This window comes from Myxococcaceae bacterium JPH2 (assembly GCA_016458225.1).
Lineage (GTDB): Bacteria > Myxococcota > Myxococcia > Myxococcales > Myxococcaceae > Citreicoccus.
The window spans coordinates 115,344-205,836 of the sequence record JAEMGR010000023.1 but is presented as its reverse complement, the minus strand read 5'-3'; the positions used below and the strand labels follow the sequence as shown (position 1 = coordinate 205,836).

Annotated in this window: 74 protein-coding genes and 3 pseudogenes (1 of these 77 running past the window's edge); 46 read left to right on the top strand and 31 right to left on the bottom strand. The window is 69.0% G+C overall.

What is annotated here, in order from left to right; genetic code table 11:
* On the bottom strand, nt 1–230 hold a 230-nt coding region (locus JGU66_28520), incomplete at its 3' end, for a hypothetical protein (GenBank protein ID MBJ6764731.1).
* Nucleotides 231–494: 264 nt separating this feature from the next.
* On the opposite strand from JGU66_28520, the gene JGU66_28515 reads away from it, so the two are divergent.
* From JGU66_28515 to JGU66_28505, 3 genes are all read left to right on the top strand, one after another.
* Nucleotides 495–1,610, top strand: coding sequence for a GAI protein2C (locus JGU66_28515; GenBank protein ID MBJ6764730.1), 1,116 nt, complete (start codon nt 495–497; stop codon nt 1,608–1,610).
* Nucleotides 1,607–2,107 (top strand): CinA family protein, encoded by a 501-nt coding sequence (locus JGU66_28510; GenBank protein ID MBJ6764729.1) that lies wholly within the window; start codon nt 1,607–1,609, stop codon nt 2,105–2,107. Before JGU66_28515 ends, JGU66_28510 begins: the two co-directional genes overlap by 4 nt.
* A gap of 106 nt (nt 2,108–2,213) precedes the next feature.
* The gene (locus tag JGU66_28505) at nt 2,214–2,615 is read left to right on the top strand and encodes a hypothetical protein (protein ID MBJ6764728.1); all 402 of its coding nucleotides are present in this window, start codon (nt 2,214–2,216) and stop codon (nt 2,613–2,615) included.
* Between the two features lie 16 nt (nt 2,616–2,631).
* Here JGU66_28505 and JGU66_28500 read toward each other — a convergent pair whose 3' ends face one another.
* The 3 genes from JGU66_28500 to JGU66_28490 form a co-directional block, all read right to left on the bottom strand.
* The gene (locus JGU66_28500) at nt 2,632–3,369 is read right to left on the bottom strand and encodes an immunity 49 family protein (protein MBJ6764727.1); all 738 of its coding nucleotides are present in this window, start codon (nt 3,367–3,369) and stop codon (nt 2,632–2,634) included.
* A gap of 183 nt (nt 3,370–3,552) precedes the next feature.
* Complete coding sequence (locus tag JGU66_28495; protein MBJ6764726.1) at nt 3,553–4,608, bottom strand: DUF2169 domain-containing protein; 1,056 nt, start codon at nt 4,606–4,608, stop codon at nt 3,553–3,555.
* 37 nt (nt 4,609–4,645) lie between these two features.
* A complete protein-coding gene (locus JGU66_28490; GenBank protein ID MBJ6764725.1) occupies nt 4,646–5,701 on the bottom strand; it encodes a UDP-3-O-(3-hydroxymyristoyl) glucosamine N-acyltransferase in 1,056 nt (351 codons plus the stop codon).
* A gap of 227 nt (nt 5,702–5,928) precedes the next feature.
* Here JGU66_28490 and JGU66_28485 point away from each other — a divergent pair, with 227 nt between their 5' ends.
* Entirely contained in the window at nt 5,929–7,377 is a 1,449-nt protein-coding gene (locus JGU66_28485; protein ID MBJ6764724.1) for an MATE family efflux transporter, read from the top strand.
* A gap of 40 nt (nt 7,378–7,417) precedes the next feature.
* On the opposite strand, the pseudogene JGU66_28480 reads toward JGU66_28485, so the two are convergent.
* Nucleotides 7,418–8,084: pseudogene (locus tag JGU66_28480) on the bottom strand (hypothetical protein).
* 1,089 nt (nt 8,085–9,173) lie between these two features.
* Between JGU66_28480 and JGU66_28475 the strand changes: the two are divergent.
* The 5 genes from JGU66_28475 to JGU66_28455 all read left to right on the top strand — a co-directional run bounded on the left by JGU66_28475 (nt 9,174) and on the right by JGU66_28455 (nt 13,837).
* Entirely contained in the window at nt 9,174–9,917 is a 744-nt protein-coding gene (locus JGU66_28475; protein ID MBJ6764723.1) for a response regulator transcription factor, read from the top strand.
* 2 nt (nt 9,918–9,919) lie between these two features.
* A complete protein-coding gene (locus JGU66_28470) occupies nt 9,920–11,548 on the top strand; it encodes a HAMP domain-containing protein (protein MBJ6764722.1) in 1,629 nt (542 codons plus the stop codon).
* A gap of 93 nt (nt 11,549–11,641) precedes the next feature.
* Nucleotides 11,642–11,905, top strand: a complete 264-nt coding sequence (locus JGU66_28465) for a GlsB/YeaQ/YmgE family stress response membrane protein (GenBank protein MBJ6764721.1) — start codon at nt 11,642–11,644, stop codon at nt 11,903–11,905.
* Nucleotides 11,906–12,050: 145 nt separating this feature from the next.
* The gene (locus tag JGU66_28460) at nt 12,051–12,884 is read left to right on the top strand and encodes an FKBP-type peptidyl-prolyl cis-trans isomerase (protein ID MBJ6764720.1); all 834 of its coding nucleotides are present in this window, start codon (nt 12,051–12,053) and stop codon (nt 12,882–12,884) included.
* 104 nt (nt 12,885–12,988) lie between these two features.
* Nucleotides 12,989–13,837: a dienelactone hydrolase family protein gene (locus JGU66_28455; protein ID MBJ6764719.1), complete on the top strand. Its 849-nt coding sequence runs from the start codon at nt 12,989–12,991 to the stop codon at nt 13,835–13,837.
* Nucleotides 13,838–13,853: 16 nt separating this feature from the next.
* On the opposite strand, the gene JGU66_28450 is transcribed toward JGU66_28455, so the two are convergent.
* Complete coding sequence (locus JGU66_28450; protein ID MBJ6764718.1) at nt 13,854–14,456, bottom strand: hypothetical protein; 603 nt, start codon at nt 14,454–14,456, stop codon at nt 13,854–13,856.
* A gap of 135 nt (nt 14,457–14,591) precedes the next feature.
* Between JGU66_28450 and JGU66_28445 the strand changes: the two genes are divergently transcribed.
* Nucleotides 14,592–14,822 (top strand): hypothetical protein, encoded by a 231-nt coding sequence (locus tag JGU66_28445; protein ID MBJ6764717.1) that lies wholly within the window; start codon nt 14,592–14,594, stop codon nt 14,820–14,822.
* A gap of 9 nt (nt 14,823–14,831) precedes the next feature.
* On the opposite strand, the gene JGU66_28440 is transcribed toward JGU66_28445, so the two are convergent.
* The 3 genes from JGU66_28440 to JGU66_28430 are packed head-to-tail and all read right to left on the bottom strand — an operon-like array spanning nt 14,832 to nt 18,497.
* Complete coding sequence (locus tag JGU66_28440) at nt 14,832–15,404, bottom strand: hypothetical protein (GenBank protein MBJ6764716.1); 573 nt, start codon at nt 15,402–15,404, stop codon at nt 14,832–14,834.
* Between the two features lie 52 nt (nt 15,405–15,456).
* On the bottom strand, nt 15,457–16,797 hold the full coding sequence (locus tag JGU66_28435) for a DUF1552 domain-containing protein (GenBank protein ID MBJ6764715.1): 1,341 nt from the start codon (nt 16,795–16,797) through the stop codon (nt 15,457–15,459).
* Nucleotides 16,794–18,497, bottom strand: coding sequence for a DUF1592 domain-containing protein (locus JGU66_28430; protein ID MBJ6764714.1), 1,704 nt, complete (start codon nt 18,495–18,497; stop codon nt 16,794–16,796). The genes JGU66_28435 and JGU66_28430 overlap by 4 nt, the downstream gene beginning before the upstream one ends.
* A 228-nt stretch (nt 18,498–18,725) precedes the next feature.
* Between JGU66_28430 and JGU66_28425 the strand changes: the two genes are divergently transcribed.
* The gene (locus JGU66_28425) at nt 18,726–20,549 is read left to right on the top strand and encodes an AAA family ATPase (GenBank protein ID MBJ6764713.1); all 1,824 of its coding nucleotides are present in this window, start codon (nt 18,726–18,728) and stop codon (nt 20,547–20,549) included.
* A gap of 84 nt (nt 20,550–20,633) precedes the next feature.
* On the opposite strand, the gene JGU66_28420 is transcribed toward JGU66_28425, so the two are convergent.
* Complete coding sequence (locus JGU66_28420) at nt 20,634–22,751, bottom strand: Zn-dependent oligopeptidase (protein ID MBJ6764712.1); 2,118 nt, start codon at nt 22,749–22,751, stop codon at nt 20,634–20,636.
* Between the two features lie 290 nt (nt 22,752–23,041).
* On the opposite strand from JGU66_28420, the gene JGU66_28415 reads away from it, so the two are divergent.
* The 3 genes from JGU66_28415 to JGU66_28405 are packed head-to-tail and all read left to right on the top strand — an operon-like array spanning nt 23,042 to nt 24,925.
* Nucleotides 23,042–23,935: a hypothetical protein gene (locus JGU66_28415; protein MBJ6764711.1), complete on the top strand. Its 894-nt coding sequence runs from the start codon at nt 23,042–23,044 to the stop codon at nt 23,933–23,935.
* 59 nt (nt 23,936–23,994) lie between these two features.
* Nucleotides 23,995–24,327 (top strand): hypothetical protein, encoded by a 333-nt coding sequence (locus tag JGU66_28410; protein MBJ6764710.1) that lies wholly within the window; start codon nt 23,995–23,997, stop codon nt 24,325–24,327.
* 52 nt (nt 24,328–24,379) lie between these two features.
* Nucleotides 24,380–24,925: a hypothetical protein gene (locus JGU66_28405; protein MBJ6764709.1), complete on the top strand. Its 546-nt coding sequence runs from the start codon at nt 24,380–24,382 to the stop codon at nt 24,923–24,925.
* Between the two features lie 25 nt (nt 24,926–24,950).
* Here JGU66_28405 and JGU66_28400 read toward each other — a convergent pair whose 3' ends face one another.
* A complete protein-coding gene (locus tag JGU66_28400; GenBank protein ID MBJ6764708.1) occupies nt 24,951–25,817 on the bottom strand; it encodes an NAD(P)H-binding protein in 867 nt (288 codons plus the stop codon).
* A 472-nt stretch (nt 25,818–26,289) separates the two neighbouring features.
* On the opposite strand from JGU66_28400, the gene JGU66_28395 reads away from it, so the two are divergent.
* On the top strand, nt 26,290–27,447 hold the full coding sequence (locus JGU66_28395; protein ID MBJ6764707.1) for a trypsin-like serine protease: 1,158 nt from the start codon (nt 26,290–26,292) through the stop codon (nt 27,445–27,447).
* Here the strand turns inward: JGU66_28395 and JGU66_28390 are convergent.
* On the bottom strand, nt 27,405–28,160 hold the full coding sequence (locus tag JGU66_28390) for a hypothetical protein (GenBank protein MBJ6764706.1): 756 nt from the start codon (nt 28,158–28,160) through the stop codon (nt 27,405–27,407). The two genes, JGU66_28395 and JGU66_28390, sit on opposite strands and share 43 nt — an antisense overlap.
* Nucleotides 28,157–29,068: a hypothetical protein gene (locus JGU66_28385; protein MBJ6764705.1), complete on the bottom strand. Its 912-nt coding sequence runs from the start codon at nt 29,066–29,068 to the stop codon at nt 28,157–28,159. Before JGU66_28385 ends, JGU66_28390 begins: the two co-directional genes overlap by 4 nt.
* A 186-nt stretch (nt 29,069–29,254) precedes the next feature.
* Here JGU66_28385 and JGU66_28380 point away from each other — a divergent pair, with 186 nt between their 5' ends.
* The 4 genes from JGU66_28380 to JGU66_28365 all read left to right on the top strand — a co-directional run bounded on the left by JGU66_28380 (nt 29,255) and on the right by JGU66_28365 (nt 36,993).
* Complete coding sequence (locus tag JGU66_28380; GenBank protein ID MBJ6764704.1) at nt 29,255–31,453, top strand: M4 family metallopeptidase; 2,199 nt, start codon at nt 29,255–29,257, stop codon at nt 31,451–31,453.
* A 116-nt stretch (nt 31,454–31,569) separates the two neighbouring features.
* A complete protein-coding gene (locus tag JGU66_28375; GenBank protein ID MBJ6764703.1) occupies nt 31,570–34,206 on the top strand; it encodes a hypothetical protein in 2,637 nt (878 codons plus the stop codon).
* A gap of 59 nt (nt 34,207–34,265) precedes the next feature.
* Nucleotides 34,266–36,128 carry a HEAT repeat domain-containing protein gene (locus JGU66_28370; GenBank protein ID MBJ6764702.1) on the top strand — a complete coding sequence of 621 codons (1,863 nt, stop codon included), beginning with the start codon at nt 34,266–34,268 and terminating at the stop codon, nt 36,126–36,128.
* Nucleotides 36,129–36,285: 157 nt separating this feature from the next.
* Nucleotides 36,286–36,993 (top strand): DUF1361 domain-containing protein, encoded by a 708-nt coding sequence (locus tag JGU66_28365; protein MBJ6764701.1) that lies wholly within the window; start codon nt 36,286–36,288, stop codon nt 36,991–36,993.
* 71 nt (nt 36,994–37,064) lie between these two features.
* On the opposite strand, the gene JGU66_28360 is transcribed toward JGU66_28365, so the two are convergent.
* Both JGU66_28360 and JGU66_28355 read right to left on the bottom strand, forming a co-directional pair.
* Nucleotides 37,065–37,361 carry a hypothetical protein gene (locus tag JGU66_28360; GenBank protein MBJ6764700.1) on the bottom strand — a complete coding sequence of 99 codons (297 nt, stop codon included), beginning with the start codon at nt 37,359–37,361 and terminating at the stop codon, nt 37,065–37,067.
* 184 nt (nt 37,362–37,545) lie between these two features.
* Nucleotides 37,546–38,031: a hypothetical protein gene (locus tag JGU66_28355; GenBank protein MBJ6764699.1), complete on the bottom strand. Its 486-nt coding sequence runs from the start codon at nt 38,029–38,031 to the stop codon at nt 37,546–37,548.
* A gap of 178 nt (nt 38,032–38,209) precedes the next feature.
* Between JGU66_28355 and JGU66_28350 the strand changes: the two genes are divergently transcribed.
* Entirely contained in the window at nt 38,210–38,665 is a 456-nt protein-coding gene (locus tag JGU66_28350) for a DUF2267 domain-containing protein (GenBank protein ID MBJ6764698.1), read from the top strand.
* A gap of 18 nt (nt 38,666–38,683) precedes the next feature.
* On the opposite strand, the gene JGU66_28345 is transcribed toward JGU66_28350, so the two are convergent.
* Entirely contained in the window at nt 38,684–40,192 is a 1,509-nt protein-coding gene (locus tag JGU66_28345; protein ID MBJ6764697.1) for an HAD-IG family 5'-nucleotidase, read from the bottom strand.
* 80 nt (nt 40,193–40,272) lie between these two features.
* Here JGU66_28345 and JGU66_28340 point away from each other — a divergent pair, with 80 nt between their 5' ends.
* The gene (locus JGU66_28340) at nt 40,273–40,959 is read left to right on the top strand and encodes a hypothetical protein (GenBank protein ID MBJ6764696.1); all 687 of its coding nucleotides are present in this window, start codon (nt 40,273–40,275) and stop codon (nt 40,957–40,959) included.
* A gap of 78 nt (nt 40,960–41,037) precedes the next feature.
* Entirely contained in the window at nt 41,038–43,512 is a 2,475-nt protein-coding gene (locus JGU66_28335) for a PAS domain S-box protein (protein MBJ6764695.1), read from the top strand.
* On the opposite strand, the gene JGU66_28330 is transcribed toward JGU66_28335, so the two are convergent.
* The gene (locus JGU66_28330; protein ID MBJ6764694.1) at nt 43,478–44,344 is read right to left on the bottom strand and encodes a DUF2381 family protein; all 867 of its coding nucleotides are present in this window, start codon (nt 44,342–44,344) and stop codon (nt 43,478–43,480) included. The two genes, JGU66_28335 and JGU66_28330, sit on opposite strands and share 35 nt — an antisense overlap.
* Nucleotides 44,345–44,360: 16 nt before the next feature.
* Nucleotides 44,361–46,259, bottom strand: coding sequence for a protein kinase (locus JGU66_28325; protein MBJ6764693.1), 1,899 nt, complete (start codon nt 46,257–46,259; stop codon nt 44,361–44,363).
* Nucleotides 46,260–47,149: 890 nt separating this feature from the next.
* On the opposite strand from JGU66_28325, the gene JGU66_28320 reads away from it, so the two are divergent.
* The 4 genes from JGU66_28320 to map all read left to right on the top strand — a co-directional run bounded on the left by JGU66_28320 (nt 47,150) and on the right by map (nt 50,671).
* Nucleotides 47,150–48,820 (top strand): hypothetical protein, encoded by a 1,671-nt coding sequence (locus tag JGU66_28320; protein ID MBJ6764692.1) that lies wholly within the window; start codon nt 47,150–47,152, stop codon nt 48,818–48,820.
* Nucleotides 48,817–49,341 (top strand): hypothetical protein, encoded by a 525-nt coding sequence (locus JGU66_28315; protein ID MBJ6764691.1) that lies wholly within the window; start codon nt 48,817–48,819, stop codon nt 49,339–49,341. Before JGU66_28320 ends, JGU66_28315 begins: the two co-directional genes overlap by 4 nt.
* Nucleotides 49,342–49,451: 110 nt before the next feature.
* Entirely contained in the window at nt 49,452–49,682 is a 231-nt protein-coding gene (locus JGU66_28310) for a hypothetical protein (protein MBJ6764690.1), read from the top strand.
* On the top strand, nt 49,679–50,671 hold the full coding sequence (gene map / locus JGU66_28305; GenBank protein ID MBJ6764689.1) for a type I methionyl aminopeptidase: 993 nt from the start codon (nt 49,679–49,681) through the stop codon (nt 50,669–50,671). The genes JGU66_28310 and map overlap by 4 nt, the downstream gene beginning before the upstream one ends.
* Before the next feature lie 76 nt (nt 50,672–50,747).
* Here the strand turns inward: map and JGU66_28300 are convergent, their stop codons facing one another.
* Both JGU66_28300 and pulA read right to left on the bottom strand, forming a co-directional pair.
* Nucleotides 50,748–51,170 carry a hypothetical protein gene (locus tag JGU66_28300; GenBank protein ID MBJ6764688.1) on the bottom strand — a complete coding sequence of 141 codons (423 nt, stop codon included), beginning with the start codon at nt 51,168–51,170 and terminating at the stop codon, nt 50,748–50,750.
* 305 nt (nt 51,171–51,475) lie between these two features.
* The gene (gene pulA / locus JGU66_28295) at nt 51,476–54,892 is read right to left on the bottom strand and encodes a pullulanase-type alpha-1,6-glucosidase (protein MBJ6764687.1); all 3,417 of its coding nucleotides are present in this window, start codon (nt 54,890–54,892) and stop codon (nt 51,476–51,478) included.
* A 261-nt stretch (nt 54,893–55,153) separates the two neighbouring features.
* Between pulA and JGU66_28290 the strand changes: the two genes are divergently transcribed.
* The 8 genes from JGU66_28290 to JGU66_28255 all read left to right on the top strand — a co-directional run bounded on the left by JGU66_28290 (nt 55,154) and on the right by JGU66_28255 (nt 66,491).
* Complete coding sequence (locus JGU66_28290) at nt 55,154–56,737, top strand: DUF3459 domain-containing protein (GenBank protein ID MBJ6764686.1); 1,584 nt, start codon at nt 55,154–55,156, stop codon at nt 56,735–56,737.
* A gap of 61 nt (nt 56,738–56,798) precedes the next feature.
* Nucleotides 56,799–57,893: a sn-glycerol-3-phosphate ABC transporter ATP-binding protein UgpC gene (gene ugpC, locus JGU66_28285; GenBank protein ID MBJ6764685.1), complete on the top strand. Its 1,095-nt coding sequence runs from the start codon at nt 56,799–56,801 to the stop codon at nt 57,891–57,893.
* 25 nt (nt 57,894–57,918) lie between these two features.
* Nucleotides 57,919–59,145 carry an extracellular solute-binding protein gene (locus JGU66_28280; protein MBJ6764684.1) on the top strand — a complete coding sequence of 409 codons (1,227 nt, stop codon included), beginning with the start codon at nt 57,919–57,921 and terminating at the stop codon, nt 59,143–59,145.
* The gene (locus tag JGU66_28275; protein ID MBJ6764683.1) at nt 59,093–61,198 is read left to right on the top strand and encodes a sugar ABC transporter permease; all 2,106 of its coding nucleotides are present in this window, start codon (nt 59,093–59,095) and stop codon (nt 61,196–61,198) included. The genes JGU66_28280 and JGU66_28275 overlap by 53 nt, the downstream gene beginning before the upstream one ends.
* A 3-nt stretch (nt 61,199–61,201) precedes the next feature.
* On the top strand, nt 61,202–62,089 hold the full coding sequence (locus tag JGU66_28270) for a sugar ABC transporter permease (GenBank protein MBJ6764682.1): 888 nt from the start codon (nt 61,202–61,204) through the stop codon (nt 62,087–62,089).
* Between the two features lie 39 nt (nt 62,090–62,128).
* On the top strand, nt 62,129–63,055 hold the full coding sequence (locus tag JGU66_28265) for a hypothetical protein (protein MBJ6764681.1): 927 nt from the start codon (nt 62,129–62,131) through the stop codon (nt 63,053–63,055).
* Between the two features lie 111 nt (nt 63,056–63,166).
* The gene (locus JGU66_28260) at nt 63,167–65,365 is read left to right on the top strand and encodes a hypothetical protein (GenBank protein MBJ6764680.1); all 2,199 of its coding nucleotides are present in this window, start codon (nt 63,167–63,169) and stop codon (nt 65,363–65,365) included.
* 121 nt (nt 65,366–65,486) lie between these two features.
* Nucleotides 65,487–66,491, top strand: coding sequence for a hypothetical protein (locus tag JGU66_28255; protein MBJ6764679.1), 1,005 nt, complete (start codon nt 65,487–65,489; stop codon nt 66,489–66,491).
* A gap of 44 nt (nt 66,492–66,535) precedes the next feature.
* Here JGU66_28255 and JGU66_28250 read toward each other — a convergent pair whose 3' ends face one another.
* The gene (locus JGU66_28250) at nt 66,536–67,567 is read right to left on the bottom strand and encodes an SGNH/GDSL hydrolase family protein (GenBank protein MBJ6764678.1); all 1,032 of its coding nucleotides are present in this window, start codon (nt 67,565–67,567) and stop codon (nt 66,536–66,538) included.
* Nucleotides 67,568–67,965: 398 nt separating this feature from the next.
* Between JGU66_28250 and JGU66_28245 the strand changes: the two genes are divergently transcribed.
* The 9 genes from JGU66_28245 to JGU66_28205 all read left to right on the top strand — a co-directional run bounded on the left by JGU66_28245 (nt 67,966) and on the right by JGU66_28205 (nt 75,965).
* Nucleotides 67,966–68,718, top strand: a complete 753-nt coding sequence (locus tag JGU66_28245) for a hypothetical protein (GenBank protein ID MBJ6764677.1) — start codon at nt 67,966–67,968, stop codon at nt 68,716–68,718.
* Nucleotides 68,719–68,892: 174 nt separating this feature from the next.
* Nucleotides 68,893–70,224: an AHH domain-containing protein gene (locus JGU66_28240; protein ID MBJ6764676.1), complete on the top strand. Its 1,332-nt coding sequence runs from the start codon at nt 68,893–68,895 to the stop codon at nt 70,222–70,224.
* A gap of 3 nt (nt 70,225–70,227) precedes the next feature.
* Nucleotides 70,228–70,797 carry a hypothetical protein gene (locus JGU66_28235; protein MBJ6764675.1) on the top strand — a complete coding sequence of 190 codons (570 nt, stop codon included), beginning with the start codon at nt 70,228–70,230 and terminating at the stop codon, nt 70,795–70,797.
* 183 nt (nt 70,798–70,980) lie between these two features.
* The gene (locus JGU66_28230) at nt 70,981–71,859 is read left to right on the top strand and encodes a nucleotidyltransferase (GenBank protein ID MBJ6764674.1); all 879 of its coding nucleotides are present in this window, start codon (nt 70,981–70,983) and stop codon (nt 71,857–71,859) included.
* A gap of 117 nt (nt 71,860–71,976) precedes the next feature.
* On the top strand, nt 71,977–72,435 hold the full coding sequence (locus JGU66_28225) for an SRPBCC family protein (protein MBJ6764673.1): 459 nt from the start codon (nt 71,977–71,979) through the stop codon (nt 72,433–72,435).
* 4 nt (nt 72,436–72,439) lie between these two features.
* Nucleotides 72,440–72,766, top strand: a complete 327-nt coding sequence (locus tag JGU66_28220; GenBank protein MBJ6764672.1) for a winged helix-turn-helix transcriptional regulator — start codon at nt 72,440–72,442, stop codon at nt 72,764–72,766.
* 117 nt (nt 72,767–72,883) lie between these two features.
* Nucleotides 72,884–74,500 carry an endo alpha-1,4 polygalactosaminidase gene (locus JGU66_28215; GenBank protein ID MBJ6764671.1) on the top strand — a complete coding sequence of 539 codons (1,617 nt, stop codon included), beginning with the start codon at nt 72,884–72,886 and terminating at the stop codon, nt 74,498–74,500.
* Nucleotides 74,501–74,632: 132 nt separating this feature from the next.
* Nucleotides 74,633–75,286, top strand: coding sequence for a glutathione S-transferase family protein (locus tag JGU66_28210; GenBank protein MBJ6764670.1), 654 nt, complete (start codon nt 74,633–74,635; stop codon nt 75,284–75,286).
* Between the two features lie 82 nt (nt 75,287–75,368).
* Nucleotides 75,369–75,965 carry a hypothetical protein gene (locus tag JGU66_28205; GenBank protein MBJ6764669.1) on the top strand — a complete coding sequence of 199 codons (597 nt, stop codon included), beginning with the start codon at nt 75,369–75,371 and terminating at the stop codon, nt 75,963–75,965.
* Between the two features lie 780 nt (nt 75,966–76,745).
* Here JGU66_28205 and JGU66_28200 read toward each other — a convergent pair.
* Both JGU66_28200 and JGU66_28195 read right to left on the bottom strand, forming a co-directional pair.
* Nucleotides 76,746–77,006: pseudogene (locus JGU66_28200) on the bottom strand (hypothetical protein).
* Nucleotides 77,007–77,414: 408 nt separating this feature from the next.
* Nucleotides 77,415–77,621, bottom strand: a pseudogene (locus JGU66_28195) (hypothetical protein).
* Between the two features lie 220 nt (nt 77,622–77,841).
* Here JGU66_28195 and JGU66_28190 point away from each other — a divergent pair.
* Entirely contained in the window at nt 77,842–78,222 is a 381-nt protein-coding gene (locus JGU66_28190; protein MBJ6764668.1) for a hypothetical protein, read from the top strand.
* 42 nt (nt 78,223–78,264) lie between these two features.
* Here JGU66_28190 and JGU66_28185 read toward each other — a convergent pair whose 3' ends face one another.
* The 3 genes from JGU66_28185 to JGU66_28175 are packed head-to-tail and all read right to left on the bottom strand — an operon-like array spanning nt 78,265 to nt 82,323.
* Nucleotides 78,265–79,908, bottom strand: coding sequence for an alpha-amylase (locus JGU66_28185; protein MBJ6764667.1), 1,644 nt, complete (start codon nt 79,906–79,908; stop codon nt 78,265–78,267).
* A 59-nt stretch (nt 79,909–79,967) separates the two neighbouring features.
* Nucleotides 79,968–81,767 (bottom strand): metallophosphoesterase, encoded by a 1,800-nt coding sequence (locus JGU66_28180; GenBank protein MBJ6764666.1) that lies wholly within the window; start codon nt 81,765–81,767, stop codon nt 79,968–79,970.
* Nucleotides 81,757–82,323, bottom strand: coding sequence for a cupin domain-containing protein (locus JGU66_28175; GenBank protein MBJ6764665.1), 567 nt, complete (start codon nt 82,321–82,323; stop codon nt 81,757–81,759). The genes JGU66_28180 and JGU66_28175 overlap by 11 nt, the downstream gene beginning before the upstream one ends.
* A 95-nt stretch (nt 82,324–82,418) precedes the next feature.
* Here JGU66_28175 and JGU66_28170 point away from each other — a divergent pair, with 95 nt between their 5' ends.
* On the top strand, nt 82,419–82,898 hold the full coding sequence (locus JGU66_28170; GenBank protein ID MBJ6764664.1) for an acyl-CoA thioesterase: 480 nt from the start codon (nt 82,419–82,421) through the stop codon (nt 82,896–82,898).
* Here JGU66_28170 and JGU66_28165 read toward each other — a convergent pair.
* Nucleotides 82,870–84,369, bottom strand: a complete 1,500-nt coding sequence (locus JGU66_28165) for a chemotaxis protein (GenBank protein MBJ6764663.1) — start codon at nt 84,367–84,369, stop codon at nt 82,870–82,872. The genes JGU66_28170 and JGU66_28165 overlap by 29 nt on opposite strands.
* The gene (locus JGU66_28160; protein ID MBJ6764662.1) at nt 84,366–84,977 is read right to left on the bottom strand and encodes a RedB protein; all 612 of its coding nucleotides are present in this window, start codon (nt 84,975–84,977) and stop codon (nt 84,366–84,368) included. The genes JGU66_28165 and JGU66_28160 overlap by 4 nt, the downstream gene beginning before the upstream one ends.
* Nucleotides 84,978–85,219: 242 nt before the next feature.
* Between JGU66_28160 and JGU66_28155 the strand changes: the two genes are divergently transcribed.
* Nucleotides 85,220–85,990 carry a class I SAM-dependent methyltransferase gene (locus JGU66_28155; GenBank protein MBJ6764661.1) on the top strand — a complete coding sequence of 257 codons (771 nt, stop codon included), beginning with the start codon at nt 85,220–85,222 and terminating at the stop codon, nt 85,988–85,990.
* A 3-nt stretch (nt 85,991–85,993) separates the two neighbouring features.
* Here the strand turns inward: JGU66_28155 and JGU66_28150 are convergent, their stop codons facing one another.
* The 3 genes from JGU66_28150 to JGU66_28140 form a co-directional block, all read right to left on the bottom strand.
* Nucleotides 85,994–87,022 carry a hypothetical protein gene (locus JGU66_28150; protein MBJ6764660.1) on the bottom strand — a complete coding sequence of 343 codons (1,029 nt, stop codon included), beginning with the start codon at nt 87,020–87,022 and terminating at the stop codon, nt 85,994–85,996.
* 90 nt (nt 87,023–87,112) lie between these two features.
* Nucleotides 87,113–88,672, bottom strand: a complete 1,560-nt coding sequence (locus JGU66_28145) for a mucoidy inhibitor MuiA family protein (GenBank protein ID MBJ6764659.1) — start codon at nt 88,670–88,672, stop codon at nt 87,113–87,115.
* 10 nt (nt 88,673–88,682) lie between these two features.
* Nucleotides 88,683–90,493, bottom strand: partial view of a mucoidy inhibitor MuiA family protein gene (locus JGU66_28140; protein ID MBJ6764658.1) — the 3' portion only. Its footprint extends 343 nt past the window's final position; only the last 1,811 of its 2,154 coding nucleotides appear in the window; its start codon lies beyond the right edge, outside the window; it ends in the stop codon at nt 88,683–88,685.

Genomic DNA, 90,493 nt, shown 5'->3' with positions numbered 1-90,493 from the left:
GCGTCGTTCGCGGAGACGGACGCGAAGGGCTTGAAGTCCACCTGCCAGGAGCCCGTGGGGATGTCGAACCTGTGCGGCGTGCGGTCCACGGCGAGCGCTTCGATTTTGTGGCCAGCGCCATCCGCGTTCAGCACGCGGCCGTAGGCGAAGATGGGGTCCTCGGGATTTCGCTCGCAGCCAGCGGCAAGGCTCAACAGGGCGAAGGGCAGCAGCAGTCGGGGGGTGGACACGATTTTGCTCCAACACCGCGGGCGCCTCGCGGTGTCACTCGCTCCCCACGATTCTTGTCCAGAGGGCCGCGCGCCCCTCCCTTTCGTCCACGGACCGACGTCCTTTCCACCTCCTGCCCTCGGAACGTGTGCGCCACGACACGGGGGGACTGCCCCCAAGTCCTGTCGGACTGGAGGTTTATGGGGTGGTGTCCCTACCCTTTTCCACGCCGGATGAAACGCGACCCAGCCCGCGCGTGTCGGCGTGAAGAAGGAGGACGCTCCATGCGCTCGCCCAAGTACGCGCTGCTCATCCAGGGCCTGGAGCACATCCTGGCCGGACGTCAGGCGGAGGCGGCCGAGGCCCTGGCGCTGCTGTACACGCGGCTGGATGTGGCGGCGGAGCCGGAGGACCTGCACTACGTGCTGTTCGCCACGGCGCTGTCCAAGCGGCTCGTCGGCGGCGAGGGCGTGTTCAACCCCTACCTGCGCCCGGACTCGAGCGCGGGCATGACGCGGCAGATCGACCTGTTCCGCATGCTCGTCACGCACATGCCGCTGGCGTCGGCGGCGGACGCGGTGGCGAACACGGTGCTCGCGGGCTTCCTGCGGGGCCACGACTCCGCCACGTTGCTGGACGTGGGCATCGGGCAGGGGCGGCAGATGCGCACGCTCTTGCGCCTGCTGGCGCGCGAGGGCGCCCTGCCGCGCCGGCTGACCGTGGTGGGCGTGGAGCCGAGCGGGGTGAGCCTCGGCCAGGCGGGCGCGGCCGTGGCCGAGGTGGCGGCGGAAGTGGGCGCCTCGGTGCGCTTCGTGCCGATGGAGCGCCCCGTCGAGGCGGTGGATGACGCGACGTGGGCGGAGCTGCGCGCGGTGCCTCGGCCCTTGGTGGTGAACGCCGCGTTCGCGATGCACCACATCGCGGAGACGACCCAGCGCGCGGGCGAGGCGCGAGACCGGGTGCTGCGGCGGCTGCACGGCCTGGGGCCGCAAGGCCTGGTGATGTGCGAGCCCAACGTGGACCACCACCGCGTCCCCCCGCGCGAGCGCTTCTTCAACGCGTGGAGACACTTCACGACCGTCTTCCACCTGTTGGATTCGCTGGATGTGCCCCGAGACGAGCGGGCCGCCATCAAGCGATTCTTCGGGCGGGAGGTGGACGACATCGTGGGGACCGTGGATGACCCGGAGCGCTGCGAGCGCCATGAGACGGCGGGGGCCTGGTGGGAGCGACTGCGCCGCGCGGGCTTCGCGCCCCTGAAGGGCCTGGAGCGCCTGCGGCCCGAGGGCGTGCACCCCGCCGTGAAGCTGCGGCCGGAGCCCGGGGTCGTGGGCATCACCTACCGCGACGAGTCCGTGGTGGCGGTGCTGTGCGCCACGCCGCGAGGAGGCCTGGGATGACGGACGAGACCGGGCTGGACGCGCTGGCGCGCCGCGTGGTCGCCCGCTGCCGGGACGTGGGCGCGCGGCTGGCGCTGGCCGAGGCATGCACCGGGGGGCTCATCGCCGCGCACCTCACGGACGTGCCCGGCGCCTCCGCCGTGCTGGAGCGCGGCTTCGTGCCCTACTCGCACGAGTCGAAGGTGGAGCAGCTCGGGATGTCCCTGGCGTTGCTCCAGGCCCATGGCTCGGTGAGCGCGGAGGCCGCGCGCGGCATGGTGCTGGGCGTGCTGGAGCGCTCGCGCGCGGACTGGGCGCTCGCGGAGACGGGCATCGCCGGGCCCACGGGGGGAACGGAGGCCAAGCCGGTGGGGCTCGTCTACCTGGCCCTCGCGCGCCGGGGCGCCGAGCCCGAGGTGGAGCGCCACATGTTCCCGGGAGACCGCCGCGCGGTGCGACGCGCCACGGCGGCGCGATGTCTGACATTGCTCATGGAGCGGCTCGCCGTGGATTCGTGAACGCTCGCACCTCCCCTCGGCCGCCTATCCGGGGACGACCTCATCCTTTATCCTGAGTCGGTTATGCCTGCAAAACCGTAAAATCCAGACTGAAAGGAGAGCCGCGATGTTTCAGGTCGAAGTGGACGGGCAGCACGCCATCGTGGACTTCGTTCTCGATGGGTACGTGCGGGTGGATGAGATGCAGCGGTTCGTCCTGGAGCTGAAGGTGGCGACCGACTCGCTCATGGGGCGTGAAATCAAGATCAAGGCGGACGTGCGCACGTTCAAGCCCGCGTCGCCGGAGGCGGCGGACATGATTCGCCGCGTGCAGGAGTACGGAATCCGCTCCGGGGTGAAGCGGGTGGCGGAGCTGGTGGAGAGCCAGATTGTGGCGCTCCAGCTCAACCGCATCGCGCACGAGAGCGGGACGGACAAGATTCTTCGTCGCTTCTGGCAGGAGTCCGCCGCGCGGTACTGGCTCCTGCACGGCGACGAGGAGGGCGCAGGCGCCTCGTCGGAGCTGTGAGCGGGGGGCGCATGGCTCAGCCGCCCACGCGCGCGAGCGCGGGCATCAGCCGGTACTCGCTCCGGGTCGGGATGCCCCGCGCGGTGGCGAGGCGCAGGAGGGCGAGCCCCTCGACGAACACCAGGCGAAGGGTCCGCGCCTCGGCGGAGGGCGCCAGGCGCAGGGCGGCCAGCTCGTCGCAGTGGGCCTCGTGCTCGCGCCCGCGTGCCTCCAGCGCGGCATCGAAGGACTCGGCGTCCTGTCTCACCAGCGCGTGGCACACGGCGAGGCGCGCGTCGGGGGCGGACTCCAGGCGACCCCAGCGGTCGAGCAGGGCCTCGAGCGCCGCGGTGGAGGGGGGGGCCTCCAGGACGAGCTGGTGGAGGAAGTGGGCGTAGAGGAAGTCCTCCTCGTACTCCTCCTCCTGGAGCCAGACCCGCGAGGACAGGCGGGCCAGCTCGCGCGCGAGCGAGTCGTGTCCCGAGGCCAGCGCATCGCAGAAGGGCTGAAGGTGGCTGGTGCCCGTGAAGCGCCCCCCACGACCGCCCTCGCGGGCCGTCATCAAGAGCTGGCGCCGCGCCTCCGCCGAACGCGTCAGGTGGGCGAAGAAGCCGCGCGTGTCCGTCTCCGTGCGCAGCAAGGCGATGGCTAACATCTGCTCATGCAATGAGACTTCGTGAAGCAGCCGGATGTGGGCGGCGTCGTTCGCGGGGACTTGCAGGGCTTCGCTCCGCAAGTCCAGCTCGTAGCGCAGGTGGAGGACCAGGGCATTCAATGGGGCAACCGCTGACCGCCAATCCCTGACGTCTCGAGCCCGCTCGTGCTCCAGTGAGGGAGCGCGCGCTGGGAGGGGCATGGGTGACTCCTTGGCAGGAATCCAGATTATCCTCGAAATGGATGTCTGCCCATTCCCCCGCCCGAAAGGGCAATCACGCGTCAATCACTATCGGACACTTCTTCACGCCGCGCTGGAACTCGACTCGGGAGGGCGTGAGACGCCCTGGGCCGTGATGCGCATCGTGCGGATGGAGTGAAAGCCATCCTCCAAAGCCAGATGCGCCCGCCACAGGAGCACCACGCGCTTCTCGTCCGGCTCCAGGATGACCGTGTCGAGTCGGACGTCGGGCTGTGCGTCCTCCGCGCCCGTCTGCTCCACCGTGATGACGGGAGTCGCCTGCGCGGGGAGGGAGAAGCCGAGGCGACCTTGCGGTGTGGCATTCACCAGCATGACGGCCTCGTCGCCGCGCAGGTAGCCCGGCGCCACGAGCCCCGGCGCGCCCGCGTTGAAGAAGCGCCGGTCGAAGTCGGTGGGCAGCAAGGGCTTGCGGCTGGTTTCCCAGGCCTTGTCATACGTGCCCGCGAGCGCGGCCCGAGGCTGCCAGTGCGGCGAGGTGAAGCCCACGCCCATCGGCGTCACGCGCTGGCCGAACTCGCGCAGGGGCTGCGCGGGATCCTCCAGGTTGGGCAGCATCAGCCCTTCCTCGAAGTTCCGCGGGCTGGCGCGGAAGCCCACGCCCACGGGGTTGCGGGGCTCGAAGCCGTGCTTCTTCGCGTCCGCGTCGCTCTTGTCCCAGCCGCCGAAGGCGCGCTCCCACGTCAGCGGGAGCTTCTCGAAGGGGAGGGGCTGCGTCATGCCCACGCGCCCCAGGCTGCGGAACCAGGTCCGCTCGCCCACGACGCGCAGGGCCTTCTTCACGGGCCCCACCTGCACGGCCACCAGGGTCTCGGTGTCGCCCTTCTTCTGGGTGTAGCCATGGCCGATGAGGACCACGTCCGTGGCGGGCTTGAAGAAGGCGCACTCGGGCTCGTACTTGTCGCTGGACTCGCCGGGCTTGCCCCAGGGCTCTCCCGCCCACTTCACCGGCTCTTGCTTCGCGGCGAGCATCAGGCGGCCCTCGCTCAGCAGGTACGTCGCCTTGATGAGCAGCAGCAGGAGCGGCCGGCCCTCTTCGTCGGCGCAGCCCATGAACTCGCAGACGAAGGGCGTCTCGTTCTCGACCGTGGGGTGACCCATCCCACGGTTCTAGCACTGGCGGTGGCGGCCTCGCGCGTCAGCCCATGCGCCGCAGGCTGGGGAGGTCCTCGGGGCGCAGGGCCCAGCGCGGCAGCTCGGGCGGCGAGGCACGCGTGCCCACCTGCGTGGCGGGGAAGCCCTCCAGGAGCGCGCCGTCCGGGAAGACGGAGCGCTGCTTCACCAGGGCGCCCGCGCCCACGTGGCAGCCCCGGCCCAGGCGCGAGCCGTCGCAGAGGATGGCGCCCGGCTCGATGACCGAGCCCGCGCCGATGTGGCAGCCATGGAGCATGCACCCCGGCCCGATGATGACGCCGTCCTCCAGCGCGAGCATCGTGTCCGGCAGCAGGTGCAGCACCGTGTTCTCCAGAATCTGCACCCGCGCGCCAATCCGCACCGGCCCGTGCGCATCGCCGAGAATCTTCACGCCCGCGCCAATGATGGCCCCCGCGCCGATGACGACGTCCCCCATCACCTCCGCGGAAGAGAAGAGCGTGGCGGTGGGATGGATGAAGGGGTGCTTGTCTTGAAAGGCATACAACTGTCCCATGGGTGCATCCTCGACACGGTCTCTCGCGGAGAAGGCGGTGAGTGGCTGATAGGTGAGGCTCAGGCCTCCCTCACGCTGCCGTTCCACGCGGAGCAGGTCCTCGGGGTTGGCGCGGCGGATGATGCGGCCCGGTCTTCCCACCACCACGGACTGGTCCGGGACGGACATGCCGGGCGGGATGACCGTGCCTTCACCGAGGAAGCAGCGATCGCCCAGCGAGGCGCCGGGCAGCAGCACGGAGCCGTGGCCCACCTCGCACAGATGGCCCACGCGCGCGCCGATGACGAGGCTGCGGTGTCCGATGACGACCTTCTCGCCCACGGTGACGGGCCGCTCTGGCGTGCCCACCATCACCGCGTTCTCGAGCAGCGACGAGCCCGCGCCCAGCTGCACGGCGCCCCCATGGGAGCGCACCACGGCCCCCTGCGCGATGACGGCGCCCGGGCCCACGTGCACGGTGCCGAGCAGGCGCGCGGACGAGGCGAGGGTGAGGTGGTGGGCCCCCGCGGCGGGCAAGGGGGCGGGGGCGGGAAGTGGGGCGCTCATCGTGCAGGCAAGCTACACCCGCCGCTCTGACTGAGGCGCCACCCCCCGGCGCAGTATCTCTGTCCACGTGACGACTGCGGGTGCCCTCGCCTGCGGGGAATCCCCTGGACGGCCTGCCAGGCAGGCCCCTCCTTGGACCTCGTCGCGCGCGCGTCAGCCCAGGGGGAAGTGCTCGTCGCTGGACGCCGTTTCGCCTTCCTGTAGGAAGGCTCAGGGAGGCAGTCCTCATGGAAGACACAACCCCGGTGAACGGGACGACCGACGTGCCCGTGCACTCACCGAGGCAAGCGCCCGAGGGCTTCGTCGCCCTGGTGCGGGAGGCCCTGCGCGGCACCCACCTGGACCTGACCCAGCTCCCCTTGAAGCGCGCCATCTTCCTCCTGGCCGTGCCCATGGTGCTGGAGATGGTGATGGAGTCGGTGTTCGCCGTGGTCGACGTCTTCTTCGTCGGCCGGCTCGGGGCGGACGCCGTGGCGACGGTGGGGCTCACCGAGTCACTGCTTACCCTGGTCTACGCGGGTGCGATGGGGTTGAGCATCGGCGCCACGGCGATGGTGGCGCGGCGGGTGGGCGAGAAGAACTGGGACCGGGCCGCGCGCACCGCCGTGCAGGCCATGGGGTTGGGCGTGGTGCTGGCGGTGGTGTTGGCGGTGGCGGGCGTCATGTTCGCGCGCCCGATGATGCAGGCGCTGGGTGCTTCGCCGTGGGTGTTGGAGCACGGCGTGCCCTACACCCAGGTGATGCTGGGCGGCGTGGTGAGCATCCTGCTGCTCTTCCTCTTCAACGCCATCTTCCGAGGCGCCGGCGACGCGGCCATCGCCATGCGGGTGCTGTGGTTGGCCAACGGCGTGAACATCCTGTTGGCGCCGTGTCTCATCTTCGGCGTGGGGCCCTTTCCGGCCATGGGCGTGGTGGGCGCGGCCTGGGCCACGACGATTGGCCGAGGCATGGGCGTGCTGTACCAGCTGTGGAGATTGGTGCGGGGCGACGGGCGGCTCAAGCTGCGGCGCGAGCACCTGCGGCTGGAGTGGGAGACCGTCACGTCGATGCTGCGGTTGTCGGGCGCGGCGGCGTTCCAGAACCTGGTCAACATGTCGAGCTGGGTGGTGTTGATTCGGCTTGTGTCTGGCTTTGGCAGCACGGCGCTGGCGGGCTACACCATCGCCATCCGGTTGGTGATGTTCGCCATGCTCCCGGCGTATGGACTGGCGAACGCGGCCTCCACGCTGGTGGGGCAGAGCCTGGGCGCGCGTCAGCCCGAGCGGGGCGAGCGCGCGGTGTGGATGGCGGGGCGGTACAACACGGTGTTCCTCGGCTCGTTGGGGCTGCTCTTCTTCGTCTTTGCCACGCCGATCCTCCACTTCTTCTCGCAGGAGCCGGAGGTGGTGAAGCAGGGGGTGATTGCCATCCGAATCTTCAGCCTGTTCTTCCTCTGCTGGGGCTTCGGCATGGTGCTCACGACTGCGTTCGACGGGGCGGGTGACACCCTGACGCCCACGCTCATCAACGTGTTTGGGTTCTGGCTGCTCGAGCTGCCGCTCGCCTGGGTGCTGTCTCGGCCGGTGGGGCTGGGACCGGAGGGCGTATTCATCGCCGTGTCCGTGTCCTTCGCCTTCATGGCGGCGGCGAGCGTCATCCTCTTCCGCCGAGGACGCTGGAAGCTGCGGGTCGTGTAGCGCCTCGGGGCGACTCGTTTTCGCTGGAGGACGGCTCGGGTCAGCAGGGATGGGCTGGACCCGGGCCGGTGACCTCCGTGAACTTCGCGCCGGTGATGCCAGCGTGCTCCAGCGCCACCTTGACCTCCTCGGATACGATCAAGGCCACGGTCCAACCCCAGGGGCGGAAGACCGTGGCGCCTTCCGCCTTCGCCGGGTCGATGCGCATCCCGGACACCGACGAGTACGTCCCCACCTTCTCGGGCATTCCGTCCTCCGGGGTCCAGTAACGCACCTCCTCGCTCGCGGGATCGTCAATGCACGTGAGCGCCAGAACCAGTTGAGCCTTACGCTTGGTAACGCACCTCCTCGCTCGCGGGATCGTCAATGCACTTCACGAGTCGGGTCGCGTTGAGGATGAAGTGCTGGGTGGGTTGGGCGTCGAGCTCCACCGGAATGAGCTGCACATCCCCGGGTGCCAACTCGGTGAAGAGGTCGGCGACACGTGCGTGGACGACGGGGATGCTGAAGGCTGCGTGGGAGTAGTCGAGCGGTGTGCCGGCGAGCTTGATAGGGAGCCTGATGCGCTCGTTCGATGGCGCCTGCTGCCCGATTCTGAATTGCCACGGGTCCTCGAGCTTGCGGCCTTCCTGATCGAGAGGGTGCCCCAACTCCCACCGGCCGGAGCGGTACACATCATCGGTCAACTTGAAGAACCGTTTCGGCATGAGGCCATCCTTCCGTCATTCGGTCCCAGTCACCAGCCGGTTGATCCTGGTGCCCTGTTTGGAGATCTCGCGTGCCAACACGGCGAGGATCTTCGTGAGGGCTTCACGGCAAGCTGTCGCCACCCTGCGAGCAAATTCCAAACGGTGTCTATCCCGAGATAGGCGATGAGGCAGGCGGTCAGGGTCGCAGCCACGCCTTTGCTCACCGGCTCGGGCAGCAACCAGAGGCCGAGGTATACAGACATGGCCGTGATGAGGGAGTTCCGCACCGCGACCGGGTCCATCATCTTTCCCAGCGCCTCTTGGGGCTCATCCATGACTGAGCCCAGGGCAAACTGGAGGGCCAGCGTACGCTTGGCCTCGTCGCCAAGCGTGGGGCCGTCTTCCAGCAGATGCAGGCAGTCTCGGATGTGCTGAGTTCGCTCGCACCAGCGGCCATAGGCGCGCGTGAGTTCTGAATCCGTTTCCGGCCTCCATGCCGCAGTCGATGGGAGATGAGCGCGGTATGTGTCCTGGCCTGAGCCAACCGATACGAGACCGATGTGTCCTCGTGCGCCTGTGTACTCATCATTCAGCCGGGACCCGAACAGTCGCCGAGCGTCTGAGAGAGGCTGCGCGGATCCGCGCACGTCTCGGCCCAACTTCACAATGGCTTCCTTGAAGTCGTCTGCATCCAGTTTCGCGGGCCCTCTGTCCGAGCGTGGAGCGAAGGGGATGGGTTTGCCCAGGCCTGCGTCGAGACGCACGGCTCTTGTCGCGCTACTGCACCCAGTCAGAATGACGAGCAGGAGGAGAGTCGACCCTCGAGGCATCATGCGAAGCCCTCCTGGCGCGGCCCCTCGCGCGGAAGCGCATCGGTGGCACATGCGCTGGCGATACCAGACAGAGCTGACAGGCGCTCCTGGCTGGCACCGGTTGTTGAGGAGTGAGCAGGTGGGGCGTCCCACAACTCCAATAGGGCCGCGTCGGAGGGACTCGAGGGACTCAATGAGAACATTGCGGTAGGGCACGGGAATCGAATCCGCGAGGACGCTGGAAGCTGCGGGTCGTGTAGCCCGAGGCCCGCCCGACGAGGGGCGGCCCGCCTGGATGCGCGCTTCAGGTTTACTTCGGACCTGGCGGGCACACTGTCTCCATGGCCGGGAGTCCCTCGTGAGCAGCCGACCCATTCTCGTGGTGGAGGACGATGCCCAGCTCGGTGCGCAGGTGGTGGACCACCTGCACCGCGCTGGCTTCCAGACCGAGTGGTGGCGCGAGGGACGCCGCTGGCCCATGGGCGAGTCCGCGCCCTGGGAGCTGGTCATCCTGGACCTCATGCTGCCGGGCACCTACGGGTTGGATCTGCTGAAGGATTTGCGGGCCGGCTCGGATGTGCCCGTGCTCATCCTCAGCGCTCGCGCGGATGCGGGAGACCGGGTGCGCGCGCTGCGGCTGGGCGCGGATGACTACCTCACCAAGCCCTTCTGGCCCGACGAACTCATCGAGCGCGTGCGTGCTCGGCTGCGGCGGCCCATGCTCCAGCGCGAGGGCGAGCACGTGCGCGTGGGGCCGGTGCGCTTGGATCCGGTATCGCGCACCGTGGAAGTGGACGATGTGCCGGTGGAGCTGACGCGCGTCGAGTTCGAGCTGCTGGCGGCACTCGCCCGGCGCGCGGGTTCGGCGGTGAGCCGACGTTGGTTGGTTGAGCATGCATTGGACCCGGAGCGTGAGGGCACGGAGCGCACCTTGGATGTCCATGTCTCGCGCCTGCGCAAGAAGCTGGGTCACGAGGGGCTCATCGAGACGGTGTGGGGCATTGGCTATCGCTTCGCGGTGCCCGGGAGCGACACGTGAAGCTGCGGCCGAGGCTCGTCGTCACGGCGCTGGCGCTGACGGTTCCGCTGCTCGCCGCCATCTCCTGGGGGCACTGGCTCACCGCCGAGTACGCGCGCGCGCAATCCCTTTCAGACAGCGTGCTCGCGCGGATGCAAGAGGGGGGGCGCGCGAGCTGCGAGGAGAATCCCTCCACGTGGACTCTGGGGCGGATGGCCCCGCCCACCCGTTTCCCTCCCCGTCGCGAGAATGGAGCGCCCCCGCCCGAGCGACAGGGCCCGCCTCCGCACGGCATGCCGTGGGAGTCACCCGGCGACGCGCCCGAGTCACGAGGTCCACGCGACAACACGTCCGAGCCCCGAGGACCGCGCGAGCCTGCCGGGGCAGCAGAGTCGATCTCACCTCCCTCCAAGCCCGGGCCACGAGAGCCGCAGGGGCCTCGGCCTTCGCACGGCCCAGGTTTCGCTCCCGGCGTCTTCGTGGAGGGACTGCCTCCTGGCACTCAGCTCTACGCCTACGATTCCTCGCTCCATTCACGAAACCCAGACGCGCCTGCGCTCACGGGCGCGGAGCTGTCCGCCACGGGCAGCACGGCGAACCGACCGGTTCCATGGGGCACGGACACCGTGCAGCGCGTGGCGGTACGGATGCCTTGGAGCACGGGCCCGTGCGCGGTGGTGCTGGCGCAGCGCGTCCCCCCTCCGCAGGGGCGAGACTTCCTGCCGCCCACGGGGCCCGCGCTCCTGACCGTGCTGGTGACCGTGCTCGCGCTGCTCGTGTCCCTGGGCCCCGTGGTGCGTCGGCTCCGGCGACTGACCGCCAGCGCCCGTGCGCTCTCATCCTCCGGCTACGAAGGCGAAGTAGACGTGCGCGGCGGCGACGAGGTGAGCGAGCTGGCGCGTGCCTTTGACGAAGCCGCGCGGGAGATTCGCTCGCACCTGGCCCAGCGGGACCGCCGCGAGCGCGCGCTGCGTGGTTTCTTGGAGAACACCACGCACGACGTGAACATCCCGCTGACGGTGCTGCAGGGGCACCTCGCGGCGCTGCGCGAGGACGCGGCGCGCGGGGCTCCGGTGGACCGCGAGCGCGTGGCCTCGGCGGTGGACGAGGTGCACTACCTGGGCTCGCTGGTGCAGAACCTCGCGACCGCCGCGCGACTGGAGGCCGGAGAGCCCTCGCTGCACCGCGCTCCGGTGGACCTCAACGAGGTGGTCCGCCGCTGCGTGGCCCGCCACCGCCCCGTGGCCGCGCAGGGCGGGCTGTCCCTGGAGGGCGCTACCCCCGAGGCCGCCACGTGGGTGGACGCGGACGTCACGCTGGTGGAGCAGGCCGTGAGCAACCTCGTCTCCAACTCCCTGCGGCACAACCGCCCCGGGGGCCACGCCGCCGTCGTGCTCGACACCACCGAGGGGGGCTTCCTGCTGCGGGTGCTGGACGACGGGCCCGGCATCCCCGACGAGGAGCTGCCGCGCCTGTCCGAGCGCTACTTCCGAGGCAACGAGGCCCGCACCCGCGCACCGGGCGGAAGGGGAATCGGCCTCCACATCGCCTCCGAGGTCGCTCGCGCCCATGGCTGGCGCATGGAGATGGCGCGCGCCGGTCCCGGGGGACTCCAGGTTGAGCTGGCCGGCCCCACCGTGGCCGGGCGGTAGGTCTGATTCCGACACGCTGACACTTCAGGCCGGACGGTGCTTCCGGGCGCGGGGGACTTTCCGCCAGACTCCGCGCTTTCGCGGAGGCGCGTCATGGGACTGTGCGGCTGGCTCGTCTTTGGGTTCTTCGCGGGGCTCGTCGCCCGAGCGCTCACGCCGGGAGACCAGAGCCTGGGGTGTCTGGGGACCACGGCGCTGGGGGTGGCGGGCGCGTTCGTGGGGGGCTTCCTCGGCTCGGTGTGGCACGGAGACAACTGGCGGGACCCCGAGCCCGCGGGCTTCCTGGGGTCCGTGCTGGGGGCGGTGGTGTTGCTCTGGCTGGCCCATGTCGCCTTCGGGAGCCGGCGGCGGCGCTAGACGCTCGGTACCGGACGGTGTTCCCCGGCGACACTCCTTGCACAGGCCGGGGAATGCGTGTCTCACCAGAGTGTAGTAAGTCGCGCCCCGGGCACGCGCAGCGGGGGGAATCGTCGCTGCGCCACGCCAAAGGAAAGGCAACGACATGCGGAAGACGTACCTGGTGATGACGATGCTGAGTCTGGCGGCCTGCCAGCCTCAGGGTCAGAAGAAGGAAGGCACTGCGGCGACCGCGACGACGGCCGCGGCCACCAATCCTCAGACGGAGGAGCAGAAGACGTTCTACGCCCTCGGCCAGTCCATCGGCCGCAGCGTTGGCGTGTTCGACATGTCTCCGGAGGAGCTGGAGTTCGTCAAGGCGGGCATGAGCGCCCAGGTGACGGGCCAGACCGCGGCGGTGGACCTGGAGACCTACGGTCCCAAGCTCCAGGCGCTCGCGGGTGAGCGCCGTCAGCGCAAGGCGAAGGCCGAGAAGGAGAAGTCGGCGAAGTTCCTGGAGGAGAAGGCCAAGGAGACCGGCGCGGTGAAGACCGAGTCGGGCCTCATCTACAAGGAGCTGACGCCCGGCACCGGCGCGTCGCCCGTGGCCTCGGACATCGTCAAGGTGAACTACAAGGGCACGCTCCCGGACGGCAAGGAGTTCGACAGCTCCTACAAGCGCGGCGAGCCCGCGCAGTTCCCGCTCCAGGGCGTCATCAAGTGCTGGACCGAGGGCGTGCAGAAGATGAAGGTGGGCGGCAAGGCCCAGCTCATCTGCCCGTCTGACATTGGCTACGGCGACAACGGCGCGCCCCCGAACATCCCCGGCGGTTCCGCGCTGGTGTTCGAGGTGGAGCTGCTCGAGATCGTGAAGCCGCCGGAGCCGCCCCCGGGCGTCGTTCCGAACGCGAACATGGTCCCCGGCGCCAAGCCGGCGGTCCCGGGCAAGCCGTCCGCGCCCCCGGCGCCGAAGGCGGGCACGGCCACGCCGACGAAGTAGTCACGCGGTCCTCTCCTTCGCGAGAGTGACAGCCTGAGGGCCGGGGCGAGGGTCATTCCTCCCCGGCCCTCTTTCATTTCCAGACGCACCCCGGAGGGCACCGCATGCAAGCCAAGCCTCGCTGGAGCCGTGTCGTGTCGTGGTTGGGCGTCGTGCTGCTGTGGAGCGCGTGCGCCACGGGCCGGCCGCACGAGGTGGCCAACGCGCCATCCCCCACGGGCGCGGTCTCCGAGGAGCAGTTCAAGGCCATGCACCAGCTGCGCTCGGACGCGGCGCCCGCGCGCAAGGGGCAGGAGGTGGAGCTGGCCGGAACCAAGGCCTACCTGAGCCTCCCCGAGGGCGTCTCCGGCCCCATGCCGGGCATCATCGTCATCCACGAGTGGTGGGGCCTGAACGAGCACGTCCAGCACTGGGCGGACCGGCTCGCGGCGGAGGGCTACGCGGCGCTCGCGGTGGACCTGTACGGCGGCAAGGTGGCCACCACGCGGGACGAGGCGCTGTCGCTGCTCAAGGCCGTGAACCCCGAGCACGCGCTGGCCACGCTCCAGGCGGCGCAGGCCTTTCTCCAGAAGGAGCCGCGCATCCGGGCGCCGCGCACGGGCACCATCGGTTGGTGCTTCGGGGGCGGTTGGTCACTCACCGCGGCCATGTCGCTGCCGGAGCTGACCGCGGCGGTCATGTACTACGGCACGCCGGTGACGGATGCCCAGCAGCTCTCGCGCATCCACGCGCGGCTGCTCGCCCTCTTCGGGACGAAGGATGCCTCCATCCCGCCGGACACGGTGCGCGCCTTCGAGAAGGCGCTGGAGGACGCGGGCGTGCAGAGCCGCATCCTGGAGTACGACGCGGGCCACGCCTTCGCCAACCCGTCGGACGCGCGCTACGACCCGCGTGCCGCCTCGGCGGCCTGGGCGGAGACGTCCCTGTTCTTCCAACGTAACTTGAAGCCGTGAGCGTGGGGCCGAGGGCTCAGTAGGGGCGCTGTCCCGAGTAGTTGCCGGGCGGCGCGTAGTCACAGACCCAGAGCTGCCAGTTGGGGAACGTGCTCCCGAACGGCGAGTTCGTCGTGCACTTCTGCGTGGCGCAGCCGACCCGCGCGGTGTTGCGCCAGACAATCTGGGTGTAGTGGCCGCAGGTCTTCCCGTCGGCGCACTTGTTGGTGGCCAGGGTGTAGTCCTTGGACTCCGAGGCCCAGTTCGTCACCACGTCCGGCGTCTGCCACAGGTCCGGTGTGGCGGCGGCGATGTTCTCGCCGTAGTTGCCGCGGTTCGCGTTGTGCTCGAACTTGCACTGCACGGCCCATTTGGCGGCCGTGGTCTCCGCGTCCGTGTCCCAGGTGAGCGCGGGCAGCGCGGGCGAGGGCTGCGGTGTGGCGCCCGCGCGCACGGCGTTGTGCGTGGTGAGCATGTCCTGGACGAACTGCGGATCCGCGTGCGGAGGTGTCCCCGCGTCCTCCTCGGTCCCGGGCGAGCCGGGCGGGTCCACGGGTTCATCCGAGTCACAGCCGGACAGCAGCGATACCGCGAGGAGGCCCAGGCTCAGCAGGTGTCGGAGGGGGAGGACATGGCGCATGGTCGCGATTATCCGCGTCCGCACACGTCCCTGCACAGGGGCCCGTGCGGTGTGGGCGCTGCTGGACACCGGACCTACTTCCGGCCGACCCCGAGACACCCCGTGTTACGCTCCATGCGCGGGTCGGAGGTGTCCATGAGCAGCAAGGATTACGAGTCGCGCGCGAACAAGCTCGCTCGGGCGTTGGATGGCGAGGACGAGTTCAGCATCTTCTCCGTCGACCCGGACGCTCGGAAGTTGAAGGTCGAGCTGACGGGCAAGAAGCAGGAGGACACGCCGCCCCCGCCCGCGCCGGAGAACCCCGCGGAGCAGCCGTCCGAGGAAGGCGCCTTCATGCGGTTGTTCCGCAAGATGTTCAAGGGGTAGGCGACCCGCTCAGTAGGGGCGCTCTCCCACCCAGTTGCCGGGCGGCGCGTAGTCACACACCCAGAGCTGCCACGTGGGCGCGTCCTTGCCGAACGGCGAGTTCTTGGTGCACAGCCGCGTGGCGCAGCCCACCGCCTTCGTGTTGCGCCACACCACCTGCGTGTAGTGGCCGCATACCTTCCCCCGCGTGCACGTGTTGCGCGCCAGGTCGAAGTCCGCGGACTCATCCGCCCAGCTCTTCACCACCTGCGGCGTCGTCCACGTGTTCGGCGTGGCGGCCGCGAGGTTCTCGCCGAACTCGCCCCGGTTGGGGTTGTGCTCGAAGCGGCACTCCTTCGCCCAGGACTCGGCCTTGCGCGCCGCGTCTTCGGACCAGGTGAGCGCGGGCAGCGCGGGCTTGGGCGTGGGGCGCGCGCGGGCACGGGCCTGGTTGTGCGCGGCCACCATCTCCTTCTCGAACTCGCGCGTCGCGGCGGGGCGAGGCGCGGGCGTGGGGCGCTGGGCCTTGGCGCCCATTCCACACGCGAGCAGAGGAGACAGGAGGACCACGAGGCACCAGGGGCGGGCGAAGGACGCAGGCATGGTCGCAGTATCCGTCGAGGGGCCCACGCGCGCAGCCGCCCCGCGCGGTGTCTCAGCCCTCCAGTCCCGCCAGGGGGCCGGTGCCGTCTCCGAACTGCGAGACGGGCACTCCCATGATGCCGAGCAGGGAGATGAACAGGTTGGCCAAGGGGTCTCCGCTGTAGCGAAGGTGCCGGTTCGTGTGGAGGGCGCCCCCCGCGCGGCCGGCGATGAGGATGGGCAGGTTCTTGTGCTCGTGGCTGTTGCCGTCCGCGATCTCGCTGGAGAAGTACGCCATGCTGTGATCCAACAGCGTCCCGTCCGACTCCTGCACCGCCTTCAACCGCTGCACCAGATAGGCGTACTGCTCCACCTCCCATCGGTCGATGGTGGCCAGCGCCTCGAAGTTCGAGGGGAGGTTCTGGTGATGCGAGTAGGTGTGGTGGCCGCTGGTGAGTCCGAGGAAGGGATAGACCTTGTCGCTGCGCGCGTTGGCCAGCATGAACGTGCAGATGCGGGTGAGGTCGCACTGAAAGGCGAGGACGACCAGGTCCATCATGGCCTTGGTCTTCACGCGCACGTCGGTGGTGTCCTCGGGCGCCACGCCGGGCGAGCACGAGGGACCTTGAGACTCCATCGCGTTGACGCGCAGCTCCAGCTCGCGCACGCCGGTGAGGTACTCGTCCAGCTTGCGGCGGTCCGTGCCGCCGAGCTGCCCCTGGAGTGACTTCGCGTCCTCGCGCACGAAGTCGATGATGCTCAGGCCGTAGGCGCGCCGCTTCTCCACCTGCGCCTGCGTGGCGCTGGGGTCGAAGTCCGCGAACAGGCGGTTGAACACGGCTTGGGGACGCGTCTCCTTGGGCACGGGCGTGGCGGGCCCCGCCCACGCGATGTTGTTGGCATAGGGGCACGCGTAGCCCGAGTCGCAGTTGCCGATGCCTTTGCCCGCGTCGATGCCCAGCTCCAGCGAGGCGAAGCGCGTCGCCTTGCCGAGGGCATTCGCCGCCACCTGGTCCATGGAGATGCCGGAGTGGATGTCCGTGCCCTCGGTCTTGTACGCCTTGGCGCAGCTCAGGAAGGCGGACGTCGCCGCGGCGTGGTGCCCGTCGCCGTCGGGGCGTCCCGGTGCGTTGGCCAGCCCGCTGATGACGATGAGGTCGTCCTTCACGGGCGCCAGGGGTTGGAGCGTGGGCGTGAGCTGCCAGTCGGAGCCCACGGTGGAGGGCGTCCACCGAGGCATGTGGATGCCGCAGGCCGTGTAGAAGACGAAGAGGCGGCGGGGAGCCCCGGCGGGCGTGGCCGCGGCATCGGCGCGGGCTCGGTGCGGCAGCATCTGCTCGAGGAGTGGAAGGGCCAGCAGTGCGCCAGCGCCGCGCAGCAGCGTGCGACGGGACAGGGTGAACTTCTTGCTCATGGCCGTGGGGTCTCCGTCTCGGCGCGCCGGTGGGTGAAGTGGTTGCTTTGGATGACGCCGAGGATGTAGTCGCCGAGGCGCCCGCCGCGTGCCTCGGCTTGCTTGACGATGTCGCGCACCGCGCACTGGTCCTTCGTCGTGGTGCCTCGTCCCAGCGCGTACGTCAGCAGGTGCTCGGTGAAGCAGGGCGCGAGGTCCGGGTCGCTCTTCACGATTTGCCGCATCTGCATCACGCCGGTGAACGTCGTCCCGTCGGGCAGCTCGCCGCCCGAGTCGACGGGCGCGCCGCCTTCCTCCTTCACGCGCCAGCGGCCCACCGGGTCGAAGTTCTCCAGGCCGAACCCCAGCGGATCCATCAGGCTGTGGCAGCCCGCGCACGAAGGTTGGGAGCGATGCATCTTCATGCGCGCCTTGATGTTGAGGCGCGGATCCACCGTGGAGGGGAGGCCCTCCACGTTGGGCGGTGGCGGCGGCGGGGCCTTGCACAGCAGTTGTTCCAAGACCCAGACGCCGCGCTTCACCGGCGAGGTGCGATCCGGATTGGACGTCACGGTGAGCAGCGAGCCCTGCGCGAGGATGCCCGCGCGCTCGGGCCGGTCTCGCAGGCTGACGCGCTTCAGCTCCTCTCCGCCCACCGGAGGCAGGCCGTAGTGCGCGGCCAGGCGGTCGTTCACGTAGGTGAACGGCGCGTCCAGCAGGTCCTTCATCGGCAGGTCGCTGGTGAGGAACTCGCGGAAGAAGAGCGAGGTCTCCTGATGCATGGCCAGGCGCAGGGGCTCATCGAAGCCGTAGCGCACATCGGGCTCGGCGGCGTCCAGCGCGCGGGTGTAGAGCCACTGGCCCGCGAAGTTGTCCACCAGCGCCTGGGCCTTCGCGTCGCCGAGCATGCGATGCACCTGCCGCTCCAGGACGGCGGGGTCCTGCAACGTGCCGTCGTCCGCCGCGGCGCGCAGCTCTTCATCCGGCATGCTGCTCCAGAGGAAGTAGGACAGGCGGCTCGCCAGCTCGTCGTCGCTCAAGGGGTGCTCGGCGCCCGTGGTGGAGGCTGGGTCCTTCTCCACGCGGAAGAGGAAGTGCGGCGACACGAGCACGGCGCGCAGCGCCAGCTTCAGGCCCACCTCGGGTGAGTCCCCGTGCTGGCGAGCCAGCGAGAGGAAGCCCAGCAGGCGCGTCACCTCCGCGTCCGTCACGGCGCGTCGCCACGCGCGATGGGCGAAGGCCGCGAGGATGTCGCGCGCGCAGGGCTCGGGAGAGACCGTGTCCATCACGCAGCGCGCGCCCAGGTCGCCCCGAGCCCAGGCTTCATCCACCAGACGCTCCGCCGCGCTGGAGTACTTCTCCATCAGCAGGGGCGACATGCTGAGCACGTCCGCGTTGTTGTCGAAGCCGAAGCCGTGGTCGTCCGCGGGGAATTCCCGTGCGGGGTGCGTGGTGTCACCCAGCAAGTCCCTCACGGTGTTGTCGTATTCGGCACGGTTGAGCCGGTGCAGCGTGACTCGGCCCGGGTCTCTTGCGTCACTGCGGCACGCGGCCTCGTTGTCCACGGGTGGTGGATGGGCTGGTTCTTCAGGGGGGGGCGCATCCGGTCCGGGCAGCACGCGCGCTTTGGGCGGCGTGTTGGAAGGACATGCGGCGAGCACCAGCGCGAGGGCCAGTCCCGTCAGTGCCAGCGCGTTTCGTCGACGATTCGTGGAGGTCACGTCGCGCTCCCCTGCCGTCCCGCGAAGGCGCGGGTCCAACCGCCTCTCCAAGCAAGACGCTCACCAACCCCATGGGTGGTGGCTGGCGGACGGATGGACGCGTCCGAGGGGCAGGGTCGCGCCGTTCGAGTGCCACGGGGAATGTGCTGCGCGCGCGTGGGCTCGGAAGGGAAGTTCTCCGACAGGGAAGGGGACGTGGCGTGCGTCCTCCGGTAGAGGGAGGACGCCATGACCGATTCGCGCTCCGCCGACGCTGACGACTACCCGCTGTTGGTGGAGGTGCTGCCGGAGCCGCTGCGCACCCTGGCTCGGGCGATGGCTTCGGAAGACGTGCTGGAGTGGGTGCTGGACCTGGGGCGTCCGCCCGAGGTGCGCACGGTGCATGGCTCGAAGCGGCTGCGCGATGAGCCCGTGCGCGAGGAGGAGCTGGAGGCGGTGCTGGCTCGTGTGGGCGCGTTGGGAGAAGACAACCGCGCGGGCATCGAGCGGACGCTGCATCGAGTGTCGGGTATCCGCAACCGCCGAGGCCGGGTGGTGGGCTTGACGCTGCGGGTGGGGCGGGCGGTGTACGGCACCATCGACATGCTGCGAGACCTCATCGCCTCGGGCCGAAACCTGCTGCTGCTGGGGCGGCCGGGTGTGGGCAAGACGACGAAGCTGCGCGAGGTGGCGCGCGTGCTCGCGGATGACCTGTGCAAGCGGGTGATGGTGGTGGACACCTCCAATGAGATTGGGGGCGATGGGGACGTGCCGCATCCAGGCATTGGGACCGCGCGGCGGATGCAGGTGTCGCGGCCGGATCGCCAGCACGACGTGATGATCGAGGCGGTGGAGAACCACATGCCCGAGGTCATCATCGTGGACGAGATTGGGACGTCGGCGGAGGCGAGCGCGGCGCGGACCATCGCGGAGCGCGGGGTGCAGTTGGTGGCGACGGCGCATGGAAACACGCTGGAGAACCTCGTGTTGAACCCCACGCTGTCGGACCTGGTGGGGGGCGTGCATTCGGTGACGCTGAGCGACGACGAGGCGCGCCGGCGCAACACGCAGAAGACCGTCAGCGAGCGCAAGGCACCGCCCACCTTCGACATCGTGGTGGAGATGGTGGGCCGTGACGAAGTGCGCGTGCATCGCGACACGGCGGACGCGGTGGATCGACTCCTGTCAGGAAGACCCGTGGGAGGCGAGACGCGGCGTCACGGAGCGGAGCCGGTAGAGACCACGCCCGTGCGGAGCACTGCGCACGACGCGAGCGTGAGCGCTCCCGCGCCCGTTGAGTCGATGCGTCGTGCCGCGACCCATGAAGGCACCAAGCCCGTGCTGCCTGCCGAGTCACCGAGACACGCTGTGCCTGTGGATGTTCCGGCGACGGTGAGCACGTGGCCTGGAGCCACGCGCCGGCCTCCGTTCGTGAGGGAGTCGCAGGGCCGCACGGAAGCGGAGGTCCCGCCGACGCGCTTCAATCGCGCGGAGGCCGTTCGAGCGACGGGCGTGGTGAACGCGCAGGGCGAACCCACCCGCATCTACGCCCACGGCGTGAGCCGCGATGTCCTCCAGCGCGTGCTGCGAGAGCTGCCGGTGGACGTGAAGGTGGTGAGCCGGCTGGAGTCCGCGGACCTGGTGGTGTCCTTGCGCGCGAAGGCGAATGACCCGCGCATGCGCCGGGTCGTGGCATTGACGGGTGCGCGAGTGGCGGAGGTGCGCCGCGACAGCACCGCCGAGCTGCGCCGGGCGTTGCGCGACGCCTTCATGATTCTGGAAGGCGTGGACGCAGAAGAGGTGCGCGAGGCCGTGGCGGAGGCGGAGCACGCCATCCAACGGGTGCTCCGGGAAGGCGAGGTGGTGGCGCTCGCGCCGCGGTCATCGCGGGTGCGCAAGCTCCAGCACCGACTGGTGGCGCGCTATCCGCTGGAGACCGTGAGCCACGGCAGCGAGCCCGCGAGACACCTCACGCTGTATCCCGTGGGCGCGGAACTCGAAGCAGAGGCCGCCCGACTGCGCGACCCAGGCGATGAAGATTCAACCGAGCCGCTCGACCCCGCCGAGTCCTGAGCCGTCGACTCCGACTTCTTCTCCGAGGAGTAGCCCGGGACCGGAGGGCGTGCGTCATGCCCCCCGGCCCGAGGCGGGCTTCTGCTACGGCGTGTCCTTCGCCGTGCGGGTGTTCTTCGCGGCGCTTCCGTCGAGGAAGGCCCGGTAGGCGTCGAAGCCGTAGGGCCGTCCGAGGAAGTCCTTCGCCAACTCGGCGGCGGGCTTGGCGCCACCGGGCTCCAGCACCGTGCGGCGGTACTTCATCGCCGTGTCCCGGTCCAGGTAGCCGTGCTTCACGAACTCCGTCTCCAGGTCCTTCGCGATGACCGAGGACCAGAGGTACGTGTAGTACGCGGCCGAGTATCCATCCAGGTGGCCGAAGGCGAGCTCGAAGTGCGTGCCGTCGCGGTACTCGTGGCGGAAGGGGCTGAGCTTCTTCTGCAGCTCACTCTGCACTTGCGACAAGTCGAAGCCCGGGTCGCGCGAGTAGTAGGCGAGGCTCAGCGCGGACAGGAAGAGCTGGCGACGCGCCCAGAGGCCCTGGCCGAACTCCTTCGACGCGCGCAGCTTCTCCACCAGGTCCGCCGGGATGGGCTCGTGCGTCTGGTAGTGCTTGGCGAACTCCTTGAGCACCTCCGGCTGCTGCGCCCACTGCTGGAGCAGCATGGACGGCGTCTCCACGAAGTCCCACTCGGTGCGGATGCCCGTGATGCCGCTCCACTGCTGGTGACCGGAGAAGATGGCGTGCAGCAGGTGGCCGAACTCGTGGAAGAACGTCTCCACCTCGTCGTGCGTCATCAGCTCGCCGGGGCGCGCGAAGTTGCACACGAGCACGCCTTCCGGGTAGCGCTTGCCGCTCTGGCCCGACACCAGGTCGAACTGCGCGGCGTGCTTGTACTTGTCGTCGCGCGGATGCATGTCCAGGTAGATGCGGCCGAGCAGCTTGCCGCCGTCCACCACGTCATACGTCTCCACGTCCGTGTGCCAGACCTTGGCATCCTTCACCGGCTGGAAGGTGATGCCCCACAGCCGCGAGGTGATGCCCAGGACGCCTTCCTTCACCTGCGCGTACTCGAAATACGGGCGCACCGCCTGCGAGTCGAACCCGAAGCGCTCCGAGCGCAGCCGGTCCTCGTAGTAGTCCTGGTCCCACGGCTCCACCGCCGTGGCGCCGCGCACGTCCTTCTTCTTGCGCGCCAGCAGGTCCGCCATCTCCTGCTTCGCGCGGGCCTCGGTGGCGCCGGAGAGCTGGTCGATGAAGTCCGCCGCGGCCTGCTGCGTGCGCGTCATGCGCGTCTCGGTGGTGTACGCGGCCCAGTTCGCGTAGCCCAGCAGCGTGGCCAGCTCGTGCCGCTTCGCGATGAGCTGCGTGAGCACCTCCTGGTTCTTCGGGAACGCGCGCTGACGGTAGGTGCGCCACATCCGCTCGCGCGCCTTGGCGTTCTTCGCGTACGTCATGAACGGGAAGTAGTCCGGGTAGTTGGTGGTGATGGCCACCTTGCCGTCCTTCCCCACGGGATGGGACGCCCGGTAGTCCTCGGGCAGGCCGTCCAGCTCCTTGGCCGTGAACGTCGCGGTGCGCACGTCCTCCGCGATGTTCTTCCCGAACTCCTGCCCCAGCTTGAGGATGGCCTCGTTGAGCGCCTTCACCTTCGCGCGCGTGGGCTCGTCCCGGTCCACGCCCGAGCGGCGGAAGTCGAGCAGCACGCGCTGGATCCAGTACTGCGTGGGGCCATCCGCCTTGGACAGGTCCACCAGGGACAGTGCGTCGTAGACGCTCCGGTCCTGGGAGATCTCCACGTTGACGGCGTCCACGTCCTGCTCGCACGCGCGGGCGGCGTCGCGCATGGCGGCGTCCGGCAGCACCTCGCGGCCCAGGCCGGAGCGGTTGGTCGCGTTGAAGAGCGACGCCATCGCCTCGTCATAGGCGGCCAGCACGGCCGGCCCGTTCGCCTTGGCGTTGAGCTTCTTCAGTGAGGCCACCTGCGCCCGCGCGCGCTCGATGTCGGCGGTGCACGCGGCGGTGAAGGCCGCGGGGGTGCCGGAGAGCAGCTCGGACCCCCGGGGAGGCGGCAAGGGCTTGGGCGCGGCGTTGGCGGCCTTGAGCTTCGCCTGCATCTCGGGCTTGTGGGCGATGCTGCCATTCGAGCAACCCGTGGCGGCCAGCGCGGCGGTCAGGGTCAGGGCAGAGAGTCGTTTCAAAGGGGGCTCCTCCAGGGGCATCGGAAACGCCAGGGCTTCATGCCACATCCCCGGTGGCCTCGGCCCGCACTCGATGGATTCGCCTGCCCGGCCGGTGCCCCTCCCGAGCAAGGCACGCCCACGCCAGGTGTCGCATGTCTCACACTGCTCGGGCGGAGACCGACGGGGTCGGGCCTGCCGCGTGGTGGCTCGCCTGAGAGCGGGTGCGTCATGGCTTCGTGACGCAACCCGCCTTGTGTCCGAAGGCAGAGGCCCGCTACTGGCTGCGGTTGATTTCGGTGTCAATCACCTGGCCGGAGGGACGCAACACCATGCGGAAGATGCTCGGTGCGGTCGCGACGTTGATGCTGTGGGCATGTGGCGGAGCGGGTGGGGCGCCGGAGTCAGCGCCCAAGACAGAGGGGCTGTCGCTGTCCACCGAGCCCGGCGTGACGCAGGGGTCGTTCGTGCGCACCGGCGCCGAGGTGACGTTCTCCTCGCGCGAGGTGGAGTCCGGGGTCTACCGGCTGGAGATGCGGCTGCACGGCATGACGTTGACCGGGCTGTTGGATCCGGCCAACGGCGTGTCGACGATGGATGGCTTCGCGGATGGCAACGCACAGGACACGCAGCTGTTGGACGCGGACCGCGAGCTGGTGTCCGCGCTCTACGCCGAGCTGAACACGGCGCTGCCCGTGGGTGACGCGGCGACGCCGGAGGCCATGTACCTGCGGCGCGCGGTGGGCCTGTGGGCCGAGAACCCCACCACCGTCGAGCTGAAGCGACTGGTGATGGGCGAGCAGGGCCGCGGCTACACCATGTTGTGCAGCTATGCGAAGTGCAACGGCAAGTTCACGGGAAGCTGCGGCGGCGTCTACAACTGGTACTCGTACGCGAAGCACGACTGCAACAAGGGCGGCTTCGACTGGGCGGGCAACCAGCAGATCGCGCAGCTCGGTGACCACACCTCGTGCAGCGGGGATGAGTACTACCTGAGCGGCAGCACGTGGCTGTGCGGCGAGCCCGACCACTGGTCGCGCCCGAAGGTCATGGGCATCTGCTGGGGCCGTTGCGGTGGTGGCTGTGGTGGTGACACCCAGTACACGCTGGACGCCACGAACCACGACGGCTGCGTGCGCAACGGCCACATGTTGGCGAGCGCCTACTGCGATGACCAGTTCGTCTCCGCGAGCGACGACGAGCTGTTCGCGCCCAACTGCTACTGAGCGCGCGGGCCGTGGCGCGGCGTCGGGGTGACAAGGTGTGGGTGGCGGGGCTGGCGCTGATGGCGCTCGCCTGCGCGCCCACGACGTCCGCGAAGGCGGAGGCGGGAGAAGCGGCGGTGCGTCGCTTCTTCGCCGCGCTGCCCTCGCGGGACTGCACGGTGCTGGGGCCGATGCTCGCCACCGGTGGCGGGGCGCGCCCGTGCGAAGAGACGGTGCGGGAGCTGCGCGAGCATGGGCTCATGCTCGAAGAGGTTCTCGAGGCCAAGGTGGACGGGCGCGATTCCAACGCGGTGCTGGTGCGTGCGCGGATGTCGAGTGATGGAACGGTGCGGCGCGAGCCGTACCTCCTGAGGGTGGAGCAGCAGGCGGGGAGCTGGCGCCTGCGGCTGTGAGTCGCCATTCGCGCGAGCCTCGCAACGGGGCGCGCGCGTCGGACCGGGTGTGATGCGAATCCGTTATCGCGTGTTGTGGGCGGGCGTGATGGTGCTCGGGGTGGCGGTGCTCGCGGTGTGGCTGTGGCCCGCGCCGAGCGCTCCGTTGCCACAGTCCCCGATGACAGCGGAGGTGCCGGCCGCTCCCTCGCGCCCGCCTGACGCGGAGCCGAGTCCACGTCCCGTGACCGCCGCGCCGCGGTCTGTCGCGGTCGAGTCGACCGAGGCGCGGGCCACGGTGGTGCCGCCGAGCCCCGGAGATGTCCCGCCGGAGCCGGAGGTGTCGAATCCCCCGCCGCAGCAGAACGACCCCATCGAGCCGGAGAAGCCCCAGACGGCGCGCTGGCGTCTGGCGAAGACGGAGCGCATCACCGCCGTGCTGGGGCGCGACGTGGAGCGGCTGGAGCGCGAGCGGGACACGGCGGACTCGCGAGGAGACAACGCGCGGCGTGAGCAACTGGAGTTGCTCATCCAGCGGCAGCGCGTGCGGCTGGGCGAGTTGCGCGAGGAGATCTCCACGCTCACCGAGGCCGCGAAGAGCGAGCCGCCCGAGGAGTGAGCGGCATCGCGGGGGCGCGGGTGGTTCAGCGGATCAGCGCGCGCTCCAGCTCGGTGGTGCCACGGCGGACCTCACCGACGCCGGCTTCGATGTCGATGTGCCCGGCGTTGTGCGCGTCCTGAAGCTCCGCGACGAGCTGGGCATAGCCCTCGCTCAGTCCGCCCGCGAGGAGGGCGGAGATCCACCGCTCTCGCTCCAGCGCATGCGGGACGACGGGGCGTTGCACGATGCGCTCGAAGACCTGGGCGGCGTCCTGCGCCGAGTAGCGGCGAGGCCCTTCGACATGAACGATGCGAGGGGTGCCGGGCTGTGGAGGCGTCTCCACGAGCAGGTCCGCCGCGATGAGGCCGACATCGGGCGCGGACACGGTGGGGTACAGCTTGGTGACGGGGTGGTGCAGGCTCACGAGGACACCGCGCTCGCGAGCCGCGCGCACGTGGCGAGCGCTGTTCTGCATGTGCTCCGCCGAGCGCAGGAACGTCATCGCCGTCGCCGTCTTGGCGAGTCGTGCTTCCAGTCGGTGGAAGATGAGGGTGACGCCCGTGCCCGCGGGAACCTGCGCGCCATAGTCGGAGATGGCGACGACGGCGCGAGGCCGAGCGATGTCGATGGCCTCTCCGAGCGAGTCGATGATGCGCTGGGCGTCGGAGGCGGGGTCGTCGCCGTTGGCGCGCAGAGGGCAGATGACGAGGGCCCCCTCCGCGCCTTGGAGGGCGCGAGCCACGGCCTGGGTGTCGAGAAGGTCGGCCTGGGCCAGCTCACATCCGAGCTGGGTGAGGCGCTCGCCTCGGGACACATCCCGCAGCACGGCTCGCACGGGGAGACCGCGCCGACGAAGCTCGGTTGCAGCCGCGCCACCCACTTTTCCTGTCGCACCGACGATGACGAACATGCGGACGAGAATAGAGGGCGCGGGTGCATCCGTCGCGGCCAACGTGTGGCAAGAACGTGAGGTCGCGCGCGCAGGGTGTCGGACAGCGTCGGCATGCGAACCGGTCGCCCTGGTACGACGCAGCGACGCGCTCATCGCGGCCTGGTGGGAGCGTCGAGTCTCGCGTGTGGGATGCGGAACGGGACCGAGACTCCGCTGGGTCGTGATGGCTGCGAGCCTATGCACCTCCCAACGTGACGTCGAAGGACGGGAGAGCCTTGGGGCGCGAAGCGATGTGTTCCTCGCTGGGTGTGCACGATGTGGAGCGGGCGCGTGGCAAGCCCTGTCCCAACGTGCGATGAGTGAGACTGCACCGATGCAAGGAAGGCCGTGCATGGCAGACCGTCCCTGGATCCTGAGCGCGCTGGGGATGATGTGGCTGACGACCGCCGCAGGGCTCGGCTGTCAGCCCGTGGCCGAGCCGACTGCGTCGATGGCCACGGGTGCAAAGTCACAGCCGGTGGTTCAGGGCACGGATGCTCCGAGCGATCCGGCCGCTGTCGCGCTCGTGGCGCGGCGGGCGCGGTGCTCGGGTGAGCCGCCCGTGCTGCTGTGTTCGGGTGCGCTCATTGCGCCGGATGTGGTGCTCACGGCGGCGCACTGCCTTGCCCTGCTCGGGCAGGACGGTGGCTACGAGGTCTTCATCGGGCAGAAGCTACTCCCCGCGCCTGAAGGGCGATTCGTGCGGGTGACGCATGCCCTGCCACATCCCGGCTTCGTGCCGGAGACGCATGAGAACGATGTCGCGCTCCTGCGGCTCGCTCGTGCAGTGGACGTGACTCCCTTCGCGCTTCCGTCGGTGTCCGGCGCTGTGCCCGCTGTGGGAGATGTGGCGCGAGTGCTCGGTTATGGCGACACGAAGGATGCCCAAGCGCTTGCGGGCCTGCGTCGGCAGGGAATGCTGACTGTTACTCGGGTGGATGCGCTCGCGTTCCATGCAGGCCCCTCGCCCTCGATGAGCTGCGTGGGTGACAGCGGTGGGCCCGTGCTCTGGATGCAGTCAGGGCGCGAGGTGCTCGCTGGAATCACGGTGAGCGGAGACGTGGCCTGTCGCACCGAGGCCGTGAACGCGCGGGTGGATGGATACCTGGATGACTTCGTCCGGCCGTTCCTCGCGGAGGTTCCGCCAGGCGATACGTCCACGCTGCACCTCGATGCACTCTGTCGCGAGTCTTGCGTCGATGACCGTGAGTGTCCGGCTGGCCTCGCGTGTGTCGCGTCCGCGGGTGGTCGGAGTCACTGCGTGCTGTCCGCGCTCCAAGAGGGAGACTTCGGTGAGCACTGCGAGGAGGACTCCGCATGTGGCTCGGGTGTCTGCGCGCGGCTCGACTCCGAGGGCGCCGAGGCATGTCGTTGCTTCACACCCTGTGCCGCGCCATCTGAACCCGTCGATGATGCCCCAGGCGTGTCGGAAGGGAATGGCTGTGCCTCCACCTCGGGCCTGCTGCCTGCATTGGCAGGTGGGGTCATCCTCGCCACACGCCGCCGGTTCCGTGGAGGTTGCCCGCGTGGGTTCTTCGGGCTGCGTCGCAGCGCCCCGCGTCCAGGTCAAGGCGCTGCGCGTCCGCCGATCTCCGGAAAGCGCTCATAGGTTTGCTTGAGCGTGTCCAGGTGCTTGGGGTTCTCCAAGTCGAGGGGAGCGTCAGTGAGTTGCACGACCCAGCCGCCCGATGCCGTGCGCCGTGCCCGAGAGAGCAGCTCCGCGTCGCGGGCCGAATTCGGGAACCCAATGGCCTGTGCGGTGGCCGCCGACCAGTAGTTGATCCACCCGAGATCGTAGGGAATCTCGGGCGAGCGGATGTGCTCGAAGAGCTTCAGGGCGGGCAGCCCCCGGCGAGGAGACGGTGGCCCCTCCAGGGTGGGGGCTGTCTGATACGCGATGTCCACCGCCGCGTCGTCCGGCGTCGCTCGCCCCCAGAACGCGCGTGCGCCTTCCGCCACGCCCTCGAGCACGGTTGCCGCTGCCGCAGCAACGTCAGGCTCCAACGGCAGCTTCGCGTGGACATCAAGCAGTGGCAGACCGCCCGGCGCCTGGCTCGCAGGTGTTGTCAGTCCGCTGATCATCACTGGGAAATTCTCATCGCCATTGCATACGAAGGGAAACTGCTCCCGTGTCGCAGCTTCAGCGAACCATGCATCGCGTTGAGGCAACAGAGCGAGTTCTCGCTTCTCAGTGACGGTCCACTCCAACCGCATGCCGGGCAGTGCTCGTTCCAGTCCATGGACTGTGGCGAGCGCGCGGTGTTCGTTACCCGAGATGGGAGGGGCATAGACGGCAAGAACGAGACGCTTCTTGGTGGTCATCGTTTGCATCCCGTGACGACGATCTTGAGAGATGGATCAAGCTCAAACAGCGCGTCTTTGTGTGGCTGAGTGCTCACGCCGACAACGAAGTCGTAGCTGCAGGCTTGCGCCGCACTGCGCTCATTGCGCAATTGCTCAATCTCCTTCTCTGTCTCTCGATTTCGCACGAACTCGTTGTATGTATCAAAACGATGGGTCTTGATCTCCCATGGCACGCGCACGCCAACTTGAAGCGCATCGAAGCGCACGCCGCCAACGAGCACGTCCATTCCAGGATACCGGTTGGGTGGGACCTTGTCGGCACAAGCGTCATGCAGGTCATCTCCACCCGCGTGTGGAACTGGAACGGGCTCACAACTGGCGCGCCCCGCGCGGTCCACGAGCCCAGGTGGGACTGGGGGTTGCCAGTCCTGTCCGCGAGGCTCGGGCTTCGGCTTGTGGAGCGCTTCGGCTTCCCGGATTGCGACCTTCGTTCCTTGTGAGGTCCCTGCCTCCTCGGGGTAGGCATGGCGGAGTTCATAGGCATCCAATGCCTCTTGGATGGCGACGCCGATAACCACCACGCCCAGCACCATCACGGCTCCCAGGGCAATCTCAGGAGCCGCGAGGACGCAGAACCCGATGCCCACGGCCGCGGCGTCAGCGGAGGCGACCGTGCATCTTCCCGTGAGGTCGTGGAACTCGACTCGGTCCTGGTCGAGGGTCCGATAGCACCTCTCCACCAGCACGGGCCAAGGGTAGGACGCCTCGCGGACCACGCACCGTCCTCCATCTGTCCACGGGAGCGTTGCGGCCCGTCGGAGATTGGCGAGCCTCGGGTTTCGCTCCGCTGACTCACGTTGGCTCGGCGCCGACGTAGCGCAGGCCGAGAGAAAGAGCAGGAGTGCGATGCATGCTCGGAGCTGCATCATCAGTGCGTCCCTTCCATCCAGCGCGATTCCGGGGCAATGCTCGTGCGCCAGGCGCATGCCAGCGCGCCCGCTGTCCGTGAGTGTGCCTGGAGCGTGCGCGGCGTCTTGGTTGAATTGCGCGTGTTGCTGGAATTTGTGGTCTGCTTTTCGGGCGGCATGTCGCCGCTCGGGAGGAAGCCCTCGATGCGCAATCGATTGCTCGTGGTCTGTCTCACCCTCGTCCAGTTCGCCTGTGAAGGAACCGAGCCACCTCGGACGACTCCAGCGCCCGTTGCACGGGACTCGGGCGAGGACATCCAGGCGGCGCTGCGTGCGTTGCCCTCGGCGGAACTCGCGGGGGCAGGCGCGGACGGCGTCCCATTCCTCGTGCGAGGCGACCTCGGGCGCGTCGAGGTTTCGGGGCCCTCGCTCTCCACGCGCGATGCCGAGGCGCGCACGAGCCCCGTGCTGGAATCCATCGCGCCGGTGTTCCGCCTGCGCGCCTCAGAGTTGGTCCTGCGCCGCGCCAATCAGGACGCGCGCGGTGACACGCACCTTCGCTACGGACAGATGCATGAAGGACTGGAGGTCATCGGTCAGGAACTCATCCTCCACGTGGATGGCTCCGGGCGCGTCTTCGCCGCGAATGGCACGGCGCGCGGGGACGCATCCGCGCCGGTGCCATCGGATGCGCGCCTGTCTCCAGAGTCTGCGGGTGCGGTCGCGTTGGCCGCCACGCCGGGAGGCTCGCGTGTGGAGGGAACGCCTCGGCTCGCCTATGTCCGCGCATCCGCGGACGCGCGCATGACGCTCGTGTTCGAGGCGGTGGTCACCGGCGTGTTCGCGGCGCTGCCCGTGCGCGACCACGTCTACGTGAATGCGCTCGACGGCGCGGTGGTGTCTCGTACGTCGGAGATCCACGAGGCGAGGAACCGTCGCATCTACTCCGCCAATGGCGGCTATGCGCTGCCGGGCGTCCTGAAGCGCGTCGAGGGGGGCGCGGCCTCCACGGACGCGGCCGTCAACGCGGCCTATGACAACCTGGGCCGCTTCTACGACTGCTATCAGTCGCTCTTCGCGCGCGACTCCTTCAACGGCACGGGCGGCGCGCTGCTGGCGAGCGTCCACTTCGGCAGCGGCTACGTGAACGCCTACTGGGATGGCACGCAGATGGTCTGCGGCGACAGCCCCACGACGGGGCCGCTGTGCAACGACATGGACATCGTCATGCATGAGTTCACCCATGCCGTGACGCAATACGAGTCCAATCTCAACTCCGCGGGGGAGCCCGGCGGCCTCAATGAGAGCCTCTCGGACATGGGCGCCGCCTACTGTGAGAGCTGGGTCTCGGGTGGCTCCACGGCGCCGGATGTCTGGCGCATCGCCGAGGACACCTTCGGCGCGTCTGCCTATTCGCTGGCGGATCCCGCGCGCAACGGCGGCTCCGTGGACTTCTATGGCGACTTCGACGCGAGCGCGGACCCCCACCTGGGCGCGGGCATCCCGGGCCTGGCCTTCTCGCTGCTCGCGCAGGGCGGAACGCATCCGCGCGGGCTCACCTGCAACCCGGTTGCGTCCATTGGCCTGACGCGCGCCGCGGTGATTTTCTACCTGGCGAATACCAACTACTTCACGCCCACCACCACGTTCGCCCAGGCGAAGGCCCTCACGGAGACGGTGGCGGACACCTACTACGGGCCGACAGTGAAGGCCTCGGTGACGCAGGCGTGGCTGGCGGTGGGCGTGGGGACGGGCCTGGGTGCCGCGTGTCCGCCCATCGCGCTCGCCAATGGCGTGGGCGTTCGTAACCTCTACGGCGCGCTGGGCAGCTCCACCGCCGTGTATGCCATCACCTTGCCGGCAGGGGCCTCCAACCTGGTGGTGAGCGCGAGCGGTGGCACGGGCGACGCGGACCTCTACCTCCGGTTCGGCGCCGCGCCGACCTCCACGCTGTATGACTGCCGTCCCTACCTCACGGGGACCGCCGAGTCCTGCGTCTACGCCACCCCGTCGGTGGGCACCTACTACGTCATCCTTCGCGGCCGAGACGCCTTCTCGGGCGTCACCCTGCGCGCCTCCTTCACGCGCCCGGACGGCTCCACCGTGCTGTGGGTGCCAGACGTGGCGGGGGCCACCAGCTCGCTCCAGACCTGGAGCTACGCGGCCGTGGCGGGACAGTCCGTCTCCTTCTCGCTGTCGCCCGGTCCGTCGGGCGCCACGGGAGACGCGGACCTCTATGTCCGCTTCGGAGGGCCGGCCTCACCCACCCTCTATGACTGCCGTTCCTCCAACAAGGACAACGTGGAGCAGTGCGGTCCGCTGACCCACGCCACGGCGGGCACGTACTCCGTCGTCGTGCATGGGTACTCGGCCTTCACCGGCGTGGACGTGCTCGTGCAGTAACGGCGACCTGGAATCATTCACTCCGGGAAGATTGCAGGGGCGTGTCGTTCAGCAGGAGCCAGTGAAGGGGCCCGGGCCCCCGAGCGGGCTGATTCCTTACTGACGAGCACACGCCCATGTCCCAGAAAAGCAGTCGCATCGCGGCCGGATTCGCCGCGAGCGCCCTCCTCATGTCTCCGATAGCGGCTCGGGCCGCTGTCTCCACCGGGCCCATCATCATCGACCCGTGTGTCCTCTACACGCTCACGCTCGCGGGCTGTCAGAACCCGCAGAACTCCTGCGAGACCGCCGCACGCGAGCGCGCCAAGACGGACCCGGACGCCACCTGCAACACGCTCATCAAGCAGGCTGCGGAGACGCAGACCGCGAGCCTGCCGCAGCGCTCGGTGGTGGTTCCCACGCTGCGCAAGTCGGATGGCACCACGGTGTCGCCCGCCGAGCCCACGCGCATCGTCGCCATCCAGAAGGATGACCCCAACGGCTACTCCATGAGTGGCCTGGGGTCGTTCTACCTGGGGCAGGTGCACCGCGCGCAGACATACATCCCCGAGACGAGCGCGTATTCCGACTACCTGGCCAACTACCGGCAGCAGCAGCGCGACGCGTGGAACGCGAACGGCTACGCGCTCACGTCCTGCAACGAGTACGTCTACGAGAAGTACTACGACTACAGCGTCTTCGAGGACGCCATCGTGTCGCGCGGCAATGACTACCGCGGCATCTACAGCGTCGCGTATGCCATGGCCCGCGCGCCCTACTTGCCGCCCGCGTCGGCCATCGGCACGCGAGGCATCTCGGACCCCATCCAGCGCGGCAAGGACGGCACGCCCTTCTCGCCGGCCATCACGTTTCCGCAGGGCGAGCCGAAGAACCAGTTCTTCACCGTGCCGGTGTCCTCCTCCAGCAAGGTGAGCATCCTGAAGGGCGGGACGCAGGACTCCGTGGCCTATGGGCCCAACGGGGTCATCCTCATCTCGATGAAGGACTTGCAGCGCACGCGCCTGGACCTGTCAGGCGTGGCGTTCGAGGACCCGGCCCTCAAGCCGCTCATCGACGCGGGCGCGCACTACTACGATGAGAGCTGGGCGTGGCACAAGCAGATGAACTCGCGCAACGCCACCGTGCTCGACGAGCAGATGTACGAGCTGGAGCGCAAGCAGGAGGACTTCAGCCAGCTGCTCGCCAAGCGCGAGGAGCTCGCCAGCACCATCGCGTCGATGTTCAACCCCAAGCCGCCGCTGGTGGGCACCTCGCCGCGCTTCACGGACAACTGGTGGAGGGATCCGGTGTGGAACCCGGACCCCATCGCGGTGAACCAGTTCGCGCAGGTGAACATCAACGTGCTGCCCCAGGTGGGGACGCTGGCCGCGCCGACCTCGGCGAAGACGCTGGCCGCGACCAGCACCCAGTCCGCGATCGTCGACCCGGGTGGCCCCGTCATCATCCAGCAGCCGCCGGTGCTCTCGCCCATCAACACGGCGGCGCTCACCAACATCTGCACGGGCAATCCCATCATCTGCCTGCTCTACCGGCTGGAGGCGCTGGACGGCGCCATCGAGCAGTCGCTGCACGACGCGCAGGCCCTGGGCTGCCTGGACTTCAACACCACCGGTCCCGCGGCGTGTGACTGGTCGCCCAAGCGCTTCGCCAAGCGCGTGCTGGGGCAGTACCAGGTCGAGCGCGAGACGCGCTTCCAGAAGTGCTCGGACTACACCGACAACGACTTCACCTCGCTGAAGACGAAGGTGATGGCGGCGGGCAACGTCAACTACCCGTCCACGGACTACACCACCAGCCCCGCGAAGCTGGAGCAGTACTTCGTGCGCCGGGACATCTACCTGAACGCCCTGCGCAACGTGACGGGCGACCTCATCGACCCGGCCACCGGCAAGGCCCGCGTGAAGTGGGAGGCGGGTGATTCGTACAGCATGGGCGACGACACGTTCGGCGCGTCCGCCACGTACAACGTCTCCTTCGAGATGAGCAACCTGGGCCAGAGCGACTGCGCCGCCTCGCCGCGCGCGTATGGCAGCTTCACGGCCACGGGCCGCGCGCTGGGCGCCTCGGTGCAACTGGTCAACGCGCTGGCGGATGTGACGGATCAGCACGCCAAGGTGAAGCTGGACGTGCTCGACAACTCCATCCACCTGGTCAACGTGGACAAGGACATCCCGGTGGGAACGTACAACGTGGTGTCCGGCTCGAAGATGAAGAGCGCCACGTTCGTGCAGGCCGAGGTCACCTTCGTCATCGTCGTGGTGCCCGTGACGCTGGGCGCGAAGGTGGGCGGCACGGTGGGCCTCAACTACGCGGTGGACGCCAAGCACGACGTCACCACCACCAACGGCTGCAAGGTGAACTCCATTGGCGTGAGCGGCACCGTGTCGCCGTTCGCCTCGGTGGATGGTGAGCTGTACGCGGGCGTGGACCTGTTCATCGTGTCCGCGGGCGTGAAGGGCAAGCTCCAGGTGGTGCATGCCTCCATCCCGCTCCAGGCCAGCGCGGCGCTCGTCTACGGCGCCGGTGGCAACAGCGTGCTCACCCTGAACCTGGCCGCGCGCAGCGACCTGAAGTTCACCTTCCTCTCCGGCTCCATCGCCGCGTTCGTGGAAGTGGGCTTCTGTCCCTTCTGTGTCTCCTACGACGCCACGCTCGTGAGCTGGGACGGCCTCCACTACGACATCAACCTCTTCAACAAGTCCGTCGTCGTGCCGCTCGCGGACGTGCAGTACCTCGTGACGCACGCCATCTGAGGCGCGCGTTCCGAGTCTCCACCTCCGCACGCGCCTGACCTGGCCTGAAGGAAACATCCATGCGCAACCGTCTGCTCATCGCCCTCGGCACCGCCGGGGCCCTTGCCCTGCTGTTGGCCGTGGGACTCGGCCTCTTCTCCGAGTCACCCGCGGTTGTTCCTGACGCCCCCGTCCGCTTCGCATTCCCCAGCGGAAGGGCCTGGGCGTGGCGCCTGTCGTACGACGCCTCCAGCCACGTGACGCTGTCCGGAACGTCGGGTGCCGCGGGCACCTCGTCCCTGGCCGGGCGCGTGCTGCTGGATGGGCGGCTGGTGCTCAAGGGCTTGGGCAAACAAGGCGACGCGTGGCGCGTGGGCTTGCGACTGGAAGACTTGCGGCAGCACTCGCTGCAAGTCTTTGGCAAGGAAGTGCTCCCGGATGCGGCGTCCACCGACGCCATCTTCCAGGGGCGCGAGGCCGTGCTGGAGGTGGGCCCGGAGGGAGACGTGCGCAGCGTCTCCTTCCGGGAGCAGGACCCGTCCCTCTTCAAGAACACCGTGCAGGCGCTGGTGGGGGACATGCAGGTGGTGTTGCGCGATGGCGAGGCGTGGACGGTAGAGGAGTCCACCTCACGAGGCCGCGCTCGCGCGGGCTACACGCGTCGAGGCGCGGACGATGCCCAGGGCGCGCACCTGGAGAAGCGTCGCGATGTGTACACGGAGGTGGTGGGGCTGGGCCAAGGGGGCCCGCTGCGCGTGGCCTCGCACTTCCTGGCGGACGTGTCGCGCGCTGGGTTGTTGGAGCGATTGGAAGGCGAAGAGACGGTGGAGCGCCTGGGCCCCACGGGCACGGCGCTCGCGGGCACCACGGTGCACCTGCGGCTGGTGCGTGAAGAAGGCGGCGTGGCGCCCGATGCGGCCCCGTCCTCGGTGGTGGCCGAGGCGCAGCAGCGACTGCCTCCGGGCCGCATGGTGGTGGAGGCCCAGACGCGCGAGAACATGCTGGCGCAGCAGGTGGATGGCCTCACCGGGGAGAAGCTCGATTCCTTGCTGAAGTCCTTTGGCCGCGGCGGCGTGATGCCCGACCACAACCACTTCCTCCTCCAGGCCACGGGCCTGTTGGAGCAGCAGCCCGCGCTGTGCGCGCACATGGTGGACGTCTTCCGGGACCCGGCGCTGGGCAGTCAGGGCCGCGCGCTGGTGCTGGACTTGCTGGCCGGCGCGGGCACGCCCGAGGCGCAAGCCGCGCTCGTGGACGCGCTGCGCACCCCCGAGGCCAAGGCCGAGCGCTATCACATGATGCTCAGCCGCCTGTCGCTCCTCACCGAACCCACGGTGGAGACGGTGCGCTTCGCCCAGTCGCTCTACGGCGGCACCGACGGCGACGTGCACATCGCCAGCGCCTACTCGCTGGGCGCCACGGCGGGCGCGCTCTACCGCAACGCGCATTCCCCCGAGGCGCTCGCCGCCGTGCAGCGACTGGCCTCCGACCTGCGCGACGCCAAGGCTCCCGCGGATCAGGCCCACCTGCTGCTGAGCCTGGGCAACGCGGGTGTGCCTGAGACAGTGGCCACGGTGATGCAGTACGCCCACGCCGACAGCGCCGATGTTCGCGAGGCCGCCGCCAAGGCCCTGCGCAAGGTGCGAGGCCCCGAGGTGGAGAACGCCCTCATGGGGCTGGCCCATGACGCCGCGGTGCCCGTGCAGGCCACGGCCTTCGAGTCCCTCGGTCGTCAGAAGCTGCAGGCCGACGCGCTGGTGCAGCTGCGTGACCTGGCGCTGGCCGGACAGGTGAACGTGCAGAACTACCACGGGCTCGTCTCGCTGGTGGAGCCGTACGTCCACACCGAGCCCGCCGTGCGCGATCTGCTCGAGTACCTGCTCACCCAGGACGTGCCGGACCGGCAGATTCGCACCCGCATCCGCGGCCTGCTGGAGGGGTGAGCCCCGCCCTTCGGGGTGGGGCAGGCCCGCCCCCAGCGCGGGCCTCTGGTTGGCAGGCTGGCCCTGGAGTTGCTTGGGCGTGGGTACCTTGTCTCCAGAATCGTCCCTTCGTGGCAGGGGTGCCACGAGGGTGCGGTTCGCCTGCCTCGGACACACCATGTCCCAGCCTCCCAGCGCGTTCCCTGCCTTTCTGTCCATGCTGCGCCGCCACGGTCTGGTGCCGGCGCTCCTGTGCAGCACCGCCGCCGTGGCCCTGCTGGCCTTCCGGTTGGATTGGAGCCAGGGCGTCAGCTACGTGTTCCTCCTCTGGAACCTCATCCTCGCGTGGCTGCCGTACCTGCTGGCCCTCGCCGCGCGCTGGCTGATGGTGCGCGGTCATGACCGCTGGTGGAGCCTGGGGCCGCTCGCCGTCGCGTGGCTGGCCCTGTTCCCCAACGCGCCCTACCTGCTCACGGACTTCATCCACCTGAGCCAGCGGCCCGTCGTGCCGCTGTGGTTCGACGCGGCCTTGCTCGCGTTGTTCGCCGCCACCGGGTGGTTGCTCGGGTTGCTGTCCCTGGAGGTGTGGAAGCACTGGCTTCAGCGCCGCTGGGGCCCCGTGGGCGCCTGGGCCTTCGTCGCGCTCACCTCGCTCTTGTGTGGCTATGGCATCTACCTGGGCCGCGTGGAGCGCTGGAACAGCTGGGACGTGCTCACGGATCCACGGCGCCTCTTGTCCGCGGTGCATGCCCACGCCACCGCGCCCGGGGACTTTCCGTACCTGCTCGGAGTGACGGCGCTCTTCGCCGCGCTGCTGCTCCTGTCCTACGCGGCCTTCGAGTCGCTGCGCCTGCGCTTCCGGCGCGCGCAGTGGCAGCGGAGCTGACGTCATGGCGGACAGACAGACACCGCCCTCACCCACCTGGGGCGAGGACGGTGTCGGTGGATGCGGGGACCTCAGCCGCCGTGCAGCCGCGAGCGCCTGCGGGGACCGCCCCGGTGCTTCACGGCCATCTCGCTGGGCGCCTTCTTGCGGCCTTGCAGCGACGTCCTGCGACGGTGGCTCTTGGGCTTGTGCGACTCGGAGGCGGGGCCCAGGGTGGCCCGCTCCAGCGCCCGTCTCAGTTGCAGCGCAGCAGCGTCGTCATGGGGCAGCATCCGGCGTCCCTTGCTGGCTTGCTGGCTGGGTTGCGCCGAGTGCGCGCTCACGCGTCGCTTGTTCGTGATGCCTGCCATTCTCGTCCGTACGGCCATGAAGCCCTCCTGCCGTTGAGGTAGGGACGGCGCCTTGGCTTTTCCATCCCCCTCCAGAGGGGAGGACAGGGGCCTCGCCGTGCGTTCGGACATGGGCGGCGAAGGCGGCATCCTCCCCCCGGAGGAGTGGGCCCCTCCACGGGTCCAACCCGGGGAAGGGCCCGCCGCCCCCGGTGGAAGGTGTTCACGTCAGCGAGCTGGAGCGCTTGCCGCGCTTGGGCGGCCGCGTGCTGAGCGTCTCCGGCGGGAACAGCCAGCCGTCCTCGGTGCGCGAGGCGCTCATCGTGCTCGTCGTCGAGGGCGCCACGCTCACGCCGCGGCAGCCTCGGCACCACGACTGCGGACGCTGCTCGCCGCGGATGATGCGAAAGCCAAAGTCCTGCTCGGTGGGCCCCACGTGCTCGCAGCGCGGGCAGCGGCTCAGCGACGTGGTGCCCGTCTCCTTGGCCCGCTGCCGTCCGTGCTCCACCACCAGCGCGAGCGCCGCCGCGAACCCCAGCCGCCGCTCCGCGGCGACGTGGAACTGGCGCGCCCGCTTCCGCTTCCCCTGACCGAGCACAGGCATGAGGTCCATCCCCCCGAGCAGGTTGCGCTGCTCCAGGACACGCGACGACGGGCTGTTGGCGTTCGAGTGGCTCACGCGACAACTCATACCGAGCCGGTCTGACATGCCCGCGCGACGGGGCACGCCTCAGGCGGGAGGACTGAACAAAAGGCCAGCAATCTTCACGGGTTGGGTCACCTCACGGCTTGGAGACGGGCGGCGGGGGCCGGGGCCCGGACGGCTGGCCGTCCCGGACCGGCGGGGGGCGTGCGCACCGTGGATCTGATGGCCAGGGAGGCGCGCCATGACCCGTCCGAGCACCGAGTCCGAGTTGCTGTACCGCCGCCACCAGCGGCACGAATCCCACGTGAACACGACCTACGCGGCCTTCATCCGGCACGTGCGTGAGTTGGCCGAGGTGGAGGAGGCGGTGGCCGAGCGCGCGGCGGTGGCCGTGCTGGGGGCCCTGGAGCAGCGCATCCAGCCGACCCAGGCGAGGAACCTGGAGGCGCAGCTGCCGCGCCGGCTGGTGGAGCTGCTGCCAGCGCCAGAGCTGCGCCCGCAGCGCCCCCTGCGCTTCGGCAAGGAGCTGCTCGTCGAGTCCGTGGCCGAGGTGCTGCAGAAGCCCCTGGAGGAGGCCGAGTGGCTGGTGCGCTGCGTGTTCCTCGCCCTGCAGGATCAGATCTCCGAGGGCGAGGCGGACGACGTCGCCAGCAACCTGCCCCCGGACCTGCAGGCGCTCTGGCGCATCTCGCAGTGAGCGTGAGACGCGCGAGGACTACTCGGCGGTGTCCGGCCCGATGGGGCCCGCGCCCGCGCCGTCGCCCACGTTGAACACGGGCGTGCCACCCGGGAGGCTGGGGTCGTGCGGCAGGCTGCCGCGCGGGCTGCGCAGGTACACGAACGGGGTGGCGAAGAGGAAGTTGCTCACCCGCGACGTGTAGATGTCCGCGTAGCGCTCCACCTGCCGGGCCAGGTGGCTCTTGTCGTTGCCGGCGCGCGTGAGCAGGCCCCAGTGGGGATTGGACAGCTCGGTGGCGGCGCGGGCCAGCGGACCAATCTCCGCGTCCAGCGCCTCCAGCTCCGTGCGCAGCTCGGCCAGCCGGGCCACCAGCTCCGTCTCCGGCGTGGTGCCGCGCGGCCCGTACTGATGGCGCCGACGCTGCAGCTCCAGACGCACCTGGCAGCTCTCCGCCTCCAGCCGCTCCTTGCGCTCCATGCGCTCGCCCAGGCGCAGCTCGGTGGCGCGGAAGGCGGCGATGGCGCGCACCTCGTCCTCCAGCTCGCGCAGGATGAGCGCGGTGCGCCAGCGCAGCACGTTCTTGCTGACGTGCACGTCGCCGAACATGTGGTCGCCCACGTAGAGGATTTCATCCCCGCTCATGCCCAGGTGTCGCTCCAGCTCCAGCGCGCTGCCGCCAAAGTAGGGCGTGCCCACCTTGAGCGGCCCCGCGTGCGGACGCAGGAGCGCCTCGCCATCCACCTCCACCACGTCGAAGAGGGCCGAGCGCGTGGTGAAGAACTCGGGCTTGCGCGCGCTGACGATGACCACGTCGAACAGCTGGCGCCACGTCATGCCCGCCGGCAGGTGCCGGTCGAAGGCGAAGTGCATCATGGGCTCGGTGTAGGCCCACTCGCTGTTGGTGATGAGCAGGAGCTTCTTGCCCGCGTTCTTCTGGTCCAACAGCGCCAGCGGCGTCTCCGGGTCATCCAGGACGTAGCGCTCCGGGTCCGCGATGATCTCCGCCTTGAGGCGCCCCTGCATGTGCGTGGCGTCCAGGTTCTTGCGCACGTGCTCGTAGAGGTCCGCGTAGCCCATGGGGCCGGGCAGCTGCCCCGCGTCCAGCCGGTCCACGAGCTGCGCGTAGATGCAGGCCTCGGACAGCGAGAAGAGCGTGTTGAGGAACACCCAGCGGCGCTCGGACAGGTCCACCACGATGCGTGCGTAGGCCTCGCGCTGCGCCTCGAACTCCAGGGGGCGCGTGCCGTGCAGGGCCTTCTTCACGAAGCCGAAGCGGTTGGCCTTCAGCAGGTTGCCCGTGGCGGTGTCGATGATGAGCCCGCGGATGGCCAGCATCGGGTCGAATGTCAGGTCGGCGACCGGCCAACCCTGCGCCACCAGACGGTCGCGGATGTACTCGTAGGCACGCCTCTCCCATGCTTCCACCCGATAGTGGATGAGCGTGTAGTCCATGTCGTAGCCCACGGCCTTGATGGCGCGCATGTTGAGGGTGCGGTTACAGAAGAGGCCACGCTCAGGCGGGGGACCGGGAATGTGAGGGCGCATAGGCAGTCCCAGGCTTTGCCCCGGTCAGCGCCAAAAGTCGATGCCCACGTGCGCCGTCCGGGGCTCGGGGGCGTGGAAAGATGCGATACAGGTCGGCCCGAGGGGCCGGAAGCGAAGGACGCGGAACGATGACGAAGCAGTCGAGCCGGGTGGTGCTGTGGGCGCTGGTGCTGGTGGCCCAGGGCGCGTGGGCGCAAGAGTGGGAGACCGTCACCGAGACGCCGTATGTCGTGAAGGTGCGTCCGCGCCCCGGCACGCAGGCCCGCGAAGTGTGGGCCGAGGGACAGCTCGACGCGAGCGCCGCGGACGTGCAGGCGGCGCTGGAGAACGTGGACACGTACCGCTTCTGGATGCCCTACGTGAAGGAGGCGCGCACGGTGAAGACCGTGGCCGAGGGCGAGCACGTCTCGTACACGCGCCTGGATTTGCCCGTCGTCACCGCGCGCGACTTCATCATCCACGTGGTGCGCGAGTCGGGCGTGGCGCCGGACGGCACGGGCGTCTTCGCGCAGCGCTGGTGGGCGGAGCCGGACCTGTTCCCCGGTCGGCGGGACACCGTGCGCGTGCGCCTCAACGAAGGCACCTGGCACGTGGAGCCTCGGGGCGAGCACGCCTCCTACGCCGTCTATCGTTTCTCGGTGGACCCCGCGGGCTCCATCCCGACCTTCCTGGTCAACATGGGCCAGAAGAGCGCGGTGCGAGACACCTTGCGCGCGGTGGAGAAGCGGGCGCAGCAGCTCGCCGCCGAGCGCCAGTCGGGGAAGTGACGCCCGCCGGACGGGTTGGCGCGGAGGGCGGGCGCCCCCATCGTTGAAGGGAAGGGGGCTCGCCTCTTCCTTCAACCCATGGCTCGCCTGCACGACAGCCCGGGGCCCGCCTCCCTGGGCGGGACTCCGCAGGGGCCCAGCCCCCTCCTCGCATCCGTCTTCGCCAGCATGGGAGAGGGCGTCGTGGTGGTGGACGCGTCCCACCACTTCCTCCTCCTCAACCCCGCGGCCGAGCGCATCCTGGGCATGGGGCCGGTGGACGTGCCCGTGGCGCAGTGGTCCGAGCACTTCGGGCTGTACCTGCCGGACCAGGTCACGCTCTATCCGCCCGAGCGCCTGCCCGTGGTGCGCGCCCTCCATGGCGAGTTCGTGGACCGCGCGGAGGTGTTCCTGCGCAACGCCGAGCGACCCTCGGGGGCCTGGCTGCTCGTCAGCGCGCGCCCCGTGCGCGACGAGCAGGGGCGGACGCAGGGCGGCGTGTGTGTCTTCAACGACGTCACCGACCTGAAGCGGAGCGAGGAGTCGCTGCGCGCGGGCGAGGAGAAGTACCGCTCGCTCTACAACAACACGCCCGTGATGATGCACTCCATCGACCGGGCGGGGCGGCTCATCAGCGTCAGCGATTGCTGGTTGATCACCTTGGGGTACGAGCGCGCGGAGGTGCTCGGGCGCGACTCGGTGGAGTTCCTCACGGCGGAGTCCCAGCGCTACGCGCGCGACGTCGTCCTGCCCGAGTACTTCAAGACGGGCATCTGCCGGGACGTGCCGTACCAGCTGGTGAAGAAGAACGGGCAGCGCATCGACGTGCTCTTGTCCGCCATCGCGGAGCGCGACGCCGCGGGCAAGGTCACCCGCTCGCTCGCGGTGCTCATCGACGTGACGGAGCGCAAGCGCGCCGAGCAGGCCCTGCTGGAGAGCGAGGCGCGCCTGCGCTCCATCCTGGACAACGCGCCCGCCGTCTTCTTCTTGTTGGATGCGCGGGGCCGCTACATCTTCGTCAATCGCGCGTGGGAGCAGCTGCTGCACCGCACCCGCCAGCAGGTCGCGGGGCGGACCCTCTTCGACGTCTTCCCGCGCGACATCGCCGAGGAGCTCTCTCGCGCCAACCAGACCGTCTTCCGCACCCGCGCCCCGGTCGAACAAGAGGAGCGCGTGCCGCACGACGACGGGGTCCACGTGCACCTCACGCAGAAGTTCCCGCTCATCGACTCGAGCGGCGCGGTGTACGCGATGTGCGGCATCTCCACGGACATCACCGAGCGCAAGCGGACGGAGGCCTCCCAGCGCTTCCTGGCCGAGGCGAGCCGCGAGCTGGTGACCTCGCTCGACTATGAGACGACGCTCCAGCGTGTCGCCGAGCTGGCGGTGCCGTCGCTCGCGGAGCTGTGTGTGGTGTTCATGCGCGTGGACGGCGCGCAGCTGCGCCCGGTGGCGGTGGCGGACAGCGTCTCCTCGCGTGAGCGAACGGCGCGCGAGTTCCTGGAGGCCCATCCTCCGCGCGCGGATTCCCTGCGGGGGCCGGCGCGCGTGCTGTCCACGGGGCGCTCGGAGTCCTCGCGTGAGTCGCGGGGCCTGCTGGATGCCGGTGCGCTGGCGGAGCCGCGGTGGGCCGCCGTGGGTCCGCTCTTGAAGCGGCCCTCGTTGGGGGTGCCGCTGCGCGCGCGCGGGCGGACCTTGGGCGTGCTGTTCCTGGTCTCGCCGCAGCCTGGTCAGGTGTACTCGCGCGAGGAGCTGGCGCTGACCGAGGAGCTGGGGCGCCGGGCCGCGTTCGCCATCGACAACGCGCAGCTCTATTGCTCGGCGCAGGAGTCCATCCGCGCGCGGGACGAGTTCTTGTCCATCGCGTCGCACGAGCTGAAGACGCCGCTCACCTCCATGAAGCTGCGCGTGCAGCAGATGGGCGCGGCGCTCGCGGGCACGCCTCGGAGCTTGCCCGTCGTGGCGAAGCTGGGGCGGATGCTGGGCGTGTTCGACGAGCAGCTCAAGCGCTTGTCCCAGTTGGTGGACCACCTGCTGGATGTCTCGCGCGTCAACGAGCGCCGGCTCGACCTGCGCCTGGAGCCGTTGGACTTGTCAGAGGTGGCGCGCCAGGTGGCGAGTCACGTCGCCGAGCAGCTCGACAAGGCGGAGTGCCCCTTCGAGCTGGTGGCGCCGGAGCCCGTGCTGGGCCAGTGGGACCGGCTGCGCATGGAGCAGGTCATGCTCAACCTGCTGACCAACGCGATGAAGTACGGCGCGGGACACCCCATCCAGATGGAGGTGGCGCCCCACGCGCACAAGGCCTGGCTCGTGGTGCGGGACCACGGCATGGGCATCCCGCACGAGGCGCAGGGCCGCATCTTCGCGCGCTTCGAGCGCGCTGCGTCCCGCAACTACGGCGGGCTGGGACTGGGCCTCTTCATCACGCGCCAGATTGTCGAAGCGCACGGCGGAGACATCTGGGTGGAGAGCGAGCCGGGACAGGGCGCCACCTTCGTCGTGGAGCTCCCGCTGGAGCCTGTCCCGGCCCGGCCCCCCGTCAGAGCCGAGGGAACTGCACCCCGGGGACGGTGAAGAGCAGCGCGTCGTCGCGGTCCCTCACCTCCATCGTGTACTCACCGAGGAGCGCCTCGGGCCGCGCCTCCGCTTGCACCACGATGGGCACCCTCGAGTCGTCACGCAGAGGCGCTCCCTGGAAGACCGTTGTTCTCGAAAGTCCGCTTCCTCGCGTGGCGCGGAAGGTGGCGTGCGCGGGGGCCCGCGAGAGGGGAAGGTCTTGCTCTCGAAGGAAGACGACCACGGCGACGCGATCGCTGGCGCGAAGGCTCAGGAGTGAGACGATGGGAGGCATGTCCGAAGCGCGGACGATGCCATCCGTGGGGCGCAACTGTGTATTGACTCCGCGCGAGTCAATCCCGCCCGTGCTGAACTCCCCGTCGAGTCCACTGGGATTCGTCTCTGGGCGAAGGCACTGCGCCACGTCGAGGCCCGAAGTGGGGGACGAGGCCAGTCGGATCCGAACCTCGTCATCGGGCCTGACCGCGTGGACGACCAGCCGCAGCCGCGTGTGAGCGGGGACCGCGCCTTGGGCGAAGCGCACGTCGAGCCAGAGGCGCGCGCCCTCATTCAGCGACCCCGTGGGCAGCAGGACGAGTGTATCGGGCGTCACCGCGACGTCGTCGAAGTGCACCGAGTCCCGTGGAGACAGGGGTTCGAGGGCCAGGGGTTGTGCGAAGCGCAGGGTGACGGCGCGCCCGGGTTGGATGTGGATCTCGGGTGCATCCGTGTCCTGCGCCGAGGGCGTTGCGAGCGGGCGGGGCTCGGGTGAGACCTGAGGCGTATCGGGACGGAATGTCTCCGTGGCCAGCAGCAGCGCCAGGAGGCAACCGCCAAGAGAGGCGGGCACGGACGGGGTCCCTGGCTCAGTCGAACTTGGGGAAGACCGGGAAGGTCGAGTCGAGCTTGGCGGTGTTCGCTTCCCCGCCGGGGTAGCGGGTGAGGCCCACTTGAACGTCTTCGCCGTTGGTGGTCCAGGCGTCGAAGCAGACGGGGACGATGCGGCCCGTTGCGTCCTGTGCCTTCGTGAAGCGGATGAAGACGCGCGACTCGGAGAAGATGAACGTTCCCTTCAGCAGCAGGCCATCGGGGATGCGGTTCAGGGGCATGTTGACGGTGGCCTCCGCGGGCGCTCCGTCGCGGGCCTTGAAGCGCCGATCGGTGTGGTCGGGCTCCCAAGCCACGCCGATGGGTTCGGTGCCACGCAGACCGTATTCCCGGCGCATCGTCGCCACGGCATCCGCGGGGCACTGGGGGCCCGGCGGACCGGAGCGCGTCTGCGCGCCCGCGCAGGCCATGCCTGTGCATGCGGCGACAGCGGCCACCTTGAGGGCGCGACGCAAAGGGGTGACGCCCTGCCGCGAGGCAGGCGGGTGAGACAGAGAGGGATTGGGCACGGCGGGGGTTTCCTGTGGAGACGGCGCCGGTGAGGCGACGACCGCGGGGGTAGGGCTCACGGGGAGCGGAATCGCGGCAGGCCCAATGTGTGGGGACTCTGGGGGTGACGCCAGTTTATTACCTGGAGAGGAGTCGAATTTGGAGGTGACCCTGGGGGTTGTGCTGCCATTGAAGCCCCGGGACTGCACGGAGTGCCACCAGAGTCCGCCGAGCAGCAGGCAGAGCACCGCGGTCGCTCCCCAGCGAGGGCGGGGGCGAGGCGGAGGCGGCGCGGGCTCCTGTCGCTCCTGCCAGCGGGCGAGCGCGTCGAGCCAGCTCTCGGGGATGAGGCGCGCGAGCCGTCCCGGCCAGGGCGAAGGCGGTGGGTAGGCTCGGCTGGGCCAGCGAGGCACGTGCACCTGCGCGGGCGCATCGTCCGGATGCGAGGGAGGCCGAGGCTCCTCGAGGAACAGCCGGGTGGCGTAGGGCGCCTCGGAGGCGGCGAGCATGCCCTCCACCAACTCCGCGTGGAGCTGGCCTCCATTCCGGGGCCGCCGCCGCGGGTCCTTCTCCAGCAAGCGGAGGATGGTCCGGGCGAGCGGCGGGGGGATGCGCGGGTTGATGACCCGCGGTGGGGGCGGCGCCCGGGTGGCGATGGCCAGATAGAGCAGGTCGGTGGGCAGGTCGGGAGGGAAGGGGTAGTGGCCGGTGGCCGCGCGGTAGAGGCAGACCCCGAGCGCGTAGAGGTCATCCGCGTGGGTGTAGGGATAGCGCGCCTCGGGCGTGCGCCAGTGGCGCTGATGGAAGCGCACGGCCTCGGGGCTGCGCAGGTGATGGGTGCCAGGAGGGAGCGCGGCGGTGGTGAGCGTGGGCGCGCCGGCGACGTCTCCCGCGCCGAAGTCGATGAGGATGGGCTGGCCGGTGGTCCGCTGGATGAGGATGTGCTCGGGCTTGAGGTCGCGGTGCACCACGCCGCGCGCGTGGAGCAGGTCGAGCGCGAGGGCCACGTGGCCTGCCGCGAAGGCGAGCTGGCGGAAGGTGGGGTTGAAGGTGTCTGCCCACGTGTGGAGCGCCGGGCCGTCAATGCAGTCCATGACGAAGTAGGGGAGCCCGGTGAGGGGATGGGGCCACCGACCGCTCGCGTGGACGCGCACGACGTGGGGATGCACGGCCTTGTCCAGGAGGAGGGCCGTCTCGCGCAGGCTCCGCGCCGAGTCCGTGTGGAGCGACAGCTTGAGCGCGAAGGGCAGCCCGGGCGCATCCGGGTGCTCCACGCGATACACGGCTCCGTAGCCCCCCGCGCCCAGCATCCCGACGATGCGCCACCCACCCACCAGGGCACCCGGCTGGAGACCCGCCGGATACACGAGGGTCCCGTTCTCACTCATGGCCTTCACAGGTCCAGTGAGTATCAGTCAACCTCTTGGGTTGACAACTTGCTGGGGAGGAATGGGTGTCACCTCCTCCACGGGTGGGAAGGGATGGGGCTGGGCGCGACCCGGGGGCGGCACGCAGGCAGGGCGGAGCGCCACGCCGTGCTATCACTTGGGCCGCCCATGGAACGTGCTCGCTTGATCGTCTCGAGCGTGGTCATGTTCCTCGCATCCGCCGTCCTCTGGTCGGCGGGGCAGGTGGCGGTGGCGAGTCTCTGCGGTATCCCGCCGCGCGAGGGCAACCTGGGGATAGGTCCGCGCGTGTGGGCTTCCGCTGGCTGGGGGCGAGAGGAGCCTCCGGCCGCTGATGTCGGGCGCGTCGGCCCGACTCGAGGATCCGGAGACAGGGAGCTGCCGCAGCCTCGGGGTTGGGGGTGTTCAGCAAGCTGTCGCGGGTCCAGCACCTGGCCATCCTCCTGGGGCCCTGGCTCCTCATGTTCGGAGTCGGGATCGCGTGTCTTGGCGCCAGCGATGCGGAGCTTCCTGTCAGGGTTTGTCGTCCCGTTTCAGCGTTGACGTCGGCCTCTGCTACGAGACAGCTCGCAAATGCCGCCAAGGTGGCGGGCTGTATTAGTTTCAAGCTGGAATTGCAGGTTTTTCAGTATAGGCGCGGTTGTGGGAGAGGCGCACGCCTTTGCGTCCCTGTCCTGACGCGCAGGCCGAGGGTTGGCTGGTCTTCATCGTGGGGCGGCGTGTCTGTCTTCTAGGTGATACACGCCGGTCAGCGGGCCGAGACCCAAGCCCGATGCCGGAGGTTTTCAACCGCGAGCCAACGCGAGGCATCCCGCGTGCATAGGGCCGGCGTCCCCGTGACGAGGGAGTCACACGGGGGGAGGCGCGAACGCATGAATCGCAGATGGTTGGGTGTCCTGCTGGGAGGAGTGTTCTGGTCCTCGGGTGCCGGGGCGCATGATTTCCTGGCAGAGAAACTCGTGAACGGATCGAAGCAGGCCCTCGTGACGAATTATCCGGCCACGCTGAATTTTACCTTCAAGGCCACGAACATCCACCCCACGCTGCCCTCGGTGCTGTTGGCGGCCACGGACAACCTGCTGTCCACGTGCACTTTTTCGCCGTTGCCGCCCCTGACGGTGCCCGTGGGGGGCAACGTCACGTATCAATGTCAATACAACCTGCCCAGCTATGAGGCGTGTATCGCCCTGGGCGCGTTGGACACGAACCCGGACAGCCCGAACGCCACCGTCAGCTTCACGAACATCTTCGGCATCGGCTGGGAGAACAGCGGCTCCAGCCAGGCCTCCACGAACGTGCTCTGCACCCAGGAGCCCGTGCTCCACTGCGACGACACCATCTACATCTCCACGTCGTCCTCGACCCCGGACGGCACGCCCTCTGGCCCCTCTCATCTCTATATCTTCGACCCGGCCACTGGCTCCTTGTCACTCCAGGGGGACACGGCGCTGCCGTACAACGCGCTGGCGTTCAATCACAAGGATGGCTTCCTGTATGCCATCTCCTCGGACGCGGTGCATCCGCCCGAACTCGTCCGGGTGGACGCCAACGGCTCCACGCAAGTCATCGCGCCGCTGGTGACGGGGGCGGCCAACTCGGCCCGATGGGGCGCGGGTGCCTTCCTGAAGGATGGCATCTTCGTGGGGTTCGAAATCACCACCAACCACCTCATCCAGGTCAATCCCCAGACGGGCGCGGTCCTGTCGGACATGGTGGTGGGCACCCCCGAGACCTTCCGGGTCGCGGACGTGGCGGTGAGCCCGGTGGACGGTCTGCTGTATGGCTTCAACAGCGCGACCCAGCGCGTGACGGTCGTGGACCCTCACACGGGCACGTTCTCGGACATCCCCTTCCGCTCGAAGGTGAATGACGCGACGTCCGAGGGGAACTCCATGGTGTCGGCCATCTTCACGGCCGCGGGCGACCTGTTCTTCTACGGCACCACCAATTCCAACACCTCGCGCGCCAACACCTTCTACGCGGTCAACAAGGCGACGGGCGTCCTGTCCACCGTCGCCACGGGCCCGACGACGCAGTTCGCGGATGGCGCCACGTGCAACTTCAAGGCGGACTCGGGCGGAAGTCTGAGCCCGCCGCCCGTGACGCGCGACCGCGGCTTCTATCTGGCCAGCGAGAAGGCCCTCACGGAGTGCATGGCGGCCGGCCCCATTGCGCTGGGGAACGTGGGCGCGGTGTTCGGCGTGGATGACGCGCTGGGCGTGCTGTGGGCCAACCCGGCCATCTCCGCGAGCAACGTCGTGCGCTCGGAGATGGCGGCCCTGACGGTGAAGGTCGCGAGGGAGTGGGTGACCGCGGTCTGCAACGAGCGCGTGCTCGGGACGCCCGCGCCCGCGCTCTCCGCGCTGGAGGCGGCGCTGCCGGCGGACCGCGCCATCCTCGAGGGGACCCTGCAGCGGCTGGAGTCCCACAACCTCTCGGGCGCGCGGTGGGCCGTCCCGCTGAGCAAGCAGTTCTGGAACCTGGACCCCAACTGGGGCCTGGGCCGAGCCGTGGAACCTGGGTTCTGGGAGAAGGCGCGATGAAGACCCCGAGCAAGTCGGTGGTGGCGGGAGTGATGTTCCTGGCGTCCATGTTGGGCGGGTGCGGCGACTCCGACGGCATCTCTCCGGTGCACGAGCCCCCGGGGGACCGCTTCGAGCTGCGCCTCAAGGGCGCGGAGCTGGAGGACTACGACAAGGTGATGCTGGGCATTGGCAGCGTCGAGGTGACGGCCGGAGGTCAGCCGGTGCCGGTGTCGCTGGCCCCCGCGGGCCGGTTCATGGACCTGTCGCTGCAGGACCACGCGCACCTGCTGGGCTACTTCTACCTGCCCAAGGGCGCGCCCGAGGCGAACATCCGGGTGCGCTTCGATGAGGTGGGGCTGTATCACCAAGGCACCGGGGGCGGCCTCATCAACGCCCGCTCCGCCACCATCCTCTTCACCTCGCAGCGGATGGATCTGGAGAAGCGCAAGCACGCCGTCATCGAGCTGCACCTGAAGCAGAGCCTGGACCAGGGCCCGGGCGAGAAGGTCCTCCTCCCCACGACCTTCATCGCGCACTGAGGCTCAGGCGGAGCCCCCCCTCCCGGCGAGGAGGCGGGGGCCGCCCGGGACGCCCCGTCAGGGCACGGATTGCGTGCATGCGCGGGTGTCTACGGGTATAGACACTCCCCATGTGCCCCTTGGTGAACACGAAGCACCTGATTGATGCCCAGGGCGTGGCGGGACTGCTGCACCTGCGCCACACCAACAGCGTCAGCACCTATCTGCGCCGTTACCCGGACATGCCCCGTCCCGTGCTGGACCTGGGGACCGGGCGACCGCGCCTCTGGTTGAAGCCCCAGGTCATCCGCTGGCTGCGCGAGCGGCGGACGCCGGACATGCGTCTGGGAGGTGAGCGATGACGGTCACCACGCCCCCCGCCGTGCTGCCTGGGCCCAATGAGCCGTGCTGGTGCGGCAGCGGTTCCAAGTACAAGAAGTGCCACCGTGGCGCGGACAGCGTCGAGGCCCGCAAGCGCGGCCCCGAGCCCGTGCGCGCCGGCGGCGTGCGCCCCGGCATCATCAGCCCTCGGCGCAGCGTGCCCGCGAACATCGCTCGGCCGGACTACGCCGAGTCGGGCAAGCCTCGCCGCTCGCGGTTCGCCGAGTCGGACGTGAAGAGCCCGGACGTGCTGGCCCGCATGCGCCGGGCCTGCCGCGCGGCCGGACAGGTGTTGCAGGAGGCGGCGTCGCACCTGCGTCCTGGCATCACCACGGACGAAATCGACGCCATCACCCACGCGGCCTACATCCAGCGCGGGGGCTATCCCAGCACGCTGAACTACCACGGCTATCCCAAGTCGCTGTGCACCTCGGTCAACGAGGTCATCTGCCACGGCATCCCGGACAGCCGCGCGCTGGAGGACGGCGACATCGTCAACCTGGACATCACCATCTTCCTGGAGGGCGTCCACGGGGACTGCTCGGCCACGTACTTCGTGGGGAAGGTGGACCCCGAGAGCGAGCGGTTGGTGCGCGTCACCCGCGAGTGCCTGGACCTGGGCATCGGGGCGGTGAAGGTGGGGCGGCCCATCAGCGACATCGGTCGCGCCATCGAGGGACACGCCTCGAAGAACGGGATGAGCGTGGTGCGCGCCTACTGTGGCCACGGCATCGGCGAGACGTTCCACACGTCGCTGCAGATTCCGCACTACTACGAGGCCGAGGCGGACACGGTGATTGAGCCGGGCATGGTGTTCACCATCGAGCCGATGATCAACCTGGGCGACTGGCACCACCGGAGCTGGGACGACGGCTGGACGGCCGTCACCGCGGACGGCAAGCGCAGCGCGCAGTTCGAGCACACCATCCTCGTCACCGAGCAGGGCGCCGAGATTCTCACCCTGCCGTGAGTCCCCGAGGCCCGGCCCCCGTCTTGGGGCCGGGTCCTCTCGTGCGTGTCCAGTCGATGCGGTACCCAGCCCTGGGTCACTCGAGGTTGATGCGCCCGGGGGCACCCTGGGTGCCCGCCACGGTGTGGCACGAGCCGCAAGCTCCGGTGTTCTGGGGCGTGCTCATGGCACGCTCGACGCTCCCGTGGGTCACCCGGGCGGTGAATGGGAACGCGAAGTCCTGGGCGTCTCCAGCGCGAAGGTAGAAGTTGCCCGCGGCGTTCGTCTGCAGCGTGTACGCCTTCTGCTTGGCGTCGGTGATGACGACTTGGGCGCCCTCGACACCCGCGCAGTCGTTCGCCTCATGCGCGGCGGCGTGGACCGTGCCCGCCACCACGAATCGAGGGGCATCGCTCTTCTGGGAGTGGCACTGGATGCAGTCCCCTCCGGGGTGCATCTCGGAGGAGCCGCTGTCTCCGCCCGTCCACTTCAGTCCCGAGGCGCACTCGGCGGTGCTCACAGACTCCAGACTTCCACCGCACCCGACATGAAGGCCCGCGAGCACACACCCAAGGACCGCCAGCGACCCGCGACGAAGCATCCTGGACCTACCCTTGAAAGGCACTGCCTCGACATTGACTGCCATGACCTGTTCCTCAGTGAGTCCATCCGCGACGACCGGAACGATAGCCCCACGGCTCATGTCATCGTCAGCGACGGTGCAGAATGAGAGACTTCTCATGTTCCTTTCATGGTCGAACTGGCGCGCCAGGACCGGGCAGGGCATGGCGGCGCGCCCCAGCGCCGCCACCCGTCGGGACATGCTCAGGTCCGCCGCCGCCGCGTCCGCAGGGCTGTTCCCGCCAGGAGTCCCAGCGCGATGAGCGCGGACGCCGAGCCCCCCGTGGCGCTGCATCCATCCTCTCCGTCCGGCGGGATGCTGCCCGGGGGCGGCGAGAGGAACACCGCGGTGGTGCGCGCCGGGATGGTGAACGTCCCGCTGGGCGCGTCGAACGTCGCCGCGCGCACGAAGGGGTCCGTGGAGTCCTTCTGCACGGGGTGGAGCACCAGGGCGAGGTCGCGATAGCGCTCGGACTGGAAGGTCTGCTGCGTGACGCCGCTGTTGAAGAACACCACCGCGCGCGCATCCGGCGTGTCGGTGCCCTCTCCGGAGATGCTCATCACGATGAGGCCGGGGACCTGTCCGGGACCGGTGTTCTCGAAGCGCACCTGGCGCTGCACCGCCTCGCCCGTGCGCAGCCGGAACAGCGGTGAACTCTTGCGGATCCGCACCATCTCCTCGAAGTGCTCCAGCGCGCGCTGGATGTCCGCGGGTGAGGGCTTCAGGGCCGGGTCCGCGAGCAGCGTGCGGAAGAGGGGCCAGTGCTCTTGGTTCTCCTGTCCACGCGGCAGGCCCACGCCCCAGTTGTTTCGCTGGTACGTCCAGTCCAACTGGTTGAACCAGTCCCCCGAGTTGTAGCTGTTCCGGTCGAGCGACTTGGAGCGCAGCAGCTCGTCGCCCGCGTGGAAGAACGGGATGCCCTGGCTCAGCGCCACCAGCGAGATGCCCAGGTTGTGCATGCGCACGCGGTCCGCCAGGGTGGCCTCGCGCGGGGCCTTGAGCTGCACGGCGTCGAAGAGGGTCTCGTTGTCGTGCGCGGAGACGTAGGTGATGACCTCCTGCGGGTCTTGCGCGTAGCCGGCGGGGTTGCCGTTGTAGTCCACCTGCGCGCCCGTCACGTCCTTGCCCGTGCTGTCCACGATCGAGAAGTCCTTCAAGTTGCCCGCGAGCCCCAGGCGGATGAGGTCCGTGCCGTGCAGCAGCCGAGCGCGCTGCTCCGCGGGCGTGCCCTGCGCGGTGCCGTTGCTCCACAGGGACAGGCCGGTGATGAACCCCTGGTCCTGGATGCCACTGAAGGGACTGCCACCCCGCGCGGCGTCGCGCAGCCGGTCACTGAACGTGCCGATGCCCGTGCCAGCCATGTTCCGCTGCGTGGCGTTCACCCCACGCTGGTTGTTCTGCACCTCACCGAAGTCCCAGCCCTCGCCGTAGACGTAGATGCTCTTGCCGTCCACGCCGTCCTTCTCCGGCGTGAGCGCGTCCAGCGCGGCGCGCAGGCGCAGCATCGTGGACTTCATGTGGTGGCCCATCAGGTCGAAGCGGAACCCATCCACCTTGTACTCGCGCGCCCACGTCACCACCGAGTCCACCATGAGCTTCTCGAACATGGCGTTCTCGGACGCCGTGTTCTGGCAGCACGTGCTGGTCTCCACGTTCCCGTCGTCGTTCAGCCGGTGGTAGTAGCCGGGGACGATGCGATCCAACACGCTGCGGGCGTCCTGCCCCGCCGAGTGCGTGTGGTTGTAGACGACGTCCATCACCACGCGCAGGCCGTGCTGGTTGAGCGACTGCACCATCTGGCGGAACTCCAGCGTGCGGGCGGGGCCGTTGGGGTTCGTGGAGTAGCTGCCCTCGGGCACCGTGTAGTGGAGCGGGTCGTAGCCCCAGTTGAAGCCGTCCTCATCCACCACCGCCGCCACCCGCGCCTGCTGCTCCGCGGAGTCCGGAGGCATCGACACGAGGTCACCCTCGGGCTCACGGCGAGCGGCGGCGTCCTCGTTGACGGTCGCGAAGTCGAACACCGGCAAGAGGTGCACGTGGGTGACGCCCGCGCGCGCCAGCCGCGACAGGTGCCGCATGCCGTCCGAGTCCCGCGTGAAGGCCTTGAACGTACCGCGCTCCTCGGCCGGCACTGTCAGGTCGTGGATGCTGAAGTCTCGCGCGTGCAGCTCGTACAGGACGATGTCCTCGGGCGCCGCGAGCGCGGGCTTGGCGAGCTGGTTCCAGCCGCGCGGCTGGAACTCGGAGGTGGCCAGGTTGACGATCTGACTGCGCGTGCTGTTGGTGGAGAGGGCCACCGAGTAGGGGTCCGTCACCAGGTTGATGAACTCCGCGCCCTCGCGCGGGACATAGACCCGCACCTCGTACAGATAGAACCGGCCGTACCAGGACGGCTCGCCCGTGACGCTCCACACGCCCTTCGCGCCCTCGGTCATGGGGACGCTCACGTAGGATGAATCGGGCCGAGCGTCCTCGAACACGCGCACGCTCACCGCGCGCGCCGTGGGCGCCCAGACGCGCAAGGTGGGCCGGCCGCGCTCGAAGCTCACGCCCAGCGGCCCCGTGTACACATCCACGTCGTCCAGCACGCCCGCGAGCTGGAGGCCCGTCGCATCCGCGGGCCTGCCATCGGGGTCCGTCGCGGACAGCGCCACCTGGTCCTTGAGCAGCTCCGGCACGCGGGCCACGTCGGCCGCGGCCAGCTTGAACACCGGACGTCCCGCGAGCTGCGGGAAGCGCGCCTGTTGCTCGGCGCTCAGCCCCGAGGTCGAGCGCGTCAGCGTCAACGCGTCGCCCCCCACGATGCCCGTGCCCGCGATGTGCATCGCGCCCGCCGGGTCGAAGTGCAGCCGCACCGTGGCGCCATCCTTCAGTTGCTCGGGCTCCCACACGAGGGTGTCGCGTGAAATCCAATGCGCGCGCGCCATCCGCAGGTCGCCCACGGGCTCACCCTCGACCTTCACGCGCAGCTTCTTGGTGGTGGCGTTCCATGTGAACACGGCCTCCTTGTTCGGCGCGGACACGGTGAAGCCGATGTTCGAGCCATTGGGGACGCCGTTGGCCCCATAGTTGACCGTCCAACTCTCATCGAGCGCGACCTTCACCTGATAGGCGCCCACGGGCAGGGCGCGCGTGGTGAGCGTATAGAGGCCGTCTCCGTCCGGGTCCTGGAGCAGCGTGCGAAGGCAGTCGGGCTTCCAGTCATCGGGACAGCCCAGCGCCTTTTGCAGGCTCCCCGCCGCCACCGCGACGACCTGACTGCGATTGCTCGCCACATATTGTGTCTGGTTATCGAAGTAGAACTTCACGGGCCCGGAGACAGGCTGCGTGAGCACCACGTCCGTGCCGCCCGGTCCGCCGCGTGTCTGGGATAGCGAGCCGTCCAGCGCGACCTGGAAGTGCCAGGTCCCCGCGGGCACCGTGAACGTGCCTTGCCACACCGCATCGGATGCGTCGTAGGTCAGGTCCGTGGCGGCGCAGCTCGCGTCGCGGTCCGCCGCGCAGCCCAGCTCGGTCTGCAAGTCACCCACGAGGGTGACGCGGGTGGGGTCGGCGGCCCACGTCGCCGTGGGCAGGAGGGGCGCGGCCACGAGCGCGCCCAGCGCGAGCGCTCGCGCCACGCGCGGATGCAGGAGAGAGGGGTTCAGGACGACCTCCAAGGCCGGACGGTTGGATGTCGGGCCAGTCTTGATTGACGGTAAAACTCGAATTTATTTCAAAGCGAGGTTGGGCCCCCGCTGGCCCACCTGGATGCCGCGCTGCGTCGTGTGACGCGCCCGTCACCGAGAGGGTCCGGCCCCCTCGGAGAGTGGAGCGGTACGCCGCAAAAGTTCCGCGAGAACTTCACCGGGATGGAATCTGTTCGGTACAGTGCGCCGCCCATGGCCGAACGCAGCTCTCGCCGGAAAACGAACGTTCCCCGGCGCCTCGGAAGGACCCGGCGCGTGCTCCCTGGCCTCGCCGCGGCGTGCCTGGTGGGGTGCGCCCACGGGGCCGCTGAGTCCCTACCTACCCCGGTGGATGCCGCGCCTCCGGTGGCGCAGGCCGCCAGCGCATCGCGCCAGCCCACGGCCCCGGAGCGGCGGTGGGCGGACGAGGTTTTGTACTTCGTCGTGCTCGACCGGTTCGCGGACGGGGACGCCTCCAACAACGCGAAGGTGGATGTCTCGGCGCCCGGGGCCTTTCATGGGGGAGACCTCAAGGGGCTCACCGCGCGTCTGGATGAGCTGTCTTCCTTGGGCGTGACGGCGCTGTGGCTCACGCCGCTGGTGAAGAACATCGACGGGTTCGTCACGGGCGCGGGCTTCCCGGACTGGGGCTATCACGGCTACTGGGCGGATGACTTCCACCAGTTGGATCCGCGCTTCGGTACCGAGCAGGACTTCAAGGCGCTGGTGGAGGCGTGTCATCAGCGAGGCATCCGTGTGTTGTTGGATGTCGTCTACAACCACGCGGGCTATGGCTCGCGCTACTTGAAGGACCACCCGGGGTGGTTTCGCTCCGAGGAGACGGGCACCTGCGGACAGGACGATGTCACGTCGTGTGTCTCGGGCCTGCCGGACTTCAAGACGGAGCAGCCCGAGGTGGCGCGCTACCTGCTCGACGCGCAGCTCGACTGGGCGAAGCGCTCGGGGGTGGATGGCTTCCGGTTGGACACCGTGAAGCATGTGTCGCACGACTTCTGGAAGGAGCACCGCCGCCGGACGCGCGCGGAGGTATCACCCAGCTTCTTCCTCCTGGGCGAGGTGTGGGGCGGCGACGCGCAGACGTTGGACGCGTGGTTCGAGGGCGACGAGATGGACGCCGGCTTCGACTTCTCCTTTCAGGGGAGCGTGCTGGGCTTCGTGCAGGGGCGCGGGCGCGCCATCGCGTTCGACCGGTATCTCCAGTCGCGGAGCAAGGTGCGCGCGGGTCACCACCTGGCGCACTTCCTGTCCTCGCATGACGTGGACGGGGCGCTGCATCAGCTCGGGGGAGACCTGGCGCGCTTCAAGCTGGCGGCGGCGTTGCAGCTCACCACCTCGGGCATCCCCGTCATCTACTACGGCGAGGAGGTCGCGCGCCCCGGTGGAGACTGGCCCGCCAATCGTGGAGACATGCCCTGGGGTTCGAGCGCGGTGAAGCCGGGCGCGGGGCTCGTGCGAGACGAGCGCCTGCGCGACTTCTACCGCCGGCTCATCGCCGTGCGGCGCGCGCATCCGGCGTTGTCTCGGGGCACGCATCAGGCGCTGTCCACCGAGGGCGATGTGTATGTCTTTCTGAGGACGGACCCGGAGACCCAGGACGCGGTGTTGGTGGCGGTGAACCGGGGCGAGACGCGCGCCACCGTGTCGGTGCCCCGTCCTCCGGCTTGGGACCAGGTCGTCGTGGAAGACCTGCTGAACACAGGGCGGGTCAGCACGGGCCCCACGTTGGAGCTGGTGCTGGAGCCGCTGTCCACGCGAATCGTGGGGCACCCCCAATGAGCGGCCTCGGCGTGGCGGGGGCATGTGACGGTTCTCTGTTGGGTCGCGCGGGGAGGGCTTGATGGCCGGCGTGTGGTTCAAGGACGTGGCGAAGCGATACGGGGACGTGTCGGTCATCGAGGGGCTCAACCTCGAGATTCGCGACCAGGAGTTCATGGTCCTCGTGGGCCCCTCCGGCTGTGGCAAGTCCACGGCGCTGCGAATGATTGCCGGCCTGGAGGAGGTCTCCGGCGGCACCATCTCCATTGGCGCGCGGGCGGTGAATGACCTGCCGCCCAAGGACCGCGACGTCTCGATGGTGTTCCAGAACTACGCGCTCTATCCGCACATGACGGTGCGGGAGAACATGGAGTTCGGGCTGAAGATTCGCAAGACGCCCAAGCCGGAGATGAACCGGCTGGTGAGCGAGGCGGCGGAGGTGCTGGGCATCGCGCACCTCCTGGACCGCAAGCCCAAGGCACTCTCCGGCGGACAGCGGCAGCGCGTGGCGCTGGGGCGCGCCATCGTGCGCAAGCCCTCCGTGTTCCTCTTCGACGAGCCGCTCTCCAACCTGGACGCGAAGCTGCGCGTGCAGATGCGCTCGGAGATCAAGAAGCTCCAGAGCCGACTCCAGGTCACCTCCGTCTACGTCACGCACGACCAGATTGAAGCGATGACGATGGGCCACCGCATCGCGGTGATGAAGGAGGGCAAGATTCAGCAGCTCGGCACGCCGCTGGAGGTGTACGAGCGGCCCGCCAACGTCTTCGTGGCGCAGTTCATCGGCACGCCGCCCATCAACCTGCTGTCCGCCACCTTGGAAGCGGATGGCGCGGGCCTGAAGGGCGAGGGCTTCCGCCTGCCGGTGCCCCAGTCCCTGCGCGCGCTGACCGCGGGCAAGGGCGGCACCGCGCTGAAGGTGGGCATCCGGCCGGATCAGCTCATCGCCGGTGACGCCCGCGCGCGCGGTGAGACAGCCCAGGTGGAGGCCCGCGTGGAGCTGGTGGAGCCGCTGGGCAACGAGCTCATCGTCCACGCGCGCCTGGGTGACAACCCGCTCGTCTTCCGCATGCCGCCTCGGGAGTCACCCGCGACGGGTGCATTGCTGCCCGTGGCCGTGGAGCTGGACTCCCTGCACCTCTTCGATGCCGCCACCGAGCGGCGCCTCGCCGTCTGAGCCCCCCGACATTGGAGACCCTGGAATGACAACCGTGCGAACCCTGGTCGCGGCCCTGTGCCTGTGCGCGCTGGGCCTGCTGCCACTGCCGTCCCTCGCCGCCACCGAGCTGGTCCTGTGGCACGCCTACCGCGCCGAGGAGAAGGCCGCGCTGGAGAAGGTGGTGGCGGAGTACAACGCCGCCAACGCCGCCAAGGGCATCAAGGTGACGACGCTGGCCGTCCCTTACGACGCATACGCGGACAAGATTTCCGCCACCGTGCCGCGCGGCAAGGGACCAGACCTCTTCATCTTCGCGCAGGACCGGCTGGGCGGATGGATTGAGTCCGGCAACACGGTGGAGCCCATCGACTTCTACCTGGATGACGCGACGAAGAAGCGCTTCATCCCCTCGACGATGGAGGCGATGACCTACCGGGGCACCACGTACGGGCTGCCGCTCAACTACAAGGTCATCACGCTCATCTACAACAAGAAGCTGGTGCCGGTGCCGCCCAAGACGACGGGCGAGCTGGTGAAGCTGGCCAAGACGCTGACGGACAAGAAGGCGGGCCGCTTCGGACTGGCGTATGCCTATTCCGACTTCTACTACCACGCGGCGCTGATGAATGGCTTTGGCGGGGGCGTCTTCGGGCCCAACGTCACGCCCACGCTCAACTCGCCGCAGAACGTGAAGTCGCTCGAGCTGATGATGAAGTGGCTGGAGAAGGACGGCATCGTCCCCACCGAGCCGTCCACGGCGCTCATCACCGCGCTGTTCAACGAGGGCAAGGCGGCCATGGTGTTCTCCGGCCCCTGGTTCCTGGGCGAGGTCGCCAAGGGCGTGGACTACGGCCTGGCGCGGCTGCCCGTCCTGGACGAGGCCGGCGGCAAGCCGATGTCTCCCTGGATGACGGTGGAGGGCGTGTACGTGGCGGCGCCGTCCAAGAACAAGGAGGCGGCGTATGACTTCGCGCGCTTCCTCACCGAGGCGTCCTCCGCGAGGACGCTGGCCCTGGAGGGCCGCCAGAGCCCGTCCAATCAGACGGTCTACGCGGACGCGAAGGTGGCCGCGGATCCGCAGCTCAAGGCCATGCGCGAGCAGGTCGAGGTGGCCGTGCCCATGCCCAACGTGCCGGAGATGAGCATGGTCTGGTCCCCCGCGACGAGCGCGATGAACGCCATCGTGAAGAAGGCCTCCACGCCCAAGGCCGCCATGGATGTGGCCCAGAAGGCCGTGGCGAAGGACGTCGCCAACCTGCGGAAGAAGTGAGGACGGGGTGAGCACGAACGCACCACAGCAGCCCGCGGGTGGCCTGGGAGGACCGGGCTCCGGCGTCGTGTCCGGGCAACAGGGGGACGTCCTCCTGACGGGCGCGAGCGGCGGCCCCGCGTCCTCGCTCCACCGAGGCCGGGTGCTGGGTGGGCTCGCGCTCACGCTGGGCCTGTCGTTGTTCCTGGCGAACGGGCTGCTCGCGCGCGCCAGTGAGGAGCGCGCGGTGGAACGTGAGCAGCGCCGCGCGGGCGTGGCCCTGCTCTCGCTCGCGGAGATGGTCCAGCGCGCGGGCGGCTCCGGCGATGCGGTGCGCGCCGTGGTGAAGGACTGGCCCCTGCCCGCGGGCGCCGCCGTGCGCGTCATCGCGTTCAGCGGCATCCGGCTGGAGGCCTCCACCTTCCCCGAGGACACCGGTGACAAGGTGGCCCCGCGCCGGCTGTCGCGCGACGAGAAGCCGCTCTACGACCGAGGCCAGCGGCTGCGCGCCGCGGTGGAGACGAACCGCGAAGAGGGGGGGGCGCGCAAGCCCGAGGTGGAAGCCGAGACGCTGCCTTCAGGGGGACGTCTGCTGTCCGCGCCCGTGGAGGTGGACGGCGCGGTGGTGGGCTCCGTGGAGGTGATGACTCCGCCGGTGTCTCCCGTGGGCCGGAGCGGACTCGCCGAGGCGCTGGCCGCCTTCCTGTTGCCGCTCGTGGTCTGCACAGGGGTGGGCTTCCGGGTGCGGCGCCAGCGCGTGTTCGCCGCGGTGGCGGCCGTGCTCTTCGTGGCGGGACTGGGGGGCTACGCGGTCCACTCCCTGCGCACGCTGGCGGATGAGCTGCGCGGGACCCAGGACGCAGTGGGCGCCGAGCTGCGCGAGCGCGCCGCGCGCGCACAAGGCCTGCTGTCCGCTCAAGGGCTGCGGACCGAGCCCGCGCTCACGCCCGCTGCCTGGGACGCGGACGCCCTGCGCCGTCCGCTGGGGCTGCTGACGGACGCGGGCCAGCCCGTGGAGGCGGTGCTCGCCACGCGCGTGGCCCAGGTGCGCGGCGAGGCCCGTCGCGCGCTCGGGTTGCTCGGCGTGCTGGGGCTCGCGCTGTTGCTGTACGTGGGCCTGGGCGGACTGCGCCACACCGTCGCCACGCTGAAGGAGCACCGGCAGGCCTACGCATACATCCTGCCCGCGCTGGTGGGCATGGTGCTGCTGGTCTTCTTCCCGTTTGGCTATGGCATCGCGCTGTCGTTCACGGACGCGAACCTCTACAACACGCACCTGCCGTTGTCGGAGCTGTGGGTCGGCCTGCGCAACTACGTCGAGATCCTGGGCGACTTCCAGATTGCGCGGCGGGCGGCGGATGGCTCGCTCGTCTTCAACTACCTCAACTTCTATTACACGCTGTTCTTCACCGTGGTGTGGACGGTGACCAACGTGGCCATCGGCGTGACGGTGGGCCTGGTGCTGGCGCTGGCGCTCAACGTGCCCAATCTGCGCCTGCGGCCGGTGTACCGGGTGGTGCTCATCCTGCCGTGGGCCATGCCCAACTACATCACCGCGCTCATCTGGAAGGGCATGTTCCACCAGCAGTTCGGCGTGGTGAATCACGTCATCCGGATGTTTGGCGGGCAGGGGGTGTCGTGGTTCGACTCGCCCACCACCTCGTTCCTCACGGCGCTGGCCACCAACGGGTGGCTGAGCTTCCCGTTCATGATGGTGGTGTCACTGGGCGCCCTCCAGTCCATCCCCGCGGAGCTCTACGAGGCCGCGCGCGTGGACGGAGCCAATCGCTGGCAGCAGTTCACCGCCATCACGTTGCCCGCGCTGCGGCCCGCGCTGGTGCCGGCCGTCATCCTGTCGGTGGTGTGGACGTTCAACATGTTCAACATCATCTTCCTGGTGACGGCGGGCGACCCGGGCAACTCCACCGAAATCCTGGTGACGCAGGCCTTCAAGTTCGCCTTCCAGCGCTACCGGTACGGCTACGCGGCGGCCTACGCGACCATCATCTTCGGCATCCTGCTGCTCTACAGCCTGGCGCAGAACCGGGTCAGCCGCGCCACGGAGGCCGCGTAACCCATGGCGCTCTTCTCGTCACGACGCGAGGGTGTGCCGCACCTGCCGCTGCACGTGCTGTTGCTCGGCTTCACCCTCTTCACGCTCTACCCCATCCTCTGGGTGGTGAGCCTGGCGTTCTCCGGCCGCCAGAGCCTGGCCATCTCCACGCTGCCCGAGTCCCCCACCGCCATGGACCGGCTGCGCGCCGTCATCCCGTGGCCGGAGACGTGGTCGCTCTCCAACTTCACGTCGGTGCTGACGGATCAGCCCTTCGCCAAGTGGGTGCTCAACAGCATCATCATCGCCACGGGCACCACCGTGGTGGGTGTCTTCGTGGCGTGCACGGCGGCGTATGCCTTCAGCCGCTTCAAGTTCCCCGGCCAGCGCGCGGGGCTGATGGCGTTCCTGGTGTCGCAGATGTTCCCGGGCACGCTGATGCTCATCCCGCTCTACATCATCCTGGTGCAGTGGCTGGGATTGGGCAGCTCGCGGCTGGGGCTCATCATCGTCTACGCCACCACGTCCATTCCCTTCAGCGTGTGGATGCTCAAGGGCTACTTCGACACCATCCCCAAGGACCTGGAGGAGGCGGCGCTGATGGAGGGCGCGTCCGTCAGCCGCATCTTCTGGAGCATCATCCTGCCCTTGGCCAAGCCCGCGCTGTCCGTGACGGCGCTCTTCAGCTTCATGACGGCGTGGAACGAGTTCATCCTCGCCGCCACGTTCATGGACCAGGAGGCGATGTACACCGCGCCCGTGGGCCTGCGCTTCTTCGTGGGCGGCTTCAGCCAGCAGTGGGGCTACTTCGCCGCGGGCGCCATCCTCGTCTCGGTGCCGGTCGTCGTCCTCTTCCTCTTTCTTCAGAAGTACCTGGTCTCCGGTCTCACCGCTGGAAGCGTCAAGGGCTAGCGCCCACTTGTTTCTCCCCCCGCAAGGAGCCGCACCACCATGAAGCACTCCCGTATCGCAATCCTCTCGCTCGCCGCGTCGCTGGCGGGCAGCTCGGCGCTGGCGGCCGACAAGGTCACCTTCAAGGACCCGACGGGCGACGACAACGGCCCGGGCAAGTATGTCTACCCGACGGACCCCGTGTACAAGAAGGGCTCGTTCGACCTGACCGAGCTGACCGTGGAGAAGTCCGGCTCCAAGGTGGACTTCGTGATTGGCGTGAACTCGGGTCTCGAGGACCCGTGGCGCATGGGCTCCGGCTTCTCCGTCCAGGAGGTGTTTGTCTTCATCGACACCGACGGCAAGCCCGGCAGCGGCCGCACGGACAGCCCCCCGGGCCTGAACGTCGCGTTCGACCCGGCGGACGCCTGGGACAAGGTCGTCGTCATCTCGCCGCAGGGCTCGTCGCGCGTGCGCAACGAGGTGAACACCAAGGCCGCGGCCATGAAGGACTCGGTCGTGGTTCCGCTGCGCGCCAAGGGCTCCGGCAAGAAGATCACCGCCACCGTGGACGCCGCGGACCTGGGCGCCGGTGACCCGTCGCAGTGGCGCTATCAGGTGGTGATGCAGTCGAACGAGGGCTTCCCCGCGGGCAATGACCTGCTCACCCGCAAGGTGAACGAGTACGAGGGCCAGCACCGCTTTGGCGGCGGCACCGACGGAGACTGCGACCCGCACGCCATTGACGTCCTCGCGGGCGAGGGCAAGGGCGACGCGTCCGAGGTGAAGGCCCAGCACGACATGCTGACCTACGAGTGCGCGGCGGACGGCACCGCGACGAAGAAGGCCACGCTGAAGATGGTGGGCAACCGGCCCGCGGCGGCGCAGGCGGCCCCCGCGGCCCCGGCACCGGCTCCCGCTCCGGCGACGGAGAAGCCCGCGGCTCCGGCGACGGAGAAGCCCGCCGCCAACGCCGAGACGAAGTAGTCCGCACTCGCTTTTGACACCTGGGGAGGGCTGCCTCGGTTTGTCGAGGTGGCTCGGGAGAGGGGAAACCCTCTCGGTCACAACATCTGAGGGAAGGTTTTCAGGAACGATATGAAGATTCGCAAGCATGCGGTGCGGGGAGCGTGTGCGCTCACCGCGGTGGTGGCGCTCGTGCCCGCGGCGGCTCTGGCCGACGACAGCGGTCCCAAGCTGACCATCGGTGGTACCACCTATACGAAGTGGCTCCTGGGCAACATGCAGGAGCAGGGCGCCATGTACAACTTCACCACGGTCCCCGGTGAAGGCTATGGCGACAACGGCATTGGCACGGAGCTGGAGCTGCTCCTCAACGCCAAGGTGTCTCCGCAGGTCGAGGTGAACGGCCGCATTCACAGCCGCTTCAACCAGAACTTCTGGACGAACTTTGGTGGCTTCGGCGGTGACCCGAGCAAGCCCTGCGTCGCGGGGGACTGCGGCGAGTTCGACCCGCGCTCCAACCAGTACATCAAGCTGCGCGGCATGTCCGTCACGCTCCGCCCGGGCTACCTGGTGGACACGGCGGTCATCGGCTCCAACGACCTGGGCCAGTTCGACCCGTTTGTCATTGGCCGCATCCGCTACATCGACCGCGACAACGCCCAGGCCGTGCTGCTCCAGGGCTCCGCGTTCGAGCGCAAGCTGACGTGGGACGCGGCGCGCATCGCGCTGCCCCGTCTGTGGGCGGGCCCGGGCTTCAGCACCGGCCTCTTCCACGCCAACGACGCCGTGTATGGCTTCCAGGCCAAGTACACCGTCAATGAGATGGTCGACCTGGGCGGCATCTTCGACTACGCGAACGACCAGGAGGTCCGCACCAGCGACAACAACGTCGACGACGGTCGCTCGCTGACGCCGCGCTACCGCAACGGCGTGGGCGGCCTGAAGGCCGGCGTGCACGTGGGCTCGTGGATGGACGTGCGCGCCGCGTTCTACACGTCGTACTCCAACGCGGATCCGATTCTCTCGGCGGCGAACTTCAATGGCATCAGCGGCTACTCGGCCGTGATTGCCGGCCGGCACTCGGACCAGACGTACATGTTGAACGCGGCGCTGAACGACCCGCTGGACATGGGCCTGTCGCTGAACCTCCAGCTGTTCAGCATTGGCAAGAACTACACCTCCGTGATGGCCAGCCGCCGCGAGGCGGACGTGCTGCTCACCGAGGGCCACGACGGCAGCTTCGCGTTCCCGGGCCCGTCCAACGCGTCCTACGGCGTGTTCAAGGGCAACCCCACCCGCATTGGCTACGGCGGTTGGACGAGCGAGGGCCAGCAGGTGGCCACCGTGAACGTGGACAACGACTTCACGGACTTCGACGAGCCGTTCGCCGAGTCGGTCATCGGCTGGCGCGGCGTGACGGCGAACCCGGTGTACACGCACGGTGCGCTGGAGCTGTCGGGCGAGTACTCGTTCATCACCTACGGCCAGAACTGGCAGGCGTATGGAGACTCGAGCCAGCCGCTCAACGCGACGCAGTACCCCGGCGCGGAGCTGGACACGGGCGTGGGCCACAACTTCCGCTCCATCTTCCAGCCGTTCCAGGACAAGCGCACCAACATCGTGGCGGTGCGCGCCAAGTACGTGCTGGACGTGGCCAAGGGCATCGACCTGTTTGGTCGCTTCAAGTACATCCACGAGACGGACAAGCGCCTGAACGACCCGCGCTTCCTGCCGTACCAGGCGGGCGCGTGCGCGGCGGATGGCAGCGGCTGCGACAACTCGCTCGTGAATGACTACAGCACGGGCAACAGCACCTCGGGCCTGTACAGCAACCCGGGCGTCATCACGAACAGCCAGGGACAGACGGGCTACCAGTGGAAGCCGTTCGACAACATCGCGGACGACGACCGCGTGCTGGACTACACGACCTTCACGGCGGGCGCGGGCTACCAGTTCACGGATGACCTGTATGTGTCCGCGAGCTACTCGAAGTTCTTCGCGGACCTGCTGGACGGCAACACGGCGTTCCAGGCGTACAACCTGCACGAGATGGCGTCCGGCAAGCACAACAAGAACCAGCTCCTGGTGCGCGCGCGCTACATCCTGTCGGGCGTGGAGTTCGGCCTCGAGGGGCAGTACGCGTTCGGCACGTACAAGCCGGACTTCGGCACGGGCTTCGTCACGCAGTACGCGGACGACACCATCTCCGCGGACCACCACGTGAAGGTGGGCTCGGCGGGCTTCACCAACCGCTTCGGCGGGTGGAACAGCATGGAGGAGCGCGAGTTCACCCAGCTGCGCATGAAGGCCTTCATGAAGGCGCAGTTCTAGTCCTTCGCTGAAGCGGCACGTGGTTTCAGGAGCCCGGTGCGCCCTCGTACGCGCCGGGCTCCTTGCGTTCAGGCCGCGCCCCGGGCATGTCCAGGGAGCCGCACGCCGAGGAGTCCCCGCCATGTCCCCGTTCCGCCGAGCCCTGCCCGCGCTCATCCTGGCCTCCACGTTGAGCACCGCCTGCCATTCTCGACGGGCGGGCGAGCCCCTGCTGTTCCGGCTGGAGGACCCCGTGGGGGATGACCACGGGGACGGAGAGCTGGTCTATCCGGTGCGCACGGACCTGGGGCGAGGCGACCTGGACGTGGTGTCGGTGCAGGCGCTGGGCATGGAGGGTGGGACGCGCTTCGAGGTGACGTTCGCGCATCCCATCGCGAAGCCGACGCGGGCGCACACGGTGGACATTGGCGGCGGGACGTTGGCGGACGTGGCGCGCCACGGCTTCTACACGTTCAACGTGGACATCTACGTGGACCAGGACCGCGTGGCGGGCTCGGGGCGGACGGACACGTTGCCGGGGCGCGGCTTGTCGCTGGCGCCCGAGTCCGCGTGGGACAAGGCCTTGGTGCTGACGCCGCGTCCGTATGAGGCGCGGGAGTTGTTGCACAAGCGCTGGCGGCAGGTGGCGCTGGAGGCGCATCGCGCCGAGCACGGTCCGGTGTCGGGGAAGGAGGAGCGGCGGTTGGAGGAGGTGGCGGACCAGGAGGTGGACGCGCGCGTGTTCTTCGCCACGCGCATCCAGGTGAGCGGGCGCACGGTGACGTTCGAGGTGCCGGACGCCTTCCTGGGCGGGCACGCGCGAGCGGAGTGGGGCTACGCGGTGGCGGTGACGGGGGCGTCGCTGGAGCGCAAGGTGGAGCTGAGCCTGCTGGGCGGCAATGACAAGCAGGGCGCGGGGCTGATGGTGATGGGGATTGGGCCCGGAGTGTCCGAGGCGCGTTTCGGAGGCGCGCGCACGGGGGACCCGGACCAGTCGCCGGTGGTGGACCTGCTGGTCCCGTCTGGGATTGCGCAGGAGGACGTGCTGGGCCCCGCGAAGTCGCTCTGGCCGGCGGTGGTGCCCACGCCCGCCGCGAGCGCGGCGGTGCCAGAGACGGCGCCGACGGAGGCGGAAGTCACGCACTGAGCCGCGGCGCGACACTCACTGTCCGATGCCCTGGGGCAGAGGGACTACTCGAGCCCGAGCGACGGGAGGAGGATCGCGGTCGCGATGGCGGCCTGGCCCGCATCATTGGGGTGCAGGTGGTCGCCGCTGTCATAGCGCGCCAGCAGCCGCGCGGGATGGCTCGGGTCACGCAACACGGCATCGGAATCAATCACCGCATCGAACTCGCCGCTGCTTCGTATCCAGTCATTGACCGTTCGGCGCAGCGCATCTTTCTTCGCCGTGTAGTAGCCGGCGACGATGGTTGCATGCTCGAACGGGGGGAGGGTTGAGGCGACGATCCGGATTCTTTCTTTCCGGGCGCGTGCAATCAACTGGCGATAGCCGGAGATCATCTCCTCGGCGCTCACCCGCTCGGATGCAGGCGCGAACGTGCTCGGAAGGCCGATGTCGTTGAGGCCAATTCCTACGATGACGCACCTGACGCCGGCTTGAGTCAGCACGTCGCGTTCGAATCGGGCCAGTCCCGAGGGGCCAAAGAGGGGCCCGGCCGGATTCCTGGCGTGTCGGGGACTGTCGTTCAACAGCCGATTGCCAATGATGCCTTCGTTCAGGACGCTCACGGTCGTGCCCCGAGGCGCCTCTTTCTGCAGCCGTCTGGCCAGCAGGTCGGTCCAACGCTGATTGGCATCCTCGGTGGAGCCGTCGCCATCGATGAGGGAGTCGCCGAACGCGACAATCGCGGAGGATTGAGATGAAGCGACGACATCGACACCCGTGAGGAAGGGCCACGAGGTGCTCGTGCTGGCGACCGGGAAGTTCACGGCCGCCGAGGCGTCACCCGTGGCGGTCGAGACGTAGCTCGTCTGCAATGCCAGGTGGTGCGACGTTGTCGCCTCAGTGGCCTTCGGGAGGAAGAGGCTGACCGCGACGTCCGACAGGGGCGGGACCTCCAGACCGACTGGATCGCTCACCACGGTTGCCCCCGCGGGAATCTCGATGGACGCGCGTCCGCCAAACGCGAGCAGGCGGTCGGAAGCCGGCGCGATGCTGGCGTCGACAGTCCGGAGGGCGACGTGGGCGCCACCGATGAACACGGGATCCTGGCCAAATGTATTTGACAGTCGAATCCGCACCTTTGAGCCACCCGAGCTGGTGTGCACGATGAGGCGCAGGGTCTGGTTCTCGTACCGCTTTGGAGAATGGGCCCTGGGTGGCTGTGGAGAAGCTGTCCAGGTGCCGACCCACGAGACATCGCTCCCTGGGGTTTCCTGGGTCGAGGCGATTGCTGGAGCGCTCGTGCCCAGAACGGCGAGCACCCAGGCAAGGAGCAGGGATTGGGAGTGGGTCATTGCGTGGTCAGTCTCCAGAGGGAGCCCTATCATCGCGGCCGTCCCGGTGGGAGCCGCTGGGGAAGGAATCAACTGGAGCGCGCCTCATCGGAGGTCTCAACGAGCGGGCGCCAGACAACGCGAGACGTACGAGCGGAGAGAACGTGGCCACACCTCAAGGTAGCAACAAGGCAATGGTCGACGCATTCCTGGAATGGATGCGGGCGATGGTCATGCATCTGCCTGCGGTCGACCCCAAGCTGGGCAAGGTCACCCTGAAGAAGGGCACGCTCGAACTCCGCCTGCCGCGCGAGCCTCGCATGCTGCGCGGCAAGGTGTCCGCCCCGCTGTCGTTGCTCACGGGCGTGTTCATGGAACTCGATGCCGCGGCCACGACGCGCGTGTACACACAGTCGACGGGCAAGGCGAATGCCGTACTGGCCCTGCTCCGCAACGAAGGGGTTCCGCAAGAGCGCTACCTTGAACTGCTGAAGGCGACGCGGGAGACGGGGGATGAGGCGGAGGCGCGCCTGGGCATGCTCCTGGCCAAGGACGTGTACGATCCGCACGATCGCAAGCACCCGCTCTTCGCCGAGTTGTTTCCGACGCTGCCGGCCGCCGCGCGCAAGCCGGCCGTGGCAGGCTCGGAGGCGGCGTTTCTCGAGCGACGCCTGCGTGAAGGCCCTGGACGGAGCGCAGTCGACGCGTTGCTCCTGGCGCTGGACCTCAACGAGCATCTGGCAGGTGCCATCAGTGACGTCGGCGCCCAGAAGGCACGCCTGGCGAAGCTGTTGGGCGCGGTCGATCGCACCCTCCCGGCACTCACCGCACGCCCCGAGCTGGCCACACGCGACATCATCCGGCTCGTCCGCCAGCAGCTCGGCAGCGCCCTCGCGTACCGATACGAGCAGGCCTGATTCGCTGGTTGGATGAACCCGAACCGTTGCCTGTTGGGTGACAGGGTGGAATCTGGCCCCCGGTGAGTTGATTGGACGCTGTAGGTCCTGATGCGACTCAGGGATGATGGAGGTTGTCAGACTCGGCTGCTATGTCGCCCCTCTCCGCGCGGTGGCGGAAGTCCTGGGGGGACCATGAGAGCTTTGGCGCTGGCTGCGTTGGTGGTGTTGACTATCGGCTGTGCGACAACGCGCGTCGTACGGCTGGATACCGGGCAAGGCAAACCGATTGTCTACGTGCCCTCCGAGACGCCTCCCGTCGAGATTGACGAGGCGGCGTTCAGTCTCGCGATGACCCAGTTTGTCCTTGATTCGAGGCTGGGCATTGCCTTCAGGCAGCTTGAGCAGGAGGGAGGGCGCCGCTCGTTGCTGGCGTCTTCTCAAGGGCTGGTCATGGGTGTGCAGGCAGCATCCGCGCCCGCGTCGTATGAGCGAATCTGTCAACAACAGCACGAACCGAGTGTTTGCCTGAGATTGCTGACGGGTGGGCTCGCGATGGGCCCCATGGAACGCCGCATGCTGGCGCTCTACTTCGCGCTCGATACGGTCTGGGAGGGCGTGGGAGATGCCGTCAGGGATATGGCGAATGGTGCCGCGCTGCGGGCCAGGGTCACGACGATGATCGGCACAGCCCTGGTGATGCTGGTTGCTCCTGAGTCCGTGACGAAGCTCATCGCGGTGGCGCTGACGGCCTCGCTGATTGCCTGCCTTGGCACGGGGCCCGTCTGGATCCTCGGCCAAGGCTTCCTGCGCCTCCTGGATGAGTCTCGGGACGCCGCAAGCTTCGCGGAGCTAGAGGGAGTGGGGCATCGGTTCGGGAAGGTGCTCGGCGACAATGGGGCGCGGGTCCTGGTTGTCGTCGCGCTGTCGTTGCTCGGAGGAAAGAGCGGCATGGCGGCGCAGGGGGCGAAGATGCCGAGCTTCGCGCTGGCGGCGGCGCGGGCGGAAGTCGAAGGCGGGTTCGTCCTGTCGGGCGCGCTGTCCGGTGGGGTTCAGGCCATCTCCATCTCCTCGGCTGGGGCGCTGAATGTGGTGCTCGCTCCGACGGCAGTCGCCGCGGTTGCGATGGGGGCCGGCCCTGGTGCGGACGCGGGAGCGAGCGCTGGTGCTGGCGGAGGGATTCAGGGCGACCCGGATGGCAAGATCCACCACATCTGCACGGACAAGAACTCCGTCTCCGAATCGACGGGTGGACCGTGGACCCAGCGCTTCGAGAGAATCTTTCAGAAGGCTGGGATGACGCTCAGCGACCCTGCCAACCAAGTCCGTATTCGAGGGCACCAGGGACCGCACCCCAGCGAGTACGACAAGGCCGTCTTCGCGCGGCTGAATGATGCGACGGCTCGATGCGGAAGCACCGCCGCATGTCGTGTTGCGCTTGAGGGGGAACTTGCAAAGATTGCACGGGAACTCTTAAGTGAGGGCTCCGCGCTACGAAAGCTCATTTCCAAAGGTGTCGAGGACTAAGCTGTGGGACGACGATTTTTTGATTTGGGGACGGATGAATACATAGACGGGCGCTGGTATCTGGGAGAACCGATCGGACAGGATGGTCAGGAGGTCGACGATGTCTGGAAGTTCTCTGACGGCTTGCCGATTGATATCTCCGAGAGGCTGCGGTTCCCGGTCGCGCGGCCTGGGAAAGCCCTAGATATCGAGTTTGCGGGAGTGGGTCTCACACCTGTGGTGACGGAGCGAGTTGCCGCTGTCTTTCGGAGACTGGCGCCCAAGGATGTTCAGCTCTTTTCTGTGGATGTTATTGGCGAGTCGGGACCCTATTTCTTGCTCAATGTCATTCGGAAGATTCGCTGCATCGACGACGAGGCGTCGCTGGATGTGCAGTTCCGCACAAGTCCAGAGTTCAAGGAACGAATCGGGGAGTACCGTTCTGTGATTGGGCTGCGAATCGACAAGTCGAAGGTGGGCGACGCTCGCGTGTTTCGGACTTGGGGTTGGCTCACACCCATCATTGTTGACGAAGAGGTCAAGGAGGCCTTGGAGGCAGCTGGGAGTTCAGGCGGAAAGTTCGACGAGGTCTGAACGACCCAGCCTCCGCGGTCCTCGGATGCTGCTTCAGCGTTCCGTGTGCTTCGGACCGCCGCCTCGCCGGGTCCTCCTGGCGTCGCGGCGCTTCCGTCTCCACACCTTGGGTATTCGTTCAATAGCGGGCGGCATGTAATCCCGGGCGCCTCCTTCGTTTCCATGTCAGAGGGAGGCTTCGAGATGCTGACGGTGGCGCAAGCATTTGAGCTGTTCGTGCAGGACCTCCGGTTGCGCGACGGGGAGGAGCGTGAGGCCCAGCGACAGCAGGAGTATGTTTTTAATGCGATGCGGCAACGCCTGGGGCCCAAGGAGTCGATCCTGTCGGGGTCGTATGGTCGGAAGACCGCGATTCGCCCGCTCCACGATATCGATCTCTTCCTCATCTTTTCTGCCGGTGGGTCGCGCAGGGCTGTGCCCGAAGCGATGCTGCTGTGGGTCAAGGAGGCGCTGGAAGATGAGTTTCGCGGTAAGCAGGCAAGAATCCAGAATCGCTCGGTCAATATTGAGTTCAAGACGACGGGAATAGGTTTTGATGTGGTTCCGGCGATCGCGGATGGAAAGCATCCGGAGGTGTACTGGATTCCCGACAGGCGCAGGGGCGAATGGATTCCTAGCAACCCTCGCGCGCATCATGCTGCCTGCAATGCCGCGAATGAGCGCATGGGCATGAAACTCAAGCCGCTCATCAAGTCGCTCAAACGCTGGAATCAACTCCGAGGAAAGCCCGTCCCCTCCTTCCTTCTGGAGGTGCTGGTGTGTGAATGCGGGGACTCGCTTTCGCCCGATGATGGCTATTCGGACAACATGGCCCGGCTGTTTACGCTCCTGCGGGAGCGCATCAGCCAGCGCTGTCCTGAGCCCGCAGGCCTAGGGCCGCCGCTCAATGAGGGCATCGACCTCGGCTATCTCCAGCAGGACCAGCAGCGACTCACCGAGGCTTCACGCAAGGCCATCCGGGCTGTGGAAATGGAGCATCAGGGGAACATGTCCTTGGCCCTGGAGTCCTGGCGTGAGCTGCTGGGGACGGACTTTCCCGTGAGGCTGAGTCGGAGCGTCTGAGCGGCCTGGGAATGCAGGCCAGCCCATGGGCCCCCTTGGTCTGGTTCGGGATTGGTCGGAGAGTGCAACCGGAGGGTTGCGCTTCGTGGCGGGAGGATGCAATGTGCAACCAGGAGGTTGCATATGAGCACGACCGACCGCATCGAGAAGTCGACCCTGCTGCGCGCGTCCCAGGGACGCGTCTGGCGAGCCCTCACGAACTCCGAGGAGTTCGGGACGTGGTTTCGCGTGAAGCTCGACGGTCCCTTTGTCCCGGGCCGAGAGAGCCACGGCAAGCTCACCTACCCGGGCTACGAGCACCTTGGGTTCACCCTCGTCGTGGACCGGATGGACGCCGAGGTCCTGTTCTCCTACCGCTGGCATCCCTACGCCATCGACCCCAAGGTGGACTACTCGGCCGAGCCCATGACGCTGGTCGAGTTCCGCCTGTCGCCTGTCGCCGATGGCGTCCAGCTCACCGTCACCGAGTCGGGCTTCGACCGCCTGCCTCCCGGGCGCCGCGACGAGGCGTTCCGCATGAACTCCGGTGGATGGACCGAGCAGATGCGGAACATCGAGCAGCATGTCGCCGCCTAGCGCGATGGCCGCGTCCCAGGTGCGGGACGCCGCGCCCCTGTTCGCCGCGCTCGGCGATGAGACGCGGCTCCAACTGCTCGTCAGGCTCTCCAAGGGCGGGCCTCGGACCGTGGCTCGGATGAGTGAGCAGTCCCAGGTGTCCCGACAGGCCATCGCCAAGCACCTCCAAGTGCTCTCGAACGTGGGACTCGTTCGCAGCAGCCGAGAGGGCCGTGAGCGAATCTGGGAAGTCGAGCCCAAGCGCCTCGAGGATGCGCGGCATTACCTCGACCGCATCTCCCAGCAATGGGACATGGCGCTCGAGCGCCTCAAGCAGTTCGTCGAGGAGTGAGCGGGAGTCGCCCTCCGCTTGGCCTGTGCTGACGGAGGTGCCCGAGGTGCGCCGACGTGCGTGCCCATGGGTGCCTTGAGAGAGCTTTCCGCCCGGAATGCACCTTCCGGGTCACGGATGGGTTCCAATCGACGGTGTCTGTCTTTCCATGGCCTGCGGCGAGCGCTCAGGTTAGGGAAGGGCGCCCCGGTTCGTCCGGGTGCGGCTCCATCTCCCCTGGAGCCTCCCCCTCTCAGGAGTCCATCTTTGAGAACCGTTGCTCTTCGATTCGTACTGCCTTTGCTGGCCGTGCTCAGCGCTTGCCAGCAGTCCCCGGATGCGCCCGAGGAAGACAAGCGCGAGGTCGCTCCGCTCGCGGGCCAGGTCCTGACCTGTGGAGCCCTCCAGGTCCTGCGCGGTGGCATCGGCTCCGGACAGGGCATCGCGGGGTTGGCCACGCAGACGCTCTCCGGAACGCAGGACCGCTGGGCCGAGTATGTGGAGTTCGCTCCCAACAGTCAGGTGACGTGCTCCTTCGCGCTGCCCGCGTCCCTGTCCGGCGTCGCGCTGTCCGCGGCCGAGGTCGGCATCAACTACCGAGGTCCCTCGCGCGCGGAGATGCGCTGGACCTTCGAGGCATGGGACTACTCGACGAGCACGTGGGTCGCGCTGGGTGACAACACGTTCGCCACCTCGTGGAAGTGGACGGCCTCGGCGCTGGCGCTGCCCAGCCCCTTGGCGCGCTTCACGAGCGGCGGTCCCTTCCTCGTTCGCTATGGCACCAGCGCGACGGGGGATTCGTCCCAACTCGACCTGCTCGTCGTGCGCGTCCAGCCCGCGAGCGGGACGGACGCGGGTGAGCCCGCGGATGCCGGCACGACCGTGGACGCGGGAACGACGGTGGATGCCGGAACGGCCCTGGATGCGGGCACGGCGCCCGTGCCGTGGTCGGGCGTCTCCAGCTTCACCTATCAGCTCACGAACTACGCCAACTTGAAGCTGGATCAGATCGCCGGCTCGAAGTTCGACCTCGCGGTCGTCGATCTGTCGCGCGACGGCACCAGTGACTACTTCCGCGCCAGCGAGATCGCCGCCGTGAAGGCCACGGGCAAGCAGGTGCTCGCGTACTTTGAGATCGGCGCCATCGAGGACACCCGGCCGGAGTGGCCGCAGGTGCCCGCCGACCTCAAGCTGGGCGCCGTGGCCGGCTGGCCCGCCGAGCAGTACGTGAAGTACTGGGATGAGCGCTGGTGGCCCATCGTTCAGGGGCGCATCGATCAGGCCATCGCCGCCGGCTTCGATGGTTGCTACCTGGACATGATCGTCACCTACGAAGAGATCGCCGCCAACGCCGCTGGCACGAACCGCGCGGACCTCGCGCGGAAGATGGTGGCGCTCATCACCCGCGTCAGCCAGTACGCGAAGGCGCGCAAGCCGTCCTTCCGCGTCATGCCCCAGAACTCTCCCGAACTGGTGGACGAGGCCGGCTATCTGGCCGCCATCGATGGGTTGGCCATGGAGGACATGTACTGGTCCGACGACGCGGCGTGCAGCCAGGACTGGTGCGCGGAGAACCGCGCCAACGCGGCGCGGGTGCGCGCGGCCGGCAAGCTGGTGTTGACGGTGGACTACGCGGTGCAGGCCGCGCATGTCGCGGATGCCTATACACGCTCGCGCGCCGCGGGCTTCGTGCCGTATGTCTCGGTACGGGCGCTCGACCGGATGACGGTGAACGCGGGGTGGGATCCTCAGTAGCGCGAGGATGAGACGCCGGAGCCCCGGACTTGGGGCTCACGGCGGGTGCGCCGACAATTCGAGCGAGGACCTGTCGATTCCAGAGAGCCTCATTCGACGTGGCAGTGCAGTTCGTTTCCGCGAGGCGCACCCATGACCTTGAAGCTCTATTCCCATCCGTTCTCGTCCTACTGCCAGAAGGCGCTCACCGCGCTGTATGAGAATGGAACACCCTTCGACTACCGCTCGATGGAGGACGCCGGAGTGCCGCAGGAACACGCGGCGCTCTGGCCGCTGAAGCGCATCCCTCTCCTGGTGGATGGGGACCGCACCATCATCGAGGCGACCTGCGTCATCGAGTACCTCCAGCTCTACTACCCGGGACCCGTGCGGCTGCTGCCCCAGGACCCCAAGGCCGCGCTGGAGGTGCGGATGATGGACCGGTTCTTCGACAACTACATCTCCACGCCCCAGCAGCGGGTGGTCTTCGATCGGATCCGCCCCGAGCCGAACCGCGACCCGTATGGCGTGGCCGAGGCGCGCAAGCAGCTTGAGTCCGCCTACGCCTGGCTCGACCAGCGGATGGTGGGCCGCACGTGGGCCGCGGGTGATGACTTCAGCCTGGCGGACTGCGGTGCCGCGCCATTCCTGTTCTACGCGGACTGGACTCACCCCATCGCGGAGGACTTCACCCAGGTGTGGGCCTACCGGAAGCGATTGCTGGCGCGGCCTTCCTTCGCGCGCGCGGTCAACGAGGCGCGACCCTACCGGCACTACTTTCCGCTGGGCGCTCCGGATCGCGACTGAGCGCGAGGCCTGGGTGCCTTGACCGTCCTGGGAAGCCTCCCTAGCGTCCGGCGAGGCGCCGTACATCTGGGGCGGGCAACTCATGGGCAATACATCGGTCAAGGCGAAGCAGAAGCCCCTCATCGTGGGGCCCGTTCCCTCACCCGGCTCGGGCAACTTCGCGGTCGCGTTCACGGATCGCGACGGGGATGGGAAGCAGGTGACCGACCGAGAGATTGCCGCCCTCACGGTCAGCACCACGCCGAACGCCCACTACCTTCCGTGGGCGAACGGCGCCTTCACCCGCTGCGAGATCAGCCTGGCGTCCGCCGAAATCGAGTACTTCTTCACCGCGGACCTGAGTGGCTGCAGCCTCTGGTACAAGTTCCAGGACAACAAGGTCCTCATCCGCCACGAGGCGCGCACCACCGCCGAGGCCCAGCGAGAGCATGCCCTCGCTGGCTTCAAGTGCGTGGTGGACAGCAGCAGTGACCCCAACGACGTCCAGCTCAGCGTGGACCCGGACACGAGCGTCCGGAGCGCGCGGTTCTACGTGGTCTACGCGCTCCTGGACCATGAGGCGCGGCAGATCGACTTCCGCGTGCAACTGGTCGCGCAGAAGAAGAACCTGCTCACCCGCGTGGAGACCTACGACCTGGTCAAGCTGGGCTCCGTGGTGGTGGCGTTCCCCTCGCTGTGAGGCGCGGGGCTACCCGCCCGTGAGCCCGGGGAGGTCCAGCCACGCGATGGGGTTGAACCCGGGCGTGGTGGGCGTCTCGAAGCGCCAGATGAACGACACGCTGTTGAGCGTGGAGCCCTGCAGCGCGCTGGTGAATCCAGACAGGCACGCGCCGACACCCTGGGGTGAGAGGGATTGGAACATCGTGCTCGCCGGCGCGCCGCCGCCGAACTGCCGGCCCAGGTTGGTGCGCAGGTAGATTTGATTGATGGAGCCCGAGTCGATGTTCCCGCCGTACCCGAAGGCCGCGATGACGTACTCGCCCGCCGAGAGGGTGACGTCGCAGACGTCGCTGCCGCTCGCCGTGCCGCGCATCGGCTGCTGGACGCCATCAATCCAAATCTGGAGGCAGTCCACCCGGCTGCCCGAGCGCAGCAGGATGCGGGTGACGTCCTGGTCGTTGGTGGCGGCGTCCTTCTCGTGGCCTCCGCCCGACACGTTCCTCGCGCCGCCCAGCGGACCCGTCACCGCGTGCACGGAGTTCTCGACCGGCGCCTGTCCCGTGGAGCCGAAGCACGGCCACATGTAGGAGAGGTTCAGCCAGCCCAGCACGTTGACGACGAACTGCTGCGTGTAGAGGAACTTCTCCGCGTCGTTGAACTTGTTCTGACCCTGGGCCCACGCCTGCTGCTCCAGGAAGGCCTGCTTCGCCATCACCTTCAGCGCGGCGGTCGCGTCTGTCAGCAGGGTGTCCGCCGCCTGCTGGTAGGCCGCGCGCTTCTGGGCGCCCTCGGTGCTGTACCAGGGCGCCGAGCTGTAGATTTGATCGAAGTAGCGCCAGCGCGCGCTGTAGATGGCCAGGGCCACCGTGAAGTACGCGGACGTGTACGGCAGCTTCTGCGTGGGGTACTGCGACGCGGGATAGTTGGCGTTGTACGTGAAGTACGAGGCCCGGTCCGCGAGGAGCTGGCACAGGGTGTCGTATTCGTCGTAGCTCCCGTCATTCAGATACAACTTGATGGAATTGAGGATGCCCGTGAACTCATCCTCGATGGAACTCATCACCGAGGACTCGACCCCGGTGAAGACAGCCTTCACGACGAAGCGCTGGATGGCCTCCCACACGGCGTTGACGTTGGTGGTCGAGGGCCAGAAGATGTCCAGCAGGTCCCCCAGGAAGCCGCCGATGTCTGGGATGAGGTTGATGAGCGCGCCGACCAGGTCCTCCATGTCGCTGGCGACCGTGGCGAAGGTCTCCTCCCCGTCGACCACCGCGAGCTGCGTGACGGTGCCGTTGGTGGCCTTGGACACGCCCGGCCAGCCCGAGGGCTGCGAGCTGTACATCTGGAAGCTGTCGATGTTGTCCCCCAGGTTGAACTGACCCTTCAGGTCGCTCACCAGGGAGTTGGGGCCGAAATACAGCTTCTTCTTGTCCGAGTGTTTCTCGTTGTAGTCCTCGTCCTCGTAGACAATCAGCCAGGTCTGGGGGCCGGTGACCAGGGACTCGATGTGGTCGCCCACCTTGGCGCCGTTCGGCGAGCTGAAGCCAAACAGGGTGAAGTTGTAGTCGTCCAGCTCCGGCACGCTCTGGGCGCCGGTGAAGTTGATGTACGCGTGCTGATAGCCCCACATGTCGAAGAATTGGACCCAGGTTCCGGATGCGCTCGTGCTCGGCATGGTGCCCCCCAAAGGTGGTGGATGCGTTCGGCCGGGGCGCTTGTGCAAGCCATGGGCCCAATGTCGGGCCAGAGGGCGTGCGCCTGGGGCGGTGGCGGAATGGGGGCGGGTTTGCGTCATGCCGGGACGCACCTGCGTTGTCGACGTCGCGTGGCGCGTGAATAAGCGCACCGCGCGTGCGTCTGCGCGGCCCGGGCCGCATTTCCTCGGGAGCAAGCGAATGAGCCGCATCGTGGTGTTGGCGCTGTTGCTGTGTGGGGTCTCCGCGAGGGCCGAAGAGCCTCGGTGCGTGAGCAACTTCGGGAAGACCGCCTGCGGGTACCACTGCGTGGCGAACTACGCGCAGGTGAAGTGCGCCCAGACGGAGGAGGGCGTCTGCACCGCCAACTATGGCGAGGTGGTGTGCTGGGACCCGCCCAGGAGGGGTCACCGCCGCGAGCACGGGGCCGAGTATCCCCGGGCCCAGTGCCTCAGCAACTACGGCTCGACGGCGTGCGGCTATGCCTGCGTGGCCAATTATGGCGAGGTCAAGTGCGCCCAGACGCCGAGCGGCATGTGCTCGGCCTCGAATGGCCACGTGACGTGCTTCGATCCGCGCTGACCTGACGGGTCGTCTGGTTGGAACGCATCTCGCGCGTCGGGCTCAGCGCAGCCGCCAGACGCCGGTGGCATGGGCGGGCAGGCGCACGCGCCACTCGCCCGTGCCTCCCGTGGGCGCGGGGACGTCCCGGTCCGTGAAGAGCGGCTCCGCGGTGTCACCGATGACAGGGAGGGCGCCGCTGGTGACGAGCGCGCCGGAGAGGTTGTGCACCACCAGCACCTGCTCCTCGCCCGAGAAGCGCACGTAGGCAAGCAAGGGCGAGGCGCCGTTGGGGGGCGTGAGGAGCTTCAGCCCGCCCTTCGTGAGCGCGGCCGAGCCGTGGCGCGCGCGCAGCAGGGACTGATAGCGCGACAGCAGGGAGCCGGTGACGCCGCGCTGGGCCGCGACGTTGGCGGTGTCTCGGCCTTGGGAGAAGCCGTACCACGGCGTGCCCGAGGTGAAGCCACCGCCCGCGCTCGCGTCCCAGGGCATGGGCGTGCGCTTGGCCTCGTCGTTGTTGCCCGCGCCGTTGGCGAGCCCCACTTCCTCGCCGTAGTACAGGAAGGGCGCGCCCGGCAGCGTGAGCAGCAGCGCGGCGGCGGTGCCCAGCTTGAGGGAGTCGCCCTGGAGCTGGGTGGCCAGCCGGACCATGTCGTGGTTGGTGAGGAAGGGCGCGTCGGCCACGCCCACGGGGTAGCGCGCGGCCATGTCGATGAGCTTCCCCGCGATGCCGCTCGCGTCCCCCGCGCCGAGCGCCGCGATGATGCGCTCGGACATGGGGAAGTTGAAGTTGAGGGGCAGCTCGTCCCCACCGGGCACGCGCGTGGTGTCGCCGTAGTACGTGGCGATGACGGAGGTGTCGCTCCAGTTCTCGCCCACGAGCACCGCGTCGGGTTTGACGGCGTGCACGTGCGCGGCGAGTTCCTTCCAGAAGGCGTGCGTCTCGGGCGTGTCCGACTGGCCCGGGCCGCCGCCCGTCTCGATGAGGTAGCGGGCCGCGTCCAGGCGGAAGCCATCCGCGCCGCGCGACAGCCACAGCGAGGCCAGGCGCTTCACCTCGTCGCGCACCGCGGGCGTGGCGAGGTTGAGGTCCGGCATCCCGCTCCAGAAGACGCCGTAGAAGTACGCGCCATGGAGCAGGTGCCACGTCGGGTCGCTCGCGTAGACGCTCCAGGGCTGATTCCAGCCGAGGTTGCGGTCGCGCCAGACGTACCAGTCCCGGTGCGCCGAGGTGGGCGAAGCGGCCGAGTCGACGAACCACGGGTGCTGCGCGCTGGTGTGGTTGATGACGAAGTCGAGGATGACGCGCAGGCCGCGCTTGTGGGCCTCGTCGCACAGCGTCTGGAAGTCCGCGAGCGTGCCGTAGTCCGGCTGGATGCGTTCGTAATCCGTGACGTCGTAGCCGTGGTAGCTGGGCGAGGCGAACACCGGCATCAACCACAGCGCATCCACGCCCAGGTCGCGCAGGTAGTCGAGCCGCGAGGTGAGGCCGGGCAGGTCTCCCACGCCGTCGCCGTTGGAGTCCTGGAAGCTGCGGACGAAGACCTCGTAGAAGACCGCGCCCCGGTGCCACGCCGCGCCCTCGGGAGGCATGAGGGTGAGGGACGCGTTCGGGGACAGCGGTTGCGGCTCGGGATTCGGCGCGGTGTTGGCGCAGGCGGACAGCAGGGCCACGCCGAGCAGGGACACGCAGCGAGGGAAGCGCATGGGCTCGCTCTAGCAGCGAATGCCGCGCGGCGACCAGTCCAGCGCCGCGCGTCCGTCGCCTACAGGCGCAGCGGTGGCTCGATGAGCACGGGGTCGGTGGCCTTCGGGTCGTCCGGGTCGAAGGCGGGTGAGCCAGGCCCCGCGCCGGTGGGCTTCCACTGGCGCGCCACGCGCTCGATGCCCACCGGGAACACCGTGAGCCGTCCGTCCGCGTCGATGCGCAGCCTGAGGAAGTTCTTGTAGTCAGGCAGGGCGAGCGAGCCGAACGCCTCGTTGGAGTGCGCGCCGAAGACGTTGACGCTCAGCCACAGGTACAGCCCCACGAGGAACGGCCCGACGAGGAAGCCGCCCAGGAACGTGAAGGTGCACGAGAAGAGGAACTTGCCGGCCAGGTGCATCCACCCGTCCGCGCAATGCGAGCCATCCGCGGTGAGCACCGGGCAGATGCCCAGCTTGCTCACCGTCAGGTACGTGCCGCCCCATGACACGAGGAACGCCGCGAGGATGTGACTGAGGCCATGCACCGCGCCCACCAGCGCGCGCCACTTGCCGAACGCCGCGTCCGCCAGCGAGATGAGCCCGCCGATGGTGACGAGCCCCAGCGCGAGCGTCCACGGCCGGTTCACCATGTTGTTGGCCACCGCGGTCAGCACCTCGGGGAGCTGCGACAGGCCCAGCGAGCCCACCTCCGCGTAGGCCGCCAGCGCCATGAGCAGGTACAGCGTGCCGGTGATGACGCCGAACCCGGGGCTGTAGCGGATGAGCATCAGGTTCTTGCGCGCGAGCTTCCGCGAAGTCTTCTCATCCGGGAAGCTCTTCTGGAGCTTGTAGCCGTCGCGCAGCACGGGCGCGGCGGGCGCGTGCGTGGGGTGCAGGAAGGCGCCGCCTCCGCCCGCGGTGATTTTCTGCCGGCCCGCGGCGTCCTCGTGGCGGCGGTAGTGGTGCAGGTCGCCGGCGAGGAAGACGCTGATGCGCCGGCCCAGCACCTTCTCCTGGAGGTACTCCAGGTTGTTCTCCAGGTAGCTGCCCTTGCGCCGCGTGGACGCGGCCATGATCCACGCCGGCTCCGCGTTGCAGAGGATGACGCGGTCCTCGGGCCCCATCTGCTGCGCCACGTGGCGGAAGTACTCGACCTGGGGCACGTCGATGTCGCTGTTGAGCTGCACGTCGGTGCCGATGAGCCACCACGACTGCGGCAGCTTCAGCGCGAAGTAGCTGCGGCTCTGGCGCGTGCGACGCCCGGCCACCCACCGCTGCGCGCAGAACAGGCGCATGAAGGCAGACAGCCCGTCGTACCAGTCGTGGTTGCCTGGGATGACGAACAGGTCCGGCTGGTTCGGCGGCTGCGAGCGGCGCATGGCGGCCTCGTAGGGCTGCACCATGCGCTCCTCGTACACCTCGCGGCTGGCGCCCGGGTACACCTGGTCTCCGCCGAACACGAGCACCCGGCCGCGCTTCGTCGCGTGCGCGGCCGTGCCGCCGCGCACCGGCAGGTTCAGCTCGGGCAGCGCCAGGAGCCGCGCCACCGTGTACGTGGAGTCCCAGCCGTCCCCGATGTCCGACACGTAGTCGAGCCAGAACTCGCCGTTCGGCGCCGCCTCGCTCGAATAGTCGAAGTAGGGCTCTTGCGGGCGCACCACCGCCTCGATGAGCCGCAGGTCCGCGCGCGAGCCGAACACCGTGGACACGAGCGCGTCCAACCCCGTGCGGAACACCTGCGCGGGATGAAGCCAGCGCACCATGTCCGCGTGGTGGTGCGGCTTGGTCGCCGTGGCGCTGCCTCGCTCGCGCACGCGCCGCGCGACGGGCTCGGGCTCCAGCGGGGCGGGCAGGTTCCGAAGCTCGGGCTCACCCGCCATCGCGCACGTCCTCCCGAGGGCCCTGCGTGAAGCGCTGCTCGGGCCCGGGGCCCGCGTACACCTGCACGGCTCGGAACGCGGGGCCCGGCGTCACCACGCGCGCCGAGTGCTTCGCGCCCGCGGGGATGTACACCGCGTCCCCCGGGCTCACGCGCAGCGCCTGCCCATTCACTTTCATGTCCGCGGCGCCCGCCTGGACGTAGAGCAGCTCCGCGCTGGTGGCGTGCACGTGCTCGGGCACCTCGCCGCCCGCATCCAGCTCCAGCACGGACATCGACGCGGCCGTGGCGCCCGTGGTCGCGTTGAGCATCAGCGTCGCGTGGCCCTTGCCGCCCGCAATCGTGTAGCGAGGCGACTCGGCGGTGGACACCCGGTAGCGCGGCGGCGCGGGATTCGCGGGCTCGGGACGCGTGGGCTCGACACGCGCGGGCTTGGGACGCGCGGGCTCGACACGCGCGGGCTCGGAGGTAGGGGGCGCCGGGTCGCGGGCCCACGCCAGCGCGGCGGTGCCCAGGGCCATGGCCGTCAGCGCGGCGAGCAGGGGTCGGTGAGGCATGACGCCTGAATTACCATGTCCTCCACCCTTGCCTGGAGGGGAGGCATGCATGGGATAGCTTTCCCTGGCGGCGCGGGCTCGGGCACCCTGGGGGCATGTCGGCTTCGCCCCTCGAGAGCTTCCCCATCGTGGTGCCCTTCACCGTCCACTGGAGCGAGATGGACGCGTTCGGGCACGTCAACAACGCGCGCACCTTCACGTGGTTCGAGTCCGCCCGCATCGCCTACCTGGCGCGCATCGGGTTGACGGGGCCGACGGCGGCGGGGGCGGACACCGCGCCGGGCGGAGTGGGCCCCATCCTCGCCACCACGCAGGCGGACTACCTGCGGCCCGTCGTCTTCCCGGCGCGGCTGGTGGCCGGGGCGCGCGTCACGCGCATCGGCAATGCGTCCATCACCTTCGAGCACGCGGTGGCGGGCGAGGAGGACGGCGTGCTCTACACGCGCGGCAGCTCCGTCATCGTCACGCTGCGCTATGCCGCGCACGAGAAGGTGCCGGTGCCCCAGCCCATCCGCGCCGCCATCGAGGCGCTGGAGGGCCGGCCGTTCAGTCCTGCTTCTGATACGTCTCGATGACGGCGTTCACCTGCTCGGTGACGGCCTGAAGCGTCTCGGCCGCGCCGCGCGTGGCGTCCACGCGGTCGAGCGTGGCCTGCATGAGCGCGGTCAGGTCCGTCACCGCGGTGAACAGCTGCGCCACTCCCGCGGCCTGCTGTCCCACGGTGGCGGCAATCTGCCGGACGGAGTCCGAGCTGCCGCGCACCATGCCCGACAGCGTGCGCAGGCTCTCACCGGAGACCTGGATGGCCTCCATGCCGCGGCCCATGCGCTCGGCGCCGCGCCGCGCCAGCTCCACGACGTCCTGGATGCCCTGGCGCGTGTCATCCACGGCGGAGCGCACCTGCCCCGTCGCCTGCACGGACTGCGACGCGAGGCTGCGAATCTCACGCGCCACCACGGCGAAGCCCTTGCCCTGCTCGCCCACGCGGGCCGCTTCGATGGCGGCGTTGAGGGCGAGCACGTTGGACTGGTCCGCCAGGTCCTTCACCGTCTGCGCGATGCCGGCGATTTGAGCGGTGTGCGCCTCCAGTCCCTGGATGCGCTCGGAGATCTCCGTGGCCTGGGCCCGGATGTCCGCGAGCGCGCCCACGCTGTTGCTGATGGCGGACTCGGCGGTGGCGCCCACGTCGCCCGCGTCCTCGGTGGTCGAGAGCACGCGCTGCGCCTGCTGTGAGGCCACCTGCGCCGTCTGGCGAATCTCCTCCGCCGTCACCTGCGCCTCGTGGAGCGCCTGGGCCTGGCGACCCAGCGTCTCGCGCTGCGCCCCGGTGGCGAGCGTGAGGGTGCGCATGGCGTCCTTCAGCGCCTGCGCGGAGTGGGCCAGGGGGCGCACGACGCGCTCCTCCACCGCGCTTCGGGACAGCTCCAGCCGAGCCTCGCGCTCCGCTGCCTCGCGCAAGTCCCGCTGGCCGTGGATGCAGGACACGATGAGGAAGAGGTCCTCGAACACCACCCACGCGGCGTGCTCCAGCCAGCGCCAGGACTCGGCGCCGTGCGCGCCGAAGATGGACTCTGGCCAATAGGCCCCACGCAGGATGTGGTCCGCCGCCACCACGCCGCTGAACGTGAGCAGCACGCGCCAGTCCCGATAGAAGGCCAGGAGCGCCAGCGAGCCGAAGATGTGGAAGTGCGTCTCGATGCGCCCGCCCGTCAGGTGGATGAGCAGCGCGGACATCAGCGCCTGCCCCACCGCGATGACGTGGCGCGTGGACACCTGCCCCGGACGGCCGAGCGCGAGCGCGACGGGCAGGCTGCCGAAGAGGAAGCCCAGCACCACGGCCGCCCACACGTGCTCGTGCACCTGGCTGTCCAGCCCCGCCCACGTGCGCGGCGAGACGACGAGCGCCGCCACGATGCCACCCAGCCACTGAAGCCCCATCAGCAGGGCGAACGTGCGGTCGGTGCGGCGGTGCAGGGCGCGCGACTGCACGGCGAGGAACTCGTGGGCGCGCGCTTCCACGTCGAGGTCGGACAGGCGGATGTTCATGGCGAGGCGGGCGTGCTCAGCAGGCAGCCAAAGACAGGGGTGGAAGAAGAGGACGCGGGGCGGGAGGCCAGCAGCGCGCGGATGGCGCGGCCACCCTCGCTGTCGCCCTCATGTCCACGTGCGACGGTCAGCCCGCCGCTGAACTGGTGGGTGCCATCGGGGCCGTAGAGGACCACCTGCCCGGAGGTCTGCGCGCCGAGCCGCCGCGCCATCGCGCCGTCCACGTCCGCGACGACGTCCACGCCGGGAATGGCGGCGGCCTGGGCCCACAGCTCGCCGTGCTCCCAGCCTCGCGGCGCTTGCTGGGGAGACCACACGAAGACGCGCGTCGAGAGGTGCCCGGCCGAGTCCTCCATGAGCCGCGCCAGCTCCGTCAGCGTGGCCCGCGAGCACGGGCAGCGGGGATGGACGAACACCCACAGCGACCACGCCCCCGGGCGCGTCTCTCCCGCGAGTTCGGGAGGAAGCGTCGAGGGCGCGGACTCCGAGGGGCCCGCCGTGAGCGCGTGCACCCACAACGCGCGAGCCCCCGCCGCCGCCGCGAGCCCCCAGCCGAGGAGGAGCGCCACGAGCCCCCAGCGACGCGTCCGCGGGCTCCACCGCCCCATGAGGGGCACTCCGCGGACAGGGGATTCGGAAGCGGAGGCGGAAGGCATGGACCCGGCTGCGAGGTGGGGGAGAGGACTCGGGACGGCTCGCGCCCGGCTGGCGCGAACAGACCAGAGTGATGGGTCGAGTTCAACCCAGTCGAGCAGACCGACGCACTGGCTGTACGCCCGGTGGGGGAGCGCAGGGTGTGACAGAACGGGAGCGCCCCGAGGGGCGCGCTGGCTGTTAGGAAGGGCGCGTCATGAACGACCCCGTCCTGGGTTTCTATGAAGGGCTGGCCGAGGAGTACCACCTGCTCTTCGCGGACTGGGCCCAGTCGGTGGAGCGGCAGGGCGCGGTGCTGGATGCGCTGTTGCGGCGCTCGGGCGCACCGCCTCCTCGGCGGGTGCTGGACTGCGCCTGTGGCATTGGCACCCAGGCGCTGGGGTTGGCCGCGCGAGGCTACCACGTCCATGCCACGGACCTGAGTCCCGCCGCCGTGGCTCGAACGGAGCGCGAGGCCCGGGCCTCCAACGTGACGCTCACCACGGGCATCGCGGACATGCGCCGGCTGGACACGCAGGTGCCCGGCACCTTCCACGCGGTGCTGTCGTTCGACAACGCGATGTCACACCTGCTCACGGACGCGGACCTGGACGCGGCGGCGCGTGCCATGGCGTCGCGGCTGGTGCCCGAGGGGCTCCTGCTCGCGAGCATCCGGGACTACGACGTGCTGCGCGAGGGGCGACCGCGCTTCACCTCGGAGCGGGTGCTCGACACGCCCGAGGGGCGGCGCATCCTCTTCCAGCTCTGGGACTGGTCCGCTGATGGCGGCCAGTACACGGTGCACCAGTTCATCCTGCGCCAGGATGGCGGCACGTGGCAGACCACCGAGCACACCGGCGTGTACCGCGCGCTCCAACGCGTGGACCTGGAGCGAGCGCTCACCCGGGCCGGCCTGGTGGATCCGCGCTGGTACACGCCCGAGGAGACGGGCTTCTACCAGCACATCATCACGGCGCGCCGGCCATAGCCCTCAGCCGCGCTTCGCGTCGGCGGGGGCGTTGGGGTGCCGCGCCAAGAGCATGCGCAGCTGCGGCTGACGGCGCACCAGCTCCTGCTTGAGCAGATGCGCGATGAGGGCCGGCGGCGCCGCGCTCCACCGCGCGATGTTCTGCACCAACATGGGAGAACGATAGGTGCGCCCGCACAGGAGCGACGTCGTCTTGCCGTCCACGGGCATGCCCACCAGCGCTCCCAAGGCGCGGCCCTCGGTGTTGAGGATGAGCTCGGCCTTCTCCTCGGCGGGGCCGCTGGCGAAGCGCTGACGGAGCACCTCGCGCGCGGCCCGTCGCGTGCCCTCGGGGATGTCTCGGTCCACGGTCAGCTTGTGCTGCTCCAGGAGCCGGCGCGCGCCCCAGAGTCGACGGAACAGTCCGCTGGGGAGCTGCGGATTGCGCACCAGCCAGCGGCGCACGCCCGCGTCCGCCGCGAACGCCGCGCGCGCGACCACCGCCTCCAACCCCACCGGGTTTCGATGGTGCCGCGCCACCAGTCGCGCATGCGTCAGCCCCACGTGGGGGTTCTCCAGCACGGCCTTGATGACGGCGGGCACCGGGTCGAAGCACAGCGCGCTCAGGTCCGGCTCCTCCGCCGCGCGCGCGAGGGCGACGCGCTGATCCTCGGGGAGCGCGTGCAGGCGCGTCTCGAAGCGCTGTCGATAGGTGACGAGCGAGGCCTCGGGCTCGTCGTCGAGCGGCTCGGGTTCGCTCTCCGCGTCCGCTTCGGGCTCGGCCGTGAGGAGCAGCTCGGGCTCGGCCTCCGGTGCGGGATGGGGCGCGGCGGGCGGCGCGGCCGGCGACGAGGCATCGGGCAGGAGCGCGCCCTGCGCGACGAGCCGCGTGAGGATGGCGTGGATGCGCTCCGTGGGCAGGCCCGTGAGGGCTTGGAGGTCTCGGGCCCGGGTGCGTCCGTCCAGGCGCGACAGCACGAAGCCCTCTTCCGGGCCGAGCGGAAGGCTCCGGAGGTCCACGCCCGGAGCGAGCTGGGGGATCCAGTCGTTCATGCGCCCGCGAGTCTCCCACGGCCAGCGCGGCACCGCTCGCAGGATGAGCGGTGCCGGGTCGAGGTGGGTTCGGACGAAGACGCTGGAAGATTACATGGCGTAGTTGAACGGTGCCTCGATGTGGAACAGGAGATCCACGGTGCGTGTCTCGCCCGGCGCGAGTGGGACCTTCCACTCCGCGATGCCGTCCACCTTCGCGAGCGAATAGCCCGGGGTGGACTGCGGCTCCAGCTCCACCGTCACGTCCTCCAGTTCGGAGACGGGCACGTGCTCGGAGAGCACCACGGTCTCGGGGCTCGGGTGCAGGTTGGTGAGCTGGAACCGATACGCGTAGCGGAAGCGCGCCGTTCTGCTGAAGGGGCCCAGGGGATTCCGGACCTCGGCCATCACGGTGCGTTGCACGCGGAGCCCTTCGTCCTGGCCGAAGGTCAGCTCGAACGGAGCGCCCGTGGACACACGTCCCAGGGAGTGGCGCCCCAAGAAGGCCGAGTCCCGGAAGACGCTGACCTGCCCCGACAGCAGCGCGAAGGGCGTGGTGTTCGTCATCCGCGCCACGCGGTAGATGATGGGGCGCTGCTGGGGCACCGTGCGCCAGGAAAACTCCGCGGCGAGCACATGCCGCCCCAGCGGCACCCGCACCGCCGTTCCGTCGCCGGGAATGGTCGTCGCCTCCAGCGCCTCCCACTGCACGGAGAGGCCCTGGTCGATGACGCGCAGGCCAGTGCCATCGGAGGCGGGAGTTGGGCTGGCCACCTCGGCGTGCTGGGGCGTCGATTCACGCCACACCAGCATCGGCTGGGTCTCGGGCTGGCGGTCCGCCATGAGATAGATGGGTCTCTGCGCGGGGGGTGTGGCGTCCTCGGAGGGGAGCGCGGTGGAGATGAAGATCCGAGCGCCCGTCCAGTCCAGGCCGGTCTCCTGGCGCACCGTGGCCAGGGTGGTCAGCTCCACGCGCTGGTGCGCTTCGTCCGCGCGCGCTTCATAGGTCGGCACCCAGCTCACGCCGCCCAGCAACGCGGACAACTCCACATGAGGCCGAGACGCCGCGGGGCAGGTGAGCCGCACCTCGACCCGATACTCGCCGCGCGCATCGAGTTCCTGGAGCCGCGCCAGCTCCGCGAGCGCCTCGGTTCGTTGCGACTCGAGCGCCTGCCGTTTCTCCTCGAGCGACCGAGCCTCATGGATGCCCTGCATGCCCAACTCCAGCGCGACGTCGAAGCCCGCGGCCCAGCCACGCGGATCTGGCTGAGGGCGGGTCAGCTCCTGCGTGACACGCGCCGCGGCGACGTCCGTGGAGTCGCGCGCGAGCTGCTCCAGGTGTTGCGTTCGGGCCTGAGGGACCGCCAGCGCGGCCAGCTCCCGGTTCAGGTTCTGCTCGCGGGTCCGCCACGTCTCCAGGTCGCGCGCCAGCTCCGCGCGGTGGGGCATGCGCTCGACGGAAGAGCCCACCAAGGAGGCTCCCTGGACCGAGGCGCGGAAGCTCTCCGGAGGGGCCGAGGAGGGCAGCGGTTCGAAGACCACCGTGGTGGCGCCGTCGCAGGCGACATCCTGAGCCCAGGTCACCTGGGCGCGGTCCGGGTGGACGATGACGGAAGACACGGTGGGCGCGGCGGTGAGCGCGAGGAAGGGGAGCAGCGGAAGCGTGAACATGCGGAGGTCCTCACGGAGACTGGGTCAGGCGCCAGGACTTCGGACGGCGCACGGTGTACTGGAAGGTGATGACCTGCTTGCTGGAGGGCGGCAGCACCAGACGCTCCCAGCAAAGCTCGCCTGTCTTCTCATTCACCCGAGCCGTGGGCTGGGTGGCCACCAGCTTCACCTTGACGTCATCGCTGTGGCTGAGCGGCCACTGGTCCACCACCTGCACGGGCATGGGGAATGGATAGGGATTGGGAATCTCCAGCGTGACTTCGTAAGCGTTGACGTCGTCCTTGGAGAGAAGCCCCTGGGTTGATTGCACGACATGGATTGTGCGGGTGGCGCGGACGGACCGGTCGACTCCGAGCGGCAGGGTGAACGGCTCTCCGGGAAACATGGGGGACAAGGTCGCGGTGCCCACGGGGTCCGCGCCAACGAAGAGGGCCGCCTGGCCACCCGGCAGCGGGCTGCTCGCGGGGCTCTTGATGCGAGCGACGAGATAGGCCTCGGTGCTGAGCGAGGTGACGAGGTGCCGCTCGACCTCCACGGGCCAGGACTCCGTGCGCAAGGGAAGGGTGCGCTCGCCCACGGCACTGCGCACCGTTTCGGGCAACGCCGTGGTGAAGCCCAGTTCGTGGCTCGCCGCGAGTGCGGCGGGGAAGTTCGGATCCCTGGGGGGGGCCCAGCCGCCAGGCGGGGTGAGGTCGATCGGAACAGGCACGCGCGGTGTGCTCTCCGAGCCACCAGCCAATCCGGAGAAGGTGTAGCCGTGGTCGATCAGGGGGAACGTGTTCTCCTGACTGACAGACAGTCCGTCCACGACGTAGCCGTTCTTGGGGGACGTGTCCTCCTGAGAGGCGGGTGAGATCAGGGCCGCGTTGACCCGAAGGGGATGACCCTCACTCGAAGCGATGCCTTGTTGGAGCAGGACGTGTTCGCCGGGCTTGCGGAAGGTCAGCGTGTAGGTGCCCGGCGGAAGTGTACCGAAGGCGTAGCGCCCCTGTTCATTCGAGAGGACCTTGATGGGCTCCGGCGCGTCCGCGCCTTGCACCCCGCCGCCCAGGACCTTGGCCTCCACCAGGATCCCCCGCACGGGCTTGTGGGTGATGAGATCGAGGATCGTGCCGCTGAGTGGAGGGACGGCGGTGAGCAGACCGGCGGTTACCTCCTCGATGGTGACGCGGGGGGCGCGGAACTTCTCCAACTGCCGCCAGAGCTGGGCGCTTTGCACCTCGTCGAGGGAGGGAGCGGACCGCGGCGGGGCGGGGGCAGGCGGCCCGCTGATGGGCGGCACGCGGCCCGAGGCGTGGGGGATGAAGTGCTCGGCGCTGCCAATCGTCCACGTGGTTATTTGCGGCAGCGAGGTCGCGGCGGAGGGCTGCGCCATGCTGAGCGTCAGGATGGATTGCGCCCAGTCTTCGCCGGTGTTCTGGACGACGCGCCCCGACAGGGACACCTGGACGCGCTGCTGCTCGGGTTGGAACTGCAACTCATAGCGTGGCGTCCAGCGAACGCCTTGGCTCACGCGATAGGAGAGGGTGGCCTTCACGCGGCCCTTTCCCGTGAGCAAGGCTGACACCTGGATCCGGTCTACCTGCGACTGTTCCTCCAGGCGATTGGCCTCCTCGAAGAGGCCCGTGCTCTCGCTGTCCAGAGCGCTCCGCTGGGCCTCCAGTTCGCGCAGGCGCGCCTCACGCTTCGTGACCTGGGGGACGAGGAAGTCGGTGGCGGCGCGCCAACCCGCGGGCGTGGCGAGGGGCTTCGAGACGTCCGCGGTGAGGCTCGCGGCCGAGGGCGGATGGATGCCGCGAAGGGCCTGGAGTTGTGAGGTGA

What these genes read in the sequence shown, in the direction of transcription:
- JGU66_28515 (MBJ6764730.1), top strand. Translation starts at nt 495, where the DNA reads ATGCGCTCGCCCAAGTACGCGCTGCTCATCCAGGGCCTGGAGCACATC.
- JGU66_28510 (MBJ6764729.1), top strand. Translation starts at nt 1,607, where the DNA reads ATGACGGACGAGACCGGGCTGGACGCGCTGGCGCGCCGCGTGGTCGCC.
- JGU66_28505 (MBJ6764728.1), top strand. Translation starts at nt 2,214, where the DNA reads ATGTTTCAGGTCGAAGTGGACGGGCAGCACGCCATCGTGGACTTCGTT.
- JGU66_28495 (MBJ6764726.1), bottom strand. Translation starts at nt 4,608, where the DNA reads ATGGGTCACCCCACGGTCGAGAACGAGACGCCCTTCGTCTGCGAGTTC.
- JGU66_28490 (MBJ6764725.1), bottom strand. Translation starts at nt 5,701, where the DNA reads ATGAGCGCCCCACTTCCCGCCCCCGCCCCCTTGCCCGCCGCGGGGGCC.
- JGU66_28485 (MBJ6764724.1), top strand. Translation starts at nt 5,929, where the DNA reads ATGGAAGACACAACCCCGGTGAACGGGACGACCGACGTGCCCGTGCAC.
- JGU66_28475 (MBJ6764723.1), top strand. Translation starts at nt 9,174, where the DNA reads ATGCGCGCTTCAGGTTTACTTCGGACCTGGCGGGCACACTGTCTCCAT.
- JGU66_28465 (MBJ6764721.1), top strand. Translation starts at nt 11,642, where the DNA reads ATGGGACTGTGCGGCTGGCTCGTCTTTGGGTTCTTCGCGGGGCTCGTC.
- JGU66_28460 (MBJ6764720.1), top strand. Translation starts at nt 12,051, where the DNA reads ATGCGGAAGACGTACCTGGTGATGACGATGCTGAGTCTGGCGGCCTGC.
- JGU66_28455 (MBJ6764719.1), top strand. Translation starts at nt 12,989, where the DNA reads ATGCAAGCCAAGCCTCGCTGGAGCCGTGTCGTGTCGTGGTTGGGCGTC.
- JGU66_28450 (MBJ6764718.1), bottom strand. Translation starts at nt 14,456, where the DNA reads ATGCGCCATGTCCTCCCCCTCCGACACCTGCTGAGCCTGGGCCTCCTC.
- JGU66_28445 (MBJ6764717.1), top strand. Translation starts at nt 14,592, where the DNA reads ATGAGCAGCAAGGATTACGAGTCGCGCGCGAACAAGCTCGCTCGGGCG.
- JGU66_28440 (MBJ6764716.1), bottom strand. Translation starts at nt 15,404, where the DNA reads ATGCCTGCGTCCTTCGCCCGCCCCTGGTGCCTCGTGGTCCTCCTGTCT.
- JGU66_28435 (MBJ6764715.1), bottom strand. Translation starts at nt 16,797, where the DNA reads ATGAGCAAGAAGTTCACCCTGTCCCGTCGCACGCTGCTGCGCGGCGCT.
- JGU66_28425 (MBJ6764713.1), top strand. Translation starts at nt 18,726, where the DNA reads ATGACCGATTCGCGCTCCGCCGACGCTGACGACTACCCGCTGTTGGTG.
- JGU66_28420 (MBJ6764712.1), bottom strand. Translation starts at nt 22,751, where the DNA reads ATGCCCCTGGAGGAGCCCCCTTTGAAACGACTCTCTGCCCTGACCCTG.
- JGU66_28415 (MBJ6764711.1), top strand. Translation starts at nt 23,042, where the DNA reads ATGCGGAAGATGCTCGGTGCGGTCGCGACGTTGATGCTGTGGGCATGT.
- JGU66_28410 (MBJ6764710.1), top strand. Translation starts at nt 23,995, where the DNA reads ATGGCGCTCGCCTGCGCGCCCACGACGTCCGCGAAGGCGGAGGCGGGA.
- JGU66_28405 (MBJ6764709.1), top strand. Translation starts at nt 24,380, where the DNA reads ATGCGAATCCGTTATCGCGTGTTGTGGGCGGGCGTGATGGTGCTCGGG.
- JGU66_28400 (MBJ6764708.1), bottom strand. Translation starts at nt 25,817, where the DNA reads ATGTTCGTCATCGTCGGTGCGACAGGAAAAGTGGGTGGCGCGGCTGCA.
- JGU66_28395 (MBJ6764707.1), top strand. Translation starts at nt 26,290, where the DNA reads ATGGCCACGGGTGCAAAGTCACAGCCGGTGGTTCAGGGCACGGATGCT.
- JGU66_28390 (MBJ6764706.1), bottom strand. Translation starts at nt 28,160, where the DNA reads ATGACCACCAAGAAGCGTCTCGTTCTTGCCGTCTATGCCCCTCCCATC.
- JGU66_28385 (MBJ6764705.1), bottom strand. Translation starts at nt 29,068, where the DNA reads ATGCAGCTCCGAGCATGCATCGCACTCCTGCTCTTTCTCTCGGCCTGC.
- JGU66_28380 (MBJ6764704.1), top strand. Translation starts at nt 29,255, where the DNA reads ATGCGCAATCGATTGCTCGTGGTCTGTCTCACCCTCGTCCAGTTCGCC.
- JGU66_28375 (MBJ6764703.1), top strand. Translation starts at nt 31,570, where the DNA reads ATGTCCCAGAAAAGCAGTCGCATCGCGGCCGGATTCGCCGCGAGCGCC.
- JGU66_28370 (MBJ6764702.1), top strand. Translation starts at nt 34,266, where the DNA reads ATGCGCAACCGTCTGCTCATCGCCCTCGGCACCGCCGGGGCCCTTGCC.
- JGU66_28365 (MBJ6764701.1), top strand. Translation starts at nt 36,286, where the DNA reads ATGTCCCAGCCTCCCAGCGCGTTCCCTGCCTTTCTGTCCATGCTGCGC.
- JGU66_28360 (MBJ6764700.1), bottom strand. Translation starts at nt 37,361, where the DNA reads ATGGCCGTACGGACGAGAATGGCAGGCATCACGAACAAGCGACGCGTG.
- JGU66_28355 (MBJ6764699.1), bottom strand. Translation starts at nt 38,031, where the DNA reads ATGTCAGACCGGCTCGGTATGAGTTGTCGCGTGAGCCACTCGAACGCC.
- JGU66_28350 (MBJ6764698.1), top strand. Translation starts at nt 38,210, where the DNA reads ATGACCCGTCCGAGCACCGAGTCCGAGTTGCTGTACCGCCGCCACCAG.
- JGU66_28345 (MBJ6764697.1), bottom strand. Translation starts at nt 40,192, where the DNA reads ATGCGCCCTCACATTCCCGGTCCCCCGCCTGAGCGTGGCCTCTTCTGT.
- JGU66_28340 (MBJ6764696.1), top strand. Translation starts at nt 40,273, where the DNA reads ATGCGATACAGGTCGGCCCGAGGGGCCGGAAGCGAAGGACGCGGAACG.
- JGU66_28335 (MBJ6764695.1), top strand. Translation starts at nt 41,038, where the DNA reads ATGGCTCGCCTGCACGACAGCCCGGGGCCCGCCTCCCTGGGCGGGACT.
- JGU66_28325 (MBJ6764693.1), bottom strand. Translation starts at nt 46,259, where the DNA reads ATGAGTGAGAACGGGACCCTCGTGTATCCGGCGGGTCTCCAGCCGGGT.
- JGU66_28320 (MBJ6764692.1), top strand. Translation starts at nt 47,150, where the DNA reads ATGAATCGCAGATGGTTGGGTGTCCTGCTGGGAGGAGTGTTCTGGTCC.
- JGU66_28315 (MBJ6764691.1), top strand. Translation starts at nt 48,817, where the DNA reads ATGAAGACCCCGAGCAAGTCGGTGGTGGCGGGAGTGATGTTCCTGGCG.
- JGU66_28310 (MBJ6764690.1), top strand. Translation starts at nt 49,452, where the DNA reads ATGTGCCCCTTGGTGAACACGAAGCACCTGATTGATGCCCAGGGCGTG.
- map (MBJ6764689.1), top strand. Translation starts at nt 49,679, where the DNA reads ATGACGGTCACCACGCCCCCCGCCGTGCTGCCTGGGCCCAATGAGCCG.
- JGU66_28290 (MBJ6764686.1), top strand. Translation starts at nt 55,154, where the DNA reads ATGGCCGAACGCAGCTCTCGCCGGAAAACGAACGTTCCCCGGCGCCTC.
- ugpC (MBJ6764685.1), top strand. Translation starts at nt 56,799, where the DNA reads ATGGCCGGCGTGTGGTTCAAGGACGTGGCGAAGCGATACGGGGACGTG.
- JGU66_28280 (MBJ6764684.1), top strand. Translation starts at nt 57,919, where the DNA reads ATGACAACCGTGCGAACCCTGGTCGCGGCCCTGTGCCTGTGCGCGCTG.
- JGU66_28275 (MBJ6764683.1), top strand. Translation starts at nt 59,093, where the DNA reads ATGTGGCCCAGAAGGCCGTGGCGAAGGACGTCGCCAACCTGCGGAAGA.
- JGU66_28270 (MBJ6764682.1), top strand. Translation starts at nt 61,202, where the DNA reads ATGGCGCTCTTCTCGTCACGACGCGAGGGTGTGCCGCACCTGCCGCTG.
- JGU66_28265 (MBJ6764681.1), top strand. Translation starts at nt 62,129, where the DNA reads ATGAAGCACTCCCGTATCGCAATCCTCTCGCTCGCCGCGTCGCTGGCG.
- JGU66_28260 (MBJ6764680.1), top strand. Translation starts at nt 63,167, where the DNA reads ATGAAGATTCGCAAGCATGCGGTGCGGGGAGCGTGTGCGCTCACCGCG.
- JGU66_28255 (MBJ6764679.1), top strand. Translation starts at nt 65,487, where the DNA reads ATGTCCCCGTTCCGCCGAGCCCTGCCCGCGCTCATCCTGGCCTCCACG.
- JGU66_28240 (MBJ6764676.1), top strand. Translation starts at nt 68,893, where the DNA reads ATGAGAGCTTTGGCGCTGGCTGCGTTGGTGGTGTTGACTATCGGCTGT.
- JGU66_28230 (MBJ6764674.1), top strand. Translation starts at nt 70,981, where the DNA reads ATGCTGACGGTGGCGCAAGCATTTGAGCTGTTCGTGCAGGACCTCCGG.
- JGU66_28220 (MBJ6764672.1), top strand. Translation starts at nt 72,440, where the DNA reads ATGGCCGCGTCCCAGGTGCGGGACGCCGCGCCCCTGTTCGCCGCGCTC.
- JGU66_28215 (MBJ6764671.1), top strand. Translation starts at nt 72,884, where the DNA reads ATGGGTTCCAATCGACGGTGTCTGTCTTTCCATGGCCTGCGGCGAGCG.
- JGU66_28210 (MBJ6764670.1), top strand. Translation starts at nt 74,633, where the DNA reads ATGACCTTGAAGCTCTATTCCCATCCGTTCTCGTCCTACTGCCAGAAG.
- JGU66_28205 (MBJ6764669.1), top strand. Translation starts at nt 75,369, where the DNA reads ATGGGCAATACATCGGTCAAGGCGAAGCAGAAGCCCCTCATCGTGGGG.
- JGU66_28190 (MBJ6764668.1), top strand. Translation starts at nt 77,842, where the DNA reads ATGAGCCGCATCGTGGTGTTGGCGCTGTTGCTGTGTGGGGTCTCCGCG.
- JGU66_28185 (MBJ6764667.1), bottom strand. Translation starts at nt 79,908, where the DNA reads ATGCGCTTCCCTCGCTGCGTGTCCCTGCTCGGCGTGGCCCTGCTGTCC.
- JGU66_28180 (MBJ6764666.1), bottom strand. Translation starts at nt 81,767, where the DNA reads ATGGCGGGTGAGCCCGAGCTTCGGAACCTGCCCGCCCCGCTGGAGCCC.
- JGU66_28175 (MBJ6764665.1), bottom strand. Translation starts at nt 82,323, where the DNA reads ATGCCTCACCGACCCCTGCTCGCCGCGCTGACGGCCATGGCCCTGGGC.
- JGU66_28170 (MBJ6764664.1), top strand. Translation starts at nt 82,419, where the DNA reads ATGTCGGCTTCGCCCCTCGAGAGCTTCCCCATCGTGGTGCCCTTCACC.
- JGU66_28165 (MBJ6764663.1), bottom strand. Translation starts at nt 84,369, where the DNA reads ATGAACATCCGCCTGTCCGACCTCGACGTGGAAGCGCGCGCCCACGAG.
- JGU66_28160 (MBJ6764662.1), bottom strand. Translation starts at nt 84,977, where the DNA reads ATGGGGCGGTGGAGCCCGCGGACGCGTCGCTGGGGGCTCGTGGCGCTC.
- JGU66_28155 (MBJ6764661.1), top strand. Translation starts at nt 85,220, where the DNA reads ATGAACGACCCCGTCCTGGGTTTCTATGAAGGGCTGGCCGAGGAGTAC.
- JGU66_28150 (MBJ6764660.1), bottom strand. Translation starts at nt 87,022, where the DNA reads ATGAACGACTGGATCCCCCAGCTCGCTCCGGGCGTGGACCTCCGGAGC.
- JGU66_28145 (MBJ6764659.1), bottom strand. Translation starts at nt 88,672, where the DNA reads ATGTTCACGCTTCCGCTGCTCCCCTTCCTCGCGCTCACCGCCGCGCCC.